83 protein-coding genes, 1 tRNA gene and 1 pseudogene (1 of these 85 cut by a window edge) are annotated in these 93,759 nt (G+C 41.5%); 43 read left to right on the top strand and 42 right to left on the bottom strand.

All coding sequences use genetic code 11. The annotated features are described in order from the left end of the window. Positions 1-804: 804 nt before the first annotated feature. A complete protein-coding gene (locus F9K23_12965) occupies positions 805-1,482 on the bottom strand; it encodes an RluA family pseudouridine synthase (protein ID KAB2915027.1) in 678 nt (225 codons plus the stop codon). Further along, positions 1,482-2,543 carry a T9SS type A sorting domain-containing protein gene (locus F9K23_12960; protein KAB2915026.1) on the bottom strand — a complete coding sequence of 354 codons (1,062 nt, stop codon included), beginning with the start codon at positions 2,541-2,543 and terminating at the stop codon, positions 1,482-1,484. The genes F9K23_12965 and F9K23_12960 overlap by 1 nt, the downstream gene beginning before the upstream one ends. 96 nt (positions 2,544-2,639) lie before the next feature. On the opposite strand from F9K23_12960, the gene F9K23_12955 reads away from it, so the two are divergent. From F9K23_12955 to F9K23_12945, 3 genes are all read left to right on the top strand, one after another. Then, complete coding sequence (locus F9K23_12955) at positions 2,640-3,413, top strand: queuosine precursor transporter (GenBank protein KAB2915025.1); 774 nt, start codon at positions 2,640-2,642, stop codon at positions 3,411-3,413. A gap of 220 nt (positions 3,414-3,633) precedes the next feature. Then, entirely contained in the window at positions 3,634-4,023 is a 390-nt protein-coding gene (locus tag F9K23_12950) for a hypothetical protein (GenBank protein KAB2915024.1), read from the top strand. Positions 4,024-4,282: 259 nt separating this feature from the next. Next, positions 4,283-5,332 (top strand): PA0069 family radical SAM protein, encoded by a 1,050-nt coding sequence (locus tag F9K23_12945; GenBank protein ID KAB2915034.1) that lies wholly within the window; start codon positions 4,283-4,285, stop codon positions 5,330-5,332. A gap of 65 nt (positions 5,333-5,397) precedes the next feature. On the opposite strand, the gene F9K23_12940 is transcribed toward F9K23_12945, so the two are convergent. From F9K23_12940 to trxB, 4 genes are all read right to left on the bottom strand, one after another. Then, entirely contained in the window at positions 5,398-6,849 is a 1,452-nt protein-coding gene (locus F9K23_12940) for a hypothetical protein (GenBank protein KAB2915023.1), read from the bottom strand. Between the two features lie 136 nt (positions 6,850-6,985). Beyond that, complete coding sequence (locus F9K23_12935) at positions 6,986-8,290, bottom strand: T9SS type A sorting domain-containing protein (GenBank protein KAB2915022.1); 1,305 nt, start codon at positions 8,288-8,290, stop codon at positions 6,986-6,988. A 146-nt stretch (positions 8,291-8,436) separates the two neighbouring features. Beyond that, complete coding sequence (gene panB, locus F9K23_12930) at positions 8,437-9,258, bottom strand: 3-methyl-2-oxobutanoate hydroxymethyltransferase (GenBank protein ID KAB2915021.1); 822 nt, start codon at positions 9,256-9,258, stop codon at positions 8,437-8,439. Positions 9,259-9,353: 95 nt separating this feature from the next. After that, positions 9,354-10,322 (bottom strand): thioredoxin-disulfide reductase, encoded by a 969-nt coding sequence (trxB, locus tag F9K23_12925; GenBank protein KAB2915020.1) that lies wholly within the window; start codon positions 10,320-10,322, stop codon positions 9,354-9,356. A gap of 159 nt (positions 10,323-10,481) precedes the next feature. On the opposite strand from trxB, the gene F9K23_12920 reads away from it, so the two are divergent. Next, positions 10,482-11,015 (top strand): hypothetical protein, encoded by a 534-nt coding sequence (locus F9K23_12920; protein ID KAB2915019.1) that lies wholly within the window; start codon positions 10,482-10,484, stop codon positions 11,013-11,015. Between the two features lie 4 nt (positions 11,016-11,019). Here F9K23_12920 and F9K23_12915 read toward each other — a convergent pair whose 3' ends face one another. Beyond that, complete coding sequence (locus tag F9K23_12915; protein ID KAB2915018.1) at positions 11,020-13,035, bottom strand: T9SS type A sorting domain-containing protein; 2,016 nt, start codon at positions 13,033-13,035, stop codon at positions 11,020-11,022. A gap of 270 nt (positions 13,036-13,305) precedes the next feature. Continuing rightward, the gene (locus F9K23_12910; GenBank protein KAB2915017.1) at positions 13,306-14,262 is read right to left on the bottom strand and encodes an IS110 family transposase; all 957 of its coding nucleotides are present in this window, start codon (positions 14,260-14,262) and stop codon (positions 13,306-13,308) included. Positions 14,263-15,275: 1,013 nt separating this feature from the next. On the opposite strand from F9K23_12910, the gene F9K23_12905 reads away from it, so the two are divergent. Next, positions 15,276-16,118 carry a hypothetical protein gene (locus tag F9K23_12905; GenBank protein ID KAB2915016.1) on the top strand — a complete coding sequence of 281 codons (843 nt, stop codon included), beginning with the start codon at positions 15,276-15,278 and terminating at the stop codon, positions 16,116-16,118. Positions 16,119-16,386: 268 nt separating this feature from the next. Here F9K23_12905 and dnaE read toward each other — a convergent pair whose 3' ends face one another. Then, positions 16,387-20,622 carry a DNA polymerase III subunit alpha gene (gene dnaE / locus F9K23_12900; GenBank protein KAB2915015.1) on the bottom strand — a complete coding sequence of 1,412 codons (4,236 nt, stop codon included), beginning with the start codon at positions 20,620-20,622 and terminating at the stop codon, positions 16,387-16,389. Positions 20,623-20,800: 178 nt separating this feature from the next. On the opposite strand from dnaE, the gene F9K23_12895 reads away from it, so the two are divergent. Next, the gene (locus F9K23_12895; protein KAB2915014.1) at positions 20,801-21,748 is read left to right on the top strand and encodes a CPBP family intramembrane metalloprotease; all 948 of its coding nucleotides are present in this window, start codon (positions 20,801-20,803) and stop codon (positions 21,746-21,748) included. A 57-nt stretch (positions 21,749-21,805) separates the two neighbouring features. Here F9K23_12895 and F9K23_12890 read toward each other — a convergent pair whose 3' ends face one another. Both F9K23_12890 and F9K23_12885 read right to left on the bottom strand, forming a co-directional pair. After that, the gene (locus F9K23_12890; protein KAB2915013.1) at positions 21,806-23,023 is read right to left on the bottom strand and encodes a hypothetical protein; all 1,218 of its coding nucleotides are present in this window, start codon (positions 23,021-23,023) and stop codon (positions 21,806-21,808) included. Beyond that, positions 23,020-23,349, bottom strand: a complete 330-nt coding sequence (locus tag F9K23_12885; GenBank protein KAB2915012.1) for an MmcQ/YjbR family DNA-binding protein — start codon at positions 23,347-23,349, stop codon at positions 23,020-23,022. The genes F9K23_12890 and F9K23_12885 overlap by 4 nt, the downstream gene beginning before the upstream one ends. A 61-nt stretch (positions 23,350-23,410) precedes the next feature. On the opposite strand from F9K23_12885, the gene F9K23_12880 reads away from it, so the two are divergent. Next, positions 23,411-23,863 carry a DUF1569 domain-containing protein gene (locus F9K23_12880; protein ID KAB2915011.1) on the top strand — a complete coding sequence of 151 codons (453 nt, stop codon included), beginning with the start codon at positions 23,411-23,413 and terminating at the stop codon, positions 23,861-23,863. Between the two features lie 614 nt (positions 23,864-24,477). Here the strand turns inward: F9K23_12880 and F9K23_12875 are convergent. Then, positions 24,478-26,700: a T9SS type A sorting domain-containing protein gene (locus F9K23_12875; protein ID KAB2915010.1), complete on the bottom strand. Its 2,223-nt coding sequence runs from the start codon at positions 26,698-26,700 to the stop codon at positions 24,478-24,480. Positions 26,701-26,841: 141 nt separating this feature from the next. On the opposite strand from F9K23_12875, the gene F9K23_12870 reads away from it, so the two are divergent. Continuing rightward, positions 26,842-27,408 (top strand): DUF4738 domain-containing protein, encoded by a 567-nt coding sequence (locus tag F9K23_12870; protein ID KAB2915009.1) that lies wholly within the window; start codon positions 26,842-26,844, stop codon positions 27,406-27,408. A 9-nt stretch (positions 27,409-27,417) separates the two neighbouring features. Here the strand turns inward: F9K23_12870 and F9K23_12865 are convergent, their stop codons facing one another. After that, positions 27,418-31,047: a hypothetical protein gene (locus F9K23_12865; protein ID KAB2915008.1), complete on the bottom strand. Its 3,630-nt coding sequence runs from the start codon at positions 31,045-31,047 to the stop codon at positions 27,418-27,420. Between the two features lie 268 nt (positions 31,048-31,315). Between F9K23_12865 and F9K23_12860 the strand changes: the two genes are divergently transcribed. Continuing rightward, on the top strand, positions 31,316-32,245 hold the full coding sequence (locus F9K23_12860; protein KAB2915007.1) for a methionyl-tRNA formyltransferase: 930 nt from the start codon (positions 31,316-31,318) through the stop codon (positions 32,243-32,245). A gap of 246 nt (positions 32,246-32,491) precedes the next feature. Here F9K23_12860 and F9K23_12855 read toward each other — a convergent pair whose 3' ends face one another. From F9K23_12855 to F9K23_12825, 7 genes are all read right to left on the bottom strand, one after another. Next, on the bottom strand, positions 32,492-32,890 hold the full coding sequence (locus F9K23_12855; protein KAB2915006.1) for a DUF1801 domain-containing protein: 399 nt from the start codon (positions 32,888-32,890) through the stop codon (positions 32,492-32,494). A gap of 3 nt (positions 32,891-32,893) precedes the next feature. After that, positions 32,894-33,628 (bottom strand): TIGR00730 family Rossman fold protein, encoded by a 735-nt coding sequence (locus tag F9K23_12850; protein KAB2915005.1) that lies wholly within the window; start codon positions 33,626-33,628, stop codon positions 32,894-32,896. A gap of 3 nt (positions 33,629-33,631) precedes the next feature. Next, positions 33,632-34,756: a 4-hydroxyphenylpyruvate dioxygenase gene (gene hppD / locus F9K23_12845; protein ID KAB2915004.1), complete on the bottom strand. Its 1,125-nt coding sequence runs from the start codon at positions 34,754-34,756 to the stop codon at positions 33,632-33,634. A 69-nt stretch (positions 34,757-34,825) separates the two neighbouring features. Then, the gene (locus F9K23_12840; protein KAB2915003.1) at positions 34,826-36,289 is read right to left on the bottom strand and encodes a hypothetical protein; all 1,464 of its coding nucleotides are present in this window, start codon (positions 36,287-36,289) and stop codon (positions 34,826-34,828) included. Between the two features lie 89 nt (positions 36,290-36,378). After that, positions 36,379-36,993, bottom strand: a complete 615-nt coding sequence (locus tag F9K23_12835; protein ID KAB2915002.1) for a deoxynucleoside kinase — start codon at positions 36,991-36,993, stop codon at positions 36,379-36,381. A gap of 54 nt (positions 36,994-37,047) precedes the next feature. Continuing rightward, positions 37,048-37,713, bottom strand: a complete 666-nt coding sequence (locus F9K23_12830) for a methyltransferase (GenBank protein ID KAB2915001.1) — start codon at positions 37,711-37,713, stop codon at positions 37,048-37,050. A 191-nt stretch (positions 37,714-37,904) separates the two neighbouring features. Continuing rightward, the gene (locus tag F9K23_12825; GenBank protein KAB2915000.1) at positions 37,905-38,579 is read right to left on the bottom strand and encodes a hypothetical protein; all 675 of its coding nucleotides are present in this window, start codon (positions 38,577-38,579) and stop codon (positions 37,905-37,907) included. A gap of 528 nt (positions 38,580-39,107) precedes the next feature. Here F9K23_12825 and F9K23_12820 point away from each other — a divergent pair. From F9K23_12820 to F9K23_12805, 4 genes are all read left to right on the top strand, one after another. Then, a complete protein-coding gene (locus F9K23_12820) occupies positions 39,108-40,274 on the top strand; it encodes an aminotransferase class I/II-fold pyridoxal phosphate-dependent enzyme (GenBank protein KAB2914999.1) in 1,167 nt (388 codons plus the stop codon). Next, positions 40,268-41,044: an amidohydrolase gene (locus F9K23_12815; GenBank protein ID KAB2914998.1), complete on the top strand. Its 777-nt coding sequence runs from the start codon at positions 40,268-40,270 to the stop codon at positions 41,042-41,044. The genes F9K23_12820 and F9K23_12815 overlap by 7 nt, the downstream gene beginning before the upstream one ends. Positions 41,045-41,492: 448 nt before the next feature. Beyond that, positions 41,493-46,754 carry a PKD domain-containing protein gene (locus tag F9K23_12810; protein ID KAB2914997.1) on the top strand — a complete coding sequence of 1,754 codons (5,262 nt, stop codon included), beginning with the start codon at positions 41,493-41,495 and terminating at the stop codon, positions 46,752-46,754. A 199-nt stretch (positions 46,755-46,953) separates the two neighbouring features. Beyond that, a complete protein-coding gene (locus tag F9K23_12805; GenBank protein KAB2914996.1) occupies positions 46,954-47,631 on the top strand; it encodes an alpha/beta hydrolase in 678 nt (225 codons plus the stop codon). Positions 47,632-47,672: 41 nt separating this feature from the next. On the opposite strand, the gene F9K23_12800 is transcribed toward F9K23_12805, so the two are convergent. Continuing rightward, positions 47,673-48,194 carry a GNAT family N-acetyltransferase gene (locus F9K23_12800; GenBank protein ID KAB2914995.1) on the bottom strand — a complete coding sequence of 174 codons (522 nt, stop codon included), beginning with the start codon at positions 48,192-48,194 and terminating at the stop codon, positions 47,673-47,675. Between the two features lie 178 nt (positions 48,195-48,372). Between F9K23_12800 and F9K23_12795 the strand changes: the two genes are divergently transcribed. Then, positions 48,373-48,717 (top strand): hypothetical protein, encoded by a 345-nt coding sequence (locus F9K23_12795; protein ID KAB2914994.1) that lies wholly within the window; start codon positions 48,373-48,375, stop codon positions 48,715-48,717. A gap of 2 nt (positions 48,718-48,719) precedes the next feature. Here the strand turns inward: F9K23_12795 and dinB are convergent, their stop codons facing one another. Beyond that, the gene (dinB, locus tag F9K23_12790; protein KAB2914993.1) at positions 48,720-49,892 is read right to left on the bottom strand and encodes a DNA polymerase IV; all 1,173 of its coding nucleotides are present in this window, start codon (positions 49,890-49,892) and stop codon (positions 48,720-48,722) included. Positions 49,893-50,507: 615 nt separating this feature from the next. Here dinB and F9K23_12785 point away from each other — a divergent pair. The 8 genes from F9K23_12785 (at position 50,508) to rlmH (ending at position 58,797) form a co-directional block, all read left to right on the top strand. Next, complete coding sequence (locus F9K23_12785) at positions 50,508-51,470, top strand: helix-turn-helix domain-containing protein (GenBank protein KAB2914992.1); 963 nt, start codon at positions 50,508-50,510, stop codon at positions 51,468-51,470. 329 nt (positions 51,471-51,799) lie between these two features. Then, positions 51,800-54,385 carry a DUF5117 domain-containing protein gene (locus F9K23_12780; GenBank protein ID KAB2914991.1) on the top strand — a complete coding sequence of 862 codons (2,586 nt, stop codon included), beginning with the start codon at positions 51,800-51,802 and terminating at the stop codon, positions 54,383-54,385. A 117-nt stretch (positions 54,386-54,502) separates the two neighbouring features. Continuing rightward, positions 54,503-55,249 (top strand): twin-arginine translocation signal domain-containing protein, encoded by a 747-nt coding sequence (locus F9K23_12775; protein KAB2914990.1) that lies wholly within the window; start codon positions 54,503-54,505, stop codon positions 55,247-55,249. Between the two features lie 62 nt (positions 55,250-55,311). Next, positions 55,312-55,388, top strand: a tRNA-His gene (locus tag F9K23_12770). Between the two features lie 76 nt (positions 55,389-55,464). Then, positions 55,465-55,956: a cupin domain-containing protein gene (locus F9K23_12765; GenBank protein ID KAB2914989.1), complete on the top strand. Its 492-nt coding sequence runs from the start codon at positions 55,465-55,467 to the stop codon at positions 55,954-55,956. Positions 55,957-56,050: 94 nt separating this feature from the next. Then, positions 56,051-56,302: a hypothetical protein gene (locus F9K23_12760; GenBank protein ID KAB2914988.1), complete on the top strand. Its 252-nt coding sequence runs from the start codon at positions 56,051-56,053 to the stop codon at positions 56,300-56,302. Positions 56,303-56,367: 65 nt separating this feature from the next. After that, entirely contained in the window at positions 56,368-58,206 is a 1,839-nt protein-coding gene (gene cadA, locus F9K23_12755) for a cadmium-translocating P-type ATPase (GenBank protein KAB2914987.1), read from the top strand. A gap of 117 nt (positions 58,207-58,323) precedes the next feature. Beyond that, positions 58,324-58,797: a 23S rRNA (pseudouridine(1915)-N(3))-methyltransferase RlmH gene (gene rlmH / locus F9K23_12750; protein KAB2914986.1), complete on the top strand. Its 474-nt coding sequence runs from the start codon at positions 58,324-58,326 to the stop codon at positions 58,795-58,797. A 74-nt stretch (positions 58,798-58,871) separates the two neighbouring features. On the opposite strand, the gene rplT is transcribed toward rlmH, so the two are convergent. From rplT to F9K23_12720, 6 genes are all read right to left on the bottom strand, one after another. Continuing rightward, positions 58,872-59,216, bottom strand: a complete 345-nt coding sequence (rplT, locus tag F9K23_12745; GenBank protein ID KAB2914985.1) for a 50S ribosomal protein L20 — start codon at positions 59,214-59,216, stop codon at positions 58,872-58,874. A gap of 83 nt (positions 59,217-59,299) precedes the next feature. Next, positions 59,300-59,500, bottom strand: coding sequence for a 50S ribosomal protein L35 (rpmI, locus tag F9K23_12740; GenBank protein ID KAB2914984.1), 201 nt, complete (start codon positions 59,498-59,500; stop codon positions 59,300-59,302). Positions 59,501-59,594: 94 nt separating this feature from the next. Beyond that, positions 59,595-60,167 (bottom strand): translation initiation factor IF-3, encoded by a 573-nt coding sequence (locus F9K23_12735; GenBank protein KAB2914983.1) that lies wholly within the window; start codon positions 60,165-60,167, stop codon positions 59,595-59,597. Positions 60,168-60,184: 17 nt separating this feature from the next. Further along, on the bottom strand, positions 60,185-62,113 hold the full coding sequence (thrS, locus tag F9K23_12730; protein KAB2914982.1) for a threonine--tRNA ligase: 1,929 nt from the start codon (positions 62,111-62,113) through the stop codon (positions 60,185-60,187). A gap of 5 nt (positions 62,114-62,118) precedes the next feature. Further along, on the bottom strand, positions 62,119-63,258 hold the full coding sequence (locus F9K23_12725; protein KAB2914981.1) for a tetratricopeptide repeat protein: 1,140 nt from the start codon (positions 63,256-63,258) through the stop codon (positions 62,119-62,121). Positions 63,259-63,359: 101 nt separating this feature from the next. Continuing rightward, entirely contained in the window at positions 63,360-64,118 is a 759-nt protein-coding gene (locus F9K23_12720; GenBank protein ID KAB2914980.1) for a hypothetical protein, read from the bottom strand. Positions 64,119-64,387: 269 nt separating this feature from the next. Here F9K23_12720 and F9K23_12715 point away from each other — a divergent pair, with 269 nt between their 5' ends. The 5 genes from F9K23_12715 to F9K23_12695 all read left to right on the top strand — a co-directional run bounded on the left by F9K23_12715 (position 64,388) and on the right by F9K23_12695 (position 70,434). Further along, the gene (locus F9K23_12715) at positions 64,388-65,578 is read left to right on the top strand and encodes an amidohydrolase (protein ID KAB2914979.1); all 1,191 of its coding nucleotides are present in this window, start codon (positions 64,388-64,390) and stop codon (positions 65,576-65,578) included. 16 nt (positions 65,579-65,594) lie between these two features. After that, positions 65,595-66,989: a hypothetical protein gene (locus F9K23_12710; protein ID KAB2914978.1), complete on the top strand. Its 1,395-nt coding sequence runs from the start codon at positions 65,595-65,597 to the stop codon at positions 66,987-66,989. Positions 66,990-67,575: 586 nt separating this feature from the next. Next, on the top strand, positions 67,576-68,775 hold the full coding sequence (locus F9K23_12705; protein KAB2914977.1) for a thiol oxidoreductase: 1,200 nt from the start codon (positions 67,576-67,578) through the stop codon (positions 68,773-68,775). A 4-nt stretch (positions 68,776-68,779) separates the two neighbouring features. Then, positions 68,780-69,208 (top strand): Rieske (2Fe-2S) protein, encoded by a 429-nt coding sequence (locus F9K23_12700; GenBank protein KAB2914976.1) that lies wholly within the window; start codon positions 68,780-68,782, stop codon positions 69,206-69,208. Next, on the top strand, positions 69,205-70,434 hold the full coding sequence (locus F9K23_12695) for a hypothetical protein (GenBank protein KAB2914975.1): 1,230 nt from the start codon (positions 69,205-69,207) through the stop codon (positions 70,432-70,434). The genes F9K23_12700 and F9K23_12695 overlap by 4 nt, the downstream gene beginning before the upstream one ends. A gap of 5 nt (positions 70,435-70,439) precedes the next feature. Here the strand turns inward: F9K23_12695 and F9K23_12690 are convergent, their stop codons facing one another. Both F9K23_12690 and F9K23_12685 read right to left on the bottom strand, forming a co-directional pair. Then, positions 70,440-71,147 (bottom strand): hypothetical protein, encoded by a 708-nt coding sequence (locus F9K23_12690; protein ID KAB2914974.1) that lies wholly within the window; start codon positions 71,145-71,147, stop codon positions 70,440-70,442. 98 nt (positions 71,148-71,245) lie between these two features. Then, entirely contained in the window at positions 71,246-71,995 is a 750-nt protein-coding gene (locus F9K23_12685) for a DUF4476 domain-containing protein (protein ID KAB2914973.1), read from the bottom strand. A 175-nt stretch (positions 71,996-72,170) separates the two neighbouring features. On the opposite strand from F9K23_12685, the gene F9K23_12680 reads away from it, so the two are divergent. Further along, positions 72,171-72,821 (top strand): vancomycin high temperature exclusion protein, encoded by a 651-nt coding sequence (locus tag F9K23_12680; protein KAB2914972.1) that lies wholly within the window; start codon positions 72,171-72,173, stop codon positions 72,819-72,821. 2 nt (positions 72,822-72,823) lie between these two features. Here F9K23_12680 and nth read toward each other — a convergent pair whose 3' ends face one another. The 7 genes from nth to F9K23_12645 form a co-directional block, all read right to left on the bottom strand. Continuing rightward, on the bottom strand, positions 72,824-73,480 hold the full coding sequence (nth, locus tag F9K23_12675) for an endonuclease III (GenBank protein KAB2914971.1): 657 nt from the start codon (positions 73,478-73,480) through the stop codon (positions 72,824-72,826). Between the two features lie 101 nt (positions 73,481-73,581). Next, on the bottom strand, positions 73,582-73,827 hold the full coding sequence (locus F9K23_12670; GenBank protein ID KAB2914970.1) for a hypothetical protein: 246 nt from the start codon (positions 73,825-73,827) through the stop codon (positions 73,582-73,584). Positions 73,828-73,876: 49 nt separating this feature from the next. After that, positions 73,877-74,458: a sigma-70 family RNA polymerase sigma factor gene (locus F9K23_12665; GenBank protein KAB2914969.1), complete on the bottom strand. Its 582-nt coding sequence runs from the start codon at positions 74,456-74,458 to the stop codon at positions 73,877-73,879. Between the two features lie 292 nt (positions 74,459-74,750). After that, positions 74,751-76,052 carry a hypothetical protein gene (locus F9K23_12660; GenBank protein ID KAB2914968.1) on the bottom strand — a complete coding sequence of 434 codons (1,302 nt, stop codon included), beginning with the start codon at positions 76,050-76,052 and terminating at the stop codon, positions 74,751-74,753. A 40-nt stretch (positions 76,053-76,092) separates the two neighbouring features. Beyond that, on the bottom strand, positions 76,093-76,698 hold the full coding sequence (locus tag F9K23_12655) for a bifunctional nuclease family protein (GenBank protein KAB2914967.1): 606 nt from the start codon (positions 76,696-76,698) through the stop codon (positions 76,093-76,095). 27 nt (positions 76,699-76,725) lie between these two features. Then, positions 76,726-77,694 (bottom strand): electron transfer flavoprotein subunit alpha/FixB family protein, encoded by a 969-nt coding sequence (locus tag F9K23_12650; GenBank protein KAB2914966.1) that lies wholly within the window; start codon positions 77,692-77,694, stop codon positions 76,726-76,728. A gap of 50 nt (positions 77,695-77,744) precedes the next feature. Beyond that, entirely contained in the window at positions 77,745-78,482 is a 738-nt protein-coding gene (locus tag F9K23_12645; GenBank protein KAB2914965.1) for an electron transfer flavoprotein subunit beta/FixA family protein, read from the bottom strand. 78 nt (positions 78,483-78,560) lie between these two features. Here F9K23_12645 and F9K23_12640 point away from each other — a divergent pair, with 78 nt between their 5' ends. Next, the gene (locus F9K23_12640; GenBank protein KAB2914964.1) at positions 78,561-78,890 is read left to right on the top strand and encodes a tetratricopeptide repeat protein; all 330 of its coding nucleotides are present in this window, start codon (positions 78,561-78,563) and stop codon (positions 78,888-78,890) included. Between the two features lie 22 nt (positions 78,891-78,912). On the opposite strand, the gene rocF is transcribed toward F9K23_12640, so the two are convergent. Next, on the bottom strand, positions 78,913-79,854 hold the full coding sequence (rocF, locus tag F9K23_12635) for an arginase (protein ID KAB2914963.1): 942 nt from the start codon (positions 79,852-79,854) through the stop codon (positions 78,913-78,915). A gap of 132 nt (positions 79,855-79,986) precedes the next feature. Here rocF and F9K23_12630 point away from each other — a divergent pair, with 132 nt between their 5' ends. Next, positions 79,987-81,372 (top strand): arginine decarboxylase, encoded by a 1,386-nt coding sequence (locus F9K23_12630; GenBank protein KAB2915033.1) that lies wholly within the window; start codon positions 79,987-79,989, stop codon positions 81,370-81,372. Positions 81,373-81,484: 112 nt separating this feature from the next. Then, positions 81,485-82,378 (top strand): hypothetical protein, encoded by an 894-nt coding sequence (locus F9K23_12625; GenBank protein KAB2914962.1) that lies wholly within the window; start codon positions 81,485-81,487, stop codon positions 82,376-82,378. Between the two features lie 77 nt (positions 82,379-82,455). On the opposite strand, the gene F9K23_12620 is transcribed toward F9K23_12625, so the two are convergent. Beyond that, positions 82,456-83,085, bottom strand: a complete 630-nt coding sequence (locus F9K23_12620; GenBank protein KAB2915032.1) for an ABC transporter permease — start codon at positions 83,083-83,085, stop codon at positions 82,456-82,458. 133 nt (positions 83,086-83,218) lie between these two features. Here F9K23_12620 and F9K23_12615 point away from each other — a divergent pair, with 133 nt between their 5' ends. Next, the gene (locus F9K23_12615; protein KAB2914961.1) at positions 83,219-83,686 is read left to right on the top strand and encodes a hypothetical protein; all 468 of its coding nucleotides are present in this window, start codon (positions 83,219-83,221) and stop codon (positions 83,684-83,686) included. 85 nt (positions 83,687-83,771) lie between these two features. Next, on the top strand, positions 83,772-85,265 hold the full coding sequence (gene accC / locus F9K23_12610; GenBank protein KAB2914960.1) for an acetyl-CoA carboxylase biotin carboxylase subunit: 1,494 nt from the start codon (positions 83,772-83,774) through the stop codon (positions 85,263-85,265). A 5-nt stretch (positions 85,266-85,270) separates the two neighbouring features. On the opposite strand, the gene F9K23_12605 is transcribed toward accC, so the two are convergent. Then, complete coding sequence (locus F9K23_12605; GenBank protein ID KAB2914959.1) at positions 85,271-85,624, bottom strand: VOC family protein; 354 nt, start codon at positions 85,622-85,624, stop codon at positions 85,271-85,273. Positions 85,625-85,632: 8 nt separating this feature from the next. Beyond that, a pseudogene (locus F9K23_12600) lies at positions 85,633-86,159 on the bottom strand (O-acetyl-ADP-ribose deacetylase). 36 nt (positions 86,160-86,195) lie between these two features. Between F9K23_12600 and F9K23_12595 the strand changes: the two are divergent. The 9 genes from F9K23_12595 to F9K23_12555 all read left to right on the top strand — a co-directional run bounded on the left by F9K23_12595 (position 86,196) and on the right by F9K23_12555 (position 92,758). Beyond that, positions 86,196-87,011: a hypothetical protein gene (locus tag F9K23_12595; GenBank protein ID KAB2914958.1), complete on the top strand. Its 816-nt coding sequence runs from the start codon at positions 86,196-86,198 to the stop codon at positions 87,009-87,011. Between the two features lie 93 nt (positions 87,012-87,104). Continuing rightward, positions 87,105-87,548 carry a 50S ribosomal protein L13 gene (gene rplM, locus F9K23_12590; protein ID KAB2914957.1) on the top strand — a complete coding sequence of 148 codons (444 nt, stop codon included), beginning with the start codon at positions 87,105-87,107 and terminating at the stop codon, positions 87,546-87,548. A 3-nt stretch (positions 87,549-87,551) separates the two neighbouring features. Further along, positions 87,552-87,938: a 30S ribosomal protein S9 gene (gene rpsI, locus F9K23_12585; protein ID KAB2914956.1), complete on the top strand. Its 387-nt coding sequence runs from the start codon at positions 87,552-87,554 to the stop codon at positions 87,936-87,938. An 18-nt stretch (positions 87,939-87,956) separates the two neighbouring features. Further along, a complete protein-coding gene (gene rpsB / locus F9K23_12580) occupies positions 87,957-88,730 on the top strand; it encodes a 30S ribosomal protein S2 (GenBank protein KAB2914955.1) in 774 nt (257 codons plus the stop codon). Between the two features lie 71 nt (positions 88,731-88,801). Then, the gene (locus F9K23_12575) at positions 88,802-89,638 is read left to right on the top strand and encodes an elongation factor Ts (protein ID KAB2914954.1); all 837 of its coding nucleotides are present in this window, start codon (positions 88,802-88,804) and stop codon (positions 89,636-89,638) included. Between the two features lie 69 nt (positions 89,639-89,707). Further along, positions 89,708-90,430, top strand: a complete 723-nt coding sequence (locus F9K23_12570; protein KAB2914953.1) for a UMP kinase — start codon at positions 89,708-89,710, stop codon at positions 90,428-90,430. 144 nt (positions 90,431-90,574) lie between these two features. Then, positions 90,575-91,189 carry a hypothetical protein gene (locus F9K23_12565; protein KAB2914952.1) on the top strand — a complete coding sequence of 205 codons (615 nt, stop codon included), beginning with the start codon at positions 90,575-90,577 and terminating at the stop codon, positions 91,187-91,189. Positions 91,190-91,463: 274 nt separating this feature from the next. Beyond that, complete coding sequence (locus F9K23_12560) at positions 91,464-92,054, top strand: hypothetical protein (protein ID KAB2914951.1); 591 nt, start codon at positions 91,464-91,466, stop codon at positions 92,052-92,054. Between the two features lie 101 nt (positions 92,055-92,155). Then, the gene (locus tag F9K23_12555) at positions 92,156-92,758 is read left to right on the top strand and encodes a zinc-ribbon domain-containing protein (protein KAB2914950.1); all 603 of its coding nucleotides are present in this window, start codon (positions 92,156-92,158) and stop codon (positions 92,756-92,758) included. A 7-nt stretch (positions 92,759-92,765) separates the two neighbouring features. Here F9K23_12555 and F9K23_12550 read toward each other — a convergent pair whose 3' ends face one another. Continuing rightward, the gene (locus tag F9K23_12550) at positions 92,766-93,680 is read right to left on the bottom strand and encodes a hypothetical protein (GenBank protein ID KAB2914949.1); all 915 of its coding nucleotides are present in this window, start codon (positions 93,678-93,680) and stop codon (positions 92,766-92,768) included. Positions 93,681-93,745: 65 nt separating this feature from the next. Here F9K23_12550 and rfbC point away from each other — a divergent pair, with 65 nt between their 5' ends. Further along, positions 93,746-93,759: the beginning of a dTDP-4-dehydrorhamnose 3,5-epimerase gene (gene rfbC / locus F9K23_12545; protein KAB2914948.1), read on the top strand. It continues 529 nt past the right edge of the window; 14 of the gene's 543 nt are visible here — the first part of the coding sequence; its start codon is at positions 93,746-93,748; its stop codon lies off the right edge, out of view.

Raw genomic sequence — 93,759 nt, 5'->3', positions numbered from 1 at the left:
GTGGCGGCGGCCCCGTACAACCCAATTTAACCACAGCTTCAACCATCCAATTCTGGGGCTTAGTTGACGGTAGCCTTGAAACCTACACAGCAGGTGGTGGCTCAACTATGGCTGCTACAGGTAAAGATAGTACACTGGGACCTGACAGCACTACGGCATCTTATGCCGGCGGTTTGTTAAATACACTAGATATGTCGGGCATTTTTGCTACTGTGGGTACACTTAAATATCCTAATGCCAGCACCCCCGCAGAAGCTAACTTCTTGGCTTTGTTTGCACCGGGCAACCTTACATACACCGCTAAAATTGCAGAAATAACCTTGCGTACTGCAATGGGTGGCGTTTGGAGCACCACAGCCGGTTCACAAACAGGCAGCACTTTTGAGATTACTCAATCTGCATCGACAGGAACACCTGCTGCACCTAAGGTAAAAGCTGTAATTAAGTTTACCTGCAAAGTGTATAACACCGCAAACCCTACACAAAGCAAAGCCATTACACAAGGTATTATGGTAGCTGAGTTTTCAGGAAAATAATCCGTTACTGATTAAAAAATATAAAAGGGCTGCCAAATGGTAGCCCTTTTTATTTGTTACGAATATGCTTAAATAAGAGTTAGGTGCAACTAAACAGCTTTTATAGCCCCATAACTCGGGTTAGTATATATTATTTTGAAAGCTCTAAAAGGCTAAGTACCTTGTAGTATGATACCGCTGTTTCAATTTGTTAAACAGCGTTTCTTTTGAGTTTGTAATATTTCCCTAAGCCTAAAGCCTACCTTATATAGTAAGGGGGCTTTTTTTGTTAAAACAACTTCCAAATATCCAGCTTGGGGGCTGCTGCGGTTATTTTTACAGGCACTTTTTGCACAGGGTGCATAAAAGTTAACTCGCGGGCGTGCAAACAAATGCTACCGTCAGAGTTGGCCTCGGGGTATCCGTATTTCAAATCGCCAACAATAGGGCCTATAGCGGTTGAAAGCTGCACCCTTATTTGGTGGGGACGACCTGTAAGCGGGGTTACTTTTAACAAAAAATACCCAGCACGTTCACCAATCAATTCAAAATCAAGTTCGGCACGTTTGCTGCCCGGTACCTCACGCAAATGCGCTTTAGTGCGGTTTTGGTCGTGGTCTTTCACCAACCAATGTATCAGTTTCCCCTTCTCGTTGTGGGGTTTTTGCTTTAAAATAGCCCAATAGGTTTTACTTAAATCACGTTCCCTAAACTTTTCGTTCATACGTTCCAGTGCTTTGCTGGTACGCGCAAACAAACACACGCCTGATACAGGCCTGTCTATACGGTGTATCACCCCCAAAAAAACATCACCGGGTTTATTGTACTTATCTTTTATGTATGCTTTTATTTGGTCGGGCAGGGCTTCGTCGCCTGTTTTATCTGCCTGCACTAATTGACCTGCCTGCTTGTTAATAGCTATCAGGTGATTGTCTTCGTAAAGAATCGGAAATGGAACGTTCAAAATTATTGTTTACTAATTTTGCAAAGGTAGGTGGTTTTGTCGGTTTCTATCCGTATTAAATAAACCCCTTCTGCCAAGCCATCAGCCAAAACCGTTAAATTTCCATTATCCACAGTATATGCAGCCGTATTGTCCTGCCCCAACGTATTCTGCACCCATACGGTGTTTATATTCCCCTCTATCCCTGAAAAAGTAATGTTATCAATCACAGGATTGGGATAACCGCCAATACTAACCGTTTTTATATCTCTTATTCCAACAGATATTTTAGTAGGGATTGTTGCACAATCAAACATTTCACCGCTAAATTCATTTCTGTAATATCTTAAGTTTCCATTCCCGCAAAACGGAGTAACACCCCTAATACCCCCTGCTACTGAATTTACAACAGAAGCTGTATCAAAATTCATTAACCTAAAAAAGAATGAAGAATTAAACCCCATGCCCTTAATAAAAAGGGTGCTGTCGAAAATATCAGAAACCAATCCCGCAGGTTCTTTTCCATAAAAAGTAAGTACTTCAAGACTATCGGCAGAAACAGACGGCCTCAAAACCTTCATCTGATTTTTTACCACCAAATACTTAACGTTACCGGGTTTGTAATGCTCACTAAATATAGTATCTCCCCTTTTCCAATTATTATCAAACACCAAATACTCTTTACCCGATTTTAAAATAGAATCTTCAATCAATAATACCCTGTTATCGGTTAGTGTAGATTCAAAACGCACAAACAGCTTTGAGCCTTCTTTCCTCAAAACACCTATTTTATTGATATATCCAAATTTATCGTTGAATACAAAGGGCTGTGAAGAATGTGTTGAATAATGTCCTTTATAATTTTTATAGGCCACCCTATTGCAGTAAAGATTTTTGCAAGATTGACCGTTAACAACTGTATCTCCTTGCATCACATAATCGCTAAAATAAAGTGAGCCACCGTCAATATCTCCCCCCATGCCACCTTCACGCCAATAGGCAATACTATCGGGAAAAATACCTGAAGTTTGGGCAAAACTGCCCGTGCTAATAAAAAGCAACGCTGCTATGATGAGATTTTTCATATATGATATGAATGTAAGACGATAAATGTAGATTGATGTTGTTAAGCAAATATAATTATACAAAAATCCCTATCATTGAGTTACTAAAACCAAACTATGCAAGAATTAGAACACCGTAAACGCACCTTGTTGTTTCTTATTTTGGGTTCGTTTTTTATATGCAACGCTTTATTGGCAGAGTTTATAGGCGTTAAAATATTTTCATTAGAAGGCACTTTAGGCATCAAACCTTTTGGTATTAACCTGCTGGGCTATACCCTAAACATGGATTTGACCGCAGGGGTACTGCCCTGGCCTTTTGTATTTATTATGACGGATATTATTAATGAGTACTTTGGCAAACGCGGCGTTCGTACCTTTAGCTACATTGCAGCAGCACTGATAGGGTATGCATTTTTGATTATTTACGGGGTGATACACCTAACACCTGCATCGTGGTGGATTGAGCAAAAACTGGTTGACGGTACGGTGGTAAATATGCAAACCGCCTTTGCACAAATATTCGGGCAGGGAATGAATATTATTGTTGGCTCACTGAGTGCTTTTATGATTGGTCAGTTGGTGGATGTTTCCGTGTTCCACTTTTTAAAGAAACGCACGGGCGAAAAAGCCTTGTGGGTGCGCAGTACGGGGTCGACTTTAGTATCGCAACTGATAGATAGTTACATAGTGCTATTTATTGCCTTTTATATCGGTGGCGATTGGAGTCTTGGGAAAGTAGCTGCAATAGGTACCAATAACTACATTTATAAGTTTGTTGTTGCCTTATTAATAACGCCGCTATTGTATGTAATTCATGCGTTGGTTGACAGGTATTTGGGTAAAGAACTTTCTGAAAAACTTCGCCACGATGCCCATCAAGCCTATTGATGCATCGGGCATGAAACCTGACGCTATTGATAATATTAAGGAGCTAGGTTATTAGCGGAAGGTTTTATTCCTGCCAACCCGACGGGCATAAAGCCCGCCATTTGTGTGGTGGCTCGTTCCAAATAAACCTACCGTTTTTTAAACCATGTAAGGATTTATTCCCGATTGCGCCCTCATGTTTAAACGCGCTTTTATACATTTGTGCTGCAACCTTATTATTATGATTAACCCTTTTGCCGCTGGAGCTAAGAAGTACTACACAAAAACTGTAACCGCTAATGAAACTGCAACGTTTGACAGTGGGCAGGTGCACCCCGTGTATGCCACCTTTGCACTTGGCAAAGATGCAGAATGGGCTTGCCGATTATTTGTGTTAGAAATGAAAGAGGCCGATGAAGAAGGTATCGGGACGTTTTTAACGGTAATGCACCACTCGCCTGCGTTGGTGGGCAGCGAAGTGGTTTTTGAAGCCGAAGTGGTGAAAATTGAGAAAAACGAAGTGGTTTGCAAATACACGGCCCGCGTGGGTGAACGTATTATTGCTACGGGCGAAACCGGCCAAAAAATTCTTAAAAAAGAAAAAGTAGAACGTTTGTTTGCTGCCTTATAAATCTTCTGTTCGACGGATTAAAATCCATCCTTTATAAAATTACAATGCGAAGCGGGACTTAAGTCCCGCTTCGCATTGCAATTTCTACAGAGCAGAATTTCAATCCTGCTAACTATCAGCACTTCTGTCTTTCTAAAAATTACCTATTGATAATCAATCACTAACAATCTTATTGTAATACTACTTGTCCACAAATCATAAAAAAATTGCGGAGTATTGTCTATAAAGTTTATATTATAAACAAATGTATGATGAAAAAATAAACAATTACCATCACGGACGTGGAGCACAAATCAACACGGCCAATAAATACCTTTCATCGCAATTGGTGCAAGAGCATTATGAGGGATTGGACGAAGATTTACCCACACAACACGTAACCGAGTTTTTTCACGAGTACCCTAAAAAGATTGTGAACAAACCCGAAAGCCCCGATACGCCTGCAATGTATTCGGTAAATCCGTACCAAGGCTGCGAACACGGCTGTATTTATTGCTATGCGCGCAATGCACACGAGTACTGGGGATTTTCAGGCGGGATTGATTTTGAAACCAAAATAATGGTGAAGCCTCACGCTCCTGCCCTGCTGCAACAAACGTTTGAAAACCCTAACTGGCGACCTGATGTGATTATGCTGAGCGGCAATACCGATTGCTACCAGCCTGCCGAACGGAAATACAAACTAACCCGGCAAATGCTTGAAATATGCCTGAGATACAAAAACCCTGTGGGGATTATTACCAAAAACGCATTAGTACTTAGAGATACTGATATACTGGCCGAAATGGCCAAACAACGGCTGGTAAATGTGCATGTAAGCCTTACCACCCTGAACGAGCCCTTGCGCCAAGCTATGGAACCCCGAACGGTTACGGGCAAGCAACGCCTGCGGATGATTGAAAAACTTACCGAAGCAGGCGTGCCCGTTGGGGTAATGACGGCACCCATAATACCGGGGCTAAACAGTGCTGAAATACCTACCCTTATTGAAGAAGCTGCCAACGCAGGTGCTTTGGGCGCGGGCTATACCATTGTGCGCCTAAACGGAATTATAGCTCCGCTTTTTACCGATTGGGTGCAGAAAAACTTTCCCGACAGGGCAAACAAAGTTTTGAAACTGATTAAACAATGCCACGCAGGTAAACTAAACGACAGCCGTTTTGGTACCCGTATGCGCGGCGACGGTAATGTGGCCGAAAGCATTGCGCAAATGCACACTGTGGCCAAACGAAAGTTTTTGGGCGACAGAATTTTTCCTGAGCTTGATATTACCTCTTTCCAACGTCCCGGCCAGTTAAAACTACTATAAATACCTACCCTATCAATTGCAAACACCCCGCCCCTTTGTGATACTTTGGGCGGGGTTATTTTTTATTAAAACTGCCCGAAATTTTTAAACGTTTCTATCGTAGGGTCTTTTCTGTACTTAATGGTATAACACAACCCCGCATATACCGAGGGGTTGTACATCCTGCGGTTAAAAAAAGTAAAAATATTATCGGTGCCCGCAAAAAACGGCCCTGCCTGTATAAAACCACCTATGGTAACAGTACTGGTGCGGGGAACAACACGCAATGGTATTCCGCAGGTTATATGCTCCATTTCTTTTCGCAGCAACGCATTAAATGCTGTGGGCGCATAAAAATTCTCCGCCTTTTTGGTACTGCGTAAGTTTTGGGCATAGCTGATATTAATAAACCATTGCCGGTTTATTCTGTAATCGCCTGTAAGCATTAATACCGCCGGCAGGTTTAATGCCGTATTTTTTTGTTCAGAAAGTACCCGTTCGTTTTTCTTTAACTCCCTTTCGTATTCCTCAGGGGTTGGTGCTCTTCGCAAATCAAGGGTAGATTGTGCTTCAAGCACCCTGTCTTGGGTATTTTTGCTTGATAGTTCCACCTTTCCCCAATCCAGCAGAGACACACCAATACGGTAATCGTATTTTATCAAATCCCTTTGTCTGAAATTTTTATTCCTGCCCTTGGGGTTCAACACCGTATAACGGTTGCGTAATCTATACGGACGGTGTTCATACACGATACCTGCATCAAGTCCCATTCCCGTACCTGCCGATACGGTACCCAAAACAAACGCCTCAGGTTTCTGAGCCAAGCTGTTTATATCGGTATTTATAATGCGATAACGAGAGAGTATGCTCACCTCATTAGTTGTAACATTGGCCTCAAACTGCGCTACATTTAACACGTATGCAAAGCGAGCAGTAATTTGTTTGACGGTAACGCCTATTTTTACCCGAGCCTCCCGCCTGTCATATACTACCATTGAAAGACCTGCGGCAACCTCGCGGTAACCCAGTACGCGTATATCGGTTTTATAATCAGTACCCTTGGGTACATACGGCGATTTCCTGTCTGTAAAAACAGGCATAATATTACTGGCCACCTCAACCACATTACCCGTAACCCGCTCACGGGCATACACAAATGCAGCTACTTTTGGTGTGATATTGAATTTAACCGACGGTAATAATACCTGTGTGTTCAGGTAAAACGAAGGAGTTGTTCTCTTTTTGGGTGCCTCCTCAAAATAGGGGGGCGAGTGATGGGGTTGTTGGTCGCGTTTGTGTTGTAAGGTTACAATTTGGTACAACGAGTACTTTAACTTTGAATGGATTAAGTTGTTTTCGAGTGTGAGCCCTGCGCCGGCAAGGTTAATACTTAAATAATCGGTACTGCCGGCTGCTAATGCCGGGTTGCTGAGTGTGCCGTAAATACCTGCTGTATTTGTTTGGCCGTAATTAATGAGGTTTTGAGAACATAATAATTTTGATAGGAAAAATACTCCAAGTAATAGTAGTGCCTTCATAATCAATCCCCTCCTTTTATATACAGATGTTGGAAGGATTACAAAAGCTGCTTACTCATAATTGGTATTTGTATAAAAATTAGTAAGGCCGCATCAAAACAGAGTTTCAATACGGCCCGGCACTTAAAATATTGGTTTATTGTTTGATGAAGCTCGTATAACTAAGTGTGTTTTTTTGCTGTACCGCTGCATAATAATGTCCCTGTGGAAGCTCATTTACCGCTATTCCTTGCATGGGCATGTAAGCGCCTTGCATTACTATTTTGCCCAAATTATCATAAATGGTTATTTGGACGGGCTCGTCATCAGGTATTTTAAAATATAATTGTTCGCTTACAGGGTTAGGATATGCCGTAACTGAAAACTCGTTTTCAGTTTCAACACTCAATCCCGGTTCGGTATACCTTGCAATTAAGGAGAAGTTTTGCCCGTCGATTGCTGAAAAATTACCCCCGATAATTAAGCTGTTCCCGTCTACACAAAAAGCACCTACCCCGTCATCAGGTGTAAACGGAGTTGAAAACACACCCCCTTTATATGTCAATATTCCACGGTTTGGGGTAAAAAAATCACCGCCCACCCACAACTTACCGTTATATACTTCAAAAGCAGTAATACGTTGGTCAACCGCTGCTTTTAAACCTTGCCAGCCGCCATTGTGCCATTTGGCCATATTTTCGGTTAGCTGTCCGCCTGCATTACTAAACCGCCCCCCGGCAAACAACGTATCACCCCACACCTCTAAAGCAAATACTTGCCCGTTCGTCCCGCTACCCAGTGTTTCCCATTGTGCGCCGTTCCATGCCGCAATATTATTCACTTCCAACCCGTTCACCGATTTAAACAGCCCTGCCACTACCAGCTTGCCATTGTATACTTTCATGGCCTGTATGCCCTGCAAATCAAAATTTGCAGTAGGTTCTACCACAAAACTATCCGCAAGATTTTCCCAACCGGTACCCGTCCATCGCCACAAAAAGGCCTTTGTACCACCGTTGCTCAATATCGTTCGTGTACCCACGTATAACTGGTTGTTGTACACTTCAAAACTACAAGCCGACTCTACCCCGCCTTTGGGGTCAACCCAAGTATAACCATCCCAAATAGCTATATCTTTAGTGGTAAACCCACCCGCTTGTGTAAAGCCGCCACACACAAAAAGCAGGTTATTGTATTGTTGAAATGCTGTTATAAACGGAAAAGTAATGCCTGATACACCGCCCTTCATTGAATTCCACCCGCTGCCACTAAAATTATATACGTGGTCTTTGGCAACCCCGCCGGGGGTAAAATAACCACCGGCATACAGTTTACCACCCATGGTTATTACATCATTAATATACACGCCGGCTATGCCGCTGCCAACTTTAGAAAGTGTTTGTGATTTGCCGAATACCACACACAGCATCAGCACTATTGTAAGAGTAATTGTTTTTTTCATTCGGGTATAGTTTTAATACCCAAACGGTATGCTACAAACGGGGGTTTAAACAAAAAGCCCCACTGCGTGGGGCTTTTATACTTGTTCAATACTTTATACGATAAAACGGATTGCTTATACAACCAAGCCGTTCATTTTTTATACGCTTAGTAGCTTTCTTTATCGTTGGGGAAATCACCCAACTTAATATCCTCGATATAACGCTCTGTGGCTACTTTAATATCGTCGTACAAAGTCATATAACGGCGTAGAAAACGGGGACTGAACTCGCGGGTAATGCCCAACATATCATGGCTTACCAATACCTGCCCGTCAACATGAGGGCCTGCACCAATACCGATAATGGGTACTTTAACGCTTTGAGCTACCTTTTGTGCAAGTTTTGCAGGGATTTTTTCAAGCACTATGGCAAAGCATCCCGCCTCAGCAAGCAAGTTGGCATCTTGAACCAATTTAGCCGCTTCGGCTTCTTCTTTTGCACGTACTTCAAACGTTCCGAATTTGTAAATGGATTGCGGGGTTAAACCCAAGTGACCCATTACAGGTACACCCGCTGAAAGAATACGCCTTACTGACTCCAAAATCTCTTCTCCACCCTCTAACTTAATAGCATGGGCACCCGCCTCTTTCATAATACGGATGGCACTGTTTAATGCTTCTTTGCTATTACCTTGGTAAGAACCAAAGGGTAAATCAACTACTACCAACGCACGAAACACAGCTCTAACCACCGACGCCGCATGGTATATCATTTGGTCGAGGGTAATAGGCAAGGTAGTCATGTGTCCTGCCATTACGTTTGATGCTGAATCACCTACCAACAATACATCAATTTTTGCTTCATCAAAAATTTTTGCCATGCTGTAATCGTAAGCCGTGAGCATACTTATTTTCTCACCCCTCTCCTTCATCTCCTGCAACACGTGGGTGGTTACCCTTGTTATTTCTTTGTATTTGTTGGTAGTCATAAAGAGTACAAATATAAGGCTATCCTATTCAGTAGTATCAGTTACGGTTTTCGTTATCAGGGAACCCTAATAACTAATCACCGATAACCAACCGCTTAGGCTTCCATCATTTCTAAGGCCTTTTTAGCTCCAAGATAGCGCTCAGCATCAAGGGCAGCCATACAGCCTGTTCCAGCTGCAGTTATGGCTTGTCGGTATACTTTATCTTGAGCATCGCCGCAGGCAAAAACACCTTCAATATTGGTGCGGGTGCTGCCGGGCACGGTTTTAATATAACCTTGCTCGTCTAAGTCAATAAAATCTTTGAATATATCGGTGTTAGGGGTGTGTCCGATGGCCACAAAAAAGCCGTCAATTTTCAGTTCGCGTTTTTCTCCTGTAACATTGTTTACCACAATGGCAGCTTCAACTACTTGTTGACCCACAATCTCTTCGGTTTCAGTATTAAACAACACCTCAATGTTGGGCGTATTCATTACGCGGTGTTGCATGGCTTTGCTGGCACGGAAATGGTCTTTACGCACCAACATATATACTTTCTTACATATTTTGGCTAGGTAACTGGCTTCTTCGCAAGCAGTATCACCTGCTCCAACTATCACTACGTCTTTTCCACGGTAGAAAAACCCGTCGCAAACAGCACAAGCACTCACACCGCCACCCATGTTTTTAAGATGTTCTTCGCTGGGCAATCCCAACCATTTGGCCGATGCACCCGTAGCAATAATCACGCTTTCAGCCAAGATGGTTTTGTTATTATCCACCACCACTTTGCGGGGATATACCGAAAAATCAACCGAAGTAGCCATACCAAAACGAATATCAGCACCCAAACGTGTGGCTTGTTGCTTAAACAACTCCATCATGTGCGGGCCTTCAACACCCGTTGGGAAACCGGGGTAATTTTCAACCTCGGTAGTAATGGTAAGCTGGCCGCCGGGCTGCATTCCTTCATACATTACGGGTTTCATATCAGCACGGGCAGCATATATAGCCGCTGTATAACCTGCGGGGCCTGAACCTATGATAAGGCATTCTACGTGTTCGGTATTTTCAGTACTCATGTCCTAAACAACTTCTATTTTATTTTTGGCAAAGATGGGCAAATTTCTTACCAAGGAGTTAATATTCCAACTTTGTGTAGCAAAAATCCCTTTTTGTGCCATTAGGGAGCCTATATTGATTTTTCGCCGCGTATCTTTGTATCTACATTTGACTTGCGTATGGAAACTCATTCTACTGAAAACAAATCTTCTAACTTTTTTTCAAGGTTTTTGAAAAAAAACTTTCTGACAATTTTTCTTTTGCTTGCTTTAGGCGGAATGTATTTATGGGGAAGTTTCAAAATTAAAAGTATCACCCGTGAGCACGAGGCCGAAACCGTTAGACTGATTGAAATGTATAACCGGAAGATAGACAGCGTTGCGCTTGCAAACGTGCAACTTTCAGTGAAAGCATTCGGGTGGGCGGTCCGTGGTGAGTTGATGCGGGGTAACATGGAAAACATTGACCAACTGCTGAATAGTTTTGTGAAAGAAAACAGTATCGAACAGGCTGATCTTGCTGACCCAACTACTCAAAAGATTATTAAATCTACCAATAAAAAAGACGAGGGCACAGCAATCACCAACCCTGCCGTATTAGGCACTGATAGACAAATTACTCAATCCCACGATAACTTAGGTTACACCATTATCAACCCTGTAATGGGGCTGGATAGTAAGATTGGTATATTGGTAGTTCGGGTAAAAAAATAACCTTTTATTCTTTTACAAACTTTTGGGTATAACTCCCTTTAGTATCCACCGCCTGAATAATGTAAAGTCCTGCGGGCAATGCCTGCAAAACCAACACATTAGTATTTTGGACTGATAATACCTCACGTCCCTCACTGTTGTATATGGTAACGCGGTCATACTCGCTGCCGTTGCCTATAGTAATGGATTCTTTTGCAGGGTTGGGATAAACCGCCAACGATTTTTGTTGTTGGTTTGATACCGAAGTAACCACGCTTTCAATGGGCAATCGCCATACACCCGCACCTGAACCCGCAAACAAAAACGAATCGCTTTGATGGAATACGTTTACCACCAATCCTTCAATGTTTTTAATGTAATTCCATTGCATCGAGTTGGTATCCCTGAACATAAATCCTGATGTGGTTGAGGCATACATACGGTTTTTTGTGAGCGACAACGAATTGGCAAACGTTACTCCGCCCAAGTAATAATGGCGGGGCCACACTAAACCATCGTCAGAAATATGGGTATCAATCCCGATTTTCAACCACAACGTGCCGTTTACCCTGCGGATAAAAAATACTTCGCGCCGCGGGATATTGGCAGGGTTTACAATGGTAAACGAAAACCCGTCATTATCTGATGAATAAATACCGCCTGTTGTACCTGCATACACAATACCGTTATCAAAATACAAATCGGTATAATCATACGGAGTAATGTTATCAGCATACTTCACCCATACTTCCCCGCGGTTGGGGCTGCGGTAGATACCGCCTTTGGTAAGAGCAAACAACTGATTGCCTATTTTTAACAACCGTAAAATACTTTTATTGCCCAACCCATTGTTTGATGGTTCCCACAAAAGGTTATTGCCTGCTATATAAACTCCGCCGGTATCAGTGCCCACAATCAGCCTATCAGGATAAGTAGTAAAACAGTTGATAATAGGCCAACCCACATTGCCTACTTCTAACCAATTGTCAGTTGATTTTTGAGTTCTAAACAGCTTACCAAACGCCGTTGTGTACACAAACCCGTTTTGCTCTTCAAGATTGGTAATGGTAGCAGTAAGCAATTCATTGTTCATGGGCTTCCATGTAACGGCGGCAATACTTCCTCTAAGCAGCCCGTGTTTTTGAGTGCCTGCAAACTTAATAGCCGCAGGGGTACTAAGTACTGCATTCACCGTCATTGAAGAATCGATATTAAATTCCCAATCCAGCATCCAAGTTCTTCCCGTATCAAAACTCTCGTACAATCGGTAGGTATTGTAGGCTATCAGCATCCCTTTATGAGCCGTTATTCCGGTAATATTTTTCACCGTAGTGTCAACCGTCCAGTTAGTGCCGTTATTTCTCGACATCCAAATATTTCCACCTGCCAAAAACAGGGTACTGTCTATAATTTCTAATTGAGCGCATTGACTGCAACTGCCTGCAATACTCACGTTTTGCCAGCTTTGCCCACCATCGTCCGATTTAAACAACCCCGCATTGTAGGTCAACGCCCAAAACCTTGTGCCATCGGTTTCCAAATCCAGTATGTTATTGTCCAGCATCCCGTTATTGGCTTTGTCCCAGTTCAAACCGTCGTCGGTTGAGCGAAATACACCGTAACTTGCCGTTGCAGCCATCAATACTCCGTTGGCTGAGGCAAAAGAGGTGATGGGTTTTTCAATGGGCAAACCTTTGTTAATAGCCGTCCAACTGTTGCCTTTGTCGGTTGATTTATACACACCCCGCAACGTAGTGGCAACCAGCAAACCGTTGTGGTAACTAAGCGAATAAACGGTAAAAGTATTTACCCCGTTGTTGGTGGCTTCCCACGGTGAAAAAGGCTGGTTAGATGCCCTGAAAACACCGCTGTTTGCAGTACCTATCCACACAAGGGTATCATTGGTGGCAATGCAAGTAACGGTGCCCGCCGGACCGTAAAAATCGGGTACGGGGCCTTTCATCCGTTGCCACTGAGCACTTGCAAAGGTGCTTGCCATGCAAAACAGCAGCAAGGCATATAAACGGTATAGGTGTTGCATAGGTCAGTAAAAATAAGGCTTTTACTAATAAGACCGTTAATACGCCCAAAAAGCTGTACCAACTTTTGTTTTTTTACAATTAATTATCAAAAAACTTGTCATTATGACCGAAGAGAAGAACCTTATTACAAATGTGTTAGCAAAGCGGAAAAGGGCTTCCCGTCATTGCGAGGTCTCCCGAAGCAATCCCTGACCATACATACAAACGGATTGCTTCAAAACCCAAAAGCGGTTTTTCGCAATGAACTGTGTTAAAAAACAAGTAAAAAGTTATATTTCTTTGTAAATTATTTCTTTTGTAGCGATAGCAAAAGCTTGTCTTACTAGTTTATTCACCACAGCTATGAGGGCTACCATTTTTGGTTTTCCTTTCTCCACTAACCTTTCATAAAGTTCTTTACAGGCTTTGTTATACTTTACCGCCGACCATGAACACAGGTATAATATTGCCCTGATGCTACTCGCTCCCATTTTGGTTATTTTGGCTTTCCCCCTGACGCTTTTCCCTGATTCATAAATACGTGGACAAACCCCTAAATACGAACATAGCTGTTTGGCTGTTTTGAACTTTGTAAAACCATTACTAAGGGCTATCAACAAAAGAGCTGCCTTTTTTCCTATTCCGGGTATGGTTTGAAGGTTTTGATGTATTTGCCTATGATACTCCTGTATCAACCCCAGCATTTCTTTCTCCAGTTGCTCTTGCTCATCACTATTGGTTTGTAGTGAAGCGTCTATGCTTCGCAAGGCTGCCTGACTCCTAACAGGACAACATTCCAACGCTTCTTTCTGACGCTGTAAGGCACTTTGTTGTTTTTTGAGTTGATTGGTTACTGCCTGCATTTGTTTTAACTCCAACATATAGGCTTTTGGAGGTTCCCAAGTATCAGGTTGCTCTGCTTTCCCATATTCGGTTATCATTTGGGCGTCTTTCTTGTCTGTTTTTGCACGCACCATCCGCATCTGACAAAACCTGCGGATAACAAGTGGGTTCACTACGCTAACCTGTATCCCTTCCTTGTGAAGAAAGAAGGCCAACTGTAAGTAATAGTAACCACTGGCTTCCATCACTACTAAAGCATCGGAAGGTAAGAGTCTGATCAACTCTTTAAACTCTTTGGGGGTATTAGCAAACTGATGATGCTGATAGCTGATTTCTCTAGGTAGGGCTACATCAAAGTAGTCTTTGGATATATCTACCCCAACATACTGTTTGATAGTTTTCATAACTTTGTTATTGAACTGTAAATGTTGCGGAAGAATGCTGCTTTGTTTCTTATCAATCCTTCATTCAGGCTCATAGCCTACTGAACTGTCCAAGATAATAAAGCAGGGGGTAAAGGGACTAACATTGCGAACGGTTTAATAACCAATGACGAGAAGAGTCTTGTTCTTTACCCATTCTTCTGCAATTAATAACTAAAGATAGATAATCCTTTAATTACTTCTCAAACATAGGATGACGATAGACGAGCAAATGTGCGGTTGCTTCCCTGAGCTTGCCGAAGGGTGCTGTAAGGCAAGCGTGAAGGGTAAGGAGTGATTAAGGGAGGTGTTCAAACGGATTGCTTTGTCAGCCGAAGACGGCCTCCGCGCAATGACGATAGTCGAGCAAACGTGCAGTTGCCTCCCAAACCTGCCGAAGGGTGCGGCTGGCGTCATTCTCAACTTGATTGAGAATCTGTGCGGAGGGAAAACAACTTTAATCATAATAAACGTTACTAAATATAAGGCACAAGCGGCACGCCTGCACCAGTAGGGTTTTCGACCACCCCCGCCCCCTCCTTTTCCTTACGCAACCCAACACAAGGAGGGGAGCCTGCACACAAGCCATTTACAGACGACCGTTAATAAAAGTAATCTGCGAATTTGAAATTGGCGAGCCGGTGTGGCGGTTTCCCTCCTTGGGTAGGCGGTGGGTTGTAAAGGAGGGACTAAGGGAGGTGTAAAAACGGATTGCTGTGTGGCTGGCGTAATTCTCAACTTGATTGAGAAGCTGTGCGGAGGGGAAAATAACTTTAATCATAGCAAACGATACAAAAATACATGGTAAAAGTAGGACACTTTCGCCAGTGGGTGAAAAACCATATAACACATGTTGACGGCTGACACAATTGTTATGAGACGCTTCCTTTATTAAATGTTTAAAAGGTAAAGCAAACTCCTAATATGTTTTTGATATTAAATCTTTTATATTTGAAATTGCTATTACGGAATATATATAATTAATAATTTATCAAATGATTGCTCAATTTGAAGAAAAGATGTATGAAAGCTATTTCAATACTGAACTAGCTGCTTTATCAGATGTTTATTTTCCAATTGGGCAGGCTATGGAGGGATTGCTAGGTTTCGACTCTGCGGCGTTATCGTCAAATCCTATTTTATGGCATCATTTTAATATTTTAAACCCTTATTCAGGAATTTCTTCACGTGAATTTGAAAGGATTTTAAACATCGAATTAGATAGTTTGCACCAAATACAAGCTAATATTTTATTTCAATATAAAAGGCCAGAGTACATTAAAAAAAGAAATGGAAAGGAATGGCGTCATTGGAATACCCCCTATTACAGATATGATATTTATAAAGAGCAACATGACACGCTGGTAAAGATACATAATGAGTTAGGAAATAGCGTTTTAGTATTGTATGCATCTCCCGCGATTCACCTTTGGGATGATTTAATTGACAAACATAGAAATAATCAAATTATTGAGTTCTCAAATTTCCAAAAATGTAACCAATTAAATGGGCATTACAAAAACACATATTTATCTGCTGGTAATCATTCTATCGCCTGCAGTGACCCAAGAGAAATTGAAAAAATAAACTTAAAAAATGAATTAGAAGCAATGAGGAGAAATCAGAATGAATTTGACGTAAGCAATAGAGATTTTATAATTGAAAGTAGCAAAAAAATCATTGAAATAGCTTATCAACACCCATACTTAGGGAAAATTCTCAAAAACGTTATTGAATATGACTCAGAAAGGTTTATTAATTATCCTTTAATTAATAGTTTCTTTATGATGACAGTTTTAAGACGAATTTTTGGTATACAATGGGTAATTAAACTGTAAAGTTTACCCACTCCACAGGCTGACTGGCCTCACACTTGTAGCCTAAACATCTGAGCGTACGCTTTAAATAAAACCCTTCCCACAGATTCTAGCCTTCGCTGGAATGACGGCCTGCGCACTTGCATCAATCTAAGCATTTCGGCAATTTCAAATCTCAAATTTGCAATCCCAAAATCTTTTAATTAATACGAAAAGATCCTGAAACAAGTTCAGGATGACACAAGCTTCACCCTGACATCCGGCATCACACATCTAACATCAGTCCTCCTTAGTTCATACGCACATCCATCGGTATGTCGTTTTTCTTTACAAATCGCAGCCAATCTTTATCGGGGGTTACGCGATATTGCTTGCTAAACAAATTCACACGCATTCCTTTTTCGGTATCAAATACGTTAATGCACAGTTGCGCGCCTTTTTCTTTGTGTACAAATTGCTGTAAACCTGTTACCAGCTCATCACCAATATTACGCACATCAAGGTTCAGCACAATAGAGCGTATCATTTTTTCTTTAATATCGGCCAGCAACTCTACTTTGGTGATTTTAAACTCCACCTCGGTGCTGTCCTTAGGCCATTCGCGGGTTTGTGCCTTACCGCGGATAAACAAAAAGTATCCGTTTTGGAAATAGTTTTTAAAATCCATGTATTGAGGGCCAAACACCCGTATCTCATACGAGCCGCTAAGGTCGTTCAGCGTAAAGCTACCCCACGGTTTGCCCGTTTTGGTCATGCGTTCCTGCGCACCGCTCACAATCCCACCGATAAATACATCGCGACCCTTTAATTTATCAAGGTCGTTCAGTTCACTCACGCGGTTTTTGCACAGGTATTCCATTTCAAAGCGGTAATCGTCCAGCGGGTGCCCGGTAAGGTACATACCCACCACTTCCTTTTCCTGCTCCAGCTTTTCAAACAAGCCCCAAGGCTCGCACTGGGGTATTTTTGGCTCTGAAAGCGTAATGGCGCTGCCCGCCCCAAACAACGAAGCCTGCGAAGCCGCATCGTTGGCCTGTGCATTGGCACCGTATTTTATAGCTTTTTCAAGAATGTTACTGTCTTCACCGTCCAACTTATGGAAATACTGGGCACGGTGGGTATTGTCAAAACCGTCAAAAGCTCCCGCCTTTGCCAGCGATTCAAGCACCCGTTTGTTTACTGATTTTAAGTTGCTGCGTTTGGTTAGCTCAAAAATGCTTTTATAGCGTCCGTTGGCTTCGCGCTCGTTAATCAGTTCAACCGCTGCTACCTCGCCCACACCTTTAATAGCTGACAAACCAAAGCGTATCTCACCCTTGTTGTTTACCGAAAAACGGAGCTTACTTTCGTTTACATCGGGACCCAACACACTTAGTTTCATGCGTTGGCATTCTTCCATGTAAAAGGTAATATCGTCAATGTTATTCAGGCTGTTCAGCGTAGCTGCCATAAATTCGGCAGGATAGTTGGCCTTCATAAAGGCGGTATGAAACGCCACAATGGCGTAACAAGCCGCGTGTGATTTGTTGAACGCGTATTGGGCAAATGCTTCCCAATCTTCCCAAATTTTGGCCAAAACAGTTTCGTCCATGCCGCGCTCTTTAGCACCGTTGATGAATTTTTCTTTCATCTTCAACATGGTTTCTATCTGCTTCTTACCCATCGCTTTTCGCAGGGTATCGGCCTCGCCTTTGGTAAAGCCAGCCATTTTTTGCGCCAAAAGCATTACCTGCTCCTGATACACCGTAATACCATAGGTTTCGCGCAAATCCTCCTCCATTACAGGATAAGGAATTACCACTTCTTCAAGCCCGTGCTTACGACGTACATAGTTAGGAATGTACTGCATGGGACCCGGACGGTACAAGGCGTTCATGGCAATCAAATCGCCAAACTTATCAGGTTTCAGGTCGCGCAGGTATTTCTGCATCCCGTCACTTTCAAACTGAAACACCCCTACGGTTTCACCGCGTTGCAATAGTTCGTAGGTTTTAAGGTCGGTTAGTGAGATTTCGTCGGGGTTAATATCCACGCCGTGACGCTCGCGAACCAGTTGCATGGCATCTTTAAGAATGGTAAGGGTTTTCAACCCCAAAAAGTCCATCTTAAGCAAACCCGCCGATTCTACCACGCTGTTATCAAACTGGGTAACCAGTAACTCGCTGTCCTTGCCTGTGGTAACGGGTACGTACTTGGTTAGGTCGTCGGGAGCAATAATTACCCCGCAGGCGTGTATGCCCGTATTACGCACTGAACCTTCTAAAACGGCCGCCTGCTTCAACGTTTGGGCAGCAAGGTCGGTTCCGTCGGCAATGCGGCGCAATTCCATTGCATTATTGAAATCGTCGCCTGATAAAAGATCTTTTAATTCTTTGTCTGATGAGAATATCACCTTGCGCAAGTCTGACGCAGGCATCAGCTTGGCCAAACGGTCGGCATCGGCCAACGGTAAATCCAGTACCCTTGCCGTATCGCGGATGGATGACTTGGCGGCCATTGTGCCGTAGGTAATAATCTGGGCTACCTGACCTTGTCCGTATTTATCTACTACCCATTTAATTACACTATCACGACCTACGTCATCAAAGTCAATATCAATATCAGGCATCGATACACGATCGGGGTTCAAGAAACGCTCAAACAGCAGGCCGTAGGCAATCGGGTCAAGGTTAGTAATACCGATACAATAGGCTACCGCAGAACCCGCCGCAGAACCACGCCCCGGACCTACCCATACGCCCATTTTACGTGCCTGGCTGGTAAAGTCTTGTACAATCAAAAAGTAACCGGGATACCCCGTTTTTTTGATAATATCCAACTCAAAATCAAGGCGTTCGCGTATTTCGTCGGTTATTTCATCATAACGCTTCTTTGCTCCCTCATAGGTAAGGTGGCGCAGGTAATCATCCTGATTTTCAAACTCTTTGGGAATTTCAAAAGCAGGAAGCAGGGGTTTACGGCTCAATTCAAACTGTTCTACCTTATCCACAACCTCTTGTATGTTGGTAATGGCCTCAGGAATATCGGCAAACAGTTGCTTCATTTCTTCCTGCGTTTTCAGGTAAAACTCATCGTTGGGCATCCCCCAACGGAAACCACGGCCACGACCAACGGGGGTACTTTTCAGCTCCCCTTCTTTCACACACAATAAAATATCGTGCGCTTCAGCGCCGGCTTTTTCGTTGTAATACGTGTTGTTGGCCGCAATGTATTTGATGTTGTACTTGGCTGCAAACTCAAGTAACACTTGGTTCACGTGGTTTTCCTCGTCTAAATGGTGACGGTTCAACTCAATGTAAAAATCATCCCCAAACTCACCGTGCCACCATTTCACAGCCTCTTCGGCCTGTTTGGTACCCACGTTCAGTATCAGGTAGGGTATCTCGCCCGTTAGGGAACCCGAAAGGGCTATCAGGTTTTCTTTGTACTGTTTCAGTACGTCTTTATCTATACGGGGTACATAGTAAAACCCGTCTTTAAAACCAATAGAGCTAAGTTTAGCAAGATTGGTATAACCGTCTTTGTTTTTGGCCAGCAATACTTGCGTAATACTGTGGTCTTTGGTCGTCTTATCCCTGTGGTCGCGAGCCAAATACAACTCACAGCCCACAATGGGCTTGATACCGTTTTTAATGGCCGTTCCCACAAAATCAAACGCACTGTACATATTACCCAAATCGGTAACAGCAATGGCAGGCTGTTTGTCTTCCACTGCTTTTTTCACCAGTTGCTTTATCTCGCTGGTGGCTTGCAATACGCTAAACTGGCTGTGTACGTGCAAGTGGGCAAAATAAACATCGTGCAGGTTATGCTCCCCTGCGAGTATAATTGGTTTGGACGGGGTTGCCGGCTTCTCGTGGCTGTCTTCAAAATTACCCAGTTGAGCCAAAATGCTGCCTTTCACATCCTCCAAATGCACCATGATGTCGGTGGCTACCCGCACACCGTCGCGGCGTATCACCCCCAACTCCAGCAGTTTAAAAAAGCTGCGTGCAGATACTTCAACGTCGGCAATGGCGTTGTGGGCACTGTCGAACCCGTGTCCAAACAGCTTTTGGTGCAGCTCTTCAAGTTTGGGGTATTTAAAACCTCCCCTGCCGCCCGGTATGGCACAATACTCAATCGTTTCGGTAACCGTGTCTATTACTTTCTTTTGGGTAAGTTTTTCAGCAAAACCCTTGCGCAAAAACTCGCAGCCCATCACGTTGATATCAAACTCAATGTTGTGGCCTACCAAATAGGTGCTTTTATCTACCGCCTCTTCAAACTCACGCAATACGTCGTTTAGCGGGATACCGTCATTTGTAGCTTTTTCAGTAGATATACCGTGTATTTTAAAAGCCTCGTAAGGCACGTCAAACCCTTCGGGGATGATAAGATGACTTTTGGCTTCTATCAAATAGCCTTTATCATCGTGCAACTGCCACGCAATTTGTATGGCACGGGGCCAATTACTAAAATCGGTAAGCGGGGCGTTTTTATCACGGGGAAGGCCGGTGGTTTCGGTATCAAATATTAGGAACATGGGAGCGATTTGCTATTTAAGGTTGTCTATCAAGTCAACGGACGGCTGTCAACAGTCAACTGTATTTTAACCGTGGACTGTTGACCGCCGACTATGGACTCAACACGACTTCAAAATTAAATTACAATGAGGGCAAAACATTGTTTGTTGAAAAGTCGCATATTTGCCCGCGCAGCGTATGAAGAAGATATGGAAATATTTACAAAGTTACTTTAAAGAGGAGGTAAAACCTGCTTATTTTATCTGTGTAGCTTTATTGGTGGCCGTAGGGGTATATGTTGAATATACCTATGATATCGAGAAAAACTACGTGCATATTTATTACGGAAACTCCCCCAAATATGTGTTGGCAAGCGCCATTATGTACGGCATTCCGTTTGTGGGTAGCTACCTATTATACATTGTTTTTTATAAACGGTACGATTTGCTTAAAAACCGTGGCTTTTTAGGGCTGCTGTTTTTTGCATTGATTGTGTATAGTTTCCGCAGCGGATGGTTTGGCTACCGCATTTGGGTGCAGAATTATACCTCGCCCGAAAATTTTTACTACGCTCAACGCACCTTTAACCAAATTGCCCAAGGTCTGCTAATTTTTATACCTGTGCTGTTTTATTGGTGGTTTGTAAACCGAAAGGAAATGACATTGTACGGTTTCAAAATTAAAGGGGTGGATTTGAAGCCCTACCTGTGGATGCTGCTTTTTATGATACCGTTGATTACCTGGGCCAGCTTCCAGAACGATTTCCTGGATATGTACCCCGTGTACCAACGTATCATTCCCGAAGGGTTTAGCACTACGATGGGTGTTTTAAAGGTGTTTTTGTTTGAAACCTGCTACGGGTTTGATTTTGTAATGACTGAGTTCTTTTTCCGCGGCTTTTTGATACTTGCTTTTGCTAAATATGTAGGACGGGGTTGTGTACTGCCAATGGTAGCCTTTTATGTATTTATACACTTTGGCAAACCGTTGGGTGAAACCCTTAGTTCTTTTGGCGGAGGATTAATTTTAGGGGTTATCGCCTACGAAACTAAAAGTATTGTGGGAGGTATCATTGCTCACTTAGGCGTGGCTTGGATGATGGAAACGGGCGGCACCTTCGGGCGGGAGTTGAATTTGGGGGAGTGATTTTTTTGATGTTAGATGTGTGATGTCGGATGCCGGTATGGGAATAGTATACTCCGCTCACTTATCAAAATAAACCACCTTTAGTTTTATGTACTGGCGGTTATCGGCTTCGGTTTTATAGCCACACATTCGGAATATCTCATTATCAAGGGGTAGGATAGTCATCACCAATTCTGTATCCGAGATCCAAAATGCATCCTCTATAGGCACAAAACTCCTAAACCCAACTGTAATATGGCGAGTAAGCCGTAAACTATCCCCTATTGAAGACAATGTTAACATCGTCCCATACGTCCTTTCAGCCTCGTAGTCTACTTCTTCATAAAAATCAATTACAAATTTTCCGTTTGGAGAAATGATTGGTTCGCCTGCTGTAAACTCGGTTTTTGCACCCGTTGTTTTATCAATCAAAAAATACCCATTGTAAAAAAAGCTTTCCCAACAAAGCAGGTATTTATTGTAACGGGTTATTTCACCAACAAACCTCTCTGATGAACCATATTCGTGCTTCTCTGCATTGATTAAAACCGAATCTTTACCATTGTTCAGATAGATGTAAAACTTCCCTACCAGTTTCGTTTCTATATCGTCTTGATGCTCTTCCCATCGTATTATAGTTCTGATAGAGTCTGTTAGATTACTTATCTGATAGGGACTTTTCACCTCATTTTTTATAATTCCCGAATCAACTGCTTCAATACTTATGAAATACTTCAAAGTATCCAACCTTCGGTCATTATGGTTTATATCCTTTTCTATTGAGCCATCATTGTGGGTATACATTACTCCCAGCATGTGTTCATAGTAAACATAACAACCACAATTTGCAGAATCAACCGGTACATCGTAGCCTTGGTTGTAGTAAAAATTATAAACTATCTGGTTTTTATCTATTCTGTCTCCGTTTTCTAATGAAAGAAAGTCATAGTCTTTTATCAATGATATAGGCAGTTTATCTAGGTAGGGTTTAAGATATATTGAAGGTGTATAACCGATTAGTTCTTCTTCTTCGAGGTCAGCTGGGTTATCCTTAAACGAAACTTTAAGCCATTCAAACATTATCTTTTTTCCCTCCAAAACTGTTTTCCCCGATTTGCCTGTGTTCTCAACTACCCTTACCAAATCGCCCACCCTTAATTTTAGAACAGGTGTGCCCAAAGCCTGTTTTTCATAAATAGCTGCCTTTTCATTAACAGCGTACAAACATTTATGCTTCACCTGCGCCGAAAGCGAAAGGCTTACTAAAAAGCAAAAAAATAATACTGCTTTTTTCATTTTGCTCGTTTCGGCTTTAACGCTTTTCCCTCATAAGCTACCGTCAACGCATCTTTCAACAAATCAGGTGGTACAGTGCTTAACTCTACAAACGTGGCACCGGCAAGTCCCCACTTGTTGGGAACAGGATAAATAACTGCTTTATCGTAAACGGTAAACACCGATTGATCTTCGGGTGAAAGCATCAGGCAAGCACGGTTGTTTGCGATATCTAACGTGGCAAATATTTTTTTATTTACCCTAAACGATGCTTTTTCAAAATGGGGAAGTTCAACTGCATCAGGCAGTGCTAACGACCATTGTCTCAGTTCTTCAGGGGTTACCATGTATCAAAGATAGCTAACAGGGTATGATTTATGCAGACACTATTTTTCTTAAATTTGAGATATGATTGCTGATTTCAGAAAAGTTGACTTGGATACGCTAAAAGACCTCCCTTCAGGAAAAACACCGCTGTGGGGCAGTATGACGCTGCAACACATGGTGGAACATCTTACGGATACCTTCAGGATTGGCAACGGAACAATGACCGTGGGTGTAGTGACTCCCGAAGACAAGGTTGAAAAACTAAAACGGATTGCCTTGTTCAGCGATCGTGAGTTTCAGCAAAACTTTAAATCACCCATTTTACCTCCCGAACCTATCCCCTACCGCACGGCAAGCATGGATGATGCGGTGAATACTTTAAAACACGAGATTGAAAAGTTTGAGCAGCATTACTCAACTGATAAAACAAGAAAAGAAAACCACCCTGTGTTTGGTGCGTTAACTTACGATGAATGGGAGGCTTACCACAACAAGCACTTCACCCACCATTTCAAACAATTCGGATTGATATAATCTCTTCTTTTACAAAGAGACAGTCTTCGGCTGACTAAGCAATCGTTTGTAAATATCCCTTAGTCCCTCCTTACCAACCCACTAACCACTCAAGGAGGGAACGCTCCGCACACGGCCAGTGTGCTGGCATTCCCCCTACAAAGGGGGAACACAAGGGGGTGTCGGGCAGTTTTGTTGCAGCCGCACCCTTCGACAGGCTCAGGGTATCACCCGCACGTTCGCTCGATTATCGTCATTGCGCGGAAGCCGTCTTCGGCTGACAAAGCAATCTGTTTGTAAATATCCCTTAGTCCCTCCTTACCAACCCACTAACCACTCAAGGAGGGAACGCCCCGCACACGGCCAGTGTGCTGGCATTCCCCCTACAAAGGGGGAACACAAGGGGGTGTCGGGCAGTTTTGTTACAGCCGCTCCCTTCGGCAGGATCAGCATTGCAGGCGCACTTGCCCTGTCATGCTGAGTGATAGCGAAGCATCCTATATCACCTTGTTAACACATTTGTAATAAGGTTCTCCCCTGCGGTCAGAATGACAAATTAAACGTATCACCCTATATCAAAAAAGGGCAGTCTCTTTATAGAGGCTGCCCTTTTATTTATAAACTCTGAAACAGAATTAGTTACCTGTTTTAATCAGTTTTTGGGTAAATACCCCGCTATTGCTTTGTACTTGCACCATGTACACACCATCGGCCATGCCTTGCAAGCTTACTTTGTGGGCTACAAACTCAGTAGCCGAAAGTTGACGGTTATACACCATTCTGCCGTTATAGTCAAAAACGTTAACGGTAGCATTGTCTGCGCTCGGTAAGTTAATATCCAACCAAAACTCCCCTGTATTGGGGTTGGGGAATACTGTAACCGCAGGGTTGCTAGCAGTTTCTTCAACGCCCAATGTATATCCGGTAGTAAAGTTTTGTATGATTGATGAGCCCCAATCGGTACCAAAGTTTTTAACGACTTGTCCGTTGCTGGCCCTCCTGATAAACAACTGTCCGGTACCTGCATTGGGATTAGCCCAAAAGCCCAAACCATCACCGCCTGCATCCAGCATTTCAAACGTATAGCAGCCGTTCACAAGGTTCAAGGTATCTTGATACAAAGTGGCGTTTGCCAATCCTGATTTTGAGTACACTGTGTTTCCGTAGTGGTCTTTAATAGTATAGCTGCTTTCATTACCGCGGTTGTTGGTACGCAACCACACAATAATTTGGTTAGGGTACACAGGGGTGTTTGCAAACTTGGTATTACGTTGGTTGTTAAACGTTACTTCATCCACTTTGCCGTTTACTTTGGCAATCACCATTTCAAAATCAGTAGTAGGAGTACTTACTGTATAGTTAATGTTAGTGCCCATTTTAATCTCGGCTGTTTGGTGCGGAGCCAGGCTACCGTTCCAAACGTAGGTATTGCGCGTACCGCCCTTAGGGCCGAAGGAGAACTCGATATTTTTAATGGTATCACCGCCGTTGTTTTTAACTTTTACTAACGGATAATCGCACACGGGGTTGATACGGGCATAGCGCAACGTATTATTGGGTGCCATCACTTCTTCAAGCGAAGCATCGGTGTCAAAGTTATTCTCTTTGTACAAAAACAATGCTCCCGATATAATGTACGATTGATTGCTGTTCCCTTGATTGGTATAGCTTTCCATATCCAAATCAATAGTAGCATTACTGTTGGCAGTAATGTATGGAGTTACGTCGTAATCATAAGGCCATACTTCAGCACCGGGGCACCAGTTGCTACGGTCGTACACCCAAGTACCTCCTTGCGGATAAATAGGGTTTTTACCGCAGTTGTCGCGCCAAATCACTTTTTGGAAGCGGGTTTGTCCGCCTACTTTCAAATAGTGTTCTTTTTGGCAAAACTCCGCACAGTTATCCGCGCCGCCAAAACCATGTCCGGTTTGTATAATGCGAACAACCGCTTGTTTCATTTGAGCATCAATAGCCACGTTGCGAGCCACTAAAAAGTTCTCAATAGATGGGTTAGCACCGTATGCAGATGAGCCGTTCCACAACGGAATCACTTTATAGCACTCACGAGCAGGTGTACCTTCCACAAATTCAAAATCAAGGGTAATCGTAAACCCGTCCTGATAACCGCTGTAGTGGGCACGTATTTCAACGCTGTCCTTCAATAAGCTGGCGTAGTCGGTTACATCAAACGTATAAGTGTATTGCCATGTAGTAGGCACGCCCCCGTTGTATGGTGTAATAACGCGACCTAACTCAAAGTTATCAATCACTTCAAACACCTCGTAGTAGTTATAGTTTTTGCGCTTTAACAGTGCATCGTACCCAACATACACCGAGTCAATTTTGGCTCCAGTAGTGTCAAAAACAGGCTTGTAATAATCCCCCGCCCACCCGAAAATACTTTGGGTAATGGTTAACGGAGTTAATGAATCGCCATAAATATCAATCTTAAGAGTATCATTCGCAGTACTGTCGGTAGTTTTAGTAACTGCATTGAAGGTGTATTTATAAGTAACCGTTGTGCTATACCTTAACGAATCTTTAGCAACACCGCCCACCTTAAAATTAGGGGTTTGTTTAAGGGTACTGTCCATTTTGCCGGTGCGGTGCCTTAATTGTACTTGGGTAGTGTAATCCCACTCGCTGCAACCACCCGTTGGGCAACCCAACGTGTAGTGCATCAAAATGCGGTTAAATGTTTTAGAAGCATCCGGGAATTTTGCCTTACGGTCGAAATTACCGTACCAATTCATGTGCACTTTATCGTGGCTTTTTACTTTAATAGTATCGCCGGGTGCGGCTTTAAGAAACGAAATGCAAAGGATAGCATAGCTGAGTAATAAAAACTTACGCATATTATGTGATGGTTAAGAGATGGCAATATTACAGCTTTTAATTGCTTTGATGAAATAGTTATTACCCAAAACTCCCTTTGCTTATTTAGAGTTTATCCTGCTAAATTTGTTGTAGTAATTCACCCCATATTACCTGTAAGAATGCAACGTAATACTTATTTGTACATTAGTTTAATGCTGTTGGCTTTGGCTGCTTGTAAAAACAATACACAAACCACCCAAACGGCCGACACCGCCTCTAATGATTCTGCTTCTTCTGCACCGGCAATAGTGCAACACAATTTTCCCGAAGCTCCTGTGAGGGACAGCCGCGACACTTCTTTTAAACTAAACGGTAAACTCTATAGTGTGAGGCTTCAGAAGAACACTATTGATACCAGCATGGTGGTGTTTCCGGGCAATGCAATGGGCAAAAAGATTATGGATGTGTATTATGACTTTGAATACTTTTTAACCCCTAAAGGCCCTGACTACAAGGGCAAGGAAATAAAAGTAACCAAACACAATTTTAAGGACGAGTTTAACGACGATTTTTTTAATCGTTCGATATTATACGATATGAAGTTTGAAGGGTATAATGAGATAAACAAAGAGTATGAGTTTACCTTTATGATCAACAAACCCGATACTGAAAGTACCTTTAAAATCTATTTCTTTATTAATAATAATGGAGAAACCCACTACGAGGTTGAGGATATAGAAGCCTAACCCTGAGGCTTAATTTAGTATTGTTACTGTGCCTTTTTTGTTATGGATACTGTTATCCCATCCGGTATAGCGTACAATCCATATAAACACATCATCGGCAGGGCCTGTGCGGGCGAAATCGCCAACCCATTGTTCGTTTTTGTCAAAGCTTTCAAATACCTTCTCGCCCCAACGGTTATACACCTGCATGTGATAGTCTTTCACAAACACATCCACCTGGCCCCAACTGTCGTTTAATTTATCGCTATTAGGTGTAAAGCTGGTAGGAACGTGCAGCAATGGTTTTTGTATTAAGTATATTTCGTTCGACTCTGAAATAGCGTTGTTTCCTTGGCTTTCATGAGCCACCACTTTATACCAATATCCACCCCAGTCATAATCAAAATCTTCGTCGTTGTAGTTTAATACCGCAGGTGCACCCTGATAAATGGTTTTCTTAGGGTCAATGCGGTCGTCCCAACGGATAAGTTCATAATTATCAGCCCCTACTTCCCACTCTTTGTATTCGTCCCAACGCAATGTATGCAGGTAAGGTTCGCTGTGTCCGCGCAATACAATATTACAAGCCTTGTTGCTGTTGCGGCTGATGTGACCGCATTTATCAGTTACTTGTATTTGGTAACAAAACGATTCATTGTTCACCTTCACTTTATCATCAATAAAGATGGTATCAGTAGAGGCGTCAGTAGAACCGTAAAACTCAAACTTATCTAAGTGGTTGCCGGCAGTGCGTGGCGAACGGTAAATTAAATAGGTCTCAAAGTCATCCTCTTTGGTATCAAACCAAACTAACTTCACATTTTCGTTATCCACTACCGTTGCTGTAATAAGCTCGGTAGCTTTTATAGGCGCATTAAATTGGTCTTTTGTACAAATGGTATAAGAGCTGGGCCCTTTCTTTTCGCAAATGTTTACAGTATATATAGAGTAGCAATAGTTACGGTTGCGGTAGTCTAATACATTTTTATCCGTGTACTCAAAAGGGTCTCCCTTTTTAAAAGGCCCTAATAACGTTGAGTTGCCTTGAGGGTCGGTCTTTTGAATCATTACGTGCGAAAAGTATTTACTCAACGTATCCACACCGCTCCACCTTAATTTAATACTGCTTGTAGTGGCGGGCACTACACACAACACATCAGGAGGGTCTAGCAAGGGCGGTGCCTGAACCAATATTTTTATCGTTGCAGAGTCGGTTTTCATATCGGGGCAACCCTTATCGTGCAACTTAAATTTCATGAAAATGGTATCACCAGTTACGTGTTCACAATCTGTTTTCCATTTAAAAGATAACGGAACTTGCCTCAATGCACGTTGTGTGGTGTTTATCTGTGGTTTTGCACCCGGAAAATTAGGGTCGTTAAATGCACCCAAATCCGACTCGAAATAAAGCGTATCGTAACGGTCGGGGTCTGTGCCATACACGGTAAACTCAAGACTGTCTTTTGCTACTACTGAGTAAAACGCATCGTTCATAACGGGTGCGCGGTTCAGGTTTTCAAAATCCAGTTTTAGTATCGCGTTATTACAGTTGTTGCTATTGTTTGTGCGGGAGTGTGCAGTGGGTGTTGTAGGAAACAAGCTATTTCCTCCGCAACCTGCACATACCGATTGATAAATTATCCCTTTACGATCGAAACGACTGGTACCACCGTCTACGTGTTCGCCCTGTGCGGGGCTAAAACGTACACCACCAAAAAATGTACCGTATAAAATTGTATCTAAGTTTTGTGAGAATACGGCAATGTAAAAATCAGAACCGTCAGTAGTTTTTTGATAGGCATCATTAGTAATAGTCATTTGTGAAGTACTACCGCCATGACCTGCCGGAGCATCGTTCACCGTACCACCCCAACCACTCACAAATATACGTTCACATTCATCCACCAAAAATGCCGAAGGCGAAATTTGAGGCCTTACAAAACCATGCCCATACACCATTGAACGGCTACGGGTTTTAAGGTCGGGAGTGTATTTACAAATAAACTGTCCGCCATCAGAATGAGTATAAATAGGTTGTGTAACCGGCCAAACACCTTCAGTTTGTCCCGTTACATAAGGATTGTCGTATTTATCAACCTTTACAAAATATGCTTGGTCGTATAAATTAGTACCTACGTATGTAGCGTTAAGCAACTGCACCCCGTCAGACGAAATTTTTGCTAAAAAGCCATCACCATTTCCACCTGGAGGATTAGTAGTTTCGCCCATACCTGCCGCTATACTGGTTATAACAGAAGTAGTGGCTCCTGCCACATACACATCGCCCCTACTGTCTAAATCAATACCGTTACATACATCAAAGCCGGGGCTACCTAAATAAGTACTCCAGCTAAGAGACGTTACATCCTCGTTCAGTTTAAAAACACACCCGTCCTGCTGGCCGGCTAATGTGGTTTGAAATCCTGATTTTATAGGAAACCCTGCACTTGATTGAGTGCTGGTAGCCACATAAATGTTATTTTGTTTATCTACTATAACCTCGCCCCTGTATTGGTCGCCGTAATTGTATGCCAATGGGGTGCCGGCAGGGTTTGCGTTGCCGTTCAATCCATCAATGCGTGAGCCGCCGATGAATGTTGAGCCCACCATGCTTCTGCCATCAGCACTTAATACAAATACAAAAATATCGGCCTGCCCGTTAAAACTATTGTCAAAAGCATTGGTAGCCACGGGAAAATTGTTCGAAAACGTAGTACCAAACACTACCAATTCATCGCGGCTGTTTACCACCATACTGTGCGGCTCTTCGTTGTGTGTGCCGCCTAAGTAGGTAGCATAAATTAATGAAGTACCATCACTGCTGACTTTATAAACAGTGGCATCGCGCGCTAAATCTTCATTGGTGCCTTCTACCCCATTTCTGAAAATACGTTGAAATGCACCCGTAGTAACAGGGAAACTTCCATCAGAACCGCCCAAACCCGGATTACCGTATGCATAGGCAGCACCGCCGCTATAGGCATTCCCCGCATTATCCCAAGTACCTGTAAAACCCCAGTTATCACCCAGTGCACCTGAATAAGTACTGAACACCAATTCAGGGTCAATTACAAAGCTCTTTTTGCGGTTGTATTTTTCTTTGATATCAAATGTTAGCAGGTTATCCTTTAATGAATACTCGGTTTTTACAAACTTCACAGCCGTATCATTTAACTGATAGCAGATGGGAGCCATTTCATAAATCTCACCCACAGAGGTTTGCAAATGCAGTTGACCGCCTGAAAGGTGCATATCGTCAAGCCCTTCGTAACGCATTTTAATTACGTTAGGATTGGCACCGGGTTTTACAATTAAATTATACTTAAGTGAGTGGTTGCGTGACGAATATATCTCCAAATCGATACCGGGATATATTTCCTGCATGGTTATCTTATGATGACCGGCCACCCCTGTTGCCCATTTTGAAGGGTCATTTCCTAAATAATAATTGTAATAAGTAGGACTGGTTTGCTCGTTTTTATAGGTTGGAGTAGCGTTGCTTCCTTCAAAAATCACTCTGAAATAGTGCATTTGAACAGGCTTATCGTAAAAATGCTTATCGTGCATTTCTTTAAAGGGAGCAGGGTCGGCTAGTATGTAATGTAGCTTTCCGTTTTCAACATACAAATGCCCTCCGGGTATGTCGGCCCTATATTTCACTGTATTTTTCCACTGTCCCCTATTTTCAATAAAGGTTATCTGCGCTTGTGTAGTTGTAACACAACACACAACCGCTAAAACAGCCCAAATACATTTATAGAAACTTAGTTTCAATCAATTAGTATTAAAAAATACGACTTTGCCCTTACTTCAATAGAGTGCTTTTTGTAACCAAATGTTGCACGTACTTTTGTAAACGCAAATCCAAGGCCAAAAGTTGTAGCTAAAGGATTGTCATTCAACAAATTTATATTATAAAGATACTGATTTGAAGATTATATTTTTCGGAACTCCTGATTTTGCGGTTGCATCGTTGCAAAAAATCATGGAAGCGGGGTTTGAAGTAGCGGCAGTGGTGACTGCTCCGGATAAACAAGCCGGACGGGGATTAAAGTTGCAGCAATCGGCTGTGAAACAATTTGCAGTAGAACATCACTTACCCGTATTACAGCCGGAGAAGCTTAAAAACCCTGATTTTATTGAAGAACTACGGGCTTATAATGCCGATTTATTTGTAATAATTGCCTTTAGGATGTTACCCGAAGCCGTTTGGAACATGCCTCCCTTGGGTTCTATCAACCTACACGGTTCGTTATTACCCCAATACCGCGGTGCCGCTCCGATAAACTGGGCGGTAATTAATGGCGAAAAAGAAACGGGAGTAACTACCTTTTTCTTAAAACATCAAATTGATACCGGCAGTATTATTTTACGCGACAAAATTGAAATTACAGAAACCGACACTGCGGGCACTGTGCATGATAAATTAATGGTAGTTGGGGCGGAATTGATGGTGCGTACTTTAACCGCTATTGGAAGCAACAGCTATGTATTGGAAGAACAAGACTTGAGCGTTGAAACCAAACACGCCCCTAAAATTTTTAAAGACGATTGCTTGATTGATTTTTCAAAAACCACCGAGGCGGTTTATAACTTCATACGTGGCTTATCACCCTACCCTACTGCGTGGACAAAACTAGGCACACAAACCTTAAAAGTATTTTGGGCAGATAAAGAAACTGGCGAATCGACCGCAACAAGCGGCACCCTTCTTTCTGACAACAAGAAGTATATAAAAGTAGCCTGTGCCGATGGCTGGCTGAGTTTAAAAGACATCCAACTGGAAGGTAAGAAAAGAATGGGGGTTGAAGAGTTCTTACGGGGTTTTGATATATCGACTATTACCAAATTGGGGTGAGTTATCCTTCGGTTAGGTAAGTATAATTTCCGCACTTGCTTCTATAATGATGAGAGAGCAACCCATTAGGACACTTTCTCCCTCCTTATCCTTTCCACAAGCTCTCACAAAGAGGGAAACCGCAGCACCCTTCGACAGGCTCAGGATAACCATCGCGCAAACCTTCCCATAGAAAGATGGAACACGAGGGGATGTCGAGTAGATTGCCAGTTTTTTGCGCCTTTCGAGAAGCACAAGATGTAGTATCTAAGAACTTCTCTTCTTCTTCCGTCTGGTGGCCACTAAAGCATCTAATTCTATGGCTTCAAACAATAGCTCTTTTACTAACTCCTCGTTTATTTCACTCAACGCTTTAAAAAGTACGATGCCCACTTCTTTTCTATCAGCCATATCCATTATACCGTTAAGATTGCTTAGTTGATTACCTTTACAAAAACCAAGCTGCACGCCCTGTTTGTGAATAGATAAGGGCGAAGATGCCGGCCAAATAAAGCAAACCCTTGAGTTGATATAAAAATAGGGAACACCGTATGAAAGTTTCTCTGTAAACTTCGGCGAGGTTTCTAAGATAATGTTGCGTAAGTATGCTGTAATTCCCTGTTCATCAGCGGGAAGAAAAGAAATGTATTCCTCAACGGAATTCATAGTTTAATAACTTTCGCCCAGCCACCAACGGCCTTTGGCTTTTGTTTTGCGCAGCCCGTATTTAACAACGGCATGGGTTTGTATGTAATCCATGGCTTCTTTCATGTCATCCGTCACCAACATTAGTTTCTTATCCTGTACGTCGATGGTTTTTTCCTCTGCCATAAAATCAACAAACTCCATAAACTTGTTCCAATATTCGGTGCCCATAAGTACCACCGGAAAGTTTTCAATCTTTTTGGTTTGAATAAGCGTAAGCACTTCGGCCATCTCATCCAAGGTACCGAAGCCGCCGGGCAATACTACCAGTGCGTAGCTGTATTTTACCAAAAACACCTTGCGCACAAAAAAGTACTTAATACCTACCCACTTGTGCAGGTATTTGTTGGGGTACTGCTCAAACGGTAATTCAATATTACAACCAACGCTGCGACCGCCGTTTTCATAAGCCCCGCGGTTAGCTGCTTCCATAATACCGGGACCTCCCCCCGTCATTACGGTAAAACCCAATTGGGCTAGGTTTTTTCCAACCTCTACGCCCAATTGGTAATACTTATGGTCTTCTTTAAACCTGGCAGAGCCGAAAACAGTTACGCAAGGACCTACAAAGTGCAACACTCTGAAACCCCTTACAAACTCTTTAAACACTTTAAAGGCCAGCCCTAAATCGCTTAGGCGTTTGCGCGGGCCTTCCAGCAGCTCAAGTTCTTCTTTACTGTGCGGTTTAGTATCCGTCATTGATTATAAATTCCCCCTCAACTCCTGTTCGCGTTCAATGGCCTCAAACAACGCCTTAAAGTTTCCTTTACCAAACGATTTTGCGCCTTTACGCTGTATAATTTCATAAAACAACGTAGGACGGTCTTCTACCGGCTTAGTAAATATTTGCAACAAATACCCTTCGTCGTCGCGGTCAATCAAAATACCCAACTCAGCTAATGGAGCAAGGTCTTCGTCAATCTTACCTACGCGGTCAAGCACTGTTTCGTAGTAAGTAGCCGGTACTTTCAAAAACTCAACACCGCGGTTTTGCAAGTCGGTTACGGTTTCAATAATATTATTGGTAGCAATTGCTACGTGTTGCACACCTTGGCCTTTGTAAAAATCAAGGTATTCTTCAACCTGTGATTTCTTTTTGCCTTCGGCAGGTTCGTTAATAGGGAATTTGATACGTCCGTTACCGTTGCTCATTACCTTACTCATCAAGGCCGAGTATTCAGTTGAAATGTCTTTATCGTCAAACGAAAGAATTTGTTGGAAACCCATGATACGGGCATAAAAATCAACCCAAGTGTTCATTTCGTTCCAACCCACATTACCTACACAATGGTCAACGTATAACAACCCTGTTTCAGTGGGATTGTAATTGGTTTTCCACTCCCTAAAGCCGGGCATAAACAAACCGTTGTAGTTTTTGCGTTCCACAAAAATGTGAACGGTATCACCGTACGTATGGATACCCGCACGCACTACTTCACCGTGTTCGTCTTTTTCAACCACAGGCTCCATATAGCTTTTGGCACCGCGTTTGGTGGTTTCTTCCCATGCGCTGCGGGCATCGTCTACCCATAGAGCAAGTACTTTTACACCATCACCGTGCTTAAAAATATGATCAGCAATAGCGCCGTCAGGCTGCAATGGGGTTGTAAACACAAAACGTAATTTGTTTTGTACTAACACATACGACGCACGGTCGCGCACACCCGTCTCAGGACCGGCGTAAGCATGGCTTTGGAAACCAAAGGCAGTTTTATAATAGTGAGCTGCTTGTTTAGCATTGCCCACGTAAAATTCTACGTAATCAGTACCGTTAAGTGGTAAAAAATCTACATCGGTAACGGTGTCTTGTAAGGCTGTTCTTTCCATTAAAATGAATGTTTAAACATGGGCAAAGGTAACTTTTTTGAGATTGCCCAACAAATTAACAATGCAGGGTTATTCTTCTGCAGGAGTAGTTTCATTCTGCTTCTCTTCTTCGCTGGATGGAGCTTCCTCTGACTTCAGCTTTTTAAGTTCGGCTTCAAAATCAATGGTGGTTTTACCATAAGCACTAACATCAACCTCATACTCATAGCTAACACCACCATCATATATTTTAATTTTGTTTTTTCCAATTGGTACATTTAAGTAGGTAGCATTGAATTCAGTTTTTGAGTAACCGTTTTCAGAGGTAACTGTTACAAAGTAGCTTCCAAGAAATATATTCTCAATGATTACCACCCCTGAGCGACCAACAGAATCATAATTTACCGTATGGTTTTCACTATAAACATCTACCAATATCGATTGCTCATAATCCATGTATCCCGGCCTTGTAATCTTAATTTTATACTTACCGTATTGTATTTTGTACCTCTTGTTGTTTTTGATTTTATAGGTTTTTCCGTTAGCTACTAATGAAGCTGTTTTGGGCACATTGGTAAATTTTACACGCCCCTTCTTTTTGTTTTTATAGAACCTGTTATTCTCGTATAGAAAACTGAACTCATTATCTATATGCTCTATTTTTACCATATAGTCGTTCTCCAACTTATTGTATGGCAACCAAAAATTCTCTAGAAACGATACTTTAGGTTTAACGTATGATGATGATTTTGAATAGGGATTCCATGAATTAAACATTATTTGGTCAATTTCATCATTGTAAAGCCCGTTTGAGTTTACATCTATCCCTACATAGTTTAGTTTATCCTTATCCAGTCCTATCAAGTAGCCTGCATTTTGCACATAATATTCAAACTCCTCGCCTACCGTAATTTTATACACTAATAAGTACGTATCCCCCACTTTAAAACCATAGTATTTATACGCCGGTATTTCTACATCTTGTTCAGTGTATGTTTCCCAACGCCATGTTGTTACTGGCACCATCCTGTATTCGTAAGACGTATAATGCTCTGTACGGTATTGTGTGGTGTATGATTTGGTTGAATAGTTATAGGTTTGATAAGAAACTTGTCTAGACCTTTGAACAGGGACAGACTTACTTTCATAAGAAGTGTGTGATACCCACCTTTCACGTTGAATGGTGATGATATTGAGGATACTTCTGTTGTAATAAATATCTTTTGCAGATAGTTTTTCTTCACTTACTAAAGTATCTGCTCCTGTTGAAGATACAAGTGCTAAAGTATTCGAATCTTTTTGAACCAACGCGTAGTTTTGTCCTGCCCAGTTTATTTGGGTACTCCCATTGGAAAAACTTATCTTTTCGCTTGCAATATTTGGCCTCGTCCAGCCATAATCCTTAAAGATGTTTTGCTGAGGTTTATAAGTAACAGACTGGTCTTTCATCTCACTTACCCCTATTCCCCAACGTTTTATAGTTGGTGAGCATGAAGACAACAGTACACTGCTAAAAAATAAAAATAGTAATGGTTTAAGGTAGAATTGTAGCATATCGCAAAGATATTGCTACCACAACCTTATCGTAAGAAAAAACAAAAATATCGATGAAAAACTCTTTGTGTAAAGAGAGGAATAATCGCTTAAAACAAACCGTTTATCTCAGCTTCAATTTTGCGTAGTACTTCGCCAAAGTGCTCTTGGTTGTCAATAAAATTAAGATTGTCAACATCAAGCACCAATAGCTTGCCTCCTGAATAGGTACTAATCCATGCCTCGTAACGTTCGTTCAGGCGTTTCAAGTAATCCAAACGGATAGCATCTTCGTAATCACGGCCACGGCGTTGTATTTGATTTACCAGTGTAGGTATGCTGGCACGCAGGTATATTAGCAAATCAGGCCCTTTAATAAACTCGTTCAGTGTATTAAACAGGCGGGTGTAGTTTTCAAAATCACGGGTACTCATTAGCCCCATAGCATGCAAGTTGGGAGCAAAGATGTAAGCATCTTCATACACGGTACGGTCTTGTATCACATTGCGACCCGTTTCGCGTATTTGCATAATAGAATTAAAGCGGCTGTTAAGGAAATAGATTTGAAGGTTGAACGACCAACGGGGCATATCTTCATAAAAATCGCTGATATAGGGATTGTCTTCAACGTCCTCATAGTGGGGTTCCCATCCGTAATGCCTTGCCAAAAGGGTAGTTAACGTTGTTTTACCCGAACCAATATTTCCTGCTATAGCTATATGCATACTTTCAAATTAAAGCCTAAAACACCCTATTGTGCAACTGTTATGGATAAATTCTTACGCTTCTTTATCAAGGTTGTGAAACTCAGCCGTGAGTACGGTGTACTTTTCGCTCCACGTTTTGTCTTCATTATAAATGAATAAACTGTCTTGTTCTACCTCAACAGGTGCTTTTTTAGCAAACTCAGTAACGCGTCGTATCACCGGACTATTCTCAAAACTGCTTATCAATACTTGCCTTACAGGATGCAAACCTACTTTTTGTGCAGCAACCAACAGTTTTTCATATTCACCTTCAGGTACAATCACTCCCATTTTTCCCTGCGCGTCCAGCAATTGCTCGCCATAGGCCATCAGTTCATCAAAGGTTAAAGTAACCGTGCTGCGTGCATTTATTCTGTCCGGCCTTGTAGTAGGCGACGGTTCAAAATACGGGGGGTTACATAGTATGTATTCATAATGGATAATACCCAAATTGGTATACTCTTGCAGTGCCTCGTTGTATAAAGTAAGGCGATAGTCCCAGGTACTGTTTTCAAAATTTTCAGCAGCCCTCACAGCCATAATACTATCGGGTTCTACTGCATCAATTATCGCATGGGGGCATTGCTGTGCCATCATTAATGCCAGCACACCTGTGCCCGTACCTATGTCTAAAATATTCTGCGCATCAACCGGTTGGGCAAGACTGCCCATTAGCATAGCATCGGTACCAATCTTCATGGCACAATCCTGCTGGTTGATATTAAATTGCTTAAAACGGAAAATCTGACTCACGCCGCAAAGATATCGGGCATTTTACATTTAGCATTGAACATTTAAGTAATGTGATTGATAGATGCTAAAATAAAAAAGAAGCCCCATCCTCCCGGCGGGGCTTCCTAACCTAACTATGAACAAATCAGGGCTAAAACTTAGTCCTGAATCTTTTTAGCCATTTTGTCCACTACGTGTACGTAGTCAGGAGCTTCGGCATAAATACGATTTAAAAAGCTGAGGTATTTTCCTTCTAGGTCAAAGGCACTCTCTTGCCACAGCTTATAGTCTTTTACCGCATCTACCCAGCTTGCATATACAGCATAGGTAGGCTTGGTAAGATATTTCTTCAATTCTGACGGATTACCATATATAATAGTATCCTGTCCTTGCAAATACACCCCAATTGCAGTGGTTTCACGCTTTCCGGGGTAGCGCATTCCAAACAGGTTATTTGCATTGCGGCACAAATACGAGGTAAGGTGCAGCGATTCTAATTTTGCCTGTGCCAATACATGCTTCTCACAAATAATCCCTTGGTTTTTAATCTCAACTAGCAAATTTTCATCTGTTAAGGCGGGGATGGTATCTTTTGCCACCGGTGCAGCTTCTGTATCAGCTATCGCAACCGGAACTACATTTCGCTTAAATGATGGCATCATGGGGGCGTATGCCACTGCCACAGCAGCCGCTATCAACAATAAGGTGATAGTAAGCAGCTTCTTGTTTGTAATCAAATTCAAAATGGCAAAGTCTTGGCACTGGTCATTCCGGCAAATAACCCACCTACCGTTTTGGTCTTGGTAATGGATACTGAAATTCCTGGTGTTCATACTTTAAATATTAGTTAAACTTTATTTAAACCGCTATTAACTAACAATTAACATGCCAATTTTATAAAACATTACTAATCAATAAGTTACAACAAATTCAACGATAATAGTAGTTAACGTAGATTTGATTTACACAGGCTACTGTATAGTTTATTGACTTTGACAGTTTTATAACTGTGGATAGCTGTTCATAAGTCAATTTTAACCCCAATAAGGTATGAAGGCTTGATAGTGCTATTATCTATACAGTTGTACAAACTATTTGACGACACACTTATTATATATACCTGATAATATTGCATACAAAAACCGTGCTTGACGTTTGAAAGCGACATTTTAAATTTGCGTACCTGCCTTAGTAGCTCAGCTGATAGAGCTTCAGCTCCCCAAGCTGGGGGGGCGCGAGTTCGAGCCTCGTTTCCCGCTCAATCTTTTATTGCTTATTAAACTTTTTAAAATCAAGCAAATTGTTTATAACTATTAAACCTCGACTTATATCTTTGGCGGTTTACAAGTCAAAGTGTTGATATGCTAAAGTTTGACGGAAGCATTGCCTCCAAACTACCCAAACACGGAACCACTATTTTTACAGTGATGAGTGCGTTGGCAAAAGAATCGGGGGCCATTAACCTTTCTCAAGGTTTCCCTGATTTCACCTGTTCGCCGGTGCTGGTTGATTTGGTTACCACAGCCATGAAAAACCAACACAACCAATACGCTCCCATGCCGGGACTGCCTTTGTTGCGCGAAAAGATTGCCGAAAAAACCAACGAATTATACAGTGCGGATTATAACCCCGACACTGAAATAACCGTTACGCCCGGTGCCACGTTGGCATTGTGGGCAGCAATTACGGCAGTTGTGCGCGAAGGCGACGAAGTGATTATTATTGAACCCGCTTACGACAGCTATTTACCTGCTATATTAATAAACGGAGGCAGACCGGTGTTTGCACCTATGAAATTCCCTGAGTACAGGGTGGATTGGGAATCGATAAAAAAGCTGATTACGTTTAAAACCCGCATGATTATTATTAATACGCCCCACAACCCTACGGGCTCCGTATTATCATCAGCGGATATGGAAAAGCTGCAAAAAATTACCGAAGGAACTGATATTGTGATATTGAGCGATGAGGTGTACGAACATATCATTTTTGACGGCATTGAACACCAAAGTGTAGCCCGCTACCCAAAGCTTGCTGAGCGTAGTTTTATAGTATCCTCTTTCGGGAAGACTTTTCACACCACAGGCTGGAAGATTGGCTATTGCATGGCCCCTGCCAACCTGATGGCTGAGTTTAGAAAGATATACCAGTTTATGGCCTTTAGTACCAATACGCCTATGCAACATGCCATAGCTACCTTTTTAGATAATAAAGATGCTTGGCTTGAACTTTCAGCGTTCTACATGCAAAAGCGCGATTATTTTGCGGGATTGTTAAAAGGCAGTAAATTTAAACTGCTCCCCTGCAACGGTTCGTACTTTCAATTAGCTGGCTACGAAAAACTTTCAAAAGAAAAAGATACTGAGTTTGCCATAAGGCTTACTAAAGAATATAAAGTTGCTTCAATCCCCGTATCTGTATTCTACTCACACGGAGAAGACAATAAAGTGGTGCGTTTTTGTTTTGCCAAAGAAAACGAGACCTTAGAAAAAGCGGCAGAAATTTTGTGCAATATCAGTAAATGGTAAAAAAGGACATCTTAAACGTATCTGTAGTGCAGGCCGACCTGCACTGGGAAAACACGGAAGCAAATTTGGCAATGTTTGATGATATGTTGGCTAAAGCAGCTGCTACTGACTTATTCATCCTTCCTGAGATGTTTACCACTGGTTTCAGCATGAAGCCTGAAAAATTTGCTGCCGAGACATTTGAACGCGGCCTTGAGTGGATGAAAACCACTGCGGCTAAAACGAATGCTGCCATAATTGGCAGCATAATGGCTCCCGACCAAGGCGGATACTTTAACCGTTTGTTGTTTGTGAAGCCCGACGGTACGTATAGCCAATACGATAAAAAACACTTGTTTGGTTTAGGTAGCGAAACTGAACACTACAAAGCGGGCGAACAACTCTTGTTGGTGGATTATTTGGGCTGGAAAATATGCCCTTTAATTTGCTACGATTTACGTTTTCCGGTATGGAGCCGCAACACACACAATTACGATATACTTGTATATGTTGCCAATTGGCCTCAACGCAGGGCACACCATTGGCGCACCCTACTGCCTGCACGTGCGGTTGAAAACCAAACGTATGTACTGGCAAGTAACCGCATTGGTAATGATGGCAACAGCCTTGCCCATAGCGGTGATAGTATGATTGTTGATTTTAACGGTAGTATTGTAGAAGATGCAGTATCCGAATCTAAAATCATTACGCATCAACTATCAAAACCTGAGCTGCTTAAATTTAGGGCTGCACTGCCCTTTCTTACTGATGCCGATAAGTTTCGCATCTAAGCAATCCAACTTCTTTACTTAAAAAATTTGCTCGTTTTCTAAAGTTTTCTATTCCGGAAGGATAGAACTGTCTATCCTGTCGAAAAAAATATCAATTTTCTAAATTTTTGCACTCATTTTTTAAAACATTTCACTCGTTTTAGTTTTTTACTTAAAATAAAATACTCAATACTTAAAACTATTTAAGCATGCTTAACAAGCTATACAATTTAGAAATATTCTTAACAACACCATAAAAAACTATCAATCAGAATAATAAAACAAATTTTGAAAGCAATTAATGATGTAATAGAGCAGGTAACGAAATAAAAAGTATAATATTTTAGTAAAAAGTTTTAGAAATTTGTGACACGGTTTGCGAAAGTTAATATCCATCTGGGAGGGTATTAACACCAAAATTCCAAATCGGACATGGATTTTAGTTTTAAAAATTTAAAACTTTTTACACATGAATGGAATTTACACAAAACGCACCTTTGTGTGCTGCTTACTAACTATTATGCTAACCTGCCTTCTATCATCTAGGCTGGGTGCCCAATCAGGTGTAACTCTCAATGCAAACTTCAGTCAAGACAAAACCAAGGGATGCTTACCCCTTATTGTTCAGTTTACCGACAACTCTACTGGTATGGGACTATCGCACTTCTGGGATTTTGGAAACGGAAACACATCAGCACTTAAAAATCCGGGAGCTATCTATACCCAAGCCGGCAACTATACAGTAAAACTTATTATCACTGACAAAAACGGGGCGAAAGACACTTTCGAAAAAAGCCTGGCAGTAAGAACATTTGCCAACCCTGAAGTTGCTTTTCAAGCCAACGTTACAAAAGGCTGTGCAGGAAAGGAATTTAGTTTTACAGATACTGCAACCCAATCTTCAGTTTCGATTACTGATTACTTATGGAACTTTGGCGACGGCTCACAATCTACCGATAAAAACCCAAAACATACATTTACAACCGAGGGTTCATTTTCTGTAAGCCTTATTGTAACTGACAGCAATGGCTGCAAAAGCTTTCTAAACAAAGCTGCCTATATAAAAACTACATTACCCGCTAAAGTTGCTTTTACAAGCAATACAAAAGGAGGCTGCACAGCTCCCGTAAACGTTAAGTTTGATAACACTACACCGATTGTAAACGGCGTAACCTATAACTACTTATGGAAGTTTGGCAATGGCGACAGTTCAGTTGCTCAAAGCCCTTCGGTTACATACAACAAAACAGGCAACTACAATGTAAGCCTTACCGTTACTGATGATAACCAATGTGTAACAACGTTGCTCTCTCCTACTCACATAAGCATTGGTGCTACTAAAGCCAAATTTAGCTTAGAAAATAAAAAAGGGTGCCTGCCTCATACCGTAAACTTTAAAAACACAGGCACCGGCATCCCCTCAAACGCTACGATAAAATGGTTTTTGGGAAATGGCGATTCTGCAATAGGCACTGATACCGCATACACTTATACAACCGCAGGAAAATTCAGCATAAAACTGGTTATTTCTTCTCCAGAAGGTTGTAACGACACTTTGGTTAAAACAGACAGTATTGAAGTGCTAACCAACCCATCAGTATTATTTGCACATACAAACCCCGTAAGTTGCAATACCCCTCACACCATCTCATTCAGTTCGGCCAACACAACTGCACAAAGCTGGTTTTGGGATTTTGGAGACGGAACCACCTCTACTCAAAAAAATCCTGTTAAGCGGTACGACAGTTCTGGTGTGTTCAACGTAAAGCTTGTAATTACCGACGCTAACGGCTGCAAAGCAAGTAGCGAGAAAATACGTCTGGCTCGCATTAAACCTGTTACCGCTTCGTTTAGTCCATCTGCAAAAAGCGGTTGCGGTCCACTGGCTGTTTCATTTACCAATAATAGTAGTGCATACTACGGAATAAAAAGCTATGCATGGGATTTAGGCAATGGTGTAACCAGCAATGCAAAAGACATTAGCACAACCTATGCTACCGAAGGCACCTACTACCCCCGTTTGATTGTAACAGAAAACAATGGTTGTTCAGACACCTTTACGTTTGATGCTATCAAAGTTGGTAAAAAAACAAAACCTGATTTTAAGGCAAACCGAGTTACCGGATGCAGAAAAGACATGGGTGCCGTGAAGTTTACCAACCTAACCGATATTACAAGCCAACACATTGATAACTTTTTATGGAATTTTGGTAGTTTCACCTCAAAAGAAACCCACCCGTTTGCCGATTATAAAGCAAACCCCGGTCAACATACCGTTAGCCTTATTTCGATGTCAAACGGCTGCGCCGATACCATCACCAAACCAAGCTACATTACTGTTAAAGCCCCTATTGCTGCCTTTAGCATTACTGAAAATCCTTGCGTGCTTGATACCACAACTTTCAAAAATGCTTCGTACGGCGGCCATATTTTTAACTGGTACGTTGACGGTATTATGGTGAACACCACAAAGAGCTTTAAACAATATTTGCAACCCGGCAAACACTACCTTGATTTATTGGTAAAAGACACCTCAACAGGCTGCACCGATACCAAAGCCCACATCTTTACTATAAACAAGCCTTTAACCCCCGGCTTCACCAAATCAGCCGATTCATTGTGTGCAAATACCCCAGTGTTACTAACAGATACAACCAACGGCGCCGACAGCAGCTTTTGGAAAATAGGTAACCAACCGACAGTAAAAGGTAAATTCATTACTCCTGAGTTTGCTTTGCCCGGTTTACAACACATTACGTTAACTGTGCATGGTGCCTACGGATGCCAATACACTGTAGCTCAAGCCCAAGCAATAAAAGTATTAGGCCCTGATTATACCCCAATCGTAACTCCAAACAAAGGCTGCTTTCCGTTGGATGCACAATTAATAAAGGTAGGATCGTCAGAATACGGCGTAGCAAAAGCTACTTGGAGTGATAACTATAGCCAAGTATCATCATTAGCTGATACCATCCCCTTTACCTTCACAACCGCCATGCCTAAAATGAACACAGAAGGCATCGCTGTGTATCTTACCGTAAAAGACAATTTGGGCTGTACCGTGACTAAAGCTGTAAACATAAAAATGTCACACCCGGTGGCACAGGTACTTTCAAACAAAACCCTTAATTGTGATAATACAATGGTTGAGTTTATGCACGATTCAGCAGCATCAATGCACACCGGAAAACTAAGCTACAACTGGGTGTATAACGACAGGACTGTTTACTCAGTGAACCGCTTTTCTCAACAATACCATCAAAACTCAGTAGCAAAAATCACCTTAACCGTTACCGAGCAAGGGCTGGGTTGTACAGATTCTGCAACAGTATTTATCCCTGTAGGTATTAAGAAAATAAAAGCAGGTTTTGTAGCTGATAAAACAGCTACCACTTGCCCACCTTTGGTAACCGGTTTTGCTGATGCCAGCGTTGCTGAGAACACAACCATCACAACAGCAAAATGGTGGTTTGGCGATGGTGCTACCTCAATATTACCAACCCCCTCAAAAACCTATTTTTACCCCGGCCAATACAGCATTACCTATAAAGTAACCGATGAGCAAGGCTGCTCAGACTCAGTTACAGAAACAGCTAAAATAAAAATTGGCGGCCCCACAGGCACATATACTATCGACCGTTATAACGGCTGTGTACCCTTTACGGCCAACTTTACAGCCAACAGCCAAAACGCAAAAACCGTTAACTGGGATTTGGGCAACGGACAACTAAGCATTGGTGCCTCTGCTTCGGGTTCATTTACCCTTGCGGGTACTTACAAACCTTCTTTGGTTTTAGAAGATACTTTCGGATGCTTGGTTGTGTACCCTGTTAAAGACCCTATTGTAGGTCTTGCAGCTCCAACTCCTGATTTTACTTTCAGCGGAAAATGCGCCCACGAAAATTTCACCTTTACAAACACCACTGATACTACAAAGCTACCTGCCAATTTTGAGTGGGTGTTTACTGAAAAAGAAGCGCATGAATGCTTTCATGCAAAACATACTTTCAAAAACACAGGCGAACATACTGTACTGCTAAAAGCCTCTGCTGCCAACGGATGCAAGGCTGTAAAAACCAAAACCGTTAAAATTAAGCACCTGCATACTGATTTTGAAATAAGCAACACCCAACTATGCGGCAACAGTGCCATAACAGCTACCGACAAAACCAATACCCAAGCAGGCACCAAAACCCGCCAATGGATTTGGGGTGATGGCAAAACAGATACCGCCCAAAGCCTTGCTCACATTTACACAACACCCGGCCAGTACAAAGTTTCATTAGTAGTTGAAGACAACAACGGCTGTATTGACACACTAAAAAACAGCAAAAACATCACTGTGTTTGATACCCTAACCCCACAATCTCCCAATGTGTATAGGGTAACGGTTCAACAAAACAACTCGGTTAAACTTGAGTTTACTCCTCATAACAACGTAAACTTTGCCGCCTACCAAATTTTCCGCAGCACAGTTGGCGAACCTGAGCAACTGTACAAAACCATCACCGTTGTTACTGATACTGTTTTCACCGATGACAACGTGAACACACTTTCACAATCATACACTTATAAAATAAAAACACTTACTGCCTGCGGTAAACTATCACAAAGCTGCGGCCACACCACAGTATTGCTTCAAACGATAGCAGACACCAACGAGGTAACCGTTAATTGGAGTGCCTACCAAGGTTGGGGAGCGGTGCGCGATTATCAGATTTTCCGCAAAGAAGCCAAAGAAGCTGAATACAAAAAGATTGAAACGGTACCGGCTTATATGACCCGCTATACAGACACCCAAACCTATTGCGGCAATACATACTCCTATATAGTTTACGCACAACAATTTACAGGTGAACTGTTGTCGAGCTCAAACATAACAACCGCAACCCCGATATATGTTGAAGATGTGTTCCCCGCCAATGTGGTTCGTGCTACCGTAGAGGATGATAAAAACATATTGATTGAATTTGCTCCGAACTATCAACAAAAAACACCCGTTGAATACTATACGCTTGAAAAATCAACAGACGGAAAAACTTACACCCAAATTTTTAAAGCTCCTGTGGGTGTTTGGAGCTTTACCGATGAAACCGTAAACGTTCACAACCAAAGCTACTACTACCGCACCCGTACAACCGATATTTGCGGTGCAGTTAGTGCTCACGGAAATATTGGTAAAACCATTTTGCTACAGGCAAAAGCCGACAACGAGGACAATGTGAATGTAAAATGGATCGGGTACCAACAATGGAACGAAGGCATAAGCCACTATGAAATAGAACAAATAAACAGCAGCAACGATTTTGTAACAGTGGCCACCAACAACGCAACTGACACTCTGTTTACTGATAACAGCAACCTGTTTAACAACCTTGCACGCATTGCGTACCGCGTAAAGGCAGTAAGCAATGAGGGTATAGTTAGTTACTCAAACATTGCGGATGCAAATGGTCGCTCAAGCTTGTTTGTACCATCAGCCTTTACCCCTAACAACGATGAACACAACAACATTTTTACAGTAGTAGGGGCTTACATAAAATCATTTGAGATAAACATTTACAATCGCTACGGCGAAAAAATATTTACAGGCTATAGCCTTGATGAAAGCTGGGATGGTTCTTATAAAGGAGAACCTGTGCAGGAAGGCGCATACGTGTATGTAATCAACGCTTTAGGTATTGATACAAAACATCATAACCTAAGCGGTACGATTACGGTTTTGCGCTAAGTATTTCTTACCTTTGGCTGACTTGTAAATTCCATATATAGTTAGTTAGCTGCAACTGTCCCCCAGGTCAGTTGCGAACCCCAAAAGCTGCCGGGAGGCGGCTTTTGGTTTTTTATCCTGCCAACACCAGCCCATAACTTTCATTCGGAGGTAATTACTTAAAGTACTTATTTTGCACCTCATCAAAAAAAACACCACCATGCAAAACCTGTTATTGCTGCACGGCGCACTTGGATTTTCAGGACAGTTTGAGAACCTGCTTCCGCTTCTTAAAGATTCTTACAATGTTTACACGTTTGATTTTGGCGGACATGGCAAAAAAACAATGCCTGAGAACCTAAGCATCGAACACTTTGCAAAAGAAACCGCAGCATTTATAAACACTTCAATTGGTGGTGAAACCCACATTTTCGGCCATTCAATGGGCGGATATGTAGCCATGTACATGGCAAGATACGGCATGGGGCAAACAGGGAAAATTTTGACTTTAGGTACAAAGCTGAATTGGACACCTGAGATTGCTGCCAACGAATCAAAACTTCTAAACACCGAAAAGATAAAAGAAAAAGTACCTGCATTTGCACAAAGCCTTGCTGCCATGCACGGTGATAATTGGGAATTGCTTTGTAAAAAAACAGCCCACATGATGATTGATTTGGGTAACGCACCGGCCTTAACCCAAGATGATTTTGCGCAGATAGAAAACCAAATTCAATTGGGATTGGGCGATAAAGACAATATGGTGAGCTTGGAGGAAACCATTATTGCTTACAGACAACTTAAAAACGGACGACTTGCCGTATTACCCAACACCCTGCACCCCTACAACAAAGTGGATGTTAACAGGCTTGCCTACGAGATAAAGGCATTTATATAAAACTAAAACAGGGACATTAGTCCCTGTTTTAGTTGATGAACTTACTTCTTTAGCAAACGGTAACACACAATACCACCCTCCAATTCAACAGTTTCAAAGCCGTTATGCTCAAGTACTCTGCGGCTGGCTGTATGGTCATACGGAACAGTGGCAGTTATTTCAATAATATCAGTGTTACTCCACAGCTTTTCTACCATTTCAGCTAAAGCGGCTTTTGCATAGCCTTTCCCTTCAAACCCTGCATAAATGTAATACCCTATGTGTGCTTTATTAGGTTCGTCAGGATTTATAAAACACCCTATTCCCCCAACACATACGTGCAAAAATGTATCTACCACAAGGTGTTGTGTATAAAGCTCCCAGTGCATTGGGTTAGCTTTTACAATAGGAAGTATGGTGTTTACTAAGGCTTCTTTTAAAGCCTGTCCAAAATCAATGTATGAGCTATTGATTACTGCCTCGTTTGGAACCAATCCCAATTGTATAAATAATTGCTGCGGATGCTGGGCATACACTTCTATTTGAGCCGCCTGCAGCGGCACTAAACTAATTTGTTGTTGCATAAAAAAATGATTGATGATTGAAATAGAAAAAAGTGGATGCTTCAGAAAACAAAAGGTTTTCTGTCAATCAACAATATCAGACGTAAGAGTTTTAGTTCTCAGAGGCGAAAATCTAAAACAAAGATAAAATCTTTCTTGGGTTTAAGTGCACATACTAAGATGTTTGCATATTTGCAGTATGGACGAAAAGCAACGCAAATTTGAGAACTACCACATTGTACTAAGGCTGATAAAAGACCTTTGCTGGGCCATGGAGTTTAAAACACTGGGCATTACCATGATTGCACCCACCATAGCTCTTGCCATTTACATTGCCTATCGCAGTTTTGAAACCAAGTTTGAGTTTATGCACAACCTTGCTGTGTGCTTTTGGATTACCGCCAACGCTACCTGGATGACGGGTGAGTTTTTTGATTTTGCCGACCCTGCAAGAAGCGCAGCCGCAGTTTGTTTTGTTATCGGTATCGTTTTGATTTTATCGGCCTACTTAAGAAGAAAGTTAAAACCTGAAACAAGCGCATAGCATCAATTAGAGGGCGGACGACGCTTTTTTGTTCCAAACTCAGTGGCGGTTTTTATCAGCCCCTCGCCAAACCTCGATTTTATTTTATCCATCGCCTTATACAACTCGGGTAAATCTGCATTATCAAACAAGTTAACTTGCCCTTGCCCGTGTGTTAAATTGCTAAACTTCACGCCTATCAACCTTACCAACCTGCCTTTATGGTAAGCTTTGGCAAAAATCTCGCGCACCTTTTGCAACAGTTTATTATCGGCATTGGTAAAATCAATCACACTTTGTTGCATGTGTGTTTCAAAATTCTCATACCGTATTTTCACTGCAACACTGCTTGTAATCATGTTTTCCTTTCGCAAACGATAGGTTAACTCCGCTACCATTGCCGAAAGTATCGTATCTAAAAACGTTGTATCATTGGTATCAGTATGAAACGTATTCTCTGTACTGATAGATTTACGTTCGTGGTAAGGCTCTACAGGGCTGTTATCAATACCATTGGCGCGCTTCCATATATACTTTCCGTATTCACCAAAACGCTCCTCTAAAAAGTCTTTATTTAAAGCAGCGAGTTGCCCGATGGTAACAATCCCCATCTTATTCAAAGACTCTTCCATCTTTTTTCCCAACATGGGAATTTTTCCCACATTGAGAGGTTTCAGAAATGCTTGCACAGCATCAGCAGGTACATACAATTCACCGTTAGGTTTGGCTTGGTTGGTAGCCATTTTGGCTATGCACTTATTCACTGATAAGCCAAAGGAAATAGGCAGTCCTGTGTTTTTTATTACTGCTTGCCGTAACTCTTGCGACCATTTGAAGCAGCCGAAAAACCGGTCTAATCCACTAATATCCACATAAAACTCATCAATGGAGGCCTTTTGCATCAAAGGTGCTCGTTCAGCAATTATCTGGGTTACCATTTTTGAGAAACGCCCGTATTCGCCCATGCTGCCTTTTACCACAATTGCTTGCGGGCAAAGTTTCAAAGCCTGACGAACCGGCATTGCCGACCGCACCCCAAACTTACGAGCCTCATAACTGCACGAAGAGACTACTCCCCTATCGCTATAACCGCCCACCACCACAGGCTTACCAATTAAAGCCGGATTAAGGAGCCGTTCAACCGATACGAAAAACGAGTCTAAATCAATATGAAGTATATGTCTGTCTGTGTTCAAAACCGTATTACAAATGTAAGTATTACCAAAATGGGAAAAGTTGAATATCTCTGCATCAAAAGGGTGATTATATCTAATAGTGAATATTCTTTAGAATAACTGTTAACTGTTTGGTATGATATATATAAGAATTTCTTAACAAGACTGTTTAATACTGAATTATAACAGCTTACAAAAAATTCAAGAGAATTATACTAAACCTGATTATTTGGGTAAATAGTTTGCTAATGTGGTTTCAGCCAAATCATTCCAAGGTAATTTATATTGTGGCATAATATTTGGCTGGTATTTGAAGAAAATAGTATTTATCAGTCATAAGTATAATTTGTATAAACAACTGATTTATCACTTAAAGCACTGTAAAAAAGAAAATTAAAAACAATTAAAACCATCGTACTATGCGTAAGTACAGTATGAGAACCTATAAATGTGTATGTGATTTTTTTGTACAGTTGATGTAAAAAAACACCCTTTTTGCAAAATTTGCAAACACAATTTTTACCACTGATTTACAGACACTTACAGATAATTTAAATTATTATCCTATAACCTTTAAACAAAACGGATAATAAATTTGTATTAATTAACATAAATATTAGCTTTGCAATATAAATTATGAACACACCATCAGAGCGTTTTAAGGCCGTTCGTAAAGAGCTCGGCCTTACTCAAAATGAATTTGCCCGCGAGTTGGGGATATCGCAGGTTGCGGTATATAAACTGGAAGAAGGGCAAATAAAAAGCATCAGCCAAGAAGTGACTCAGATTTTAGAAGAGAAATTCGGAATAAATAAAATCTGGTTACACTTTGGCGAGGGCATGATGTATCTTGATGATACCACCAATATGTACTCAGTATACAATAAACTTGAGTATCTATCTAAATTGGTTGAAAATGTACTTAGCCGCTTAGGTGGCTCAGCTCCTGTACTTTCTGAAAAACGCGGCCGTGGCCGCCCCCGTAAATCATCGGCAATTAGCGGATTTGATTCGGATTCAGAAGGTGCAATGAAACGTGGTCCAGGTCGTCCTCGTAAAAATCCGGTAAGTGCTACATCAGGTGAACGTCGCGGTCCCGGCCGTCCTCGTAAAAATCCCGTTGAAGCCAATGAAACCGGCGAAAAACGTGGCCCCGGCCGTCCTCGTAAAACACCTGTAAGCGCAGCTTCAGGCGAAAAACGCGGTCCAGGTCGTCCCCGTAAAAATGCAGCCGCTACTGCTGTTGCAAAACGTACCCCCGGACGCCCCCGTATTAAACCTCTTGAAGAAACAACCCTAAAACGTACACCCGGCCGTCCTCGTAAAAGCCCGTTGGAATCTACCAGCGAGTTAAAGCGTACACCCGGTCGTCCTCGTAAAAGCCCTGTAACAGAAACTCAAGGCGAAAAACGTGGTCCCGGTCGTCCTCGTAAATCACAACCCGAGGTAACTGCCACGGTTAAACGTTCTCCCGGCCGCCCTGCTAAAACTGCAGCTCCTGCCGCAGGTAAACGTGGTGCAGGCCGTCCGGCTAAGACTACAGCTCAACCGGTTACTGCTGAAGCTAAGCGCGGTCCCGGACGCCCTAAGAAGTCGTAATTAGTAATCCACTATTTAAATAAATAAAAACGGCATTGACTAAATTTATTAGTCAATGCCGTTTTCTTTTTACAGTATAATCAACTAAAAAACAATCAATTACAAACACATTTAATAGCAACCCTGTCTCAAATTTGAGCTTAATTAATGTGTTAAAATCTATCAGCGTAATTGTAATTCTGCTACATTTTTTTGCAAAAATATTTTCATAATTGTAATGGGTATTATTTAATATTTAGTTTATCACAATTGCTACAGCATTTATCGATTATGACCCATTGTGTGTATTATTTCGTTTATTTGCTTTTTAGTATTACAAAAAGTAGATAATGAAAACGCGTACTACATTGTTAATGGCCACTGTGTTTGTTTTTGCACAGTGTGCCTCAAAAAAAACAACCCAAAGCCCTAAGATGCCCCCACCTCCGGATGGTGGAAATAAATCAAAAACAGTTTCGATTAAAGAAAAGACAAAGAACTGTACTAAAAACGACGGTCTTTTCACCTTGTATAAGGATACCGTTACAGGTAGTGCTTACATGGTGATTAAAAAAGCTCAGTTAGGTAAAGAGTTTATTTACTTTAACTATGCTGAAAACGGTTTGGTGCTTACCGGCCATTTTAGAGGTGCCTACCGCGATAATGAAGTTTTTAGTCTGCGCAAGGTTTATGATCGTATTGAATTTGTTAAAGAAAATACCGGATTCTATTTCGACTCAACGAATGCCATCAGTAAATCGGCTACAGCAAACATTTCCCCCTCAATTTTATTGAGCGAAAAAATTGTAGCTGAAGACACCTCAAAAGGTGAGTATTTGCTTGAAGCTGATGCGATATTTTTAACAGAAGGGCTTAGCAAGGTAAAACCTACTCCGTTACCAATCCCTACAGCTGCTTTTATGTTCAACATGGGAGGTTTAAGCAAAACCAAAACAAAGTACTCAACCATACGCAATTACCCTGAGAATACAGACATTGTTGTAGACTATGTATTTGACAACCCTTCTCCTGTAATTGGCGGCGGTCCTGAGGTTACTGATGCACGTAGTGTTACTGTTACGTTGCAACACAGTTTTATCGAGGTACCGACAAACAGTTTTAGTCCACGTTATGACGACCCCCGCGTAGGATATTTTACACACGAGGTTAACGATATGACCACTGAAAGTGTTACTCCCTACCGTGATGTGATACACCGCTGGCACCTTGAAAAGAAAAACCCTGAACTAACTATTGACGAGCCTGTAACACCTATTACTTGGTGGATTGAGAATACAACCCCTGTTGAATACCGCGAAACAATAAAACAAGCTGGTATGAAATGGAATCAGGCTTTTGAAAAAGCCGGATTTAAAAACGCTGTTAAAGTGGAAATTCAACCTGATACTGCTACTTGGGACGCCGGTGATATTCGTTACAACGTATTGCGTTGGACATCTTCGCCCAACCCTCCGTTTGGCGGATATGGCCCCAGTTTTGTAAACCCACGTACCGGACAGATTTTGGGTGCTGATATTATGCTTGAGTACATTTATATCACCAACCGTTTGAAGCAAAACGATGTATTTGGAACCATTGGCCTTGAAGGTATGTTGAACGAAATGAACGACAACCACGATAAAAACGTAGGTCATTACTGCGAAGCAGGCCACTACTTGCACCAAACTACGCTTTTCGGACTTTACGGAATGATGGTGAACAACGCCACCCAAGCAGATAAAGATGAGTTTATCAAACAATCGTTGCACTACCTTATCCTACACGAAATGGGACACACATTGGGCCTTAATCACAACATGAAGGCTTCGCAAATGCTAAGCCCCGCAGAATTGGCTGATAAAAACACCGTTGAAACCTTTGGTTTGATTGGCTCAGTAATGGATTACCCTGCTACCAACTTTAGGTTGGACGGTAAAAAACAAACCAACTACTTTACCACCAAACCCGGTCCTTACGACGATTGGGCTATTGAATTTGGTTATTCAACTGCCGAAAAAGATGCGGCTGCTGAAAAAACACGCCTTGAAAAAATACTTTCTCGCAGCACTGAATCTAAATTGATTTTTGGTAACGATGCTGACGATATGCGCAGCCCCGGAAAAGCAATTGACCCACGTGTGAATGTAAACGACCTTAGCAACGATGCCATTGGCTACATGACTGAACGTATGCAAATAGCCAACAAAGTAATGGGCGAAATCAAAAACAGGTTTAGTGTTGCCGGTCAATCGTACGAACAACTACGTACTGCTTACTTGGTATTATCATCAGAATATGCAGGTGCAGCATCTATTATCTCGCGCTACATCGGCGGTGTTTATGTAGACCGTGCGATGGTGGGACAACAAGGTGCTACGCAACCTTACACCCCTGTAAAATACGAAGACCAAAAACGAGCCATGAAAACCTTGGCTGAAAACGTGTTTGCCCCAAATGCTTTAAAAGCATCTGATAACCTATACCAATACTTGCAAGAGCAGCGCAGGGGCTTTAACTTCTTTAGTTCTACAGAAGACCCAAAAATACACGACAGGGCCTTGGCAATACAAACCACAGCGCTTTCACACATTATGCACCGTACCGTAATGGAACGTCTTACTGATAGCCGCTTGTATGGTAACAAGTATAGCGTAAACGAAATGCTGACCGATTTGAACGATGCTATTTTTAAAGAAGATTTAAACGGCAATGTAAATACCATCCGCCAAAACCTTCAAATATCTTACGTAAAACGACTGATTGTAATATTGGATAAAACATCACTATACGACCATGTAAGTAAATCAGCAGCCTTAGCAGCCATGAATAGCATCCTTTCACAAATGCGTGTGGCCAAATTAAAAGGCGATGCCGAAACCAAAGCTCACCGTGAGTATGTGATATTCCTAATTGAAAAAGCATTAAAAGCAGAATAGTTTTTAGACTGACGCTAAATAAATTAAGCCCTGCCCGTTATACGGCAGGGCTTTTTTTTATGAACATGGCAGTATGTTTGAAGTACTATTATTGTTACAATACACATCACAGAGGATATGACCCACCGCCGAGATTTTATAAAAACTACAGCCGTATTAGCCGCAGGTATAGCCATAGCTCCCGGTTTTGCTTGCAAAACAACACAAGCAACCATAACTAAAGTAGCGCCCGCAACCTACCCTACAGCCGATGGGTATGTTCAAGAGAAACTCCCTTACGCTTTTAATGCCCTAGAGCCGCATATTGATGCGCTCACTATGGAAATACATTATACCAAGCATCATACAGCCTACATAAAAAAACTGAACGAAGTTAAATTTGCCCACCAAAGCATGATGGGTAAGTCGCTAGAAGAACTGCTGCAAAGTGTTTCAACATTGCCCGAAGATGTGCGCACCGTTGTTAGAAATAATGGCGGCGGCCATTGGAACCACACCTTCTTTTGGAAGATTTTAACTCCCGCCACAGGACAACAACCCAAAGGAGATTTGTTGGAAGCCATCACAAAACAATGGGGCAGTTTAGATAACTTTAAAATAGAATTTGAAAAAGCCGGTGCTGGCCGTTTTGGCTCTGGTTGGGTTTGGCTGATAAAAACCAACAAAGGATTGGAAATTACCACCACACCCAACCAAGACAACCCATTGATGGACGTTGCTGAAACCCAAGGAATACCTGTATTGGCCTTGGATGTATGGGAACACGCCTACTACCTCCATTACCAAAATAAACGTGCTGATTACCTAAAAAGCTTTTGGAATATTGTAAATTGGCAACACGCTGAAGTTTTGTTTAGTAAATAAAATTTCATTTCTAATTTGAAAATTGAATTTGAATATTATCTTTGCACTCCCAAAAACAAACGGCGGTTGTAGCTCATTCGGTTAGAGCGCTTGATTGTGGTTCAAGAGGTAGTCGGTTCGATCCCGATCATCCGCCCCAAAAAATTAAAGCCCTGCAAATGCAGGGCTTTTTTATTTTACCCTTGCCAAGCCTCAAAAACATTATTTTTACCTTGATGAAATCTGCTGCATATTGGATTGAAAAATTAGGGCTTGAAAGCCACGTGGAGGGCGGTGCATTTAAAGAAGTGTTCCGCTCTCCGCTACTACTGCAAAACTTACCGCCTGCCTTCAAAGGCACGCGCAATGCAAGTACCTCAATTTACTTTCTACTGCAAAACGGACAGTTTTCGGCTTTTCACCGCATAGCTGCTGACGAAGGCTGGCACTTTTACGAAGGTTTTACTCTTACAGTTTATGAAATCGAAGAAAACGGAACCCTCATTACCCACCGTTTGGGAAGGGATTATGATAAGGGTGAGCAGTTTCAAACAACTATCAAAGCGGGAAGTTGGTTTGGCTCGCGGGTTGAGGGTGAAGGGTACGCCCTAGTAGGTTGTACTGTTGCCCCAGGTTTTGATTTTGCTGATTTTGAGTTAGCTGACTATGAATCCCTTGCAAACAAGTACCCTGAGTACAAAAACCTTATAAAAGAATTAACCCGATAGGTTTAAACAAATAAAACTGCTACTTGTTAAGATTATACGCTCGTGGATGATTAAAGTCACTTATTTCACAAGCAAAATCACGTAAATTTGTATCATGCAAAACGAAAAATTGCAAACGGTTGAATTAGAAGTACACGGCATGACCTGTAACAGCTGCGCTATGAGCGTGCAAAAGGTATTGGAACGTGGCGGGGCTAAAGATGTAGTGGTTAGCTATGCTACCAACGAAGCCAAGTTTTTAAAAGACACCAATGTGTCTGTAGATGCCCTGATAAACAATATAGAAGGATTAGGCTATACCGTAGTAAAAGACAAAGCAACCGCTTCTGAAAAAAAAAACGCCTGAGCTTATTCTCGCTTGAGGCCAAATTCATAATTTCTTTACTGTTTTCTATTCCTTTAGTATTGCACATGGCTGTGTCGTGGCATTTTTTGCACGACCCAAGGGTGCAGTTTATCTTGTGCCTGCCTGTAATGGCAATCGGCATCATCCACTTTGGCAAAAGTGCATATCACTCTACCAGAGTTGGTGCGCCCAACATGGATGTACTGATATTTTTAGGTTCTTTCTCGGCATTTGTTTACAGTATTTGGGGTTCGGTAGTTTTTGAAGGCCTGCCCGAACAAAAAAACTACCTGTTTTTTGAAACCGCCGCAACCATTATCACTCTTGTATTACTTGGCAACCTGATTGAAAAGCGTGCAGTTACCCGCACCACAACTGCCATTGAAGAGTTGAACAAATTACAACCTGCCAAGGTGAAAAAGGTGGTTCACAACCTGCTTACCAATCACACAGAAATACAAACTACCGAACTTAAAAACATTAAAGTAGGTGATGTGATTGAAGCCACCACGGGTGACAGTATTGCAGTGGATGGAACTGTAATAAACGGCGACGGCGAAATTGACGAATCGGCCATTACGGGAGAAAGTATGCCCGTATTTAAAGACAAAGACAAGCCTGTAGTCAGCGGCACTGTGGTTAATCACGGTAAAATACACTACAAGGCAACAGCGGTAGGTAGCGATACCCTTTTAGCAAAAATTACCCAAGCCGTAAAAGATGCTCAAACACATAAACCACCTATACAGAAATTCAGTGATAAAGTAAGTTTGGTATTTGTACCCGTAGTACTGGGATTAGCCCTGCTTACCTTCCTGCTCTCCTATTTTGCTTTTGGCGTAGATGCCACAGGCTCTCTGCTGCGCTCTATTGCCGTGCTGGTAATTTCTTGTCCCTGCGCTATGGGATTGGCAACACCTACAGCAGTAATGGTAGGCTTGGGTCGTGCGGCGCAAAACCAGATATTGATAAAAGGTGCCGGCACTATTGAAGAACTGGGCAAAGTAAAAACCGTAGTGTTTGACAAAACAGGAACACTTACCACCGGACGTTTCCGTATAAAAAACTTTACCACTTACAACTACGCTGATTTTGTTGCAAAATCAGTGATATACAGTTTAGAAACTGTGAGCAACCACCCCATTGCCAAATCGATTGTAGAAGACTACAAAGATTGGAACTGGCGCAAAATGGAGTTTATGAAGGTGGAAGAAATTAAGGGCAAAGGTATTATGGCCGAAGATGCCACCGGTATTGTGTACCGTTTGGGCAGCCGTGATTTTGTTGATGACAATACTGGCGAGATAAAACATGATGCCGATATATTTCTTAGCTACAACAAAATGGTGGTAGCGTCTTTTGATATTGAAGACCAAGTACGCCCCGAAGCCAAAACGGTAATAGACTTTTTAAACAGTAAAGGCATCCGCACACTAATGTTGAGCGGAGATAATGAAAAGAAATGCAGCTTTGTTGCCGAACGTTTGGGACTAAAAGAGTTTTACCACAGTCAACTGCCGGAGGATAAACTAAGCAAACTGAAAGAGCTTTCGCAACAAGGCAAGCTGGCCATGGTTGGCGACGGGATTAATGATGCCCCCGCCCTTACACAGGCTGATATCGGCATTACGCTATCAAATGCTACGGATGCCGCCCGCCAAAGCGCCAACATAGTACTTATTGGCAACCAACTGGATAAACTGGTGGCCGCCTACCACATTGGTACAAAAACCTACAGTACTATTAAGCAAAACCTGTTGTGGGCATTGGCCTATAACGTAGTGGCGATACCATTGGCAGCTATGGGCTACCTAAGTCCCATGCTGGGTGCATTAAGCATGGCTTTTAGTGATGTGGTAGTAATTGGCAACTCGCTTCGCCTAAAGTGGCGTAAGATTGGGTAAAAGTACAGCGTCATTGCGAGGTCTTCCGAAGCAATCTCGGAGTATAGGAAACAGATTGCTTCGTCAGCCGAAGACGGCTTTCTCGCAAAGACGAATAGGCAAAAAATAAAATACATTTTGAAAATAAAACTATTGTGGATAGGCAAAACTGCCGATAAGTATTTGGAAGAAGGTATTAGCATTTATGCAGGCCGACTAAAACACTATTGCCGTTTTGAGACCCAAACCTTGCCCGATATAAAAAATGCGAAGAACCTGAGCAAAGAGGAACTGAAAGAGAAAGAAGGTAAACTGATTTTAGAAACATTAGGACAAGGGGATATTTTGGTACTGTTGGACGAAAACGGTAAACAATATACATCGCCGCAACTGGCTGATTTTGTTCAGAAATTATTGAACAGGGGTGCCCAGCAAATTGTATTTGTAATCGGAGGGGCTTATGGTTTTAGCGAAGAAGTTTACAACCGTGCCGATGCCAAAGTTTCACTATCACCTCTTACCTTCTCGCATCAAATGGTACGCCTTATTTTTGCTGAACAGCTGTATCGCGCCTTTACGATATTAAAGGGAGAACCGTATCACCACGTTTAATCTGTAATTCACTTGATAGAAATAAAAAAAGGGGCATAAAGCCCCTTTTGTATATCTAGAAGTAATGAACTTACTTATTTTACAGCATTAACAACCGCTTTAAAAGCTTCAGGGTTGTTCATTGCTAAATCGGCAAGTGCTTTACGGTTAAGACCGATGTTTTTATCGTGTACTTTACCCATAAATACCGAGTAGCTCATACCTTCTTGGCGGGTAGCAGCGTTAATACGCTGAATCCACAAAGCACGGAAATTGCGTTTTTTGGTTTTACGGTCGCGGTAGGCATATTGCAAACCCTTCTCTACAGTGGTTTTGGCAACTGTCCATACATTTTTGCGAGCGCCCCAGTAGCCTTTGGCTAACTCAAGGACTTTTTTTCTTCTTTTGCGCGAGGCAACGGAGTTGACTGAACGTGGCATAGTATTTATTTTTTGGTAGTTAGCGCCCCGATTGAAATCGGAGACTTAAGGCTAAATCCCGGTGTTAAAAAATTGGTTTAAAATTATTTACCAATGGTAAGCATTAGCTCAACATTGTTCATATCGGCTTTGCAAACGTAAGCTGCATAAGTAAGGTTACGTTTTTGCTTAGTACCTTTTTTAGTAAGGATGTGACGTTTGAACGAGTGGTTCATCCTTATTTTTCCGCTACCGGTTACCCTGAAACGCTTCTTGGCACCCGATACTGTTTTCATCTTTGGCATTGCTATATCTGTTTAAATCGTTGTTTAATATTTAATATTTCTGCAACCAGCTCTCTGTTTCCTATGGTTTTAACCGAAAACAAACAACTGAAAACTACTTTTTAGGCTTAGGGGCAATCATCATTATCATCTTTTTACCTTCAAGTTTTGGCATCATCTCTACTTTACCATACTCGGCCAAACTCTCGGCAAATTGTAACAACAATACTTCGCCACGTTCTTTGTAAACAATGGCACGTCCCCTGTAAAATACATAGGCACGTACTTTAGCACCTTCGCTCAAAAATTTGATGGCATGTTTTAATTTAAAATCAACATCATGCTCATCTGTATTGGGGCCGAACCTAATCTCCTTCACTACCGATTTCACGGAGTTGGCCTTCATTTCTTTTTGTTTTTTCTTTTGCTCGTAAAGGAATTTTTTATAATCCACTATACGGCAAACCGGCGGAGTAGCATTGGGTGATATTTCAACCAAGTCTATCTCTAGTTCGCGTGCAATTTCTAACGCTTTTCGGGTAGGGTAAACACCCTGCTCAATGTTCTCACCAACCAACCTTACTTCGGTAGCTGTGATACGTTCGTTAATCCTGTGTTCAGGTTCAAGCCTCCTTGGAGTCCTGAAGTTTCGGGGGCCATTACCACCCGGCTTGTTAGGTAAGCTAATATATACCTCCGTTAATTTTAGTTTTCGTCAATCAATTGGTTAAAGTAGGCTACAAAATCCTGCAACGAGAACGATCCAACATCACCCATGCCATGCCTACGGACAGACACTTTACTTTCTCCTTCTTCTTTCTCCCCTACTACCAACATCACAGGTATCTTCCCTACTTCTGCGTCGCGGATTTTCTTACCGATTTTCTCAGCCCGTCCGTCAACGAAGCCGCGAATATCGTACTTTTTAAGATAATTTAAAACACTTTCAGCATAATTTTGAAACTTATCACTTATCGGCAACACTGCAACTTGCTCCGGACTTAGCCAAAGCGGGAAGTTACCGGCGCAATGTTCGGTCAAAATAGCAAAGAAACGTTCCAACGAACCAAACGGTGCGCGGTGAATCATTACGGGGCGGTGTTTTTGGTTATCCTCACCTATGTACTCCAATTTAAAGCGCTCAGGCAGGTTGTAATCCACCTGTATGGTTCCCAATTGCCATTGGCGACCCAAGGCATCCTTCACCATAAAGTCAAGCTTAGGACCGTAAAAAGCAGCCTCACCGTATTCGGTAACCGTAACAAGTCCTTTTTCGGCAGCAGCCTCAATAATTGCATTTTCAGCCTTTTCCCAGTTTTCTTCAGTACCAATGTATTTGCTGCGGTCTTCTTTATCGCGCAACGATATTTGGGCAGTAAACTTCTCAAAACCAAGTTTGGCAAAAACGTGCATTACTAAGTCAATCACATTTTTAAATTCATCCTTTACTTGGTCGGGACGGCAGAAAATGTGGGCATCGTCTTGGGTAAATCCGCGCACACGGGTCAAACCGTTCAACTCACCGCTTTGCTCGTAACGGTACACCGTACCAAACTCAGCAAAACGCAAAGGCAAATCTTTGTATGAGTGGGGTTTGAATTTATAAATCTCGCAATGGTGCGGGCAGTTCATTGGTTTTAGCAAAAATTCCTCATCCACATCGGGGGTTTTGATGGGCTGGAAAGAATCTTTACCATATTTTTCGTAGTGACCGCTGGTTACATACAACTCTTTTTTACCGATATGTGGAGTAATAACGGGTAGGTATCCCCTATCGGTTTGCGAAGTCTGCATAAACTTAGTCAGCCTTTCACGTATCAACGCTCCTTTAGGTAACCACAACGGTAAACCGGGGCCTACATTCTCGCTAAAAGTAAACAACTCAAGTTCTTTACCCAACTTGCGGTGGTCGCGGCGTTTTGCCTCTTCCAACAAGTGCAGGTATTCATCCAACTCGCTTTGCTTGGGGAATGTAATACCGTATATACGGGTAAGTTGTTGGTTGCGTTCATCACCGCGCCAGTAAGCTCCTGCAATATTCAGCAGTTTAACTGCCTTTATAAACCCTGTTGATGGGATATGAAAACCGCGGCACAAATCGGTAAAGCTGCCTTGGGTGCAAAAAGTTATTTCACCGTCGGGCAAATCCTGTAACAAATCAAGTTTAAGGTTATCTCCTTTCTTGGTAAAATAGTCGATAGCATCGGCCTTGCTAATATCGCTCATCACGTAAGCATTGTCTTGCTTGGCCAACTCCTTCATCTTTTCTTCTAACTTTGTTAGTACCTCAGCATTAACAGGCTCACCACCAAAATCAATATCGTAGTAAAAACCGTTTTCTATAGCGGGACCAATACCAAATTTAGCTTTGGGGAAAATGCTTTGCACTGCTTCAGCCAACAAATGCGCCGATGAGTGCCAGAAAGCTTCTTTACCGTCCGTATCTTTCCACGTAAATAGTTTTATTGAAGCATCTGTTGTTATTGGTGTTGATGCTTCGGTGCGTTTTCCGTTTACTTCTGCTGCCAGCACGTTGCGCGCCAGCCCTTCGCTAATAGACTTAGCTACCTCCATGGGTGATACGCCCTCGGCGTATTCCCTCACGGCTCCATCCGGGAATGTAATTTTTATCATCGCTGTTATTTACGTGTTTTCTTTTTCAACTCAGCCAAAGCTTCTTTGGCTGCAACATAATCGCCATCCATTGATACTACCTGTTCGTAATCTTTTATCGCACTGGGGTAATCTCCCTTACTTTCATAAGTTAATGCACGCAGATAATATCCTCGCACATAATCAGGTTTCATTATCAATGCTTTATCAAAAGCTTCAATGGCTTTTTCAAACTGGTTAAGGTTCAGGTTTATCAACCCAATGCCCGAATACGGGCGGTAATCATCAGGGTCGATAGCCAATACCTTTTCATAATCGGCTCTTGCTTTATCATAGGCGTTCATATCAAACGCCGACATATCATAATACACTAATGCCCTTGCGTAATAAGCCTCGGCACTTAGTTCTTTTATTCGTATTGCATTGGTAAAGTACTCTTCGGCAAGTTTCAGATTGGTTTTGCCTCCTTTTACCGAAAACAAACTGCCTAGTTGCACATAAGCCTCGTAGTAATCATTATCAAGCGATACTGATTTTTTGTATTGAATAATCCCCCGCACGGTATCCTTCATCCCCACATAGTTACGACCTTTATAATAGTATGCAGCGGCACTGTTCGGGTCAATCTCAAGCAACTTATCAAAAGTAGTATTACTCTCGCTATACTGAAACAATATCATTTGCAACTCGCCCAGCTTAAGCAAAGCCTCGGTAAAATCGGGTTTAAGCTCTACCGCTTTGTTAAACGATGCCATTGCACCCGTTACGCTGTCGTTAGCAAAATACACCTCGCCCAATGCAAACCTGTATAAGGCATTTTCAGGCTCCATGCTCACCGCTTTTTTAATATCCAGCAAAGCTTTTACGGGGTTTTCCTCCCTTGCCCACTGCAATGCTCTGCGGTAATACAACTCGGGATTGTTGGGTGAGTTGGCTATGTCTTCGTTCAATTGAGCAATTACTTCCGAGCCTTTGCCGTACTTCTCCGCTAGGCTGTCTTCCAGTGACTTTGTGGCATCTTCGCCACCGGTTTTGTTCTTACAAGCCGAAAACGATACTGCCATTAGCAATGCTGCCAATAACAGTTTTGGGGTAATATATTTTATACTTTTTATCAAGTGTGTTGCGTTTGTTGCAAGGTGTGCAAAAATATTGAGTAATAGCATTTGTACCAACTTTATTATTAACGATTGTAATTGTTAACGTTTTTTTGACGCAGAAGGTGGAAGGTTTTTAGAAACAAAAATGTTCCCTACGACACTTGCTTTTAAAAAGTTCCCGACTCAGGATAGTTGCTCCAATGGGTATTTGGTTTCAATGTCGGTTTATATAAGTTTGCATTACCGCTTGTAATAACGTCCGCTATCATTTGCCATGTTTCATAACTGCTCGGTTTGTCATTATCTTCATCTCCATTCATTGATTCAGAATGAAATTCATTTGAAAAACGTTGGTAATCTATGTGATACCATTCATCTAATACTAATATCTTATCTAAGTTACTTGGGATTGATTTATACAACTCTTGGTCGGTAGCACAAAAAATAGTTTTGTGTTTATACGCTATCACCCTTGCTACAGCCTCTACACCTATTGCGTTTGCATCATAATCGCTAATATTTACACCTGCATCTTTATAATCAGCTTTAGTGTAAACCAGCGGGATTTTCTGTCCTCTTATTGTCCAATGTTTTGCATCTTCTTTTAAAACATCAACATCAATGGTTTCCTCAACTTCATCATCGTTTAGTAAACCTATTTGATAATCATTACATACATAATTATTATACCTTTCTAAATTGGTTAAACAATTACCAAAGTACGTTATCGACAAAAAGATATTTCCTGCTCTTGGATTAAAACCAACTCTTTCTATGGCTATTGCCCAAGTCTCTTCTTTCCCTCTGAATACATTTAATCTGCTTTCAATTAGATAAGAGTATATATCATTAAACCACACAAAACGCTTATACCCCCCATCATGTGAATTGTCAAGTGCATTTAGAACTTCAATCTTTAAACTCATTATTGCAAATGTAGCGCAGTTTTTAAATAGATACCGATAGCGTTCTTTCACCAATCATATTGAGGCACTACCTCTTATTGCAATCACAAAGACTAAGGCGTTGAAACCCCTCTTTATTCCAATTATCTTTTTGCGAAGGACTTAAGTCCTTCGCAAAAAGGTAATTACAAAAGTGACAGGTTTTAACCTGTCATAGCAAAAGACCATCATCTCAACAAATCCTAAAATCAATAAATCAACAATTCTGCAATTCTTTACCTTTGCCCATCATGGAACAACTAAAGGCACAAATAAAAGAGTTAGCAGCCAAGTATAGCTCCGACAATATAGGCAACCGTCGCCATTTGCACAGCCACCCAGAGCTTTCGTACCAAGAATACGAAACCGCCAAGTTTGTGGAGGCTAAACTGACCGAGTACGGCATTACCCGCTTCGAGCGTAAGGCTGAAACAGGTGTGATAGCGATTATTGAAGGGCGTAACCCGCAAAGCAAAACCATTGCCTTGCGCGGCGATATGGATGCCTTGCCCATTGTTGAAGCCAACGATGTCCCTTACAAATCGCAAAACGAAGGGGTAATGCACGCCTGCGGACACGATGTGCACACCTCATCGCTATTGGGTACAGCCCGTATATTAAACCAACTGAAAGACCAACTGGAAGGTACAATAAAGCTGGTGTTTCAGCCCGGCGAGGAAAAAATACCCGGCGGTGCATCGTTACTGATAAAAGAAGGTGTGCTTGAAGCTCCCAAAGTGCAAAAGATGATTGGCCAGCACGTAATGCCCCAAATTGAAGCCGGAAAAATCGGTTTCCGTAGCGGGTTGTACATGGCCAGTGCCGATGAATTGTATGTAACCGTAAAAGGCAAAGGCGGACACGGTGCGCAACCCCAACAAAATATAGACCCTGTGCTGATTGCCAGCCATATTATTGTGGCTTTGCAACAAATTATCAGCCGCAACAGCAGCCCGCTTGACCCTTGTGTGTTGAGTTTTGGCAAGGTGATAGCCAACGGAGCTACTAATATTATCCCCAACGAGGTAAAAATAGAGGGCACTTTCCGCGCACTGAACGAGGAATGGCGTGCCGAAGCCCATCGCCGTATGGTGAAAATGGCCGAAGGTATTGCCGAAAGTATGGGCGGAAGCTGTGTGTTTGATATACACAAAGGGTATCCGTTTTTGAGGAACGACGAGGCCCTTACTGCCGCAGCCCGCAGCTATGCCGAAGAATTTGTAGGCAAAGAAAACATTGTGGATTTGGATATTTGGATGGCGTCGGAAGATTTTGCTTATTACAGTCAAGTAGTGCCCAGTTGTTTTTACCGCTTGGGTACGGGCAATAAAGCAAAAGGGATTACTTCATCGGTACACACCCCTACTTTTGATGTTGACGAAACCGCCCTTGAACTTGGCGTAGGCTTAATGACTTGGATGGCTTTGAGAGAACTATTATAAACCAAATTGTTATCAATTGCCACACACTAATTATTCTACACAAGTTTTGTTATTAGGGTACAGTGATGTCTTTGATACACCTCCTGATAAGATAGATACCTATCTAAGTGGTATTAGCCGAACAACTTTATTAAGTGCTGCTGAACACTTCTTAGGATTCAAACCAACAAATAGAGAAAACATCTATGACTTCTTATCATGGTATTGTAGTAAAGAAAATGCTGAATTTGTTGACCAAATTTGTCAGAAGATAAAAGAAAAAGAAAAACGCCTAAACAAGCAATTTAAAATAGTCAACCCATTAGCAAGTTTAAAGCTTTATGAATATTGTTACAATCAAAACGAAGTAGTTGATTCAATAACAAATATTGAGCTTGAGCAAAACATTTTCAAAGCGTATACACTTATTAACGAAACAATCGATAAAAAGGAACTAAGCCATAAGAACAAGTATGAATATCTTGCTGGAGACGAAAAGCTAATCGCTGTTTTCTTAACTCCAAACATAGCCAAAGATGAATTTATAAATTACAATCTACATAACGTTAACATTTGCCAAGTAATAAAATCTGTTCTATTCTTTGAGTTTCTAGAAAAGGAAAAACCAGTATTATTGGAAAGCTTTATTAATAAACTTAATGCCTATGATTGGAAAAACCTTCTTAGAGAACTTATTTCATTTACATGGGTTGTTTTAAATGAAGGGCGTCAAGAAGGCAGGACTACAATTCAAATCTCTAATGAGAGAAATAATAGAGATTGGTTTTGTGATTTCTTAGATAGTTTCGTAAATACGTTTCCTAAATTATCAAATCCTGAAAAAGATTTTATCGAACTAAGAAGTAAGCCATTTTATAGAATGTTAGAAGATTTTACATATAGCATTACTTATCCGCTATTCGCTATTGAGCAGATTCATAAAGGACTATTTTTTAAAGTTTGGGAAGAAGATAAAACATTAAAACATACCAAAGATTTCAGGAGTTTTTATTGTGATTTCTTTTCTGAAAAAGAACTTTTTTATAAAATTCTCAAAAGTTTACTTCCAAATAACTATAAGAAGTTAAGTGGTGAAGAAATTAAACAACGATATAATATTGATGGAGAGCCTGATTTTTATTCAAGAAATGAGGATAATATCTTCATTTTTGAATCGAAAGATATTCTTATCAGTGCTGAGATAAAACATTCATACGACTATGAAGCTATTAAAAGTGAATTACAGAAAAAATTGCTTTTAAACGAAAGAGGCCGAAGAAAAGCAATTATTCAACTTACAGATAATATACATAATACTTTAAATAAAACTTTAAAGTATGATAATGAATACAATAGAAGTAAAGCAAAAATATACCCAATACTCGTTCTTCATGAGAGGATGTTTAATTGCTTGGGTTTAATAAACTTATAAATCAGTGGTTTAAAGAAGAACTAGAAAAAATTAAGAAGGTTGACAAAAAAAATATCAGACCCATAACTGTTATTGATATTGACACTTTGATACTTTATCAAGACTATTTTAAAGACGGTAAACTTAAACTTCACAAGTTAATAGATGAATACCATTCTTACACAGATTTGTCTATCAAAGTCACAACTAAGGAAGCAGTTATTGACAAACTACTATCGTTTCCATCTTACGTAAGCATGAAACACGCAATTAATAGCCCCCCAAAAATGTTTAGGGATTTAGGGACTTCAATTATAGAGCAGGTTTAATAAAGACAATAATTACAAAGTACCCTTTAGGCATAACAAACCGCCCTTGAACTTGGCGTAGGCTTAATGACTTGGATGGCTGTGAAAGAATTGACTAACAACTAATATTTTTATACAATCTTACGCAAACAAAAGCCCTCAGGACTTAAGTCCTGAGGGCTTTTGTAATTTTAACAGATACTGACTTCAGTCCGTATCTCTCCCAATTTAAAAAGTCTTTTCAAAATAATTTGTTAGACGAGTCTAAATTTATATTTTTGCACACAGAAAACAAAACCATGAAAACAAAGTATACACTCATAGGTATTTTAATGCTGTTGACCATCAGCTTTACTGCCTGTGAAAAACTAATCCCGCCCCCGCCCGCCGAGGATGAATTGCTAGACGGACCGGTGGAAGGATTAACCACTGCCGAACACGCCCGCTTTTTGGCCGGCGATGTGGCCTTTAATAACGAGGTATTTACAGCCCAAACCGGCCTAGGCCCCTTTTTTGTAGCCACCTCTTGCGCAAGCTGCCATGCTGGCGACGGTAAAGGGCATCCTTTTACAACTCTTACCCGTTTTGGGCAATCGGACACATTGGGTAATACCTTTTTAGATAAAGGTGGGCCACAGTTGCAAAACAGAGCCATCCCCGGTTATCACCCTGAAAAACTACCTGCTGGTGCTACCTTTTCTAACTTTATGCCGCCTGCAAATACCGGTCTCGGCTTTTTGGCTGCCCTTACAGATGCCCAGTTGCTGGCCATAGCCGACCCAAACGATTTAAACGGCGACGGAATATCGGGCAGACCTAATTACATTGATGCACCAAGCTATTTCACACCCCAATCGTTTCACATACCTATGAACGGCAGGTACATTGGCCGTTTCGGTAAAAAAGCAGCCGCTATTGATTTGTTACATCAAACCGTTAACGCCTATAATCAAGATATGGGGATTACGTCAACGTTTAATCCCATCGACCAATATACCCAACAAACTGCCGACCCTGAGGTTTCTGACAACGTAGTGCACGATGTAGTGTTTTACTTGCGAACGCTAAAAGCACCTATACAACGTACACCAAACAATACCGATATAGTAAACGGCAGGGTGTTGTTTGCTTCAGTGGGTTGCGCACAATGCCATACTCCGCAATGGACTACGCCGACATCGGATATTGAAGCGTTATCAAACAAAACGTTTTACCCCTATACCGATTTGTTGTTACACGATATGGGACCTGCCCTTGACGATAACTATACAGAAGGTATTGCCACCACATCCGAGTGGCGCACCCCTCCCCTATGGGGCATCGGGCTTTCGCCCAACTCGCAGGGTGGGAATTATTTTCTTATGCACGACGGCAGGGCACGCACTATTAATGAGGCTATATTGTTACACGGCGGTGAAGCCACAGGCAGCACCACCCAATACAAGCAACTAACCGAGGCTGAAAAAGCATTACTAATCAAGTTCATCGAATCCTTATAAAAAGATGGACCGTAAAGAATTTATAAAGCTTTGTGGAGTGGGCTGTTTAGGCTTGGCTACCATGTCTTTACTGCAAAGCTGCGGAGGTATGAAGTACTACACCGCTGCCTTAGAAAACGGAGCATTAAAAATCCCTTTGTCGGCCTTTGAAGGAGGTGAGAAAAAACATTTGCCCCATGTAATTGCCCAAAACGACCAATTGCAATACCCTATTTGTGTGTATCGCTTTGGAGAAAAAGAATACAGTGCACTGCTGATGCAATGCACTCATCAAGGGGCAGAATTGCAAGTATTTGGCGACAGACTTCAATGTCCTGCACACGGCAGCGAATTTACCTCCAAAGGCGAGGTGCAAAACGGCCCCGCCGACCAACATTTAAGAACTTTTGAGGTATTGATTGAAAACGAATACATACGCGTACTTTTAAAATGAACAAATTACTGATAGCCGCATTGATGGTAATAGCCACCACTATTGCCCGTGCGCAAATGGATAGCTCACTCTTAAAAAGAGTCCCGACCGATACATCAAAACAAACCGGGATGAATATGGACGCTGTATACAACCGTCCCTTTTTGCAAGTGAACAAAGTACCTGTATCGCTGGGTGGCTATGTTGAGGCTCAGTACCAATACATTGGCACAGATGGCGTAACGGATGGTCACAGTTTTAGTTTACCCCGTATGACACTGTTTGTAGCGTCATCTCTACACCGTAGGATTAAATTTTTATCGGAAATAGAACTGGAAGAAGGCGGAAAGGAACTATCAATTGAGTTTGCCGCAATGGACATCAGTTTTAACCCGTTGTTAAACCTGCGAGGCGGAGTAATAATGAACCCCATTGGGGCATTTAACCAAAACCACGACGGCCCTAAATGGGAGTTTACCGACCGTCCTATCGCTATGACCCAGATGTTGCCCGCAACGTGGAGCAATGTTGGGTTTGGATTGTATGGTAAACAGTACCGCAAAAACTGGGCATTTGGATATGAAGCCTACCTTACCAACGGTTTTAACAACGACATTATAAGCAATACTGAGAATAAAACATTTTTACCCGCATCAAAAGCAAGTAAAGAACGTTTTGAAGAAAGTAGCAACGGAAAACCATTGCTAACGGTTAAAGGAGCCGTTCGTCACTCAAAAATCGGAGAGATTGGTCTATCGTATATGGGTGGAGTTTATAATAAGTTTGAAGAGGATGGTTTGCGTTTAGATAAACAACGCCGCTTAAACGTATTTGCCATAGACTTTAACACTACCTTACCTAAACTAAACACCTACATTGTTGGTGAATGGGCGTGGATAAACGTGGATGTACCCGAAACATACAGCCAACAATACGGAAACAGGCAACAAGGCGGTTTTATTGATTTTGTTCAACCGGTGTATAAAAAGAAAATGTTTGGGTTTGACAAGCCGATTTGGAGTGTGGCGCTTAGGTTGGAATATGTAGATTGGAACGTTGGTAAGTTTAAAGAAACTAACACCAACATAGCCGAAGATTTGTGGGGCATAGTACCGGGCATTAGTTTCAGGCCTGTGCAGCAAACTGTTTTGCGCCTTAACTACCGCTATATGCAACAACGCGATATTTTGGGCAACCCTCCTGCTAATACAGGCGGCATACAAGTGGGTATATCGTCTTATTTCTAAGCCTTTTACTCCATCCGTTTACTCAAAATCCAGTTTTTCATCATGGCATCATCCAGTATTTTGCCAATTACCCTGTATCCTGAGCTCTTCAACGGGTTATGGCTATCCAGTTCTTGCGCCATTACACCTTCTTGCGGCAAATAGTAATTAGAGTGTACAAAACGGATTACTTTACCATCGTTATAGATAAAGCCCGTATGGTTATCAAGTCCTACGACATATAACCCCTTACCTGCTTGTTGAATATATTCTTCAACCTCAGATACAGGACGGTTGATAATGTGTTTCAATTTCTTGGTCATACCTTTTATCATCGTTTCAGAGGCAACACAAGCCCACTTTACTCTTGGGATATTAAACCCTGCATCTTCAAGCACAGTAGTTACAAAATACCCACAGGCAATCGCTCCTTCTTTGGGGGTTCTGGTAGTTCCATGAAACTCCCATGCTGTGCCGTACCAATGCCCGAAATAATCTTTAATAATTAACGTAGATAGTGTATCGTGTGCGGCTTTTAGTAGCGAGTCTTTTTGACTTTCTGATGCTGATTTGTATGCTGTATTGAACTCCGCTTTTAACTCTTTCACAAAACTCTTCAATGTGTCATACGATTCAAATCGACTCACCTCTTGTGCCTCGTTGCTTCCGCAAGCACAAAACAACAACAGCAGTGTCAACAATTTAAGGTTCAGGCTGTTTAAATTAAAACCCATCGGTAGCTAATGTAACGATAAATCCTATCATTCTATTTCAACAAAAAAAAGCCCGAAAGTTTGTTTCAACCTTCGGGCTTTGAAATTATGTAAATCAATTACTTAGAAGCAATGTATTTCTCTAATTCGTCTGCATAAGAGCTAAAGCTGAAAGCATCGCCTACTGCAAAAAAGTTAGCTTTATCGTAGCTCATATCGTAGGCATATTTTGCTACATCCAGTTTATAACTGTCAAATGAAAAGGTTAGCAATAACTGTTTCACTTGTTGGGCAGTATAGTGGTTGCTCTTTAAAGCATTTTTAGCGGTTAACACTTTTTTGCTGTCAAACGTAACATTCTTAAGACGCTTCACCAAGTCATCAGCTTGTTGTTGAGTGGCAAATACAATTTGTGGTTGCTGAGGGGTTGGACACACATTAGGCAAGGGTTGTGGGTTGACAGGAGGAATTTGACCAATAGCCTCGCGTTGGGTAATACGCAACACCCCATAAGCATCAACGGTTGCAAACAATCGGGTATTGGCCTCAAAGTTTACAGCACCGTTGTAAGTAGTTTGCCATGCACTTCCGTTAGTCGTAGTTGTCATGTAACGTACGCTCACCATTTGCAAGCCGGCGCTCATGTTTTCAAGAAAAAACTGGCTGCCGTAAAAGTTCAGGCTTTGTGCCCCAATAGTAATGGTGTAGTTATTTGTTGCAGGAAAGGTAAGATGCAGCGCGGCTGTAGCTGAGCTTGCGGGGTAGTACACCTGATTGTTTTGTTGGTGATTGTGAAATACGCTTCCCCATTGTGCAAAAGCAGCAGTGAAAAACAAAATAAGCGAGAGAGTTGTGTAGATTTTTTTCATAATTGTGTTCTCCTTTCCTCTTAGCGGCTGCTAAGATTTTGTATAGTATAGAATACACTTTTTGTGCCAATCCGTAAATCACAGGCTAAAACCCTTACTACACAAGGGGAAACAAATCAATCATATTTCCTCAAAAAAATATTTACCGAGTGTTTTTTTAAATATTTTTGAACTGATGAAAAAGCTGTACAAAAAGATATTCCTATACTTTCTGCTTTTCTTGGCCGTTATCACAGCATTTATTGCTTGGGCTAATCATCATGTGGAATCAAAAGCTAAAAACCACCTTTACAAAACCGCTGCGGAGGTTCCCGCAACCAACGTGGGATTGGTATTAGGCACTTCACGCAAACTTATAAACGGACACAATAATTTATACTTTGAATACCGCATAAAAGCGGCTGTAGAACTGTTTAAATCAGGCAAAGTGAAACACCTGCTGGTAAGCGGTGATAATCATATAAAAGGGTACGATGAACCCGAAGACATGAGACAGGCTCTTATTGCCGCCGGAGTACCGGATAGTTGCATCACATTGGATTATGCAGGTTTCAGAACCTTAGACTCCATTATCCGCTGCTGGAAAGTGTTCGGGCAAACAAATTTTGTTGTGATATCACAAGAGTTTCATAACGAAAGAGCCGTATTTCTTGCCTCTTGCTACGGGTTAAGTATTTCTGCCTACAACGCCCAAAACGTTGATAATTACTATGGGTTGCGCACCCAAATACGGGAGTATTTTGCCCGTGTAAAGGCTATTTTAGATGTTTATGTGCTGAAAAAGAAACCGAAGTTTTTAGGAGAGCCTGTACAAATCAAACTGTAAAATCAGCTCACAATTCCTTTAGCAATATTCTTTTCAAAGTATTTACAAAAGCTATTCATGCCGCATATTTCGCATTTTGGCTTGCGGGCTACACAAACATACCTTCCGTGTAAGATAAGCCAATGATGGGCCGTAGCAATGTGTTTTTCGGGTATATACTTCACCAGCTGTTTCTCAGTTTCAAGCGGGGTTTTAGCATTTGTAGTTAATCCCAATCGCGCCGATACCCTGAAAACATGGGTATCAACAGCCATTGCAGGCATGTTGTAAATCACACTGGCTATTACATTGGCCGTTTTACGCCCCACTCCTGGCAACTTTTGCAACTCTTTAATATCAGCAGGTATTTCACCGCCAAAATCATTCAGCAGCATATTAGCCATGCCAATTAGGTGCTTGGTTTTGTTATTGGGATAACTGATGGATTTGATATAGGGAAACAACTCATCAAAGTTGGTTGCTGCAAGAGCTTCAGGATTTGGAAATGCTGCAAATAAGGCCGGGGTAACAATGTTTACCCTTTTATCGGTGCATTGGGCAGATAAAATAACCGCTACCAACAATTCAAACGGGTTGGTATAATGCAATTCGGTTTCTACTTGCGGATGGTTCTCGAGCTGAAATTCGATGAATTTTTTAAATCGTTCGCTTTTTTGCACAAAGCAAAATAAGGGAATTTTAAGAGATTGGCCTAATACGGATTACACACAGCTTACAGGGCAAATAAAAAACTTGCCTAAAACTATATAGGGTAGATACGCTATTCCGCGTGGTGCTCGGGGGCCGAGTGATAACTTGCCGAGTAATCCATCACCATGTTTATGGTAGTGGCATCCGGCTCAAACTGCTCAGCATCCAGTCGTTCTTTAGTTTCTTTCAACTTCTGGAACTCTGCCCTCAAAGCAACATCGGTAATTAGTTGTTCGGTAAGTACTGCGGCCTTGTCAGCATTCATCTCGCCATACAAAAACAGCAGTAAATCATTAGTAGTAAAGTTAGAGTTCATAGGCGTAAAACCTGTTTGTACACTCTAACGAATTTATTTTAAAAATATTTCAATGCAAACTAATTTCTTTTTCAAGCATCATTTTACGCAGGTTGTTCAATGCATATCGCATACGTCCCAGCGCGGTATTTATGCTCACTTGGGTTAAGTCGGCAATTTCTTTAAAACTTAAATCCCCATAGTGGCGCAATACCAATACTTGTTTTTGTTCTTCAGGCAAAAGGTTAATAAGCTGCCTCAATTGTTTTTCAGTTTGGCGACGGATAATTTGTTCCTCGCGGTTTTCATCAGCCAGCTCAATGTACCTGAAAATATCTTCGCCATCACTATCGGTAATAGTTGGGGTACGTTTTGCCTTACGGAAATAATCAATGGCAAGGTTGCGGGCAATACGAACTACCCAAGGAAGGAATTTACCCTCTTCGTTGTACTTCTCATGCTTAAGCATCTGTATTACCTTAATGAAGGTCTCCTGAAAAAGGTCTTCAGCAATGTAACGGTCATTTACGATAAGGTAAATGGTAGTAAAGATTTTACGCTTGTGACGCTTAATAAGCATCTCTAGACAGGGCTCGTTTCCACTAACGTAGAGCTGAACCAACTCATGGTCGCTGATTTGTTGGATTTTCATAAAACCTCCTTTAAACCTGATTAAGTATTTAAAAAACTTGTGCCTTTGCAGGCAATAAACAAAGTAGAGGTTTTATTCTATAGGCGTTATCAGAAATTAGGTTTAACTATTGTTTATGTAAATTTAGTGAAAAATAGTTTTAAAAATGCAAGGCCTGCTAATTTTTTTTATCGAAAAACTTGTTTAAGTGCAACTTTTCACAAAAGAGTTTCGTCTGAAAGTGCCTTTTACTAAGGCGAAAGTGCATTTGTAAGAAGAATGAAATATTTTTTAGAAGCCTTCGTTTTAAGGCTTAATAGAACATGCCCACAATGGCTGCGGTGAGCAAACAGGCAATTGTACCGCCCAATAATGCCCTTAGCCCCAGTTGAGACAATAAAGTCCGTTTATCGGGAGCTAACGAACCTATACCCCCAATTTGAATGCCGATAGAAGCAAAATTTGAGAAGCCGCAAAGAGCGTACGTAGTGATAACGATGGTTTTGGTATCAACTATTACCCCTGCGTTTTTAAGGTTACCAAAACTGGTGTAGGCATAAAACTCGTTAAGAATGGTTTTCTCACCCAATAATTGCCCTACGGTAAATATATCGTTGTTGTTTACCCCGATAAGCCATGCAACAGGCGAAAACAGATGGCCCAACAAAAACTGAAATGAAAGCTCTTTGTACATTCCGCCCGTTCCGGCAGCAATGGCCTCGTTCAGTCCGGTCAAATCCCCTACCCCAATCAGTATTGAGTTTAATAAGTATATCAACGCCGTAAATACCAAAAGCATAGCTCCTACGTTTACGGCAAGTTTCAACCCTTCGGTAGTACCTATCGAAACAGACTCTAATATGTTTGTGCCGAGCTTTTCGTTATTCACTTTAAGGCTGCTGTCAAATTCTTCGGTTTCAGGCACAATAAGCTTGGCGGCCACAATGGCTGCCGGAGCCGACATTAGTGATGCTGTAAGTAAGTGTGTGGCAAAAAACCGTTGCATTTCAGGGTCATTTCCACCCAAAAAGCCGATAAATGCCGACATAACACCGCCTGCAATAGTAGCCATCCCTCCCGTCATAAGACATAACATTTCGCTACGAGTCATTTTGGGGATATAGGGTTTTATCACCAAAGGGGCTTCGGTTTGGCCCACAAAAACGTTGGCTGCTGCGGCAAGGCTTTCGGCACCTGATAAACGCATGGTTTTTTTCATTACCCACGCAATACCGTAAACTACTTTTTGCAGAATGCCTAAATAATATAATAATGAGGTAAGGGCTGAGAAAAAAACAACGGTAGGCAGAATTTTAAACGCGAAAAGAATTCCGTAGTTCTCGGTATCCGTTACCAATTCACCAAACAAAAACTCGGAGCCTTTATTGGTAAACTCAAGTACCTTAACAAATCCGTTACCGATAGTATTGAAAAACGCCCAAAAGAAATCAACTTTTAATACCAGCACTGCAAACACAACTTGCAATAAAAGACCTGCAAGTATCAACCTCCAGTTTATTTGCTTACGGTTGCTGCTAAACACCCAACCTACTGCAACTAAAAACGCTACACCTAATAACCCGCGTAAAATGCTAATTAATGAAAGTTCAGGCATTGGTTAATAGGTTATAGGTTAAAATAAGTACATAGTGGTATTACCTGCGCTTTCGAATTTCGTCCCTAATGCGTGCCGCTCGTTCGTAGTCTTCAACTTCTTCAGCTTCTTCCAGCATCGATTCTAATTCACTCATGGTGTAATTAGAGTAATCGTTTTGGCCGGGTGCACGTTTTAAAACAGGCTCTTCTTGTGGTGGAGATGCCGGACGGGCAGGACCTTCTTCGTCCTCCTCGTCACCTTGCAGGTTAATACCTGCCATTTCCATGATATGTTCAAAGGTGGTAACGGGGCAATTGAAACGCACCGCCAATGCAATGGCATCGCTGGTGCGCGCATCAATTTCGTGCCGCTCATTACCCATTTTGCAAATTATCTTTGAATAGAATACCCCCTCGATAAGGTTGTATATAACTACTTCATCTACTTCAATGTTGAAAGTACGGCAAAACGAGATAAAAAGGTCATGAGTCATTGGCCTGAAAGGCACAATTTTTTCAATCTCAATCGCAATAGCTTGTGCTTCAAAACTGCCGATAATTATTGGCAGTTTGCGGTCGCCTTGCGTTTCACCCAAAATAAGGGTGTATGAGCCGTGCGTTTGCCCTGACGTAAGTCCTACTATTTCAAGCCGTATTTTTTGCATCAGCAGTGGGGCTTCTATGTCTTTCTTTTAGTTAGATGTAGCTTTTAGTTTTTTAGCTGCTTCAATAAGTTTGGGCACAATCTCAAAAGCATCGCCCACAATACCGTAATCGGCAGCTTTAAAAAACGGAGCTTCGGGATCTTTATTCACAGCTACAATCACTTTGCTTGAGCTAACGCCTGCCAAGTGCTGTATTGCACCTGAAATACCCACCGCAATATACAAGTTGGGTTTAATGGTAATCCCTGTTTGGCCTACGTGTTCATCGTGCGGCCTCCAGTGCATATCGCTCACAGGTTTTGAGCAAGCTGTGGCAGCACCCAAAGTAGCAGCAAGTTCTTCAATCATTCCCCAATTTTCGGGGCCTTTCATACCACGTCCAGCTGAAACTACTAATTCAGCTTCAGTCAAAGGTATTTTACCTGTTACACGGTTCACCTCAACAGTTTGGGTTTTCCATGCATCAGCACCCACTTGGGCATCGTGGTTTATAACAGCAGCTTCGCCGCCGTAGTTATTTATTTGGTATGAGTTGGGGGTAATAGCCAATACTTTAGTAGCAGTAGTTACTGTTACATCTGCAAATGCTTTACCTGAAAACACACTTTTACGTACTACAAAGCCGTTTGATGTGGTTGGCAACGCAACAACACCCGATGCAATACCGGCATCAAGTTTCACAGCAACACGTGGGGCAACTGATTTGCCTGTGTAGGTGTTTGATATAATAACAGCTTGTGCGCTTTCTTTTTTAGCTACTTCTGCAATAGCCGCGCTATAAGCTTCGGGGGTAAATTTATCAAGGTTAATAGCATATACCGCTTCGGCACCGTTATTACCTAATGCCTTCAAATCGGCTTCGGCAACATTGCCTATTGATACGGCAATGGTTTTGGTTCCTAATAATGTAGCGGTTTCTTTGGCATACGAAACTGCCTCAAGAGTAGATTTTTTAAACTTTCCGTCAACGCTCTCAGCAAATACCAGTACTGACATATCTTATCTTTTCTGATTAATAAAGGTACAACTTTTTTTCAATTTCCGTATTAGATAACCTTTGCCTCGTTGTGCAATAACGCTATCAATTCGCCTGCATTTTCAGCAGCAATCATTTTGCAACCTGCTTTGGCTGCGGGTAGTTCAAACGCATTAAACGCAGAGGCCGCTTTGTGTGCACTTGGCTCAACAACTGCCAAAGGCTTTGTACGTGCTGCCATAATACCACGCATGTTTGGAATACGAGGCTCGGTTAGCTCTTTTTGTGCGCTGGCAACTATGGGTAATGCTACTTTCACGGTTTCTTTACCACCGTCAATATCACGCACTAGGATTGCTTCGCCACCTGCTACATCTATTTTGGTAACAACGTTCACGCTGGGTATGCCCAACATTTCAGCCAACAAACCACACACCAAACCACCGTTATAATCAATACTTTCACGTCCGGTAAGTATCAAATCAAAACCTTTGTCTTTAGCATAAGCAGCTATTTCAGCAGCTACAAAAAAAGCATCGGTTGGGTTGGCATTAATACGCACCGCATCGTTTGCACCAATTGCCAATGCCTTGCGAATGTTAGCTTCAGCATCAGCAAGCCCTACGGTTATTGCAGTAACTGTTCCTCCGCCGGCCTCGGTAATTTCAAGGGCACGGGTCAGAGCCAGTTCATCGTACGGATTGATAATAAACTGCACACCGGCAGCATTAAATTTGGTATTATTATCGGTGAAGGTGATTTTTGTGGTCGTATCGGGAACAACACTAATACAAACTAAAATTTTCATTCAAACAGTATTATTTAACTTGGGTTAGTTTAGTTGGGTCCTGTTTTTTTAAAAGGACTGCAAAGGTATTGAAAAAAGATGGAAAACAAGCGGGTAATACAACTGAAACAGTTTTTGGCTGATACGCCGAACGATGCGTTTTTAAACTATGCATTAGCCATAGAATATGTAGGCATGGGTAATGACGGTGAGGCAAAAACGATTTTTGAAACTCTATACAACACACAACCTGACTACACGGCCACTTATTACCATTTAGGTAAATTGTATGAGCGTGAAAACAGGAAAGAAGAAGCCGAAGCCATATACCGCAAAGGCATAACAGCTACTATGAAAAAGCGGGAACAACACGCCATGGCCGAGCTGCAAAATGCGCTTGCCAATTTGTGGATTGATGATGAAGATTAGTTGGGAAACTTTTAGAAGGGTGTTACAACACCTCTTCTAAAATCTCAAGGGCGGCGCGAGCCATTTTGTTTTCGCTATCCAACAAAGGATTAATTTCTGTAATCTCTAAGGCGATAGTTTTGGGGTCGCGCAGCAAGTTATACAGCAGCGTTTTAGCCTCGTACAAATTCAGGCCTTCTGGATAAGGTGTGCCTGTGCCCACAGAAACGCTTGGGTCTAAGCTGTCAACATCAAACGATACGTATAAAATATCGCAGTTTTTAAGGTATTCCAGTGTCTCTTTTGCCACTTTCTCAATACCAATTTCCTTTACCTCTTTAGGGGTATAAAACTCAATATTTAAGTTATCAATCACCTCCCACTCTTGGCGTTCAAGATCGCGTATATCTATATACACAATATCACTTGGCAGTATTTTAGGACTGATCCCCTTGCTACCGGCGTATTTCAACTCGTTCCAATACTCCATTGTAGCCTCGTCTTCTTCGTTAATAGCGTTCTCGCGGTTATCAATCCCTAACGAAACAGCCATTGGCATACCGTGCACATTTCCCGAAGGGGTGGTAAGCGGTGAATGAATATCGGCGTGGGCATCAATCCAAATCACACCCAACCTTTTATCGTCGTAATAGTTTTTAATACCGGCAATACTTCCTGCGGCATTACTATGGTCGCCTGAAAAAATCAACGGAAACTCACCTTCGCTCAATGTTTTTTCTACCTCAAGTGCTATTGAGTTAATTATCTGTGATATAGAGTCGATATTTTTTGCATCTTCATACGCCGTGTTGTGGCTCAACATGTAGTTAAGGTCACCAACCCGCGCTGTTAAATATTTGTTAATTTTTTTTCGCCCTTTGTTCATGTCGGCAAAGCGTAATGCCGTTGGACCTAGACTTGAACCGCGTGTACCTGCACCTAATTCAGAAGGAACCTCAATAACCTTTATTCTTCGTGTGCTCATTTAAAAAACTCCTTAGTTTTATAGTCAGCTTCGTTATACTTTTGCGCCTGTTTTTTAAAAACAATTTGTACAGTAACTAAAATACAACTGAAATAAATTAACACAATAATACGAAAATTAGGGCAGCAAATGATTAAGAACAGATATATCGACCTTATTGAGCAAACTTTTTACTTCCCCCGTCACGGGTTTGATTTAAAAAACTTTGAGCTTACTTTTCACGATATTCCGTTGATGGAGATGATTGAGGAGTACGGAACCCCATTAAAATTTACGTACCTGCCCAAAGTGGGGATGCAGATTGAAAAATCGAACACATTATTTGAAAATGCAATTTCTAAATATAGTTATAACGCCGGCTATAAGTATTGCTACTGCACCAAAAGCTCACATTTTAATTTTATAATAGAAGAAGCTCTTAAGCACAATGTAGGGCTTGAAACTTCTTCTTCGTTTGATTTAGATATTATTAAACACCTGAACCAAAAAGGGCTATTACCCAAAGACCGCGAAATAATTTGCAATGGCTACAAAACCGAAGAGTATGCCCGCAAAATTGTTGAAATGGTAGAGCTTGGTTTTGTAAACCTTGTTGCGGTGTTAGATAATCCCTCAGAGCTTGATTTGTACACAAAATACCCAACCACTATAAATTTAGGGATACGTATTGCTACTGAAGAAGAGCCTAACTCTTCGTTTTATACCTCACGTTTAGGGCTTAGTTCAAAAAAAGCGGTGGAGTTTTATGAATCACGCATAAAAAATGATGCCCGCTATTCACTAAAACTAATGCACTTTTTTGTGAATACAGGTATTAAAGACACCACGTATTACTGGAGTGAGTTATCGAGGTTGATAAACGTTTACTGCGATTTGAAAAAAGTAGCCCCCGAATTGGAAGGGCTGGATATAGGCGGCGGTATGCCTATTTATACCACACTGGGCGTTGAGCATGATTATGCGTACATGATTGACCAGATAGTGATGTATATAAAAACCATCTGCGACGACTGCGGTGTAGCCGAACCAACTATTTATAGCGAGTTTGGACAATATACTGTTGGTGAAAGCGGCGGCACCATATACTCTATTATAGGCCAAAAAGAGCAAAACGATAAAGAGCTGTGGTACATGATTGACAGCTCATTTATTACTACCCTGCCCGATACTTGGGGCATAGGCCAAAAGTTTATTCTGTTGGCTATCAATATGTGGGATAAGCCGTTCCAACGTATTAACCTTGGAGGTATCACTTGCGACGGTCAGGATTATTATAACAGCGACACCCATACCAACCAGGTGTTTATGCCTGTGATTAATGAAGGTGAGAAACTGTACATGGGTTTCTTTCACACAGGAGCCTACCAAGAAAGTATTGGCGGCTACGGAGGTATACAACACTGTTTGATACCTGCGCCCAAGCATGTGATTGTTGATAAGGTTGACGGTAAGCTTACCTATCGCCTGTTTGCACCAGAGCAAACTGCTGAAAGCATGATGAAGGTATTGGGCTATTAATCTATTAATAAGCCCGATTACTTATTTCACAACGCATACTATACTAAACACCCTGCTTTTGTTGTTTAAAAAGTATAGGGCAAAGCCTTTAGTTTTGTAATTAACCAAAAAAATGAAGACTATGGAAGAGAACAAATCATCGGGCAACAAGGCAATACTGATTGTGTTGTTGTTGCTATTGTTGGGCTCGCTGGCCGGCAATTTTTACTTGTACAAAGCAAGAGGTACCGGCGAAGTGATTATTCAAGAGAAAGAAGTGGTAATTGACAGTTTGGTGGATGCCCGCGTGAGTGTGGAAGGAGAATTAAAAGCGGCACAGGCCGAACTGGAAAGTTACAGGGGAAGCAACGAAGAACTGAACAAGTTACTGGATGAAGCCAAAGAAAAACTGAAGCAGCGCGAAGGCAGAATTAAAGCCATGGTGAAGGACAAAAAATCAATGGATAAATTGATTGAAGACCTTAAAAAAGAGCTTGAAGAAATTAAAGCACTTAGAGACCAATACCTTGAGAAGATTGATGAACTGGCTGCTGAAAACGAACAACTGAAAAACACCCTTACTCTTGTAAGCCAAAGCAAAGACTCGCTGCAAAGCCAGATTAACGATGCCTCGGCACTTAAAATTGAGTACGTAAAGGTGAACACCTTTAAACTACGCTACAACGGCAAACCTGTTGAAACAGGATTGGCTCGTCGTACTGAGAAGTTTGAAGTGTGCTTTAGTGTAATGGACAACAAGCTTGCTAAACCGGGCGAACATACAGTTTACCTGCGTGTAACTCAACCCGAAGGCGGTGTGCTGGGCGAAAAGGGTAAGTTTACCGTAAAAGGTAAAGGTATTGAAACCGGCTATACCGGTGCTGAAACCTTTGACTACACTAAAACCAAAAAGGATTTCTGTATGAACTTTACCGACGAGAAATATAAATTCCCTAAAGGAACTTATATGGTTGATATCTTTATCGACGGTGAACTGCATACCAGCGGTTACTATGAGTTGAAGTAATATTTCACTTAAAACAATATAAATAAGAAAGGCGTGCCATTTGGCAAGCCTTTCTTATTTATAGGCTAGACGTTATTTTATTCTTTCCACAAAAAAGAAAATAGCACATACGCCATAGCAGATATAGCCATGTAAAAGGCAAAGAGCACAAGGCAGTCGCGAAGGATGATATCGTTTGATAAACCGTCGATGGCTGCTTTTGATGCTTTTATAGTTACCAGCAACAAGGGTATAATTGAAGGAATACTAAGCACAGGCATTAGTAAATTACTATTCCCTGCTTTTGATGCAATAGCAGAAGTCATTGACATTACTGCCGAAAAGCCCAAACTACCTAACAACGTAACCAATAAAAACATCCCGATGTTATCGGCCATGTTGCCCATTAATAAGGTGTAGAACACAAAGCAAAGGCCGCACATTACCATCATTAGTAAGCTATTGTACAACGTTTTTGAAACTATAATAGCTTGCGGACTGGCTAACTGATAGTAATACAACCAACGCCCCCTACCCTCTTGTATAAAACTTTTTGCAGCACTGCTAACCGAGGTAAACAAAATAATTATCCAAAAAATGGCGTTCCACGTAGGTTTGTCAGAAATTTTTACCGAAAGATAGGTTACAAATACAGCCGCCACCACATACAGCAAAATACCGTTAAGAGCGTAGCGTTGTCGCCACTCCTGCCGCATATCTTTAGCCATCAGGTGCTTAACTTCTGATAATAGTTGTGCCATAGCGCAAAGGTAGTTTCAAAAAAGCATCCTTGCCTAATTTGCATCAAAAGGGTTTTAGTTACTGATTTTGTTTAATTTTGACGGCTGAAAAAATAATGCGATGATATACGAATTTGAACCCCTTACACAAGACGAAAAAGAAATGATGCTGAAGGCTCCTGCACTTATTGCAGTATTGATTGCCGGTGCTGATAACACCATTGAGCAACAAGAGCTGAACCACGCAGTGAAATTGGTTAATATTAAAGCGTTTTCAGAAAAATTGGATTTGCAACCCTATTACCACGAGGTCGAGAACACCATACAACAAGATATTGAAGAAGCTATTGCAGCTTTGCCTCAATCATCGGCAGAAAGAAATGCTATTATTAATGATGAACTGGCTAAACTTAATACCGTGTTGCCACGTTTGAAACACAAGTTTGCTCACGATATTTACAATAGCTGGAAAACATTTGCACACAGCATAGCCCGCTCATGGGGTGGTATTTTGGGCATCAACGCTGTAAGCGAGCACGAAAAACAATGGATCGATCTTCCGATGATTAACGAGCCAATGGCCGCTTAGTCATTTTATACTTTATTATAATTTTCACCTTTGCAGCATACCTGCAACTATACGGTAGCACCGTTGTGTGCTTAATTTATTGCTGATGAAAAAAATACTTGTTGCCAACAGGGGCGAAATTGCCATCCGTGTGATGAAAAGTGCCCGCGAAATGGGGATTAAAACGGTTGCCGTTTATAGCGAAGCCGACCGTAATGCATTACACGTGCGCTATGCCGATGAGGCGGTTTTTTTGGGGCCTCCCCCATCCAACCAATCCTACCTGTTGGGCGATAAAATTATTGAAGAAGCCAAACGCTTAGGGGTTGATGGTATTCACCCCGGTTATGGCTTTTTATCAGAAAATGCTGCCTTTGCCCGCAAGGTAAAAGAGGCGGGGCTTATCTTTATTGGCCCTTCGGCAGAATCAATGGAGATAATGGGTAGTAAAATTGGTGCCAAGCAAGCTGTGAAAAAGTTTGACGTACCTATGGTACCCGGCATTGATTACGCCATCAGCGATGTGAACGAAGCCCGCAAAATTGCCGACAGCATTGGTTACCCTGTGTTGATTAAAGCATCAGCAGGCGGAGGCGGTAAAGGTATGCGTACCGTTGAAAACTCAGAAGAGCTTGAACAACAAATGAACATGGCTATTAGCGAAGCTACCGCAAGCTTTGGTGATGGTGCAGTGTTTATTGAAAAGTTTGTAGGCTCACCCAAACATATTGAGATACAATTATTGGGCGACCAACACGGTAATGTGGTGTATTTGTTTGAACGCGAATGCAGCATACAACGCCGCCATCAGAAATTGGTAGAAGAAGCCCCAAGTAGTTGCCTTACTCCGGAAGTACGCAAAAAAATGGGCGAGGCGGCAGTGAATGTTGCCAAAGCCTGTAATTATTTTAGTGCAGGTACTGTAGAGTTTTTGGTGGATGAGCACCTTAACTTTTACTTCTTGGAAATGAATACCCGTTTGCAGGTAGAGCATCCCGTTACTGAGATGATTACCGGCCTTGATTTGGTGAAAGAACAAATTAAAGTGGCAATGGGAGAAAAACTTAGTTTCACCCAAGACGATTTAACTATAAAAGGACACGCTATTGAATTGCGTGTGTGTGCAGAAGACCCTGCTAATAACTTTTTGCCCGATATAGGCCGCCTTGAGCGTTACCGACTACCCGAGGGTGTAGGCGTGCGTGTAGACAACAGTTATGAAGAAGGGATGGAAATACCCATTTACTACGACCCTATGATTGCCAAGCTGGTAACCTACGGTGCTACACGCCAAGAAGCCATCGACCGTATGGTGCGTGCAATAAGGGATTATCAAGTATCAGGTATTGAAACCACCCTACCCTTTGGCACCTTTGCTATGCAACATCCTGCTTTTATTGAAGGTAAGTTTGATACCCACTTTATTGCCCAATACTTTACGCCTGAAAAACTAAATGTAGCCAGCGAAGAGGCTGATAAAATTGCCGCTTTAGCTGCTTATATGTTCAGCAGCAGTCAAAAAGGTAACCAAAGCGAGGGCGAAACAACTACCCAGCAAGGCGTATCAAACTGGAAACAAAACCGCAAAGTGGTTCGCTGATTTTATTACGTTACCTGTATGGTAAATCCATACGGAGTTTTAAAATATAAGTCCACAGAGTTGCCTCTATATTTTCGAGGCTCTGCGACCTCATAGCCATCGTTTTTCAACGAAGTGTAAATTTCCCTCACCTTCGCTTCATTGTGGATTAAAAACCCTATATGAAAGGTCAGAGGGCATGTTATCTCCTTTGCAGCTTGTTGCATAAGAGTAATTACCATTCCGTCATCGTCCTTTAGGGCAATAAACGTTGCGTCATCCGTAGCACCTTCTATACTCTTTAAACCAAAATATTTCTCTAACAACCTTCGGGCACCTTGTGCATCATTCACCGTAAGATTTATATGGTTAAGTTTCATTAGTGCTTTTATTCTTCTTTTAATAACAAAGCATATATAGCATAGTTTTCTTCGTCAAAACACACAAACTGCACGTTTTGTATGCAGTATTTTGCTCCAAAAAAGCGCTAACGGTTTGCACGGCAATTTCAGCAGCGCGTTGCTTTGGAAAACGATAAATCCCTGTACTGATATTGGGGAACGCTATAGTTTCAACACCATTATCAATAGCAACTTGTAAGCTGTTTCGGTAGGCATTGGCAAGCAACGTCTCTTCATTGCTCTTTCCTCCGTTCCATACAGGCCCTACAGTGTGTATCACAAAGCGGGCAGGTAAATTACCCCCGGTAGTTATTACAGCCTTGCCCACCGCGCACCCTCCTTGCCTGTTTCGGATAGCAATGCATTCCTCCAAAATTTTAGCGCCTCCGGTACGATGAATAGCTCCGTCTACCCCGCCGCCGCCTAACAAAGAAGTATTTGCGGCATTAACGATTGCATCGACGGCCATTTTAGTAATATCTTCTTTACTAAGTGAAATTCTTTTCATTTCCATTTATACAAAATTAAACCTAAAGGCCGTTGCTTGTATATGAAGGCCATTATAATAGTATTTCTAATTTCCACCAACCTTTCTTTTGGCTGTTCATACTCCGGCATTACTATCTGGCCTCCTAACCTATCTACAATAAACCAAAACACATTATTTGTGGTTACCATGCGCGGACATAATTATATGCGTCAAATTCGAGAAGGGCGATTTATGTATCTTATAAATCGGTTTGACACAATTACCTTTGAATTAGTTGATTCTTCTATCGGAGAATATAGTTTTATTCAAGCTGTGTTAAAACCTGCAAAAAAATTGGCTTATAAGACTAATTACTGTATGGATTATGATACCTCAATCCCAAACGATGTTGTTTCACTAATTGAAAAGAATTATATCCGAAAAAAAACAGTGTATAAAACCGAAGCTATATATCCGTGGTGGATTGTAGCGGATAGCAATGAGCTAAAACAATATCCACCAAAACCTACTCTTAGCTTTAATGAAAGCTCATATGACGACGAAGGAACTAGTTGCGAAACAATGTATGCTGATTTTAACATATCTACAGCCTCAGACGAGCCAATACTATATAGATTATACATCCGCTCAAAAAAAATTGACGGCTATATATTTCTTACACCAAGCAAATACGATTCAACACTTTTGTATGTTAATTATGACATGATAAACCTACAACCGTTTTCGTTCTATTCCGCAACTGTAGAGGCAATAGACACATGGGGGCGTATCAGTAGCAAATCAAACAAAGTCACATTTAATACTCCTTTTATACGCTCTATTGACAGGATAATGTTTTATACTTGTGGGTCAATATTGGAAAGTATTATCCACTAAAAGTATTCGGGTATTTAAAAAAACTTTTGGTGAGTTTGTTTTTCAAAATAAACGTCATATCTTTGCCGTCCTTAAAAAAATAAAGTAATAGCTGTGAATACGCTAAGTTATAAGACGGTTTCTGCTAACAATGCCACTGCCACCAAAGAGTGGGTTATAGTAGATGCTGAGAACAAAGTGCTGGGCCGCTTTGCATCAGAAGTGGCAAAAATTATCCGTGGTAAACACAAACCAAACTTCACTCCTCACGTGGATTGCGGTGATAATGTGATTGTGATTAACGCCGATAAAATTCGCCTTACAGGCAACAAATGGGAAGACAAAGAGTATGTTTCATACAGCGGTTATCCCGGTGGCCAAAGGTTCATTTCTGCCAAAGATTTGATGGCTAAAAAACCAACTGCCATTGTTGAAAAAGCAGTGCGCCGTATGTTGCCAAAAAATAAATTAGGCAATGCAATAGGTCTTAACCTGCATGTATATGCAGGCGCTGAGCACCCACACCAGGCACAACAACCTAAAGAAATTAAACTGTAATACATGAGCGTGATTAATAAAATTGGCCGTAGGAAAACTGCAGTAGCCCGTGTTTATCTGGCCCCCGGCACCGGCGCAATTACCATTAACAACAAGGATTTAAAAACATACTTCCCTGAGCTTACCTTGCAATATCAGGTAAACTTGCCTTTTGAGAAAACAGGTACTGCAGGGCAGTTTGACGCAAAAATAAATGTACAAGGCGGCGGTATCAGCGGTCAAGCTGAAGCTGTTCGTTTGGGCATTTCGCGTGCTTTGGTTGAAATTGACGAAGCGCACAAACCTGCTTTGAAGAAAGACGGCCTGATGACACGCGATTCACGTATGGTTGAGCGTAAGAAGCCCGGCCAAAAGAAAGCAAGGAAAAGATTCCAATTCAGCAAGCGTTAATTTTATTTACAGCATACAATGTCTAACATCAATATACAAGATTTACTGGATGCAGGTGCACACTTTGGCCACCTTACCAAAAAGTGGAACCCAAAGATGGCACCCTTCATCTTCATGGAGCAAAATGGTATTCACCTTATCGATGTGAATAAAACCAAGGCAAAGCTTGAAGAAGCTGCGTCAGCCATGAAAAACATCATCAAATCAGGCCGTAAGGTGCTTTTTGTAGCTACTAAAAAACAAGCAAAAGAAATAGTAGCTGCTGAAGCGCAACGCATTAACATGCCTTATGTTACTGAGCGTTGGTTGGGTGGTATGATGACCAACTTTGCCACCGTGCGTAAGTCAATCAAAAAAATGCAAAGCATTGATAAACTTTCTAAAGACGGTACTTACGATACCATGTCGAAGAAAGAGCGTTTAATGCTTGATCGCGAAAAACTTAAACTACAAAAAGTTTTGGGTGGTATCGAGGATATGAACCGCTTACCCGCAGCTCTTTTTGTTGTTGACGTAAAACGCGAACATATCGCTATAGCTGAAGCTATGCGTCTTAACATTCCTGTGTTTGGTATTGTTGATACCAACTCTGATCCTACTAACATCGATTTCCCAATTCCTGCAAACGATGATGCAGCAAAATCAATCATGTTGATTACCCGTGTAATTACTGATGCTATTGCTGAAGGTTTGCAAGAACGTAAACGCGAAAAAGACGAAGTAGAAGCTGAACGCGGCAAAGAAGAATCAGTACAAGCTACCGGTTCTGAAGAAGAAGTTTCAGCGGAATAATATTAGGGTAACACCTGTTCCCCATTTTTGCAAAAATAAATTTTAACCCTTAAATAAAGGATAGGAATAGTATGGCTATTACAGCTGCTGACGTAAACAAACTGCGCCAAATGACCGGTGCAGGTATGATGGATTGCAAAAAAGCCCTTGAAGAAGCTAATGGCGATTTTGAAGGTGCTGTAGATATCCTTCGTAAAAAAGGACAAAAAGTATCGGCCAGCCGTGCCGGACGCGATGCTGCTGAAGGTGCTGTTGCAACTGCAATTACTGCCGACGGTAAAACAGGCGTAATGATTGCCCTTAACTGCGAAACTGATTTTGTGGCTAAGAACGAAGAGTATACTTCTACCGCTCAAAAATTTGCTGATTTGGCTCTTGCCAACCTTCCTGAAAACCTTGACGGCCTATTGGCTATCAAAATGGAAGATGGTCGCCCTATTTCAGAACACATTACTGATATGGTGGGTAAAATCGGCGAGAAAATTGAAATTTCTAGCTACGAGAAACTTACCGGTGAGGCTATTGTTAGCTATATCCACTTAAACAATAAATTAGGTGTATTGGTAGCACTTAACAAACCTGCCAGCGAGTCTGTGGCTCATGCAGGTAAAGATGTTACCATGCAGATTGCTGCAATGAATCCAGTAGCGTTGGACAAAGAAGATGTATCAACTGATACTTTGACCCGTGAAATGGAGATTGCCCGCGAGCAAGCTCGTGCTGAAGGCAAGCCTGAAAATATGCTGGATAAAATTGCTGAAGGTAAACTTAACAAGTTTTACAAAGAAGCTACTTTGCTAAACCAAGAGTTTGTAAAGGATAACAGCAAAACCATCCGCCAAATGCTTGACGGAGTTGAAAAAGGCTTAACGGTTACCGCCTTTAAGCGAATAGAAATAGGAAAATAATTTTTTTTGAATAACTTTAATCCCGCTTCGGCGGGATTTTTTTTGACCCTACTGCAACAAACTAACCAAATGAGCAGCGAATTGAAATACAAAAGGATATTACTTAAACTTAGCGGCGAATCGCTGATGGGTAATCAAAGCTATGGTATCGACCCAAAAATTCTTGAACAATACGCAGATGAAATTTTAAACATAGTAAACCTTGGCGTTGAGGTGGCTATTGTTATTGGCGGAGGAAACATTTTTAGGGGCGTACAAGGTGTACAAGGCGGCTTGGTCGACCGCGCACAAGGCGATTATATGGGTATGCTTGCTACCGTTATTAATGCTATGGCCTTACAAGGGGCTGTTGAACGTACCGGTATTAAAACACGTTTGCTTAGCGCTATTAAAATGGAGCAAATTTGCGAACCGTTTATCCGCCGTCGTGCTATGCGTCACTTAGAAAAAGGCCGTGTGGTAATTTTTGGAGCCGGAACCGGTAACCCGTACTTCACCACAGATACAGCAGCGTCACTGCGTGCCGTTGAAATAGAAGCCGATGTGGTACTAAAAGGTACCCGTGTGGATGGAATTTATACTGCCGACCCTGAAAAAGACCCTACAGCTACTCGTTACGAAGAAGTTTCATACAGCGAGGTATATGAGCGCGGGCTTAATGTAATGGACTTGACAGCCATTACACTTTGCCAAGAAAACAAACTACCCATCATTGTTTTTGATATGAACAAAAAAGACAATTTGATGAACCTTGTGAAAGGTGAAAAAGTGGGTACACTGGTAAAAGCATAAACAGAGAAACAAATAATACTTACATCCGCAGGGTTAACTTTTAGCCTTGCGGATTTTTTATTTTACGGTTTTATACTAAAAAAAGAAAGGGCGATTGCATTTATTGCAATTACAAGTAATAGTATTGATTGTAGCTTGGCTGATATGAGTTCAAGGTTAATATTAACTATTTCCCTCTTTATTGGCCTTATACAAACAATAGTTGCACAATTTAGTAATCCTTCATCACACAGTGTGTATGCCCAATTTACCCACGGCAATGGTTCTCATGATATTTACAGCGCATCATTAACACATATCAATAAAAGGGGCTTTTCAATCACCTTGCAGTCGACAAACGAAAGCCGAAACTCAAAAAACTTACCCGCTGATTATGAACCGGGATGGTCGATTATGGGAGATGGAATACCCGACGTATCAATTTCAACAAAATCACTTTTAGTAGGAAAAGTATTTGAAGAAAAATCAAAGCTATTGCGATTTAATCTACAGGGAGGTATTTGCTACGGTACAATTGAGCGTCCTGTAAACTTTGTTAAACAATCGAGAAGATCCTTTTTTGGTACAACCTCCTACTACTATGATTATGAGCTACAAAAAAATCGTTTTATTGGACTAATGCTAAACCCTACAATGGATATAATGATTTCACGAATGATTGGATTTTCAACGGGCATTTTGGCTAATATTAATCACCAAACTATAACAATGGGTGCTCAGTTTAGCTTGCAAGTTGGTTTTATACGAAAGTCTAGATGAATAAATTGCCCGGCTTTATAAACTTTGAGTTTTTGTTGTGCTAACGTTTATCTGTAGTAGTAGTAACATCTATGAAAAAAAGACCGATTGATTTTCCTTTAGAAAGGTAAAAAACTGCAATCTGATAAAAGCATAAACAGAGAAACAAATAATACTTACATCCGCAGGGTTAATTTTTAGCTTTGCGGATTTTTTACGGTTTTATACTAAAAAAAGGAAAGGCGATTGCATTTATTGCCTTCTGTAAGTACATGGTGGAAAGTAGTTTAGCGTTATGAAAAATAAACTACTTACTACTGTGTTTCTATTTACTTTCTGCGCCACAACTAGTATGGCACAGCTAAGTAAACCTGCCTCAAACGGCTATTACGGGCAAATTGCCTACGGAAATGGTTCTCACCATATCTTCAACATTTCGTTAAACCACATAAATAAAAGGGGTTTCTCTATTTCGTTCCACAACACCATTGAATTGAGAAATTCTAAAAACGTACCCGCTGACTTTGAGCCCGGCTGGATGGTTATTTTTGGGGATGGAATACCCAATGTAACCATTGCAACAAGTTCAGCAATGGTAGGAAAAGAGTTTGAAGAAAAATCAAGGTTGCTTCAGTTTGATTTACGCGGTGGTATTTGCTATGGTACTATTGAACGTCCGGTAAATTTTGTAAAAAAATCCAAATCCTCATTCCTTTTTGGCGGAACTACTTACTACGAGTATGAACAACAAAAAAACAGTTTTATCGGGTTTGTAGTAAACCCCACCATGAATATCAATGTATCCAGATATATTGGCTTTTCAGCAGGTATGCGCAGCAATATTAATGCGCAAACAATAACCTTTGGTGCAGAGCTTGGTATATAAATCGGTTCTTTAAGAAAAAAATGACAGCTCCGTTCGTCTAAAACCTTTTTGAACGGTATTGATTTTCAAGTACCTTTCTCGCAAAAAACCTAACAATCATAATGATTATCTACGGACACCGTTCAACTTCAATCGGAAGCACAAAAATACCCTATGAAGTTTGTCCCAACTGCAATCACGAGGGGGCAATGAGCTTGCACATTTTCTCAAATTATGCACACATATTTTGGATTCCCCTTTTCCCTTTCAGAAAATATGTGGTTGCACACTGTGCAAATTGTGATGCCGCTTTTGATAAAAAACAACAATCAGAAAGTATAAAACGTGAAGCTTCCCTTGCCAAAGGGATGTATAAATCTCCAATTTGGACCTTCTCTGGAGTTGGAGTACTTGGTGTGATTATAATTGCAGGTACAATCTTATCAAACAAGAGTAATGAAGAGGAGAAAAAATTTATTGCTGACCCGAAGGTTGGGGATGAATATACTCTTAAGGTTGAAAACGATTACACCCTTGCCAAGGTCTTTTCTGTTCAAGACAGTATCGTGGGAATTGCCGTAAATGAGTTCTCAATCAACAAAATAACCAAAGTATATAAGCTAAAAACTGAAAAGGCAGAGCACTTTACTGATACCACTTATTTAACGTTTTCAGAGTTGCTGGAAATGCACACCGAAGGAACGTTAGTGGTTATTGACCGCTAGTCTATCATTAATCCAAAACAAACGTTTTAGTACCGATGATAAAGCCTTCGCAGTATAACTCAACTTTGTAAGTGCCTTTTTCCCATTCGGTATTTCCGCGTGCGTAGTGGAAGGTAATCGTAGATTGGTCGTTTTTAAAGTTGATTCGTTGACGTTGGGTGTACATTGACTTTTCACCTTGGTACTCAAACTGTCCGCCGCCCGATGTTGAAGTAGATATTGTAGCTCCGTCAGGAGAAAGTATGCGCAAGTAAACTTCTTTGTCTCCGGGCTTGGCAGTTGGGTTATCCCCTACTTTAAACTGCACACGTACTTGGTCAACCCTTTTAGCGCGGGTGGTTTCACGTTCACGTCCACTGGTACGGTTTTGTATGCCGGTAACTGTAATTCCTTCGGCTTTTAACCTTGATGCCACGCTTAACTGGCTTTCCTTACGGATATTATCCATCGTAAGGTCTTCAATTTTATTTTTTGCCCTGTTCAGGTTGGTTTTAGTTTCCTCTAAGTTTTGGGCAAGCACTTCATTAGCCTGAGCTAACGAATCAATTTGTTGTGAGTATTTACGAGTGTAAAAACGTAAAGCATCCATTTCATCACGCACCTTCAAAAGTTCTGATGCAGAAATCTGATTGCTCCTCAACAATGATTTTATCTTATCTGCTTGGGCTTGCAACTCAGCATTTTTAATTTGTATCACTGAGTCAAGCTCGGCATTTTGCCCTTTATACACCGCCAATTGAGATTCGGTTTGTTTCAAAATACTGTCCAACTCGCTGCGGGCATTGTCAGTATTCACTAACTCCTCGGTAATTTTAACAACCTCTTTTTCTTTGTTAAAATACAAATACGCAAACACCCCGTTGCTTATAAGTAACAAAATTATAAGGGTGATATATATGGCTTTGCCTTTTGAGTTTTCCATCTGCGCTTTTTTGGTTTTCTGCAAAAATAGAATAATTAAATTTGTCGGCCTTAATACTTAACGTAATGGATGTAATAAA

The sequence above is a fragment of the Bacteroidota bacterium genome (assembly GCA_008933805.1).
Taxonomy (GTDB): domain Bacteria; phylum Bacteroidota; class Bacteroidia; order UBA8524; family UBA8524; genus SB11.
The sequence above is the reverse complement of the archived record's forward strand: the minus strand, read 5'-3'. Positions and strand labels throughout refer to the sequence as shown.

What these genes read in the sequence shown, in the direction of transcription:
- rpsI (KAB2914956.1), top strand. Translation starts at nt 87,552, where the DNA reads ATGAGCGTGATTAATAAAATTGGCCGTAGGAAAACTGCAGTAGCCCGT.
- F9K23_12810 (KAB2914997.1), top strand. Translation starts at nt 41,493, where the DNA reads ATGAATGGAATTTACACAAAACGCACCTTTGTGTGCTGCTTACTAACT.
- F9K23_12880 (KAB2915011.1), top strand. Translation starts at nt 23,411, where the DNA reads ATGATTGCTGATTTCAGAAAAGTTGACTTGGATACGCTAAAAGACCTC.
- F9K23_12690 (KAB2914974.1), bottom strand. Translation starts at nt 71,147, where the DNA reads ATGGGTTTTAATTTAAACAGCCTGAACCTTAAATTGTTGACACTGCTG.
- F9K23_12620 (KAB2915032.1), bottom strand. Translation starts at nt 83,085, where the DNA reads ATGGCTAAAGATATGCGGCAGGAGTGGCGACAACGCTACGCTCTTAAC.
- F9K23_12915 (KAB2915018.1), bottom strand. Translation starts at nt 13,035, where the DNA reads ATGCAACACCTATACCGTTTATATGCCTTGCTGCTGTTTTGCATGGCA.
- F9K23_12650 (KAB2914966.1), bottom strand. Translation starts at nt 77,694, where the DNA reads ATGTCAGTACTGGTATTTGCTGAGAGCGTTGACGGAAAGTTTAAAAAA.
- F9K23_12935 (KAB2915022.1), bottom strand. Translation starts at nt 8,290, where the DNA reads ATGAAAAAAACAATTACTCTTACAATAGTGCTGATGCTGTGTGTGGTA.
- F9K23_12890 (KAB2915013.1), bottom strand. Translation starts at nt 23,023, where the DNA reads ATGAAAAAAGCAGTATTATTTTTTTGCTTTTTAGTAAGCCTTTCGCTT.
- F9K23_12660 (KAB2914968.1), bottom strand. Translation starts at nt 76,052, where the DNA reads ATGCCTGAACTTTCATTAATTAGCATTTTACGCGGGTTATTAGGTGTA.
- dnaE (KAB2915015.1), bottom strand. Translation starts at nt 20,622, where the DNA reads ATGTTCCTAATATTTGATACCGAAACCACCGGCCTTCCCCGTGATAAA.
- trxB (KAB2915020.1), bottom strand. Translation starts at nt 10,322, where the DNA reads ATGAGTACTGAAAATACCGAACACGTAGAATGCCTTATCATAGGTTCA.
- F9K23_12555 (KAB2914950.1), top strand. Translation starts at nt 92,156, where the DNA reads ATGATTATCTACGGACACCGTTCAACTTCAATCGGAAGCACAAAAATA.
- rpsB (KAB2914955.1), top strand. Translation starts at nt 87,957, where the DNA reads ATGTCTAACATCAATATACAAGATTTACTGGATGCAGGTGCACACTTT.
- F9K23_12820 (KAB2914999.1), top strand. Translation starts at nt 39,108, where the DNA reads ATGCTAAAGTTTGACGGAAGCATTGCCTCCAAACTACCCAAACACGGA.
- rplT (KAB2914985.1), bottom strand. Translation starts at nt 59,216, where the DNA reads ATGCCACGTTCAGTCAACTCCGTTGCCTCGCGCAAAAGAAGAAAAAAA.
- F9K23_12835 (KAB2915002.1), bottom strand. Translation starts at nt 36,993, where the DNA reads ATGCATATAGCTATAGCAGGAAATATTGGTTCGGGTAAAACAACGTTA.
- F9K23_12595 (KAB2914958.1), top strand. Translation starts at nt 86,196, where the DNA reads ATGAAGGCCATTATAATAGTATTTCTAATTTCCACCAACCTTTCTTTT.
- F9K23_12655 (KAB2914967.1), bottom strand. Translation starts at nt 76,698, where the DNA reads ATGCAAAAAATACGGCTTGAAATAGTAGGACTTACGTCAGGGCAAACG.
- F9K23_12560 (KAB2914951.1), top strand. Translation starts at nt 91,464, where the DNA reads ATGAAAAATAAACTACTTACTACTGTGTTTCTATTTACTTTCTGCGCC.
- F9K23_12605 (KAB2914959.1), bottom strand. Translation starts at nt 85,624, where the DNA reads ATGAAACTTAACCATATAAATCTTACGGTGAATGATGCACAAGGTGCC.
- F9K23_12625 (KAB2914962.1), top strand. Translation starts at nt 81,485, where the DNA reads ATGAAGACTATGGAAGAGAACAAATCATCGGGCAACAAGGCAATACTG.
- F9K23_12550 (KAB2914949.1), bottom strand. Translation starts at nt 93,680, where the DNA reads ATGGAAAACTCAAAAGGCAAAGCCATATATATCACCCTTATAATTTTG.
- F9K23_12920 (KAB2915019.1), top strand. Translation starts at nt 10,482, where the DNA reads ATGGAAACTCATTCTACTGAAAACAAATCTTCTAACTTTTTTTCAAGG.
- F9K23_12805 (KAB2914996.1), top strand. Translation starts at nt 46,954, where the DNA reads ATGCAAAACCTGTTATTGCTGCACGGCGCACTTGGATTTTCAGGACAG.
- F9K23_12695 (KAB2914975.1), top strand. Translation starts at nt 69,205, where the DNA reads ATGAACAAATTACTGATAGCCGCATTGATGGTAATAGCCACCACTATT.
- F9K23_12910 (KAB2915017.1), bottom strand. Translation starts at nt 14,262, where the DNA reads ATGAAAACTATCAAACAGTATGTTGGGGTAGATATATCCAAAGACTAC.
- F9K23_12795 (KAB2914994.1), top strand. Translation starts at nt 48,373, where the DNA reads ATGGACGAAAAGCAACGCAAATTTGAGAACTACCACATTGTACTAAGG.
- F9K23_12570 (KAB2914953.1), top strand. Translation starts at nt 89,708, where the DNA reads ATGAGCAGCGAATTGAAATACAAAAGGATATTACTTAAACTTAGCGGC.
- F9K23_12870 (KAB2915009.1), top strand. Translation starts at nt 26,842, where the DNA reads ATGCAACGTAATACTTATTTGTACATTAGTTTAATGCTGTTGGCTTTG.
- F9K23_12680 (KAB2914972.1), top strand. Translation starts at nt 72,171, where the DNA reads ATGAAAAAGCTGTACAAAAAGATATTCCTATACTTTCTGCTTTTCTTG.
- F9K23_12905 (KAB2915016.1), top strand. Translation starts at nt 15,276, where the DNA reads ATGATTGCTCAATTTGAAGAAAAGATGTATGAAAGCTATTTCAATACT.
- F9K23_12725 (KAB2914981.1), bottom strand. Translation starts at nt 63,258, where the DNA reads ATGCTATTACTCAATATTTTTGCACACCTTGCAACAAACGCAACACAC.
- F9K23_12815 (KAB2914998.1), top strand. Translation starts at nt 40,268, where the DNA reads ATGGTAAAAAAGGACATCTTAAACGTATCTGTAGTGCAGGCCGACCTG.
- F9K23_12840 (KAB2915003.1), bottom strand. Translation starts at nt 36,289, where the DNA reads ATGCTACAATTCTACCTTAAACCATTACTATTTTTATTTTTTAGCAGT.
- F9K23_12960 (KAB2915026.1), bottom strand. Translation starts at nt 2,543, where the DNA reads ATGAAAAATCTCATCATAGCAGCGTTGCTTTTTATTAGCACGGGCAGT.
- F9K23_12685 (KAB2914973.1), bottom strand. Translation starts at nt 71,995, where the DNA reads ATGAAAAAAATCTACACAACTCTCTCGCTTATTTTGTTTTTCACTGCT.
- cadA (KAB2914987.1), top strand. Translation starts at nt 56,368, where the DNA reads ATGGCTGTGTCGTGGCATTTTTTGCACGACCCAAGGGTGCAGTTTATC.
- thrS (KAB2914982.1), bottom strand. Translation starts at nt 62,113, where the DNA reads ATGATAAAAATTACATTCCCGGATGGAGCCGTGAGGGAATACGCCGAG.
- F9K23_12830 (KAB2915001.1), bottom strand. Translation starts at nt 37,713, where the DNA reads ATGAAGATTGGTACCGATGCTATGCTAATGGGCAGTCTTGCCCAACCG.
- F9K23_12705 (KAB2914977.1), top strand. Translation starts at nt 67,576, where the DNA reads ATGAAAACAAAGTATACACTCATAGGTATTTTAATGCTGTTGACCATC.
- rocF (KAB2914963.1), bottom strand. Translation starts at nt 79,854, where the DNA reads ATGAGCACACGAAGAATAAAGGTTATTGAGGTTCCTTCTGAATTAGGT.
- F9K23_12780 (KAB2914991.1), top strand. Translation starts at nt 51,800, where the DNA reads ATGAAAACGCGTACTACATTGTTAATGGCCACTGTGTTTGTTTTTGCA.
- F9K23_12645 (KAB2914965.1), bottom strand. Translation starts at nt 78,482, where the DNA reads ATGAAAATTTTAGTTTGTATTAGTGTTGTTCCCGATACGACCACAAAA.
- F9K23_12950 (KAB2915024.1), top strand. Translation starts at nt 3,634, where the DNA reads ATGATTAACCCTTTTGCCGCTGGAGCTAAGAAGTACTACACAAAAACT.
- F9K23_12775 (KAB2914990.1), top strand. Translation starts at nt 54,503, where the DNA reads ATGACCCACCGCCGAGATTTTATAAAAACTACAGCCGTATTAGCCGCA.
- F9K23_12765 (KAB2914989.1), top strand. Translation starts at nt 55,465, where the DNA reads ATGAAATCTGCTGCATATTGGATTGAAAAATTAGGGCTTGAAAGCCAC.
- F9K23_12850 (KAB2915005.1), bottom strand. Translation starts at nt 33,628, where the DNA reads ATGACGGATACTAAACCGCACAGTAAAGAAGAACTTGAGCTGCTGGAA.
- F9K23_12825 (KAB2915000.1), bottom strand. Translation starts at nt 38,579, where the DNA reads ATGAACACCAGGAATTTCAGTATCCATTACCAAGACCAAAACGGTAGG.
- F9K23_12760 (KAB2914988.1), top strand. Translation starts at nt 56,051, where the DNA reads ATGCAAAACGAAAAATTGCAAACGGTTGAATTAGAAGTACACGGCATG.
- F9K23_12875 (KAB2915010.1), bottom strand. Translation starts at nt 26,700, where the DNA reads ATGCGTAAGTTTTTATTACTCAGCTATGCTATCCTTTGCATTTCGTTT.
- F9K23_12885 (KAB2915012.1), bottom strand. Translation starts at nt 23,349, where the DNA reads ATGGTAACCCCTGAAGAACTGAGACAATGGTCGTTAGCACTGCCTGAT.
- F9K23_12565 (KAB2914952.1), top strand. Translation starts at nt 90,575, where the DNA reads ATGAGTTCAAGGTTAATATTAACTATTTCCCTCTTTATTGGCCTTATA.
- F9K23_12670 (KAB2914970.1), bottom strand. Translation starts at nt 73,827, where the DNA reads ATGAACTCTAACTTTACTACTAATGATTTACTGCTGTTTTTGTATGGC.
- F9K23_12955 (KAB2915025.1), top strand. Translation starts at nt 2,640, where the DNA reads ATGCAAGAATTAGAACACCGTAAACGCACCTTGTTGTTTCTTATTTTG.
- F9K23_12720 (KAB2914980.1), bottom strand. Translation starts at nt 64,118, where the DNA reads ATGAGTTTAAAGATTGAAGTTCTAAATGCACTTGACAATTCACATGAT.
- F9K23_12800 (KAB2914995.1), bottom strand. Translation starts at nt 48,194, where the DNA reads ATGCAACAACAAATTAGTTTAGTGCCGCTGCAGGCGGCTCAAATAGAA.
- accC (KAB2914960.1), top strand. Translation starts at nt 83,772, where the DNA reads ATGAAAAAAATACTTGTTGCCAACAGGGGCGAAATTGCCATCCGTGTG.
- panB (KAB2915021.1), bottom strand. Translation starts at nt 9,258, where the DNA reads ATGACTACCAACAAATACAAAGAAATAACAAGGGTAACCACCCACGTG.
- F9K23_12640 (KAB2914964.1), top strand. Translation starts at nt 78,561, where the DNA reads ATGGAAAACAAGCGGGTAATACAACTGAAACAGTTTTTGGCTGATACG.
- F9K23_12665 (KAB2914969.1), bottom strand. Translation starts at nt 74,458, where the DNA reads ATGAAAATCCAACAAATCAGCGACCATGAGTTGGTTCAGCTCTACGTT.
- F9K23_12895 (KAB2915014.1), top strand. Translation starts at nt 20,801, where the DNA reads ATGAAGAAGATATGGAAATATTTACAAAGTTACTTTAAAGAGGAGGTA.
- F9K23_12575 (KAB2914954.1), top strand. Translation starts at nt 88,802, where the DNA reads ATGGCTATTACAGCTGCTGACGTAAACAAACTGCGCCAAATGACCGGT.
- F9K23_12855 (KAB2915006.1), bottom strand. Translation starts at nt 32,890, where the DNA reads ATGAATTCCGTTGAGGAATACATTTCTTTTCTTCCCGCTGATGAACAG.
- F9K23_12700 (KAB2914976.1), top strand. Translation starts at nt 68,780, where the DNA reads ATGGACCGTAAAGAATTTATAAAGCTTTGTGGAGTGGGCTGTTTAGGC.
- hppD (KAB2915004.1), bottom strand. Translation starts at nt 34,756, where the DNA reads ATGGAAAGAACAGCCTTACAAGACACCGTTACCGATGTAGATTTTTTA.
- F9K23_12715 (KAB2914979.1), top strand. Translation starts at nt 64,388, where the DNA reads ATGGAACAACTAAAGGCACAAATAAAAGAGTTAGCAGCCAAGTATAGC.
- F9K23_12940 (KAB2915023.1), bottom strand. Translation starts at nt 6,849, where the DNA reads ATGAAGGCACTACTATTACTTGGAGTATTTTTCCTATCAAAATTATTA.
- F9K23_12615 (KAB2914961.1), top strand. Translation starts at nt 83,219, where the DNA reads ATGATATACGAATTTGAACCCCTTACACAAGACGAAAAAGAAATGATG.
- rpmI (KAB2914984.1), bottom strand. Translation starts at nt 59,500, where the DNA reads ATGCCAAAGATGAAAACAGTATCGGGTGCCAAGAAGCGTTTCAGGGTA.
- F9K23_12785 (KAB2914992.1), top strand. Translation starts at nt 50,508, where the DNA reads ATGAACACACCATCAGAGCGTTTTAAGGCCGTTCGTAAAGAGCTCGGC.